This is a genomic window from Streptomyces inusitatus (assembly GCF_014651115.1).
In the GTDB taxonomy this organism is placed as follows: domain Bacteria; phylum Actinomycetota; class Actinomycetes; order Streptomycetales; family Streptomycetaceae; genus Streptomyces; species Streptomyces amakusaensis.
Genome location: NZ_BMWG01000025.1, coordinates 1 through 114409, shown reverse-complemented (window position 1 = coordinate 114409; position 114409 = coordinate 1). Strand labels below are relative to the sequence as shown.

The following is a 114409-nucleotide window of genomic DNA, read 5'->3' as shown; positions in this document are numbered from 1 at the left end:
TCTCAAGGAACGGACGCTTCCTTCAGGCCCTTTTCACCAGGCCCTCCGGGCTTTCCCTTCGGTCTTGCGTTTCCAACTCTACCAGATCCTTTTCCCATTCCGTTTCCGGTTTGGATTTTCAGATCCAGCGGCCAGTTGGACCGGCCTTTTGCCTTTCGGCTGCTCCGACTCTATCAGATCCTTTCGGGCCTGACTCCCGGTCGAAATCGGGTTGTCTTTCCGGCTGTTGGGCCGTTCCGACGTTTCAAACTCTAGCGGATTTCCCGGGCGACTCATAATCGAGTCTGTCCATCGGATTTCGGCGTGCCGAAATCCATCCCGACTGGGAGATCGTGCTGAGTTTGATTGCCGCAGATGCGGCGGGAGTGGCTGTCGCAGAACCGTTCCGGCCCCGTGACAACTCGGAGAACCTTACGGACCGGTGAAGTGCGTGTCAACTTCACCCGGCGCCTCTTGGAAAGGCCCTGGTCCAGGGCCTTTCTCAGGGGATGAGGCCCCGGCCCGGGCCGTCAGTCCAGGTCGCTGAGCCGGCCGCCCGCGTCGGGCTGGGCGTCCTCCACCCGGCGCAGTACGCGGATGAGGAGCTCGCCGAGGACTCCGCGCTCGTCGGCCGAGAGGTCCTGGAGCAGGTCGCCCTCGAAGTCGGAGGCCATCCGCATCGCCTCAAGCCACTTCGTACGGCCCTCGTCCGTCAGCTCCACGATCACGCGGACGCGGTTGCTCTCGTCGCGGTCCCGGGTGACCAGGCCCTCGCCGGCCATGCGGTCGATCCGGTGGGTCATCGCGGCCGGGGTGAGGCCCAGTCGCTTCGCCAGCTCGCCGGGGCCCATCCGATAGGGGGCTCCCGCGAGGACGAGGGTCTTGAGGACCTCCCACTCGGCGTTGGTGATGCCGAGGGTGGCGAGCTGGCGGCCGTAGCCGACGTTCATCCGGCGGTTGAGCCGGCCGAGCGCCGAGACCACCTTCTCGACCTGCGGATCGAGGTCTCCGTACTCGCGCTGGTACGCAGCGATCTGCTCGTCGAGGGACGGCTCCTGGATGGCCGGGCCCGTCACTGCTGGGCCCTCGGGGCTCGCGTTAGGCATACGGCGCAGTATCGCACGACACACATTGGCATTGAAGTCCTTCGATGTGTACTGTTAAGCCTCGAACTTTACTGTTGAAGTCTTGAGGCTTCACTCCTTTCGATCTCTGAGGCAGGTGAGTGTGAGCAAGGTGATGGGTGCAGCGATGCGCCGGATCCAGGCAGGGAGCGCGCTGAGCGCGTTCGGACTCGGTTTCACGGTCCCGTATCTCTACGTCTATGTGGCGCAGGTACGGGATCTGGGCGCGACGACGGCCGGGGCCGTTCTCGCGGTCTTCGCCATGGCCGCACTCGTCGCTCTCCCCTTCACCGGGCGGGTCATCGACCGGCGCGGGCCGCTGCCCGTGCTGGTGGGGGCGGCAGTGCTCGCCTCGGCGGGCGCCGTCTCCATCGGTCTGGCCGAGGGCGTGCCGGCCGTGGTGGCCTCGGCCGCGCTGCTGGGTGCCGGAACAGCGGTGATGCAGCCGGCGCTGGCCACGATGCTGGTCTGGTGCACCGACGCGACGGGGCGTACCCGTGCCTTCGCCATGCAGTTCTTTCTGCAGAACCTGGGGCTCGGCCTCGGCGGGCTGATCGGCGGGCAGATCGTCGACAAGAGCCGGCCCGAGAGCTTCACCCTGCTCTTCGGCATCGAGGCCGTGATGTTCCTGGTGCTCGCCGGGATCGCGCTCACCGTCCGGCTGCCGCGCCCCGCCTCCCTTCAGCAGCCCCAGGCCGCGCGGTCCGGGGCCAAGGGCGGGATGCGGGTGCTGCTCGGGCACAAGGCGATGGTCCAGCTCTGTGTGCTCGGCTTCGTCCTCTTCTTCGCCTGCTACGGACAGTTCGAGTCGGGGTTGGCCGCTTATGGCACCGAGGCGGCCGGAATCGAGCCGTCCACGCTGGGTACGGCGCTGGCCGCCAACACCGCGGTGATCGTGCTCGCGCAGTTCGTGGTGCTGAAGTTCGTGGAGCGCCGCAAGCGCAGCCGCATGATCGCGGCGGTTGGCCTGATCTGGGCCGTCGCCTGGCTGCTGGCGGGGTACGCGGGCCTGGGGTCGAGCAGTCAGGCCATGGCCACGGCGGCCTTCATCTCCACGTACGCGCTCTTCGGTCTCGGTGAGGCGATGCTCGCGCCGACCGTCGCGCCGATGGTCGCCGATCTGGCGCCGGAGTCGATGGTCGGTCAGTACAACTCGGCTTTCGCCCTGGTGAAGCAGCTCGCGCTGGCGCTCGGCCCGGCCATCGGCGGTCCGATGGGGGCCGCGCTGCACGGCCCGTACATCGTGACGTTCGTGCTGTTCTCGCTCGGTATCACCGTGCTGGCGATCCGGCTGGGGCGGCAGCTCACCCCCGTACAGAATCAGCCGTATTTGGCGGTCAGCTCGCGGGTGGTGGCGCAGCACAGGCCGGCCGAGCAGGTGGAGGCCGCGGCCTGACCCGTGTGGCAGGACCCAGGGGCAGAGTCTAGGTCTTGTCCCGGGTGGGGAGGGCGAACTCGCACCAGACGGCTTTGCCGCCGCCGGGGGTGCGGCGGCTGCCCCAGGACGAGGCGATCGTCGCGATGATGGAGATCCCGCGGCCCGCCTCGTCCTCTGTTTCGGCGCGGCGGCGGCGTGGCAGGTGGTCGTCGCCGTCGGTGACTTCGATGATCAGGCGGCGGTCGGTGCGGCGGAGTCTGAGGCGCATGGGCGGGGTGCCGTGCTGGAGGGAGTTGGCGACCAGTTCGCTGGTGGCCAGTACGCCGAGGTCGTGGAGCTCGGGGGAGAACCGCCAGGAGGCCATGACTCCGGAGGCGAAGGCGCGGGCGCGCGGTGCGGCCTCGGTGCCGCCGAGGAGGTCGAGTGCCGCGTTGTGGAAGAGCTCGGCGGAGGGTCCGGTGCGGGAGGGGTGCTGGACGACGAGGACGGCGACGTCGTCGTCGTGGTCGGCGGTGACTCCCTGGGAGCGGATGAGCCGGTCGCAGACGACCTGCGGGGTGCCGTCGGCTCCGGAGAGGGCGCGCTCCAGGGAGGCGACGCCTTCGTCGATGTCCTCGCCCCGGCGTTCGACGAGTCCGTCTGTATAGAGGACAGCGCTGGAGCCGGGCGGCAGGGCGATGGAGCCCGAGCTGTGGAGCCAGCCGCCGGTGCCGAGCGGCGGGCCGGTGGGGTCGGCGGCGCGGCGGACGGTGCCGTCCTCGTCGCGGACGAGGATGGGGAGGTGTCCGGCGGAGGCGTAGACGAGGCGGCCCTCGTTGGGGTCGTGGACGGCGTAGACGCAGGTGGCGATCTGGCTGGCGTCGATCTCGGCGGCCAGTCCGTCGAGGAGCTGGAGGACCTCGTGGGGCGGGAGGTCGAGCCGGGCGTAGGCGCGGACGGCGGTGCGGAGCTGGCCCATGACGGCGGCGGCGCGCACGCCCCGGCCCATGACGTCGCCGATGACCAGGGCGGTGCGGCCGGCTCCGAGGGTGATCACGTCGTACCAGTCGCCGCCGACCGCGGCGTCCTCGCTGCCGGGCTGGTAGGTGGCGGCGATGCGCAGGTCGTCGGGTTGTTCGAGTTCCTGGGGGAGCAGGGAGCGCTGGAGGGTGACGGCCATCTCGCGCTGGCGGCGCTCGCTGGCGCGCAGCCGGTCGGCGGATTCGGCGTGGCCGGTGACGTCGGTGGCGAAGACCAGCACTCCGCCGCCGGTGCCGGGGATCTCCACGGGCAGGCAGGTGGCGGTGTACGAGCCTCCCGCGGCGACTTTGCGGGACTTCACGGTGCGTGAGGTGCCGCCGCGCAGGACCTGGTCCATGAGCGGGGGCAGGCCCAGCTCGGCCAGCTCGGGGCAGGTGTCGGCGGCGCGGCTGCCGATCGGGCGGGGGCCGAAGGCGGTGGTGTAGGCGTCGTTGACGTAGGCGATGCGGTGTTCGGCGCCGTAGGCGACGGCGACCAGGGCGGGGAGCCGGCCGAGGATCTCGGCGATCGGGAAGTCCTCGACCGGGGGTGCGGCGGGGAGGCGGCCGGAGGGCCGCTCGCCGCTCGGGCGGGGGCCTTCGTGGGCGGTGTCGGCGCGGGCCGGGGCGGCCGGGTCCGCTTCGGCGGTGTCGCCGCGGGCCGCCGGGACCGATCCCTCTCCCCGGCCCTCCCGTCCGCCGTCTTCCCGGCGGTCCGGTCGGGGAGGCGCGGTGGAGATCCCGCGGTCGGCCCTTCGCGCCGCGGCGCGGCGCTGCGTACCGGGGAGCCTTGCGCTCCAACGCGTGAAGTTCACTGACTTTCTAGCCTCAATGGTTGTCGCCAAGGGTCACAAGGGTCACTCTGTGCAAATGTGAGCCCACCTATGGTCACACGACCAGTGTGACCGAGCGTACTGACAGTCGGTGTCGGCCGGGGGTCCGTCAGGCCCTTCGGGGGTTGCCGTCAGGCCCTGTGCCGGGTGGTCAGCCGCCGGTGGGACGGCTGTCGTCCGGGCCCGGTTCCGGGGTGTCCGGCGGTGGGGGCTTCGGCGTGTCCGCCGGTCCGGACCGTGGTGGGTCCGGGGGCGGCGGGGTGCCCGGTGGCGGTGTGGTGTGCCGGGGGCCGCCGGTGGCCGCGCTCTCGAATTCGGCGCGCGGGTGTTCCAGCGAGCCGAGAGAGACGATCTCCCGTTTGAAGAGTCCGGCGAGGGTCCACTCTGCCAGGACGCGCGCCTTCCGGTTGAGGGTGGGCATCCTGCTGAGGTGGTAGACGCGGTGCATCAGCCAGGCGGGGTAGCCCTTGAGCTTGCGTCCGTAGACATGGGCGACGCCCCGGTGCAGGCCGAGGGAGGCCACCGAGCCGACGTAGGCGTGGGCGTACTCCTGGAGCGGCCGGCCGCGCAGTGCGGCGGCGACGTTGGCGGCGAGGACTTTGGCCTGGCGTACGGCGTGCTGGGCGTTGGGGGCGCACTCCGCGCCCGGGGTGTCGGAGGTGATGTCCGGGACGGCGGCGGCGTCCCCGGCGGCCCAGACGTGTTCGGTGCCGACGACGGTGAGGTGGGCGGTGCAGCGGATTCTGCCGCGGTCGTTGCGGGGGAGGTCCGTGGCGGCGAGGACCGGGGCGGGTTTGACCCCCGCGGTCCAGACGACGGTCCTGGTGGGGAAGCGGCTGCCGTCGTCGAGCACGGCGACGCGGCCTTCGCAGGACTCCAGCCGGGTGGTGAGGCGTACGTCGATGTTGCGGGAGCGCAGTTCCCGGATGGCGTACTTGCCCATCTCCTCGCCGACCTCGGGGAGGATGCGGTCGCTGGCCTCCACGAGGATCCATTTCAGGTCCGCCGGCTTGATGTTGTGGTAGTAGCGGGCGGTGTAGCGGGCCATGTCCTCCAGTTCGGCGAGTGCCTCGACGCCCGCGTAGCCGCCGCCGACGAAGACGAAGGTGAGGGCGGCGTCGCGGATCGCGGGATCGCGGGTGGAGGAGGCGATGTCCATCTGTTCGATGACGTGATTGCGCAGCCCGATGGCTTCTTCGACGGTCTTGAAGCCGATGGCGTACTCGGCAAGGCCCGGAATGGGGAGGGTGCGGGAGACGGAACCCGGCGCGATGATGAGTTCGTCGTACGCCAATTCGATTGCGCCCGTCCCCTCGTCCGCGGTGGCGAGAGTGGTCACCGTCGCCGTGCGCTTGGCGTGGTCGACGGAGGTGGCCTCGCCGATGAGGATTTTGCATCTGCCGAGAACACGCCGGAGCGGGACCACCACATGCGCCGGGGCGATGGATCCGGCGGCGGCCTCGGGGAGGAAGGGCTGATACGTCATATAGGGGTCGGGCGAGACGACCAGGATCTCCGTCTCACCGCTGCCCAGCTCCCGTCTCAGCCTGCGCTGGAGGTGGAGCGCCGAATACATCCCGACATAGCCGCCACCGAGGACGAGAATCCGCGTGCCGGCGGTGCGCGCGGTCGGTGGGGTGCCGGGGGTCTGGCCCCGGGAGTCTGCTGCCTTCACCTTCCCATGACGCAACGGTCCCAGGCGTTTGTCCACAGCCCCGGCAAATTGTGTGACCGGAGGCTTTGTGCCGCCGTGCGCCGGGGTACTGCCGGCGGAAAGGGAAGGTGTGCAGGTCAGGGGTTACGTGAAGGGGGGCGCTGGGGGGCGTAAACGGGAGCCTTCCGGTCCTTGCTCCGATCGGGGGGCGCTCCGTGCGGAACTACCCCCTTCTGAATTGACCCCCGCTCAACTATGTTCGTACTTCGTCGGGGTGCTTGGTCAAGGCACGCCCGGCGGACCAGGCGGGGGAGGTCTCCGGGGGGAGACTCAGTGACCGGGGGAACACGTATGACCATTCAGGATTCGCATTGGCAGGCTGCCGTTCCGACGACCGCGGACACCCAGGTTCAGGGCGGTCATCAGGGCGGCGAGGGAGCGGGCGCGGGCGGCCGGGCGGGATCGGGTGCCGCCGGCCGTTCGGCGCCGCTGAGGGTGGACGCCCAGCGCAATCTGGAGCATGTGCTGCGGGCCGCCCGTGAGGTGTTCGGCGAGCTGGGTTACGGCGCGCCGATGGAGGATGTGGCGCGCCGGGCCAGGGTCGGCGTCGGGACGGTGTACCGCCGTTTCCCGAGCAAGGATGTGCTGGTGCGCCGAATAGCCGAGGAGGAGACCTCCCGGCTGACGGAGCAGGCGCGTACGGCTCTGGGGCAGGAGGAGGAGCCGTGGTCGGCGCTGGCCCGGTTCCTGCGGACCTCGGTGGCCTCGGGCGCGGGCCGGCTGCTGCCGCCGCAGGTGCTGCGGGTGGGCGTCGATCCGGACGAGGCTCCGGGGTCGTCGGCGGCGCGGGAGGAGACCCGGGTGCCGCATCAGCGGTCGAGTGCGCCCCTGGGGGGTGCGCAGCCGGATCTGCGGGTCGTCGGGCAGCGTCAGGTGCCGGGCGACGAGCAGGACGACGCGGGCGCCGGGGTGCTGCTGGAGGTCGTCGGGCAGTTGGTCGACCGGGCGCGGGCGGCGGGTGAGCTGCGGGGCGATGTGACCGTGGCCGATGTGCTGCTGGTGATAGCGACGGCGGCGCCCTCGCTGCCGGATGCGGCGCAGCAGGCCGCCGCGTCGGCCCGGCTGCTGGAGATTCTGCTTGAGGGGTTGCGCCCGAGAGGGCTGTGACCGGCTTCCGGCCGGGTGCGGGCCCAACTGGGCCGCACCCGTCGCCGGGGTCCTCGGCTCATGGCCTTCCGCCGGACAAATGGCTGAATTTTCCTCCGGGAAACTCTCGATCGGGCGCGGATTCGGTCAGTTCTCCCCGGATGAGTGGTTGACACGGCTGGGGGGTCGGAGCGCAGTTGCCGTGTGGCACGCTTGCCCGGTGTTCGGGTCTGAGGTGCTGACGGCGGCTTCCGCGATGAATGAGGGCTTCCGCGATGAGCGGTGACGGGCGGGACGCACAGGACGAATCGGTCGGCGGATCCGGCGGTACGGACGGCCCGAACGGCACCGGCACCGGGTCCGGCGGCGGGTCCGCGCCGCAGGTGCCGGAGCAGGGCGCTGTCGGTGTTCCCGGGCGGGGGGCCGCCGGTCGTACCGTGCCCGGTCAGGGCATGGACGGCACTCGGGCGGACGACTCTTCGGCGTTCGGTGCCGCCGCTCCCGGCTCAGGGGCCGTTCCGAGGGACGCCTCCGTGCCGCCGCAGCGCGAGGGCGGGGGCGCGAGGTCCGATTCGCTGCTGCCGCCGCCGCGTGAGCTGCCGCAGTCCGACGCGGAGCTGATCCAGCGGATGCGGGGCGGTGACGACAGCGCCTACGCGGAGCTGTTCCGGCGGCACTCCGACGCGGTGCGCCGCTATGCGCGCACCTGCTGCCGGGACGCGCACACCGCCGACGATCTGACGGCCGAGGTCTTCGCGCGGACGCTCCAGGCGGTGCGCGGCGGCGCGGGGCCCGAGCACGCGGTGCGGGCGTATCTGCTCACCACGGTCCGGCGGGTGGCCGCGACCTGGACGAAGACCGCCAAGCGGGAGCAGTTGGTCGACGACTTCGCGGTGTTCGCCGCCGACGCCGCCCGCGGCACGGACGCCACGGCGGACAAGACGCTCGATCTGGGCGCGGACGTCCGGGCGATGCACGAGGCCGAACAGTCCCTGGCGCTGAGGGCGTTCCGGTCGCTGCCGGAGCGCTGGCAGGCGGTGCTCTGGCACACCACCGTGGAGGAGGAGTCGCCCAGCGAGATCGCGCCGCTCTTCGGGCTGACCGCCAATGCCACGGCGGTGCTGGCCGGCCGGGCGCGCGAGGGGCTGAAACAGGCCTATCTCCAGGCGCATGTGAGTTCGGCGCTGACCTCCGGCGGGGACTGCGCCCGCTATGCCGACCGGCTGGGGGCCTATGCGCGCGGCGGGCTGCGGATGCGGGCCGAACTGGGTCTGCGCAAGCATCTGGAGGAGTGCGCCAAGTGCCGGCTGGCGGCGGGCGAGCTGGCGCATGTGAACTCGGGGATCCCCGCGCTGCTGCCGGTCGCGGTCATCGGCTGGTTCGCCGCCGGGTATTCGGTCAAGGCCGCCGGGATCGTCGCCGGGGGCGCGGCCGGGGCGGCGGGAGCGGGAGCCGCCGCTGCCGCCACCGGCGGCGGCTCGGCGGGGGCGGTCGGCGGGGCCGCCGCGTCCGAGGGGCTGGGGGCTCCGGCCAAGGCAGGCATCGCCGCGCTGCTGGCGGTCGCCGCGACGGCCGGGCTGGTGTGGGCGCTGTCCAACGACAAGCGTGACCCGGAGCCGGTGGCCGAGCCGCCCGCCGTGCGGTCCGTCGCCCCGGTGGATCCGACGCCCTCCCCCAGGACCGTACCGCCCAGGCCCGCGCCGCCGGAGCGGCCGAGCCCGAGGCCCGCGACCTCCGCGACCTCCGCGCCCGCCCCGGCGAAGCCGGTGCCCGCCCGGCCGACGCCCACCCCGTCCACGCCCGCGCCCGAGCCGCCCGCGCCGAAGCCGAAACCGAGCCCCAGCCCGAGTCCGACTCGGGCCACGCCCACTCCGAGGCCGAGCCCCACTCCCTCGCCGTCCGCGCCGAAGCCGAAACCGAGCCCGAAGCCGAAGGTCTACCAGGTCAACCGTTTGCAGTACAGCGTCTTCGGCGACCACACCGGGCCCGAGGTGCGGCTCGCCGAGAGCAGCTGGCTCTGGCAGCGGACGGGGCTGCTGATCGGCGGCGAGCGGTACGCGCACGGGGTGACCGTGCACGCCTCCTCGTCCGTCGCGATCGACCTCAACCGGACGTGCTCCGGCTATGACGCCGTGGTCGGGGTGGACGATCTGACGATGGGGCTGGGGTCCGTGCGGTTCTCGGTGTACGGGGACGGCGAGCGGCTGTGGAAGTCGCCGGTGCTGCGGGGCGGCCAGGCCGGAGTGCCGGTGCATGTCCCGATCGGGGGGCACGAGACGATCCGGCTGGTGGTGGAGCCCCAGACGCCGTTCGACGCGGTCGCGCTCGCGGGATGGGCGAACTCCCGGATCAGCTGCGTCTGACCGGGGTGACCCCCCTGGTGCCTCAGGGGCTCGGACCTCAGGGCCTCAGGGAGGGGCGCGGGGGCACTCCGGTGGGGACGGCGCGCTGGCGGGGAGCGGCCGTGCCGGTCCAGCAGGTGCCTCGGCGGGAGAGCAGACGGCGCAGCCACAGTTCGGTGGAGACGAGGTCGGCGAGGCCGTCGAGCGGGAGCGGCTCGCCCTCGGAGGCCGCGCGGAGGGCCTTGCGGATCACCCGGGCCTCGATCAGCCCCGCGTCCGCCAGGAGGGGCGCGTCGAAGAGGGCGATCAGCTGGGGCAGCGCCGCGTGCAGCCCCTTGCGGGCGGCCAGGGCCGAGGTGTTGTGGGTGGACGCGCCCCAGCCGGGGGGCAGTTGATGGACGCCCGCGCCCGCGAGGACGGTGCGGAGGATCTCCGCGCGCGCTCCGGGGCGTACCCGGAGGGACTCGGGCAGGGCGCGGCAGGCGCGTACGACCTGGTTGTCCAGGAAGGGCGCGTGGAGGCGCTGGCTGCGGATCTCCGCGGCCTGTTCCAGGATGCGCTGGTCGAAGGCGTGCCGGGCGAGCGCGGCACGGGCCCTGGCCTCTCCGGGGCGCTGCACCAGGACCGGCCGGGTCGCCGCTTCGGTGAGGCGGGCCGAGACCTCGGCGAGTGCCTCGCCGGTGAGCCAGCGCGCGGCCGGGCCCGGCCGGGACCAGGCCAGGGCGGCCAGGGACGCGCCCAGTGGGCCGTCGTCGTGGCGGGTCTCGGTGCGGCCGGCTTCGAGGAGCTGTCCTGCCGCGCTCTCCAGGCCGGTGCGGTACGGCGTACGGGCCAGCCGCCGGGCGGCCCGGTAGACGGTGAGCGGGATGAACAGGGAGTGCGCGGAGGGCCCTTCGGCCCGGGTCAGCGCGGCGGCGGGCCGCAGCAGATGGCGGCGCTGCCGGTCGAGGAGGAGGTCGGCGAGGCGCGCCGGGTGGGCGTCGAGGACCTGTCGCGCGCCCGCGCCGGTGAAGTGGTCGGCGCTCCCGGAGGCCAGCCTGGAGCGGTGGCGCTCGGCGAGGACGAGGGAGGGCGCGGGTTCGTCGGTGAGCGGCCCGTTGCCCAGTCCGGCGTAGGGCAGGCCCTCCTCGCCCGCCGCGACGACGACATGGTGCAGGCGCGGGTCGGCGGCGAGGGCGCGGGCCCGTTCGAGTTCGGCTTCGCGGGCTTCGTCGGTGAGGTCGTTGTAGGTGACGGCGAGGAGGCGTGTCCCCGCGCCGGTGCCGTGGCCGAGTACGGTGCCGGGCCGGCCCGGCAGTCCGGCCGCGAGGAGTGCCAGCGTCCCGGAGGCGCTGCCTCCGGAGAGGTCGGCGCCGATGCCGGGGGCGGGGGCGCCGCGCTGGGCGCGCCGGTCGGCGGGGCCCATGCCGGGGACCGGGCCCGGGTCCTGGGGGAGGGTCTCGGGGGCGTGGCGGGGGGCGTCGAGCCGGGCTCGTACCGCTTCGATCAGGGCCTCCCGTACGCCGTCCACCGCGTGTTCGGCCTCGATCCGGGGGCCGGCGACGGCGAGGGAGGCGACCTGCTCGTAGCCGGTGATCTCGCGGGAGCCCTCGCGGAGGATCAGCGCGTGGCCGGGCGGGACGCGTCTGACGCCTTCGTAGGGGGTGGAGTCGCGCAGCGCCTCCGGGGTCTCGGGGCAGGCGAGGAGGGCGGCGAGGTGTCCGATGTCGAGCTGGGCCTCGATGAGGTCGGCGAGGGGGAGGGCGGCGGTGGCGTACGCGGTGCCGTTCGCCCAGGGGGTGTGGAAGACGGGGCGGGCCCCGGCGAGGTCGCCGACGACGGTGATCCGCCGGCCGGACTGGACGACGGCGGTGTAGCTGCCGGGCCACGCGGTCAGATGGCGCAGTGCCCCGCCGCGCGCGGAGAGCAGTCCGGCGCGCAGTTCGTCGTCGCTCGCGGCGCAGCAGCCGAGGACGGCCATCCGGGTGGTGTGGTGGGTGCTCGCGGCGGGCCCGGCCGGTGGGTCGAGGGCGACGACGCGGACCTCGTCGGGACGCCAGTCGCCAACCGCCCAGAGCGGGTCGGGGTCGCCCCACAGCGGCTGTGAGCCGACGGGTTGCAGGGTGCGGCCCTCGTCGGGCGCGCCCACGGCTCCGGCCGAGCCGAAGTGGGCGGCGACACTGCTCCATCCCACCAACCATCGCATCGCCGCCTCCACAGGCTGTGGACAAACCCTGGCCGGCGGGCCAGGCCGTCGAGGTGCACGCTACGCCCGGCGGGCGGGCGCGCCGCGGCCGGGCGCACGGGACAAGCGTCACACTCGGCCGGCGGGGGGCGGGCGGAGGCTCCGCCCGCGCCGGGGGCGTGGACCGGCCCCGGTGCCGGGGCCGCACCCGCCCGTTCGGGAACATGCTGCCACGAAGGAAGCGCGCGGAGATGTGCCCGGGTAGCACGAGCAAAAAGCGAACGGGCCTCACGGGCGGCTGATTTGATGATGGCCGGACGCGAAGTGGAATGATCGCGCGGATCCCATTGGGAACAAATCACGCAACGGCAATGGTTGAGATCCGGCCAATCTCCGGCCGCCGCGGGGCAGCACAGAACCTACCGAACCACCCACCGGGCAGGCCCCGGCCGACACCCGTAAAAGGGCGCACAGCAGTCCGGGAGGCGCGGTCCGCCTCCCGGACCGGTCCGCCGCCCGCGGGGATTGAAGACGGCGGTGTCCCCCAGCCCACTGGTTCCAGTACGCAGTGGGCCGACCCACGCAGCACTCATGGAAGTCCCTCCCCCGCACTCCGGACAGAGCGCACGGACAGGCGCACGGCCACACGGCCGGGGCTCAGCCAGGGCGCGCCCCGGACGGCCGCGCCGGGCCGCCCGGGAGGGCCGTCCCACAGCGCACAACAATCCCGCCATACGGAACTCCGCCCCTTAACGGTCGGGATGCGGCGAACTACGCTGGGTTTACTGATGTTCTGAACCTACGGGCATATTCCGCGACGCCCGGCCGGCCGCTTGTGCGACCCGGACCGCGCCGGGGCTGCCGGAGACCGCCCGCCGGGGAGGACTCAGTACGAATGCCGCGCTCCGGACAGCGACGCGGCGGCCGTCTGCGTGTCGAGGGGTGGGCCATGTCCAGGGAGCAACGCGGGCCGAACGAAAAGCTCGGCACCGTTCTCGCCCTCGCGGGAATCAGCAACGCCGGGCTCGCCCGGCGGGTCAACGACCTCGGGGCGCAGCGTGGTCTGACGCTCCGTTATGACAAGACCTCCGTGGCCCGGTGGGTGTCGAAGGGCATGGTCCCCCAGGGCGCCGCCCCGCATCTCATCGCCGCCGCGATCGGCGCCAAGCTCGGCCGTCCCGTACCGCTGCACGAGATCGGGCTCGCGGACGCCGATCCGGCCCCCGAGGTCGGACTCGCCTTCCCGCGCGACGTGGGCGCGGCGGTGAAGTCGGCCACCGAGCTGTACCGCCTGGACCTGGCGGGCAGACGGGCCGGGAGCGGCGGGATCTGGCAGTCCCTCGCCGGTTCCTTCGCGGTGAGCGCGTACGCCACCCCCGCCTCCCGCTGGCTGATAACGCCCGCCGACTCCTCGGTCGAGCGGATGCCGGACCTCCCGCCCGGGGAGAGCGCCCCCGAGGACGCGCCCACCCGGGTGGGCCACAGCGATGTGGCCAAGCTGCGGGAGGCCGCCGAGGACGCCCGCCGCTGGGACTCCAAGTACGGCGGCGGGGACTGGCGTTCCTCGATGGTGCCCGAGTGCCTGCGGGTGGACGCCGCGCCGCTGCTGCTCTCCTCGTACTCCGACGAAGTGGGCCGCGCGCTCTTCGGGGCGACCGCCGAGCTGACCCGGCTGGCCGGGTGGATGGCCTTCGACACCGGCCAGCAGGAGGCCGCCCAGCGGTACTACATCCAGGCGCTGCGCCTCGCCCGCGCGGCGGCCGACGTCCCGCTCGGGGGCTATGTGCTGGCGTCGATGTCGCTCCAGTCGATCTACCGGGGCTTCGCGGACGAGGGCGTCGACCTCGCCCAGGCCGCGCTCGAACGCAACCGGGGCCTCGCCACCGCCCGCACGATGAGCTTCTTCCGGCTGGTCGAGGCCCGGGCGCACGCCAAGGCGAACGACGCGGTGGCCGCCGGCGCGGCGCTGAAGGCCGCCGAGGCCTGGCTGGAGCGCTCCCGGGACGGCGACAGCGACCCCACCTGGCTGGGTTTCTACTCGTACGACCGGTTCTGCGCGGACGCGGCCGAGTGCTATCGCGATCTGAAGGCCCCCCGGCAGGTGCGGCGCTTCACCGAACAGGCGCTGTCGCGGCCCACCGAGGAGTTCGTCCGCTCGCACGGGCTGCGGCTGGTGGTCAGCGCCGTCGCCGAGCTGGAGTCGGGCAATCTGGACGCGGCCTGCGCGGCGGGCACCCGGGCGGTGGAGGTCGCCGGGCGGATCTCCTCGGCGCGGACCACGGAGTACGTACGGGATCTGCTGCACCGGCTGGAGCCGTACGGGCACGAGCCGAGGGTCGCGGAGCTGCGGGAGCGGGCGCGGCCGCTGCTGATGGCCCCGGCGTAGCGGGCGGGACCGGGGGCCTCGGGGGGGCCGGTGGCTCCGGCTCCGGCGGCTACGGCGGCTACGGCGGCGGTTCCCCGGCTTGAGCGCGGCCCGTCCGGGGCATTGTCAGTGGGCCGGTGCAGTATCGGGGGTGGGAGGTGACGCGGTGACGGTGTCCAGAGGCGGCTACGGCGGCACGTTCGACTGCGATGTGCTGGTGATCGGCGGCGGGATCGTCGGTCTGTCGACGGCCCATGCCCTCACCCACGCGGCCCCCGGCACCAAGGTGATCGTGCTGGAGAAGGAGCGGGCGCCCGCCCGCCACCAGACCGGGCGGAACAGCGGAGTGATCCACAGCGGGATCTACTACCGCCCCGGATCGCTGAAGGCCCGGTTCGCGGTGAGCGGCTCGGCCGAGCTGGTCAAATTCTGCGCCGAGTACGGCGTCCCCCACCGGATCTCCGGAAAGCTGATCGTCGCCACCCGCCGGGAGGAGCTGCCCCGGCTGCACGCCCTGGTCCAGCGCGGCCGGGAGAACGGCATCCCGGTGCGGGAGCTGGGCCCCTCCCAGATCCTGGAGTACGAGCCGGAGGTCGAAGGCCTGGCCGCGATCCACGTGGGCACCACCGGGGTGTGCGACTTCGGCGCGGTGGCCGCCCGGCTGGCGGAGGTCTGCGACAGCCTGGGCACCGAGATCCGCTGCGGCGAGGAGGTCGTCGCGGTGGACCGCCGCCCCTGGGGCGTCGCCGTGCGCACCGCCGCCGGGACGGTCCTCAGATCCAGGGCGCTGGTCAACTGCGCGGGGCTGTACTGCGACCGGGTGGCGAGACTGGCGGGTGATGACCCCGGCATGCGGATCGTCCCCTTCCGGGGTGAGTTCCATGAGCTGGCCCGGCCCTCGCGGGTGCGGGGCCTGGTCTATCCGGTGCCCGATCCGGCGTTCCCCTTCCTCGGCGTCCATCTGACCCGGGGCATCGACGGCTCCGTGCACGTCGGCCCCAATGCCGTGCCCGCCCTGGCCCTGGAGGGCTACCACCGGCGGGAGATACGCCCCCGGGAGCTGGCGGAGACGCTGGCCTGGCCCGGCACCCGGCGGATGGCCCGCCGCCACTGGCGGTACGGAGTGGGCGAGCTGCACCGCTCGCTCTCGAAGCGGGCCTTCACGGCCGCCGTGCGCAGACTGCTCCCCTCGGTCACCGAATCCGAGCTGCGGCCCGCGCCCTCCGGAGTGCGGGCCCAGGCGGTGCTGCGCGACGGCACCCTCGCCGATGACTTTCTGATCAAGGAGTCCGCGCGGACCGTCCATGTGCTGAATGCCCCCTCACCTGCGGCGACGGCCTCTCTTCCGATCGGGAGAGAGGTGGCGAGACGGGCCCTGGCGCTGCTGTGAGCCTGCTCTCGCCCGCCCTCGCGGGCCCTTCGGCAGTCCCGGCGCCCCGCCCGCGCCCGTAGAATCGAGGCACTGTGTCCGAGCTTCGAAACCACGCCCCCGCGCCCGCCGCCCCCGTCCGCGACCGAAGCGAGTCCCGCTTCCCCGGAGGGCCCGTCGCCGATCCCGCCGGCTCGCACCACGAGCGGCGCATCCGCAGCTTCCAGCCCCGGCGCAGCCGGGTGACGACCGGGCAGGGCGACGCCCTGACCCGGCTGTGGCCCCGCTGGGGCTTCGAGATCGACGGAAAGAGCGTCCTCGACCTCGAAGAGATCTTCGACGGGCTGCCCGTCGTGCTGGAGATCGGCTTCGGCATGGGCGAGGCCACCGCGCGGATGGGCGAGGCCGACCCCGGCACCGGAATCCTCGCGGTCGACGTCCACACCCCCGGCCAGGGCAATCTGCTCGGTCTCGCCGAGCGGAACGGCCTGTCCAACATCCGGGTCGCCAATGGCGACGCGATCATCCTGCTGCGCGAGATGCTCGCCCCCGCCGCGCTGGACGGCATGCGCGTCTACTTCCCCGACCCCTGGCCCAAGAAGCGGCATCACAAGCGGCGGCTGATCCAGCCCGAGTTCCTCACCCTCGCGGCGAAGTCGCTCAAGCCGGGCGGTGTGCTGCACTGCGCGACCGACTGGGAGCCGTACGCGGAGCAGATGCTGGAGGTGCTCTCGGCCCACCCGGACTTCGAGAACACCCAGGAGGACGGCGGCTACGCGCCGCGCCCCGACTTCCGTCCGCTGACCCGCTTCGAGGGACAGGGCCTGGACAAGGGCCACATCGTCCACGATCTGCTGTTCCGCCGGACGACGGCGACAGCGACAGCGACGACGGCGGCCCAGGGCTCGGCACCGCTGACCGGCTGACCGGCTGACCGGCTGACCGGCTGACCGGCTGACCGGCTGACCGGAACGTATCTCTCGGCCCCCCGTTTCCCCCGGGACGCGTGGGGTACGAGAGGTGAGCACCCGCCGTGATCACGGAATGGGCGTCGTCAGTTGTCGGTGCCCGCCTTTAGGGTCGTGGGGTGTCCGAGCCGTCAGCACACCCCTCACAGCCCTGTCCGCCCGCGCATGCGCCGCCCGCCCATTCGCCACCCCGACCGGCCCACGACCCGGCGTCGACCCCAGTGACCCCGGTGACCCCTGCGACCCCGGCCGAGCAGACCGGTTCGGGACCCGCCGTCCCGGCCTGCGGCCAGGAGCCGCTGTTCGACGCCGTGCCCGAGCAGGCCCGCTGGCGCTACAAGCCGCGCCGCGCCGCCCGGATCTGGCAGAGCAAGGCGGTCAGAGCGGGCATCCCGATCATCGTGCTCGCTCTCTGCGCGCTGGTCATCCTCGCCCTCGTACGGGAGGAGACCGGCCCGGAGGGCTTCCTCGTCGGGCTCGGGCTGGCCACGCTCCCCGTGCCGCTGCTCGTCGCCGCCTTCCGCTGGCTGGACCGGGTCGAGCCGGGCCCCTGGCGGAATCTGATCTTCGCCTTCGCCTGGGGCGCGTTCGCCGCCGCCCTGGTGGCGATCCTGGCGAACTCCTTCGCGGTGCGCTGGATAGCGACCGCCACCGCCGACCCCAACAGCGCGGAGGGCCTCGGCGCGACGGTGATCGCACCGGTGGTGGAGGAGTCCGCGAAGGCGGTGGCGATCCTGCTGATCTTCATCTTCCGCCGTCGGCACTTCACCGGGATCGTCGACGGTGTGGTGGTGGCCGGTCTCACCGCGACCGGCTTCGCCTTCACCGAGAACATCCTCTATCTCGGCACCGCCTTCGGCGAGGACCAGGAGCTGGGCCACTCCGGGCTGGAGTCGGTGACGGCCGCGACGTTCTTCGTCCGGATCGTCATGTCGCCGTTCGCCCATCCGCTTTTCACCATGCTGACCGGCATCGGCTTCGGCATCGCCGCGCTGGCCCCGCGCCATCGGCGGTTCCGCCGGTGGGCGCTGCCGCTGCTCGGCCTCGTACTGTCGATGGGCATGCACGCGCTGTGGAACGGCTCGGCCTCGTACTGGGGCCCGTGGGGCTTCTACGCGGTGTACGGGATGTTCATGGTCCCCACGTTCGCGCTGCTGACCTGGCTGACCGTCTGGACCCGGCAGCGGGAGCTGCGGACGATAGCGGCCGAGCTGCCCGCCTACGCGGCGGCAGGCTGGCTCTCGCCCGCCGAGCCGCAGGCGCTCTCCTCGATGAAGGCGCGCGCCTCGGCCCGTGACATGGCCCGCCGGACGCTGGGGGCCGCCGCCGCGCACACGGTCTCCGAGTACCAGCGGTTCGCGACCTCGCTGGCGTTTCTGCGGCACCGGGCCGGCCGGGGAGCCTCCGACCCCGACTTCGTCGCCCGTGAGCAGGAGCTGCTGCACCACATGTGGCAGCGGAAGGAGGTGGCGGCCCCGGCGCTGACGTACGCGGCGAGGGCGACGGGCCGGGTGTGGGTCCCGCCGCCCCATCGGGACTACGAGGGCTACAACCCGTACCGCCGCTGAGCGGTCAAAGCGTGAGCCGGACGGTGAGCCGGACCGTGAGGCCCCTGCTCAGACCGTGAGGCCCTTGCCCCGCAGCCAGGCCATCGGGTCGATGCCCGAGCCGCCCGAGGTCTTGATCTCCAGATGCAGATGCGGGGCGGAGGAGTTGCCGGTGGAGCCGACCCGGCCGATGGTCTCGCCGGGGGCCACCTTCTGGCCCGCGCTCACGGTCATCGAGGACAGGTGCGCGTACCAGGCCTCCGTACCGTCGGAGAGCTGAAGCACGATCAGATAGCCGTACGCCGCCCCGGACCAGCCGGCGGACTTGACGGTGGCGCCGCCCACGGCCTTGACCGGGGTCCCGGCGGGGGCGGCGAAGTCGAGGCCGGTGTGCTGGCCGGAGGACCACATCGGGCCGGACTGGCCGTAGGTGGCGGTGATCCGGTACGAGGAGGTCGGCAGGGAGAAGCTCCCGGCGAGCTTGGCGGCGCGCTCGGCCTCGGCCTTCTCCGCCGCCTTCGCCGCGGCGGCCTCGGCCGCCCTCTTCTCCTCGGCCTTCTTCGCCGCCGCCTCGGCCTCGGCCTTCTTCTTGGCCTTCTCCTCGGCTTCCTTCTCGGCTTCCTTCTCAGCCTTCTCCGCGGCCTCGGCCGCCTTCTCCGCGGCGGCCTTCTCGGCGGCGGCCGTGGCCGCGGCCTCGGCTCCCGCCTGCTGCTCCTCGGCCTGCTCCAGGATCCGGGAGCGCAGCGCCTCGGCGGCGGTGGTCCCGGAGGACGCGCCGACCTCCTCGCCGATGCCGCCCATCGTCTCGTACGAGGCGGTGTCGGCCGTGTCGGCGGTGTCCGGCTCGGCCGCGTCGTCGGACATGAAAGACCCGACGCCGGGAAGGTCTTCGACGTCGGGCAGGGAGTCGACGAGCGCGTCGGGGAGGGATATCGAGACGGCCGGCTTGTTCTGCGCGGTGGCGATGCCGCCCGCGCCGACGGCCGCGATCACGCCGACGCCGAGCACGGTGGAGCTGCGGGCGAATCCGCCGCGCTGCTTCATCACACGCTGGCGGTGCCGGCCGCGCACCGGACGGACGGTCTCGGCGGTGGGGTTCCACTCACCGACGGACGGTGCGGCTCCGCCCTCGCTGAAGACACCGGTCCTGAAAGGCGATTCCGGGGCAGGGGTGTTGGACGCCACTGAGGCGCACTCCTTTCCTTCCTTCTCGCCTACCGGGTTAGCTGACGGGTTCGGAGCAGGAAGGTCTCCTACGGGCCTCGCGCACCGCGAACAGCACGGCGAGCCAAGCCCGATTCACCCCAATTGGTGGTTCCCCGGTTCCCTTGCGGAATTCGGCGCTCGCGCGCGGCGCCGTCCTGACGACGGCTGGGACGACCGCGCTGCGTTATCGAACGTTAATAGACACGCGGACCGGATTCCAAGTTGTTCCCAGTGATCTTTAATTACTTTGCCATGAACTTACCCGGACACATGCGGGCGGATTCGGGCGACTTGAGCGACCGTCGGAAACCTTCGCGAAACTGACAGTGTATCAATTGTTATCAGAGGGCTGCGTTTCGGCTACGCACAGTGCAGACCTTTATGTCACCTTCACGGCCAGAGCGCCGCCGGACCGCCCGCCGGACCGCCCGCCGGCCCCGTCGGCCCCGCCCCGGCCGGAGGCGGACGCTCCGGTGCCCGCACCACCGCGAGCAGGGCCATGTCGTCCGTCGACCCCCCGCCGGTGTGCCGCCGTACGTCGTCGAGCAGCTCGTCCAGCAGCTCCCCCGGACCGGGGAAGATCCGGCCGCGCAGCCGCAGCACCGGGTCGTAGAACTCGCCCCGCGCGTTCCGCGCCTCGGAGAGCCCGTCGGTGTAGAGCAGCAGGGTCGCCCCCGGCGGCAGCGGATACTCCTCGGCCCGGTCCGGGCGTACCCCCAGCTCGCCCATGGAGAGCGGCAGCGCGTACTCGGCGGGCTCCAGGGAGACCAGCCCGCCGTCCGCGTACAGCAGCAGCGGCGCGGGGTGGCCCCGGTTCACCAGCCGCAGGACGCCGCCGCCGCGCGGGATCTCGGCGAGCACGGCGGTGGTGAAGGCCTCGGCGGCGTCCAGGGTCTCCCGCCGGTGGGTCTCCCGGGTCAGCGCCCGCTCCAGCCGCCCGGTCACCCCCTCCAGCGAACTCTCCTGCTCGGCGGCCTCCCGGAACGCGCCGATGGCGACCGCCACCGCCTCCACCGCGCCCAGCCCCTTGCCCCGCACATCGCCGACCACCAGCCGTACGCCGTGCGGGGTGTCCTGTACGGCGAAGAGATCGCCGCCGATGAACGCGTCCGCGAGCGCCGCCTCGTAGCGCGCGGCGATCCTCAGGCCGCCGATCTCCTCGGCGGGGGTGGGCAGCACGGCCCGCTGGGCGGTCTCGGCGATCACCCGGGCGGAGGCCAGCCGCTCGCTGCCGCGCCGGATGACCCGGTTGATGAGCAGCGCGAGACCGGAGACGGTGATCACGGTGGCCAGCTCGGTGTAGGCCATCGGCTCGTCCAGCATGTCCTTGTAGACATGGAGCAGCGCCACCGCGAGGGTCGCCGCGATCCCGGTCCACAGGGTGGTGAGCCAGGAGAAGAAGGGGGCCGCGATCAGCGGGGCGGCGGCGAACATCGGCGCGGCCGTGTACCGGGACGGGGTGGCGACGTCGAAGGCGACCCCGGCGAGGATCATCAGCGCGGGCAGCATCCGGACGAAGCGGCGGGCGACGCCGCTGGGCTGCTGCTCCTGCTGCGCCAAGGGGGCTCTCCCGACCGGTGCGCCGCCGAGACGGCTGCGGGCACGGTTGCCCCGCCCTCCCAGGCTCGCCGCAAGCGGGCGTCGGGGCGAGCCGCCGCCGTCCAACCGGGCGAACAGGGCGGCGTCCACAGAGAAAACGACCGTGGCCCGGAACTTCTTCTCAGAAGTTCCGGGCCACGGCCTTTCAGTAGCGGGGACAGGATTTGAACCTGCGACCTCTGGGTTATGAGCCCAGCGAGCTACCGAGCTGCTCCACCCCGCGTCGGTAAACACAACTCTACGCCATGCGGAGCACGGTCCTCTCCACTTTCCCTCCGGGGCCCGGGAAACATCCCTGGCCCCAGGCCCCCCGGTGCGTAAAAACTCGCCGCTTCCTGCTCTTTTCGCCCGCTTTTACCGGCCTGTAGAAGCTCGGGAAGCCCGGAAAAGCCGGGCTTCCCGACTCCTCAATCGGTCAGATTCCGCTCGCCGAACACCCTCATCGCCTCGCACACAAAGGCCGCCGTGCCCTCCCCGTGCCGGTCGTAGTGGGCGGTGAACCGCTCATCTGTGACGTACATCTCCCCGAGCCCGATGAAATGGCTCTTCGAGGGAGCGCTCACCACCGAGAGCCAGCGGTACTGCCGTCCGGCGATCTTCTGCACCTCGTCGCCGTCGGCGGCCAGCCCGGCCGCCAGCGCGCGGGCGAAGTCCGCCGCCACCGCGGTCTGCTCCCGCTGGTGGTCCCGCCGCTCCGCCTCGCTGAGCGAGCCCCACCACCGGTCGCCGCGCCGGTACGCCTCCCGCCCCCAGCGCTCGGTCACCTCCTTCTCGTACTTCGTGTGATCGAAGCCGTCGAGCACTTCCTCGGCCATCAGCTCTTCCCCTCGCTCGGTCTTGTGGAGAGTGGTCCGCACCGAGGCGATCTGCCGCCCGATGCGCTCGCGCTCCTGTTCGAGAAGGCCCAGATGGGCCCGGAGCGCGGCGGCGGTGTCCCGCTGCCCCCGCAGCGCCTCGGCGATCGCGGGCAGACCGAGGCCCAGTTCGCGCAGCAGCAGAATCCGCTGCAACCGGACCAGGGCCTCGGGGCCGTAGTAGCGGTAGCCATTGCGTCCCACCCGGCTGGGTTCCAGAAGCCCCAGCTCGCCGTAGTGCCGCAGGGTTCGGCTCGTCGTCCCGGCGCGCCGGGCGATCTCCTGGATCGACCACTCCATGACCGAGACGCTAAATCTTGACGTTACGTAAAGGTCAACCCGGATTTCGGGGCAGGATCCGGGCGGCCCGTTTCCGGAGGTACTCCGCCTCCGGCACGCTCAGCGTCCGCCCGGCGGCCAGCAGATACGCGGCCCTCGCCCCCTCCCCGTCCCCCGCCCGCTCCAGCAGATGCGCCCGCACGGCGTCCAGCCGGTGGTACCCGGCGAGCCGGTCCGCCAGCGCGTCCGCCTCCGCGAGACCCGCCTCCGGCCCGTGCACCATGGCCACCGCCACGGCCCGGCCGAGCGCCGCCGCCGGCTCGGGGGTGCGGCGTACGAGCAGGTCGTACAGGGCCAGGATCTGCGGCCAGTCGGTGGAGTCGGCGTCCGGCGCCTCGTCGTGCAGCGCCGCGATGGCGGCCTGGAGCTGGTACGGCCCCGCCGGGCCCTGCCGCAGCGCCTCCTCGACCAGCGCCGAGCCCTCGGCCACGGCCCGCCGGTCCCAGCGGCTCCGGTCCTGCTCGTCCAGCGGGATCAGCTCACCGTGCTCACCGGTGCGCGCCGCGCCGCGCGCCTCGGTGAGCAGCATCAGCGCGAGAAGCCCGGTGACAGCCCCCTCCCTCGGCAGCAGCCCGCGCACCCGGCGGGTCAGCCGGATCGCCTCCCCGGCCAGATCGGCGCGGTGCAGCTCGGTGCCCGACGTGGCCGTGTACCCCTCGTTGAAGATCAGGTACAGCACTTGGAGCACGGCCGCGAGCCGCTGGTCCCGGTCCTCGGGCAGCGGCTCACGGAACGGGATGCTCCGGAGCCTGCGCTTGGCCCGTGCGACGCGCTGCGCCATCGTCGCCTCCGGCACCAGATGCGCGCGGGCGATCTCGGCGGTGGTCAGCCCGCCGACGGCGCGCAGCGTCAGGGCGACCTGGGCGGCCGGAGCGAGTTCGGGGTGGCAGCAGAGGAAGAGCAGGGTGAGGGTGTCGTCCTCGGAGGGCGTGCGGCCCTCACCGGGCGGCGGGGCCGTGAAGGCGTCGCGCGGGGTGAGAGCGGCGGCGGTCTCCTCCCGTCGGCGGCGCGCCTCGTCGGCGCGGAGCAGATCGGTGAGCCGGCGGGAGGCGACCTTGATCAGCCAGCCGCGCGGATTGTCGGGGACGCCCTGGGCGGGCCACTGGCCGGCGGCGGCGAGCAGGGCCTCCTGGACGGAGTCCTCCGCGAGGTCGAAGTGTCCGTATCTGCGTACCAGCGCGCCGAGGACCTGCGGCGCGTGCGTGCGCAGCAGGTCCTCGGTCTCGTTCATGGGGCTCATCCGGCCGTGGGTATCACATGTGCCGGGTCCGGGTGCCGGGGCGGAAGCGGGCCCGGCGGCCGTGCCGCTACGAGGGCTTGCCGTCGCTCTCGTCGATGGGCCGGATGACGACGGGGTAGACGGGGGCCCCGGCGGGCTGGGGGCACCGCGCGACCCGGGCCGCGATCTCGGTGACCCGCTCCAGACTCTCGCAGTCCAGCACCCAGTACCCGGCGAGAACCTCCTTGGTCTCCCCGTAGGGCCCGTCCGTGATCACCGGCCGCCCGTCGGGGCCCGCCGCGACGGTGCGCGTACGGGCGGGTTCGGTGAGCCCCTGCGAGTCGACCAGCTCCCCCGACTCGGCGAGATCGTCGCTCACGGCGCTCATGAACTCGAACATCGCCTGAAGGTCCCCCTCGCTCCACGCCGGGCTGTGCGCGGAGGCCTTGCCCACCATGGCCTCGTAGTCGACCTGGGCGCCCTGGACCATCACCAGATACTTCATGACGCGCTCCCTCGCTGTGGTGGCCGCCCCGTGCGGGCGGCTCTCACAGGGGACGTCGGAGCCGACGCGCCGTTCTCGACACGATGCCGGCGCTCTTTCGGAGAAATTCTCCGCCCGGGCCGCCGGGACCGCCATGCCACGCCCGTCCGGCGGCTACTGGACCGCGCCGACCAGCCCGGTGACCGGGTCGGTCAGGGCGGCGAGCTGGTTGGGCACCTCCAGCAGCGCGTTCAGCTGGTGCAGCTGGTTGATACCGCCGGTGACCTGGTCGATCGGGCTGGGCTGAGCCGCGCCCGCCGGGGGAACCGGGGCGGCGGGGGCGGCGGAGGCCCCGGAGACAGAGAGGACGGAGGCCCCGGCGGCGAGTGCGACGGCGGCGATGATGCGCTGTGTCTTGGTCATGCCCGGACAACGGTCTGAGCGGTCGGGGGTCACGGTCCCGGCCCCGGGATGACCCGCAAGGAGCGCGCCCGGGCGAGACACGCGGAAGGTGCGCCGGGGGCGGGCACGGGCGTACGGGTGAACCCATGCGCCCACTTGGCGCAGCCGTTCGGCGCGTCGCTCCACTTACGGGTGATATGCCCGTATTCCGGTTTTCGTGATCAAGAACTTGAGGCGCGCCGCTGCGGCCGCCGCATTCGCCCTGCTCCCCCTCGTCCTCACCACCCCCTCCCAGGCGGCCCCCGCCGCGCCCCTCGCGCCCCTCGCGCCCCTCGCGGCGGAGACCCTCTCCCTCACCGCCGCCGTCGGCCGGCTTCCCGTCACCACCGAGGACCGCACCGGCTACAACCGCGACTCCTTCCGCCACTGGAACGCCGGCCTCAACCCCACCGACGGCTGCAACACCCGCGCCGAGGTCCTGATCTCCGAAGCCGTCACCGCCCCCACGGTCGGCGCCCGCTGCGCCCTCACCGGCGGCTCCTGGTGGTCCTACTACGACGACCAGACCGTCACCTCCGCCGGCTCCCTCGACATCGACCACATGGTCCCCCTCGCCGAGGCCTGGGACTCCGGCGCCTCCACCTGGACCCCCCAACGCCGCGAGTCCTACGCCAACGACCAGGGCCAGCCCTCCTCCCTCGTCGCCGTCACCGCCCGCTCCAACCGCCAAAAGTCCGACCAAGACCCCGCCCAATGGCTCCCCCCGGCCCCCGACGCCCTCTGCCGCTACCTCTCCGAATGGACCGCCACCAAGCTCCGCTGGAACCTCACCGCCGACGAAACCGAACAGGACCGCCTCTTCGTCCTCGCGGCCCAGTGTCCCGGGACCTCGGTGACGTACGAGCCCGCGCCGTAGCTCTGCTTCTCGTGGGTCGCGCCCCCGGCCCGGGTTGGCGGGGGCACTGGGGTGCCGCTGGCCGGGCACCGCTTCAGGTGCTGCCGAGACGCAGGTGGTGCAGCATCAGCAGTGCGGAGACGGCATTCGCGGATCGGACCTCGCCACGGGCGATCAGATCGGGTACGCGCGCCAGGGGCACCCACTCCCGTCGGGCCGACTCGAAGTCGTCCTCGGGGTGTCCCATGTACTCGGCGGAGTCGGACCAGTAGACGCGGTGGTGCGAGGTGGAGATCCCCGGCATCGGGTCGACCGCGAGGAGAAGACGCATCGGGCCGGGTCGCCACCCGGTCTCCTCCTCCAGCTCGCGCGCCGCCGCGATCGCCGGGTCTTCTCCTTCGCCGGTGCCGCCGGAGGGCAACTCCCAACCCCACACACCCGTGATGAACCTGTGCCGCCACAGCAGCAGCACCTCATCAGCCTCGTTGACCACCGTGGCGACCGCGACGGGCCGGAGCCGGATGACGGTGTGGTCCAAGTGCCGGCCGTCGGGAAGTTCGACATCCGCCATCGCCACGTTCACCCATCGGTTCTCGTACACGGTGCGCTCACCGAGGTTCTTCCACTCCGACATGCTCGTAGCGCCTTTCATCCGGACACCACTTCCTCCAGCGCCCTCAGGGCCCGCTCCCACGGGAAGGCGGCCGGTGCTCCCTGCTTCGGCGGATGCAGCTCGTACCCTGCAGGCCCGTCCAGATACTTCACATTCTGTGCGCGCAGGTCCGCGACACTGCGAGGCACGGCCGGCTGACGGCCCTGGGCCTGGTTGAAGTACGGCATGGCCAGCACCGGCACCCCCATGTTCACGCCCTCGGAGACCAGCCCGATCGCCAGGGTGTCCGCGATCCCGTTGGCCCACTTGTTCAGGCTCGTGCAGCTCAGCGGTGCGACCAGCATCGCCTCCGCCTTCGGAAGCACATCACGCTGGGTGGGACCGGCGGCACAGGCGATCAGGTACAGCACTTGTGGCGTCATGCGCGCAGTCCACAGCGCTCGGCCAGCGCACGCAACTCCGCACTGGGGCTTGGGGCACGCGGACCACGTCCTTCACCAGGTTCGTCGGACGGCGTGATCGCGGCCGCTGTGTGCGACCTGGCCGAACACGACCCGAGCGCGCCCGTCCTAGCCAAGCGCCTGAGCCTGGGCGGCGGCAACCATCGGAGCGAGGAAGGGAGGCGGGAACGGGCAGGCACGAAGCGGACGGAGCTGTCACCGTCGTACGCCCGGGAGAGGCGACGGAGATCTGCGTGGCGGGTGACGCGATGGCCCACAGCTGGGACGGCCGATGTCTGACTGCGCGAATGATCCCCCCAGGAACTGGGCGAATAGCTCCGCGTCTCCCTCGCAACTGCCGTCGCCCGACCGTAACCCTCACCGAAGCACCGGACTGCGGCCTTCTCCTGCTGCTCTCGGACGCCGCGACCGCCGTCGTCATCAGCGCCGAGCCACCCGCGTACGAATTCCGTCGCCCCGCTGAGAAAACGTCTGAATGGAGATGCGGACCTTGGCGGTACTTCCTCGGCCGTGCCACACCTGCCGCTGGCCGAGCTTCCCGCGCCACCACCGGTGAACCCGAAGAACGGTCCGTGAACCCGGCCGCCGCATCCGCGAGGATCGTCGCAGAGCACCGGTCGGCCCACCGCCGCAAGGAGCGGGAGGCCCTCGGCCGGAGCACTAGCCAACTCCGAAGACTCCGAAGGAGCACACTCATGGCAGCCACCCCCCTCACCGACGCCGAACTCGCCCAGGCACTCGCCGATCTCCCCGGCTGGACGGCTCAGGACGGCAGGCTGGCCGCCGTCTACAAGGCCGATCGTGCCGCCGTGCCCGGGTTCTACGCAGCGGTGGCGGCGGCCGAGGACGAGGCGAATCACCACGCGGAGATCACCGTGCTGTACGGGACGGTCGGCTTCGCGCTCAACACCCATGACGCCGGGGGTGCCATCACGGCGCTGGACACGGCGCTGGCCGAGCGGATCAGCGCCCTCGCCGTCGAGCGCGGGGCCCGTCCGGCGGGGAAGTGACGGGGGAGCGGCCGGGAAACGCGGAAGCGCCCCACCCGGTTGGACTCGGGTGGGGCGCTTCTTCGCAGGTCCTGGGCTTGCGCCTGGTCCTTCGGCCGGTAGGCCGTGTGGGACTCGAACCCACAACCAACGGATTAAAAGACCTGGCGATCTTGTGCTGATCAGGGATTTCTGTTCGTTGCCGGACCCCATTAGCCCAGCCAGCAGGGCCACCAATGCCATCCGATCCAGCTCCGAGTGCCCTGTGCTGGCGCATCCGCTCACGCATGCAGCAATCCTGCTGACGCCACCGAGAAAGAACCGATCACGGTCCGGAAAAACCACCCGCAGGTGGCCACCAAGCCCGACACCATGGCGGGATGACCAGAAACACCAAGGCCACGGTCCCCGCTGTGCTTCTCCTCGCCCTTGTCACCGGATGCGGCTCTGCTCCCAATCCAGACAAACCTGCCGCCGCTGCCAGCACGCCAGCAGAAGCCGCAACCTCAGCTCCTGTGCCAGAGCCCACTGAGGAAGCTACCGAGGAGCCCGTCGCAGAACCGACCCGCGACATCGGGCAGGCATGGGAGTACGAAGGGACCATCGCTGACGAGGCGGTCGAAGGCTCCGAAGCCGTCCTCGGATATACCCAGGGCGTCAAATCGATCGTGAGCGCAGACGAAGACGCAGGCACCACTGGCTACGAGTGGGCTGCCGTCGAACTCAAGTCGTGCAGCGTGAAGGGGTCCTTCTACGCCACCACTATGAACTGGACGCTGTCCTACGAAGACGGCAGCCGAATCGAGCCTTCGAGTACCACTTACGACGACTTCCCCAAGCCGGAGTATCCGGTGGAAACGAAGCTCACCGCAGGCAAGTGCGTGAAGGGGAAGGTCGTATTCGCAGTGCCTGCGAAAGACCGGCCCGCGACGATCGTGTACGCACCGGACTCCGTTGAGATACCGCTGGAGTGGACCGTTCCCGCGAAGTAGCACCAACCGTCACAGCGGCGCCCTCCTCAACACCACGACCTACGTGATCGTCACATGGCCAAGGCCCAGGTTGGCCCGTCGGGGTTATCGAGCCAGACGCACTGTTCGCCGGGGCTGATGGTGATGCCATAACGATCAGGCCCCGGGCAGTCGGCAATCAGGTAGGTCCGGTGGACGTCTTCGAGAGCGGTCCAGAGGGGTCGGGAACCAGTCTCAGTGGCCGTGGTGTCGGCATGAAGCTGGGCAATCGAGCCGTCGGGGTGCCAGATGCGGGCTCCCGTGATCTCACCGTTCTCGCCCAGGTCGTACTGCCAGGTGAGGCCTGGGAGGGCGATGCCGACGAGGAAGCGGAAGTGGTTGTCGGCGATGGCCTCGGCGGGGAGCGTGGAGGGGCGGCCGGGGCCGGTGGGCAGGGGCGGGCGGCGGGTCGGGACGCCGTCGGTCGGGGTGTGGCGGAGGGGCATGAAGAAGGCGCCGTGGGGGAGAAAGCGGCCGGTGGCAGTGCCGGGGCCCGTGGGGTGGATGCGGGCGAGGGCGTTGCCGAGGGGGGCGAGGAGGAAGCCGTCGGCGGTGAGCTGCTGAAGCAGGGCCGGGGGGACGGTGGACAGGCCGCAGGTGACGATGATCCGGTCGTAGGGGGCTCGGTCGGGGGCGCCGAGGGATCCGTCGCCCGTGATTACGGTCAGTCGGTATCCGGCGGTGGTCAGGCGTTCGCGGGCGGGGCCGGTGATGTCCTCGGCGATGTCGACGGTGGTGACGTGGTCGTCGCCGAGGCGGTGGGCGAGCAGGGCGGCGTTGTAGCCGGTGCCGGCGCCGATCTCCAGGACGTTCATCCCGTCCGTCACGACGAGGGCTTCGAGCATGGCGGCCATGAGGGACGGCTGCGAGCTGGACGAGGTCGCGGCCCTGTCCGTGCGATGGGTGACGAGGCTGCGGTCCTCGTGGACGGCGGTGAACCATCGTTCGTCGCCGGAGACACGGTCCCCAGAGGGTGCGTAGAAGTACGGGACGAAGACGTGGCGGGGGACGTCTTCAAAGGCCCGGCGCCATTGCGGGTCGGTGAGGTCGCCCGCGTCTGTGAGGGTCTGGGCGAGGGTACGGCGGGCCTCGGCGGCGGCCTGATCCGTGAAAGCGCTGGTCATCGGCGGGTGGAGCCTTTCTGGAGGAGATCGGCGATGGCGTGGGTGATCGGTTCGCGGGTGGGTTCGATCCAGGCCCACTGGCCTCCCGCGTTGACGTCGACCAGGTAATGCGCGCCTTGGCCGTCCACGATGAAGTCGAGGGCGGCGAAGACCAGGCCGAGGCGGCGCATCATCTCGCGTACCGCGTCCGCGATCGAGGCGGGCAGGTCGATGACGGTGTGGGTGAAGGCGTCGGAGTCATGGCGCCAGTCCGGGCCGGTGTGCCCGGCCGGAGCATGGATCGCGGCGGCGAACAGCCGCCCGGCGACGACCGCGACGCGGACCTCGTACGCCCGATCGGTGATCTCCCGTTGAAAGAGGTGCGCGGTCAGCGCGATCCGGGGCTCGCGCCACTGCTCCTCTGGGACGCGGCGGGTGTAGAGCTGGCCCCGGGTGCCGCCCTCGGTGTGGACGATGCCGCCGAGCACCTTGGTCACGATCCGCCCGTCGCAGCGTCGGGCGAAGGGCGGGACGGCGGCCGGGTCGTTGGTGATCAGCGTCTCGGGCACCTGGAGCCCGCTGGCCACGGCGGCGGCCAGGTGCACCGGCTTGGTGCAGTCGACGTTCACCTGCGGCCGGTTCACCCACAGCACCCCTGGCAGAGCACCGAGAACGGTGATCGCCCGCTTGGCCTGCCCGACAGCGAACCGACGCTCCGGGCCGCTCATCGAACCCGGCAGCTCGTGGACGGTGGGCTTGCGCCACCACACCGCCCGCAGCTCCGATAAGTCGATGCCCCGGACGGAGTCGTGGAGGGAGCCGGTCCAGCGGCCGTCCGCCCCCAGCTCCGTACGGAGAGTGGTGCGGGTGGGGAAGTCGGCGAGGTCGGTCCGCCAGAACGGGACCCGCCGCTCGTTCAGCTCCCGCAGGACGAAGTCCGCGGTGGGGTCCAGGGCGTGGGTGACGACGAGCACGCGCGGCGGGAGGCCGCCGCGCGTGCCCTGACTGGCGCGGAACGTCATCAGTCGTCGTACTCGTCGTCGTTCTGGTCCGTGTCGACTGCGATGGCGTCCTTGCCATCCGACTCGGTGTTGCACGACGTCTTGCTCATGGTCGGGTGGGCGCCGGCCGAGAGGCCGTCGACCAGGGAGAGCTGGGTGACCGGGTCCACTGTGAGCACCGGACGGCGGCCGGTGACCGGAACCGGGTTGGTCAGGCTGTCCAGACCGAACGGCCGCGTCTCGGCAGGTCCGGCCGGCTCAGTGGCGATCTCGTGGGAGAGGGACGGGACGCGTTCCAGCAGGAGCGACATGAAGGGCTTCCCTTTCGTCGTAGAAGTGCTCAGGCGGTTCCCCGGGCCGTGGGCCAGGGGGTGTGCGCCAGGACAGAGGTCCAGCAGGTGGGTTTGTCCCCTGCCCGGGGCAGTCTCAGGAAGTGGCGGACAGCTCCGAGTCCGGCCCGATGTCGGCGGCGAAGACCGGCGTGGGCTTCATGGGAGAAGCCGCGTCAACCACCTGTGGGGTGAGGACGAGGAAGGGCGGTACGACACCGATGACGCCGAGCAGCAGGGTGGCCAGACCGGGACGCGAGGGGCGGTCGGCGGCGTGCCTGCCGCTCATCGCGCGCCGCCCAGGGAGAGGAACACCGTCCGCCCCTCGGCTGTCGAGCGGGTGGGGTCACCGTGGCGGCTGCGAAACGCCCGCACGGCCTCGGAGGGCCGTACCTGGTCGTCGTTACGGGGCCCAGATGCCCGGGGGGTCTCGTGTGCGGCGTCCGTGCAGGGGGGTCGGGACACCGGTTTCACCTCTTCCCTGGGGTGGCGAGTGGCTGACCATCCCAGGGAACCGCCGGACCCCACCGGGCGGCCAGGAAGCCCGGCGGCCACAGGGCGGCCATTGACCGGCCACTTCGAACAGACGCGCCGAACACCCGTAACGCCGGGTATGAGTCGATCAGTTGGGCGCTACGTTGGAGAGGTCGAACGCAAGGGGACACGGTGAGGACCAACGACAGGCTGCGGGCGGCACGGCTCGACCGTGGGTGGCTGTCCCAGGAGAAGGCAGCCGAGGAGATCAGCACGGCGGGCCGGCTCGCGCTCGGAGATGCGTACTTCACCGTCAGCGTGCGCACCTACCGGCGCTGGGAGTCCGACCGGCCCGGCTGGCCCCGGCCCGACACGGCCGCCGCCTTGCGTGCGGCCTTTGGCCTGAGCCCCGAACATCTCGGCTTCACTCCCCCGCCCGGCCACCCCGCCCGTCTGCGCCCTGCGGAGGAGGGATCTTCCATGGAACGCCGCAGCTTCCTGGCCGCCGGTTCGGTGGCCGCGCTCAGCATCGTGAGCCCTGCCGACCTCAGGCCCCGGGACATCGACCCGGCCCTGGTCGGCTACTTCTACCAACAGCTCGACGGCCACTACGCCGCCGACATGATGCTCGGCCCCCGCGATCTCATCGGGACCGTCGCCGAGCAGTACCGGCTGATCAGCCATCTCTCCCGGGCCGCCAACGGCCCCGTACGCGAGGAACTGCTTCAGGTCGGGGTCACCTACGCCGTCCTCGCCGCCTGGCTCCACCAGGACGCCGGGCTCTGGGACTCCACCGCGTACTGGCACGGCATCGCCCAGTCGGACGCCCAGATGACCGGGAACGCCGATCTGACCGCGTACGCCGTCTCCAACATGGCCCGTCTCCGGATCGATCTCGCCGATGGCCGTGCCGCCGTCGACCTGTGCCGGGGAGGGCTGGGCGAAGGGCACCGGCTCTCTGACCGCATCCGCGTGAACATCCTGAACCAGCAGGCCCATGGCCACTCCCTGCTCGGAGAGCGGGCCGCGGTCGACCGGACCCTGGACGAGGCGTCCCGGACGGTCGTGACGGTGGACCCCTCCGTCCCCTGGGGCGCGGCGCACCGCAACTCATACTTCTTCGAGGTGCAGCGGGCCACCTGCTACGGCCGGATGGGGCTCCAGGCCGAGGCCCGGCGCATCTGGGACCGGATCAACGCGAACATGCCCCCGGCCGCCCGCCGCGACACCGGCGTCTACCTCGCCCGCCAGGCCGCCGCGTACGCCGCCACTGGCGAACCCGAACACGCCGTCACCCTGGCCGCCGAATCCGCTGAGATCGCCGCCCAGACCCGCTCCGCCCGCCACCGCAAGGAACTGGAAACCCTCCGCGAGAGCATGAGCCGCTGGCGCGACGATCCCATCGGCGACCGCCTCGTCAAGGCCCTCGGCCCCCTCGCCGCTTAAAACCGTTAAACGAAGGAGCAACCCCATGGGCGCCATCCCGCTGACCGACACCGAACTCGCCCAGGCTCTCACCGACCTCCCCGGCTGGAGCGTCCGGGACGGAAAGCTCACCGCGACCTTCAAAGCCGACCGCTCCGCCGTCCCCGCCCTCTACACCGCCGTCGCCGCCGCCGAGGACGAAGCCAACCACCACGCCGAGGTCACCGTCCTCTACGGGACGATCGGCTTCGCCCTCAACACCCACGACGCGGGGGGCGCGATCACCGCCCTCGACACCGCCATGGCAGCCCGCATCACCGCACTGGCTGACGAGCACGGGGCCCGTTCGACGGGGCGGTGACGGGGGCCGCGTCCGGGAAACACGGAAGCGCCCCACCCGGTTGGACTCGGGTGGGGCGCTTCTTCGCAGGTCACGGGCTTGCGCCCGCCCCTGCGGCCGGTAGGCCGTGTGGGACTCGAACCCACAACCAACGGATTAAAAGTCCGCTGCTCTGCCAATTGAGCTAACGGCCCTCGGCAACTCATCCCCGAGCATAGCTGGCCCTGGCGCGTGCGCCGATCGGGTATCCGATCACGGAGTGCCGAAGTGGGGCGGAGGGGCCGTCAGGGGGCGGCCGGGGGTGGGGAAAAGGGGGCGGGGCCCGTGCCTCGGGGGAGGTACGGGCCCCGCGGGGTCAATCAGCCGTTGCGCTTCCAGCGGGGCTTGTCGTCACGACGGCCGAAGGAGCCGGTGTTCGTGCCGGTGCCGGTGCCGCCGCGGTGGTCGTCGCGGCGGGCGTAGGGGCGGTCGGTGGAGCCGGCGCGGAAGCCGCCGCCGGAGGACGGACGGTCGTCGCGACGGTCGCGGTTGAACGGACGGTCGCTGCCGCGGTGGCCGCCGGAGGGGCGGTCGTCGCGACGGAAGCCGCCCGAGGAGGGGCGCTCGTCACGGCGGTCGTCGCTGCGGAAACCACCCGAGGGGCGGTCGTCACGGCGGAAGCCGCCGGAGGACGGGCGGTCGTCGCGACGGAAACCACCGGACGAGGGACGCTCGTCACGACGGTCGAAGGAACGGCCACCGCCCGAGGAGGGGCGGTCGTCGCGACGGAAACCACCCGAGGACGGACGGTCGTCGCGACGGAAACCACCGGACGAGGGACGCTCGTCACGGCGGAAACCACCGGACGAGGGACGCTCGTCACGACGGTCGAAGGAACGGCCGCCACGGTCGTCACGGCGGTCGTCGCGACGGTCGTCACGGCGGAAGCCGCCCGAGGAGGGGCGCTCGTCGCGGCGGTCGAAGGAACGGCCACCGCCACGGCGGTCGAAGTTGCCGCGGTCGTCGCGACGGTCGGTCTGCTGCTGCTCGGGCACCGCGGCGGCGGCCACGGCGGCCTCCAGCTCGGCCTCGGCGGCCTCGGTGACGGCGGCGACGGCGGTCTCCGGGTCGTCACCGCGCTCGCGGGCGGCACGGGCGACCAGGCGGTCGGCCTCCTCGCGGAGCTCGGTCGCGCGGCGCTGGACGCGCTCCAGCTGGCGGGCCAGGTCGGCGGCCTCGCGCTCGGCCTGCTTGGCGGCGTTGTTGGCGGAGTCGGCCTGGACCTCGGTGAGCGAGCGCGCACCGGTGATCTCGGCGACCTCGGGGTCGAAGGCGCCGGCGCCGCCGACGATGTGGCGCGAGGCGTCGACGCCCGCGTCCTCCATCAGACGGAAGATCTGACGGCGCTGGTGCGGCAGCGACAGGGAGACGACCACACCGGACTTGCCGGCACGGGCGGTACGGCCGGAGCGGTGGAGGTAGTCCTTGTGGTCGCCGGCCGGGTCCACGTTGAGGACCAGGTCGATGCCGTCGACGTGGATGCCTCGGGCGGCGACGTCGGTCGCGACGAGCGCGTTGACGTAGCCGTCCTTGAAGTCGGCCAGCGTGCGGGTACGCGCGCCCTGGGTCATGCCGCCGTGGAGGGCGTCGGCCTTGACGCCCGCCTCGCGGAGCTGCTCGGCGATGCGGTCCGCGCCCAGCTGGGTGCGGACGAAGATGATGGTGCGGCCCTTGCGGGCGGCGATGGCGGCCGTGACCGGCGCCTTGTCCTTCGGCTTCACGACGAGGACGTGGTGGGTCATGGTGGTGACATTGCCCTGGGCGCTGTCGACCTCGTGGGTGACCGGGTTCGACAGGTAGCGCTTGACCAGGGTGCTGATCTCGTTCTCCATCGTGGCGGAGAACAGCATGCGCTGGCCGCCGGACGGAACCTGGTCGAGCAGCTCGGTGACCTCGGGCAGGAAGCCCAGGTCGGACATCTGGTCGGCCTCGTCCAGGATCGTGACCTGGACCTGCTCCAGGGAGCAGGCGCCGCGGTTGATGATGTCGCGCAGTCGGCCCGGGGTGGCGACGAGGATGTCGACACCGCGCTCCAGGGCGTAGATCTGGTTGCCCATGGACGTACCGCCGCAGACGACCTTCATCTTCAGGCCGAGGACGTCGCCGTACGGCTGGAGCGCGTCCGCGACCTGCATGGCCAGCTCACGGGTCGGGGTCAGGATGACGCCGCGCGGCTTCTTCTTGTCGGTGTGGCCGCCGGAGAGCGTCGCCAGCAGCGGGAGGCCGAAGGAGAGCGTCTTGCCGGAGCCGGTACGGCCGCGGCCGAGGATGTCCTTGCCGGCCAGGGCGTCCGGGATGGTCGCGGCCTGGATCGGGAAGGGGGAGGTGACGCCGTTCTGCGCCAGCTTGCGGACGACGCCCTCGGGCAGACCCAGGTCACCGAAGGTGAGGGTCGGCTCGGCGTCGGCGTCGGCATCCGCGTCGGAGTCGGCGGAGTCCTCGAAGGACTCGGCAGTCTCGGCGGCCTCAGTGGTCTCGGAGACCTCAGCGGTCTCGACGACCTCGGTCACCTCGGCGACCTCAACGACGTCGGAGACCTCGATGATCTCAACGACCTCGGGGGTCTCGACAACCTCGGAGACCTCGGCGACCACAGCGGTCTCGGCGACGGTCTCGTCGTTGTTCTCGGGCATGACGGCGTGATCAGTACTGAAAGTGGACATGCGAAATGCGAAACCTTCCGGAGTCTCGGCACGCGCCCAAACTCCGTGATTTCGCAATTCGACCGCCTCTATGCGGTCAGCCACGGCTAGGGAGAGTACGCGCCACACGGCGCGCTTCTTTTTCGGCGCCGGGCAATGGGATCAAACGATCTACCACCATACGCACCCTCCCCCGCCCAAGGCAAACCACATCGGAGTGACCCGCATTACACGCCCCTCCGCACGCCCCTCACACCGGGCCCAGCCGCGGCGAGGCCATCGGCTCGCCGCGCATCCCCCGGCCGTACGCCTCCGCCGTACGCATCGCCCCCGCGTGGACCTCGGGGGCCGAGGAGGCCGACGGCTGCTCGGTGGGCTCGGTGGGCTGCTCCGTGGGGGTCTCCTTCGGCGGCTCGGACGTCGGCGTCTCCTTCGGCGGCGGCGTGGAGGACGGCGGTACGGGGGTGGCGGACGGGGTCTGGGTCGGCTCGGGGGTGGGACCGGCGGGCTTCGGGCGCACCGGGCCCGTGGACGGTTTGGGCGTGGACCGGGCCGCCGCCGTCGCCCCGCCGCTCGGGCTCGCGGGCGGCTTCGGCACGGCGGCGCGCTCGCGCTCGCCGGATCTGCCGGGGCTCACGGCGGGCCGGCCGCCCGCGTGCCGCCCGCCGCCCGGTCCCACATGGCCGCCGTCCGGCTCGGGCGCGGTGTCCGGCCGGTCGTCCGACTTGCTGGGGGCGGGGCTTCCGCTCTTGTCGTCGCTCACGCTCATACAGCCGGCCGAGGACGCGAGCGCCAGTGAGGCGGCGAACGCGACAGCCAGACGGCCGGGGACGGACAAATGGCGCACGAGGGCACCTCCGGGGAACAGCACAGGGGACAGAACACAGGTTTCACTGCCCAACTCCCCGCGCCCCACAAGGGACACGCCCCCATGCCTGACAAGTACACGACCCACACCGCTGTATCCGGCAACGGTCCGCGCGCAGCGCCCCGCCGACGGCCGCCCGGCCTCTCAGCCGCGCGCCAACTCCAGCCCCAGGAAAAGCGATCCGATCCCCACGAACAGGGACGCGGCCGTGTTCGCCGCCGCGAGAGCCGCCCGCCCGCGCTCGGCGAGCAGGAGCGTCTCGTACGAGAAGGTCGAGTACGTGGTGAGCACGCCGCACAACCCCGTACCGAGCAGGGCGTACGCCGGTGAGGAGACCGCGACCCCCGCGAGCGCCCCCAGCAGCAGACAGCCCGCCGCGTTGACGGTGAGGGTGCCCCAGGGGAAGGGCGAGCCGTGGCGGGCCCCGATCGCCCGGTCGACGAGAAAGCGCAGGGGCGCGCCGACGGCCGCGCCGAGGGCGACGAGGAGCCAGTTCACCGTGGAATCCTTCTGACGAATGCCCTGGTCAGAGCCGTGCCCGCCCAGACGGCGGTGAAGCAGGCGAGCACCGTTCCCCCCGCGTACGCCGGCGCGATCCACTGCTCGCCGCGCGCCAGCAGCTCGCGGAAGTCCATCGCGTACGCCGAGAAGGTGGTGAAGCCGCCGAGCACCCCCACCCCGGCGAACGGGCGCGCCAGCGGATGCCCCCAGCGGCCCCGGCCCTCGCCGACCAGCACCATCACCACGCCGATCAGGGCGGACCCGGCGGCGTTGACCATGAGGGTGGCCCAGGGGAAGCCGTCGCCGGGGGGCAGGGCCAGGGTGATCGCGTACCGGGTCAGCGCCCCGGCCGCGCCGCCCGCGGCGATCACCGCGAGGAGCGTCCACAGCCGGGGGCCGGACGGCTCGGCCCGCCGTCGCCCGGGCTCCGGGAAGTCGTCCTCGTCCGGTCTCACTCGCGGTACGCGTGTCGCCACGGGAGCCATTCTCGCCCCGGGCCGTGGGGGATTCCCCCGCCGGACGCCGGAATCGGCGCTCGTCCCGGACAATGGCCAGGTGCTGGAGATGACGCGCGACGCCTTCGAAGAGCTGGTGGCCGAGGCCCTGGACACGATTCCGCCCGAGCTGACCCGGGTCATGGACAACGTGGCCGTATTTGTCGAGGACGAACCGGACCCGTCCGATCCGGAGCTGCTGGGGCTCTATGAGGGGACGCCGCTCACGGAGCGTGGCGAGTGGTACGCGGGGGTGCTGCCGGACCGGATCTCGATCTACATGGGCCCGACCCTGCGCTACTGCGAGACCGCGGAGGACGTGGTCCACGAGGTCGCCGTGACCGTCGTCCACGAGATCGCCCACCACTTCGGGATCGAGGACGACCGGCTGCACGAGCTGGGCTGGGGCTGAGCCACGGGCCGAGCCGGTCCCTCCCCTTCAGCGACGTTCAGCGACGAACACCCGTACAGCCGTACGGCCCCGGCCGCTCGTGCCACCCCGTACGGCCTCGTACGCCCCCCCCGTACGGCGCGGCAGGAGCCCGCCCGCTCCACCCCCGGGAAAAGCGTTTTGGCGATACCTCCCGCCATCCCATATGCTTCTCACGTCCCCGACGCGCTGGAAGGCGCGCAGGCGGGCCCTTAGCCCTCATCGTCTAGTGGCCCAGGACGCCGCCCTTTCAAGGCGGTAGCACGGGTTCGAATCCCGTTGGGGGCACGCAATACTTTGTGTGAGTCTTGTGCTCACACAATGCTTGGTCCTGTGGAGCAGCTTGGAGTGCTCGCCACCCTGTCAAGGTGGAGGCCGCGGGTTCAAATCCCGTCAGGACCGCTGTGACTCATCAGAGTCGCGTGGCTGGGTAGCTCAGTTGGTACGAGCGATCGCCTGAAAAGCGATAGGTCGCCGGTTCGATCCCGGCCCCAGCCACAGCCCGAGAGGCCCCGTCCAGTGGACGGGGCCTCTCGCCGTTACGCCTCCTTCCCTGCCCCGGCTCCGGCCCCGGCCGCCTCGGCGTCCCGCTCCGTGCGGCGCCTCCAGCCCCGCGCGCCCAGGGTCATCGCGGCCACCGCCACCAGGACGATGAGCAGCGCCCAGTCCGGGACCGCCTCGCCCAGTTCGCCCGCCCAGCGCTCGGCGGCGAAGGACTCGTCCACCGAGAGCAGGCCGGGCAGGGCCGTCGTCCCGTCGAAGACGAGGAAGAGGGACCCGAGGACGATGAAGAACAGACCGGAGATGAGCGAGGTGGAGTGCGCCCGCAGCGGGCCGAGGCGAAGGGGACGGCCCCGCAGCCAGCGGCGGCGGCCCAGCTCGTGCCGCTCCCAGAGCAGGGCCAGCACGAAGAGCGGCACCGCCATGCCCAGGGCGTAGACGGCCAGCAGCAGACCGCCGTAGACCGGGCTGCCGCTCAGCGCGGACACCGTCAGCACACTGCCGAGGATGGGGCCCGCACAGAAGCCCGCGAGACCGTAGACAAGGCCGAGCGCGTAGACGGGGAGGGCGGTGGTCGGGCGGATCCGGCCGGAGAGCCGGGCGGCGCGGCGGGAGGCGAAGCCCAGGCCGAGGATCTGGGCCGTGCCGAGCGCGATGATCAGCCAGCCGCCGGCCGCGACCAGCAGATCGCGGTTGCCGTAGAAGAACCGGCCCGCGTAGGAGCCGGCCACCCCGAGGGGGACCAGGGTGGTCGCGAGACCGGCGTAGAAGATCCCGGTGCGCAGCAGCAGCCGGCCCGCCGAGTCGAGCGAGTACGCGAAGAACGCGGGCAGCAGGAGGGCGCTGCACGGGCTGACCAGGGCGAGCAGTCCCCCGAGGAAGGCGGCGAGATAGCCGATGTCGGTCATCGCCCGGCCTTCTCGGAAGGCTTCCCGGAAGGCTTCCCCGAAGGCTTCCCGGTCGCCGCGAGCGCCGATTCGATCGCCTCGGTGAAGGTCCCCATGGGCTGAGCGCCCGCGATCGGCCGTCCGTTGACCAGGAAGGACGGGGTGGAGGCCGCGCCCAGCCCATAGGCCTCGTCCTGGTCCCGCTTGACCGCCGCCCTGGCCTCCTCGCTGTCCAGGTCCCGGGCGAACCGGGCCGCGTCGGCGACGCCCGCCTCCTTCGCGAGCGCCTTCAGCCGGTCCGGGCCGTACCCCTTCTCCTTCGCCCCTTCGGCGTACGCGGCGGAGTGGAACTGCCAGAACCGGCCCTGTCGGCCGGCCGCCCAGGCGGCGCGGGCGGCGGCCTCCGACTCCTCGCCGAAGATCGGGAAGTTGCGCCACTCGATGCGCAGCACCCCGCTCTTCACATACTTCTCGATCAGTTCGGGTTCGGTGTCCCGGGCGAACTTTCCGCAGTAGCCGCACTTGAAGTCGGCGTACTCGACCATGACGACGGGGGCGTCCGCCCGGCCGGTCGAGAGCGGGTCCTTCGCCTCGCGGCGGGCGAGTTTCTCCAGCGCGGCGTAAGCGCCGCCCCGCGGATCGGCGTCGGCGGAGGGCTCCGCGGAGGCGGCGGCCGCCGGTGTCCGGGCGGCGGGCGCGTCCTCGGGCTTGGTCGCGCTGTACGAGGCGTAGCCGAGCAGCAGGGCCGCGGCGACGACGCCCGCGCCGATGAGCAGCGGCTTGCGGGCGGAGGCGGAGGGCCGTTTCTGAGCGGGCCGGGGGGAGGGGGACATGAGGGTGGTTACTCCTGAGCGAGAGCTGAACGAGAGCTGAGCGAGAGCGGGCCGAGCATGAGCGGAATGGGGCCGTCCGGCCGGGCCCCGGCAGTGGGCCGAGCGGCGGAACGACGGAACAGGCCGTGGCGAGGGCAGGCCCCGGAGAGAGGGAGCGGCTGCGATACCGGGTCAGAAAACGGCTGCGATACCGGGTCAGAAAAAGCGACAAAGCGGGCATCCGAGGGTGGAGCCCGGGCCTGAGGGCGCTAAAGGCGCAGGATGGACAGATCCAGCGGAGTCGGCGGGTCCAGCGGGGCCGGGACGCGATCGGGCGCCGCCCCGGCGCACGGGGCGCTCCCCGGCGCACCGCCGGCGCCGTGTGTGTCGTACGGGACCGGCGCGGGCTCGTACGAGACCCCGCCGCGCGAGGGCGGCGCGGGGTGCGCCCCCCGGTCGCCGTCCGCCCCGCTGCCGCAGCCGGGCGTCCGGTCCTGCGCCACCGGGACCGCGCTCCGGGCGGTGTCCGCGTACGACGGCGGGCACAGGGCCACCACCAGCGCGAGGACCATCGCCAGCAGCACGGACGCGAAGACCGGCAGCAGTGCGCTCCGGCGGACGCGGCTGAGCTGCATGGACGCGCGGTTTCCTTCCCGTGTGGGAGACGTTCGGCAGACGTCTGGCAGACGTACGGAAGAGCGGAACCCCCGGCTCCGGACAGCGCGGCCGAGGGCGGCTGAATGATCTGTTCCATACTGCACCAGCTTCCGGGGGAAATGGGTTCGCCAGTGCTTTGACGGGGGTGCGATCCTGGGAGCCGTATGTCTACTTCCTTCGCCGACCTTCAGACGCTGCTGGCGGGGGTGTCGCTCCGCGACGCCCACCGGCTGGGCCGCCGTCTGGAAGGGGCCCGCCGCATCCGTAAGCCCGAGGCGCGGCAGGCCGTGCTGGACGAGATCGCCGCCGAGGCCGGAAAATCCGCCGCGCGGGTGACCCGCCGCGCCGAGCGGATCCCCCCGATCAGCTATCCCGAACAGCTGCCGGTCAGCCAGAAACGGGACGAGATCCTCGCCGCGATACGCGACCACCAAGTGGTGATCGTCGCGGGGGAGACCGGGTCCGGAAAGACGACCCAGATCCCCAAGATCTGTATGGAGCTGGGCCGGGGGGTGCGCGGCATGATCGGCCACACCCAGCCGAGACGGATCGCGGCCCGCACGGTCGCCGAGCGCGTCGCCGAGGAGCTGAACACCCCGCTCGGCGAGGCCGTCGGCTGGAAGGTCCGCTTCACCGACCAGGTCGGCGGCGACACCTTCGTCAAGCTGATGACGGACGGCATCCTGCTCGCCGAGATCCAGACCGACCACGAGCTGCGCGCCTACGACACGATCATCATCGACGAGGCCCACGAGCGCTCGCTCAACATCGACTTCCTCCTCGGCTACCTCGCCCAGCTACTGCCCAAGCGGCCGGACCTCAAGGTCGTCATCACCTCCGCGACCATCGACCCCGAGCGGTTCTCGCGCCACTTCGGCGACGCCCCGATCGTCGAGGTCAGCGGTCGCACCTACCCGGTCGAGGTCCGCTACCGCCCGCTCCTGGAGGACGACAGCGAGGAGAGCGACCGCGACCAGATCACCGCGATCTGCGAAGCCGTCGAGGAACTCCAGGGCGAGGGCAAGGGCGATGTCCTCGTCTTCCTCTCCGGCGAGCGCGAGATCCGCGACACGGCGGACGCGCTGAACAAGAGGAACTACCGCTTCACCGAGGTCCTGCCGCTGTACGCCCGGCTCTCGCACGCCGAGCAGAACCGGGTCTTCCAGGCCCACACCGGCCGCAGGATCGTTCTGGCGACCAATGTCGCCGAGACCTCGCTGACCGTCCCGGGCATCAAGTACGTCATCGACCCCGGCACCGCCCGGATCTCCCGCTACAGCCATCGCACCAAGGTCCAGCGGCTGCCCATCGAGCGGATCAGCCAGGCCAGCGCCAATCAGCGCAAGGGCCGCTGCGGCCGTACCTCCGACGGCATCTGCATCCGGCTCTACTCCGAGGACGACTTCGACGCCCGTCCCGAGTTCACCGACGCCGAGATCCTCCGCACCAATCTGGCCTCGGTCATCCTCCAGATGACGGCGGCCGGCCTCGGCGACATCGAGAAGTTCCCCTTCATCGACCCGCCGGACCACCGCAACATCCGCGACGGCGTGCAGCTGCTCCAGGAGCTGGGCGCCTTCGACCTGGCGCAGAAGTCCCCCCAGGAGGGGAAGAAGGGGCAGAAGCTCACCCCGCTCGGACGCAAGCTCTCCCAGCTTCCGGTCGACCCCCGGCTGGCCCGGATGGTCGTCGAGGCCGACAAGAACGGCTGCGTCCGCGAGGTGATGGTGATCGCCGCCGCGCTCTCCATCCAGGACCCGCGCGAGCGGCCTGCCGAGAAGCAGACCCAGGCCGATCAGCAGCACGCCCGCTTCAAGGACGAGACCTCCGACTTCCTCGCCTACCTCAATCTCTGGCGCTATGTCCGGGAGCAGCAGAAGGAACGCGGCTCCTCCAGTTTCCGCCGCATGTGCAAACAGGAGTATCTGAACTTCCTGCGGATCCGCGAGTGGCAGGACATCTACGCCCAGCTCCGCCAGGTCGCCAAGACCATGGGGATTCACATCAACGAGGAGGACGGCCCGGAGACGAGTGTCCATATCTCGCTGCTCTCCGGACTGCTCTCGCACATTGGCCTGAAAGACACTGAGGCCAAAAACGAGTACCTCGGCGCACGCGGTGCCAAATTCGCCGTCTTCCCCGGTTCCGCGCTCTTCAAGAAGCCCCCCCGGCTGGTGATGTCCGCCGAGCTGGTGGAGACCTCACGGCTCTGGGCCCGGGTCAACGCGAAGATCGAGCCGGAGTGGGTCGAGCCGCTCGCCGGGCATCTGCTCAAGCGCACCTACAGCGAGCCGCACTGGGAGAAGGACCAGGCAGCGGTGATGGCGTACGAGAAGGTCACGCTGTACGGGGTGCCGATCGTCGCGCAGCGCAAGGTGAACTACGGCCGGATCGACCCCGAGGTGTCGCGGGATCTTTTCATCCGCAACGCTCTCGTCGAGGGCGACTGGCGCACCCATCACCAATTCTTCGCCGCCAACCGCCGGCTTCTCACCGAGGTCGAGGAGTTGGAGAACCGCGCCCGGCGGCGCGACATCCTGGTGGACGACGAGACCCTCTTCGACTTCTACGACCGCCGGGTGCCCGACGATGTCGTGTCGGGCGCGCACTTCGACTCCTGGTGGAAGCGGAAACACCGGGAGGAGCCCGAGCTTCTCGACTTCGAGCGCGAGATGCTCATCAATGAGAAGGCCGGCGCGGTCACCAAGGACGACTATCCGGACTCCTGGCGACAGGGGCGGCTGAAGTTCCGGGTGACCTATCAATTCGAGCCAGGTGCGGACGCGGACGGAGTCACCGTCCACATCCCCCTCCAGGTACTGAATCAAGTCACCGACGGCGGATTCGACTGGCAGATCCCCGGGCTGCGCGAAGAGGTCGTGATCGAGCTGATCCGCTCGCTGCCGAAGCCGATCCGCCGCCATTACGTGCCCGCGCCGAACTACGCCGGGAAGTTCCTGGAGCGCGCGGTTCCGCTCCAGGAGCCGCTGCCGGTGACGCTCGCGCGCGAACTCCAGCGGATGGTCGGGGTCCCCGTCTCCCCGGAGGACTTCGACCTGGCCAGGGTCCCCGACCATCTGAAGATCACTTTCCGGATCGTGGACGAGCGGCGGCGCAAGCTCGCCGAGGACAAGGACCTGGAGGCGCTGAAGCTGAAGCTGCGCCCCAAGGCCCGCCAGGCGCTCTCCCAGGCCGCCGCGGCGACGGCGGGCCCCGCGGGCGAGTCGATCGAGCGCACGGGCGTCACGGACTGGACCATCGGCTCCCTCAGCAAGGTCTTCGAGACCCGGCGGGCGGGACAGCCCGTCAAGGCCTACCCGGCGCTGGTGGAGACGGGCGAGACCGTCTCCGTACGCCTCTTCGACACCCAGGCCGAGCAGCGCCAGGCGATGTGGCGGGGCACCCGGAAGCTGATCATGCTGAACATCCCGGTGAACCCGGCGAAGTTCGCCTCGGACAAGCTCACCAATCAGCAGAAGCTCGCGCTCTCCGGCAATCCGCACGGCTCGATACAGGCCCTCTTCGACGACTGCGCGACGGCGGCGGCGGACAAGCTGCTCGCCGACCACGGCGGCCCCGCGTGGGACGAGGAGTCCTACCGGAAGCTCTACGACTCGGTCCGCGCCGACCTGGTGGACACCACCGTGCGCACGGTGGGCCAGGTGCAGCAGATCCTGGCCGCCTGGCAGGCCTGTGAGCGCCGTCTGAAGGCCACCAAGAGCCTGACGCTGATCAACAACGTCCAGGACGTACGGGAGCAGCTGGCGGCCCTCGTGCCGGCCGGCTTCGTCACCCGCACCGGACTGCGGCGGCTCCCGGACCTGATGCGCTATCTGGTCGCCGTGGACCGCAGGCTCCAGCAGATGCCGACCTCCGTCCAGCGCGACACCACCCGCATGGAGAAGGTCCACGAGATGCAGGACGAGTACGCCTGGCTGCTGGAACAGCTCCCCAAGGGGCGGCCCGTGCCACAGGAGGTGCGGGACGTCCGCTGGATGATCGAGGAGCTGCGGGTGAGCTATTTCGCCCACGCCCTGGGCACCGCGTACCCCGTCTCCGACAAGCGCATCGTGAAGGCGATCGACGCCCTGGCCCCGTGACACCCCTGTCACCCAGAGCGAGTTCGACCGCCGGGCCGGTGCTGCTGTACAGTTTCATCTCGCAGGCCAACGCAACAATCGGACTGCGAAACCTGGTCCTGTGGAGCAGCTTGGAGTGCTCGCCACCCTGTCAAGGTGGAGGCCGCGGGTTCAAATCCCGTCAGGACCGCAGTTGAAGGCCCGCATCCCTCAGGGATGCGGGCCTTCGCCGTACCCCGCCGCCTTGACGGCCTCCCCCTCCCCCGGTACCCACTCCTTAAGGCCCATCGCGGGCCCGAGCGCACACACCACCGGCGGAGGTGACGCGCATGGCGACGGCCACGGCGAGACGACACGAGACCAGAGCACTCCTGCGGGCCCATCTGGCGGCCGCATCCGGCTACCGGCATCTCACAAGGCACTGCGCGGTCTGCCACCGCCTGCTGCGGCTCGCCATGGAGCCCTCCGACCCCCGCGCCCACACCGAGGACGAAGGTCCCGGCGGTGAGTGACTTCGGCCCGATGGAACCCGGCTCCGGAAGTGACACGCTCGACAATGGCAAGGGCTGCACAGTGTGACGGGTGTCACCGTATAGGTTTTCAGAACCCAGGTGCTTAACGCCCGCCTACAACCAACCAATTTAATATGTGCAATTGCACTACCCCTTGAGCGGCCGTCCCACAGCTTGGGCACCCTCCCCCGGAGCCATAGCTTCCGCACCCTGGCCGAGGCCGGCGCCGCAGTGCCCCCGCGCACAAAAAAAAATCGCGCTGGACCCGGCGGAGTCCAGCGCGATCGATGTCCGAGGTCTGTTGGGGCAGACATCAGGCGGGTGGAGCAACATCTCAAAAGGTGGGCTCAACCGGGATGGGGGTCCCGGAAAGGCCCGGTCTGCGAGGCTCTCAGGCCTCGCTGCGCTGCTGCGGGATACCCGCGAGCAGTGCGCGTACCTCTGCCTCGCGGTACCGGCGATGTCCGCCGAGCGTACGAATCGACGTGAGCTTGCCTGCCTTCGCCCAGCGGGTCACCGTCTTCGGGTCCACGCGGAACATCGTGGCAACCTCAGCCGGGGTCAGCAGCGGCTCGGCATCAGGGGTGCGAGCGGTCATGAGCGGCCTCCTCGGGAGAACCGAACCTTCTCGGTTCATTCCTCTAAATTCTGCACCTTGACCCGCGTTGCCCGAAATGGCGGACGCGGGCCGAGTCGGTTATAGGACGAACGGCTTGTCCTCGGCACTACAACTACACCATCTGTCCAGCCACGTCGGCCAAACCGACGGAATTGCCCTCTGAGGTGTTCATCAGTGGCTGAACGCCGATGGACCAGGCCATAGCGGACAGTCACGCCACAGTGACGATCAGTCACAGAGTGATCAGGAGCCATCAGACCCCCCATAGAGCGCAATGCCGAGCATTCCGCCCTTAGTTGGACGGAAGGAACCCTCCCCGGACTCCTTGTCCTATTTTGACACGAGGGTAGGCGATGGGCGCAAGGGCCCAGATAGTGCAGTCCGTCACGCTTGAGACAAAGGCCCGGATCGGGACCTAGGGCCTGGACGGAAGGCCTCAATCATCCACACATTCGCTCAGTTTGCGAATTGAAGGTCCCTCACTACCCGCCATCGAGCCACAAGCCGGGCATATGCCTCCTCTGCGGCGTCACCGTCGCCCGACCGCAGCGCGGCGATCCCCTCCGCCACATCCGCCGCCGAGTGATCGTCGGCGAGCCGCTGCCCGGAGAGCGCGTGCACCAGGCCCCCGTAGTCCAGCTCCACCAGCGAGCGCGGATGGAACTCCTCCAGCCACCGGCCCACCTCGACCAGCCCCTCGACCAGCGGACCCGCGTCCTCGGAGTCGCGCAGCGCCTTCAGCGCCCGGGCGGTCCGGCGGCGGGCCTCCACCATCGGGGTGCGGTAGCGCAGGGCGGCGGCGCCGGGACCGGCCGGCTCATAGGCCCGCTCCTCGTCGGCGAAGAGCACGAACCAGCGGACCGGCACCTGCCAGACCGCGCTCCTGATCCATGGACGGGCGTCCGGATTGCGCTCGCGCCACCGCCCCCAGTCCGCCGCCGCCTGGGCCCTGACCACCGGCGGAAGCACCGCGTCCAGCAGCGTGGGCGGAAGCTCCTGGACCAGCTCCTCCAGGGCCAGCCAGCCCCGCAGCCGGGTGCGCCAGGGACAGATCCGCACCACGCCGTCCACCTCGGTCACAAAGGCGTCGGCGCTCTCACGCACCGGCACCGCGACCGGTGGGGTGGGCAGCAAATCCGCCAGTGACCTGCGCAGTTCATCCTGGGCCGTGGGGGTTTGGCCGCGCTGCGCATAGCGCGTCCAGTGCTCGCGCTCGGGGCGCGGAAAGGCCTCCAGGGGCTCGTACACCCGCAAGTAGGCCGCATAGGGGACCAGAACCGAGGACACCGCCGGCATGTCGCAAATCCTTCCCTGCCCGTACTCCGCCAGGGGGTGATCCTGGGCACTGCGCCCGATCCACGCCCGTTCAGCACTTACCCTCGTGCCCAATCGGACCGTCCCCACCCACAGGATGGTCCCTCATCCGCCGCTTCTTACCTGGGAGTCACCACAGTGACCGATGTGACCGGCGCTTCCGTCGATGTACTGCACACCCTCTTCCGCTCGGACCAGGGCGGCCATGAGCAGGTCGTGCTCTGCCAGGACCGCGCCTCCGGTCTGAAAGCCGTGATCGCCATCCACTCCACCGCCCTGGGCCCGGCCCTGGGCGGCACCCGCTTCCATCCGTACGCGACCGAGGCGGCGGCCGTCGCCGACGCGCTCAACCTCGCCCGCGGGATGTCGTACAAGAACGCCCTGGCCGGCCTTGAGCACGGCGGCGGCAAGGCAGTGATCATCGGAGACCCCGAGACCCTCAAGAGCGAGGAGCTGCTGCTCGCCTACGGACGCTTCGTCGAGTCCCTCGGCGGGCGGTATGTGACCGCCTGCGACGTCGGCACCTACGTCGCCGACATGGACGTGGTGGCCCGCGAGACCCGCTGGGCCACCGGCCGCTCCCCCGAGAACGGCGGCGCGGGCGACTCCTCCGTACTCACCGCGTACGGCGTCTTCCAGGGCATGCGCGCCTCCGCGCACCACCTGTGGGGGTCCCCCTCGCTCAGCGGCCGGCTGGTCGGGGTCGCCGGTGTCGGCAAGGTGGGTCATCACCTGGTGAACCATCTGATTCAAGACGGCGCGGAGGTTGTCGTCACGGATGTGCGCGAAGAATCCGTACGGCGAATTCAGGCCAAATATCCTCAGGTCACCGCGGTGGCGGACACGGCCGCGCTGATCCGGATCGAGGGGCTGGACATCTACGCGCCCTGCGCGCTCGGCGGTGCGCTCGGCGACGACACCGTGCCGGTGCTCACCGCGAAGGTGGTCTGCGGCGCGGCCAACAACCAGCTCGCGCACCCGGGCGTCGAGAAGGATCTCTCCGACCGCTCCATCCTCTACGCCCCCGACTATGTGGTGAACGCGGGCGGAGTGATCCAGGTCGCCGACGAGCTGCACGGCTTCGACTTCGACCGGTGCAAGGCCAAGGCGGCCCGGATCTACGACACCACGCTGGAAATATTCGCACGTGCGAATGAGGAGGGTGTTCCGCCGGCCGTGGCGGCGGACCGGATCGCCGAGCAGCGGATGGCGGAGGCCCGCCGCCCCTGATGATGATCATGGCTTCGGCCCGCCGCGTCGGGAGACAAGACTCACCCCGGTCGGCGGGTCGACCGCCAAGAAGAGGTTAATATCGCAGTTGACCAGCGAGGACGGGGCTCCTCGCGGGTCCTGCGAAGTGGCACGTCATGCGGGCGGCGTACCGTATGGCTGCGGAAGCAGGTACCGTTGAAGCCCTACGGGCCGGTCTCCCCGCGGGGAGTCCGTTCCGACTCATGAACGCGTGTCAAGACTCTGGGGCCGTCGAGCCCCGTCACCGAGGGGGTCGAGCCATGGGGCGCGGCCGGGCCAAGGCCAAGCAGACAAAGGTCGCCCGCCAGCTGAAGTACAACAGCGGCGGGACTGACCTGTCGCGTCTGGCCAACGAGCTGGGCGCTTCGACTTCGAGCCAGCCTCCGAATCCGGAGCCGTTCGAGGACGACGACGACGAGGAAGACGACCCGTACGCGCGGTACGCGGAGATGTACAACGACGATGAGGACGAGGACGAAGAGTCCGGTCCGTCGTCACATCGCCGCGGCGCTTGACGTCGTAGCTGGCAACTGACCCGGTCCGGATCACTCCGGACCGGGTTCTGTGCTGTTCGGATCATTGTTCGGGTCGGGCCGCTCCATGTGAGCGGCCCGGCCCTGGTGCGCGCCTCTGATCAGGCGTAGTCGCCGACGAGGGTCGCGCCGGTGGAGTGATCGCCGCGCTCGGTGATCTCTCCGGCGACCCATGCCTCGACGCCTCGGTCCTTCAGGAGGGTCAGCGCCGCGTCCGCCGACTCCTCGGGCACGACGGCGATCATGCCGACGCCCATGTTCAGCGTCTTCTCCAGCTCCAGCCGCTCGACCCGGCCGGTCCTGCCGACGAGATCGAAGACCGGCGCGGGCGTCCAGGTCGAACGGTCGACCGTGGCGTGCAGTCCGTCCGGCACCACACGGGCGAGGTTGTTGGCAAGACCGCCGCCGGTGACATGGCTGAAGGCATGCACCTCGGCGGTCCGGATGAGCGCCAAGCAGTCCAGAGAGTAGATCTTGGTGGGTTCGAGCAGTTCTTCGCCAAGAGTCCGCCCGAACTCCTCCACATGGGACTCCAGGGCCATTCCCGCCCGGTCCAGGAGGACATGGCGGACCAGTGAGTACCCGTTGGAGTGAAGGCCGGAGGAGGCCATCGCGATGACCGTGTCCCCCGTACGGATACGATCCGCGCCCAGCAGCCGGTCCGCCTCGACCACTCCGGTGCCCGCGCCGGCGACATCGAAGTCGTCCTCGCCGAGCAGGCCCGGGTGCTCGGCGGTCTCGCCGCCGACCAGCGCGCAGCCGGCCAGCACACAGCCCTCGGCGATGCCCTTGACGATGGCGGCGACCCGCTCGGGGTGGACCTTGCCGACACAGATGTAGTCGGTCATGAAGAGCGGCTCGGCACCGCAGACCACGATGTCGTCGACGACCATGCCGACGAGGTCGTGGCCGATGGTGTCGTACACACCGAGCTTGCGGGCGAGGTCGACCTTGGTGCCGACGCCGTCGGTGGCGGTGGCCAGCAGCGGACGCTCATAGCGCTTGAGCGCCGAGACGTCGAAGAGACCGGCGAATCCGCCGATGCCGCCGAAGACCTCGGGGCGGCGGGTCCGCTTCACCCACTCCTTCATCAGCTCGACGGCGCGGTCACCGGCTTCGATGTCGACGCCCGCGCCGGCGTAGCTGGCACCGGTGCCCGCCTGCGGAGCAGGTACAGAAGACTCAGATGTCATGACGGAGAGAGCTTTCGTGTCGGTACTGCGGAGCCCCGGCCGCGGGCCGCCTCCCGGTGATCCACGGCGCTGTGGATCACCATGCGGCGGAGCACGGGAACCTAGGGGCGGCGGAGTGCGTCGGCGGCGTCGGTGCCGCCCGCCAGCTCGGTTTCGAGCAGCTGCTTGCCGAGCAGCTCGGGATCGGGAAGCTCCATCGGGTACTCGCCGTCGAAGCAGGCACGGCAGAGATTCGGCTTGGCGATGGTGGTCGCCTCGATCATGCCGTCGAGGGAGATGTAGGCCAGAGAGTCGGCGCCCATGGAGGTGCCGATCTCATCGATCGTCATCCCGTTGGCGATCAGCTCGGCGCGGGTGGCGAAGTCGATGCCGAAGAAGCAGGGCCACTTCACCGGCGGGGAGGAGATCCGTACGTGGATCTCGGCCGCACCGGCTTCGCGGAGCATCTTGACCAGGGCGCGCTGGGTGTTGCCGCGGACGATGGAGTCGTCGACGACGACCAGCCGCTTGCCCTTGATGACTTCCTTGAGGGGGTTCAGCTTGAGGCGGATGCCGAGCTGACGGATGGTCTGGGAGGGCTGGATGAAGGTCCGGCCCACATAGGCGTTCTTGACGAGCCCGGAGCCGTAGGGGATCCCGCTCGCCTCGGCGTAGCCGATCGCGGCGGGGGTGCCGGACTCCGGAGTCGCTATGACCAGGTCGGCGTCGACAGGAGCTTCTTTGGCCAATTTCCGGCCCATCTCCACACGGGAGAGATAGACGCTCCGGCCGGCGATGTCGGTGTCGGGGCGGGCCAGATAGACATACTCGAAGACACAGCCCTTGGGCTTCGCTTCCGCGAATCGCGAGGTGCGGATGCCGTTCTCGTCGATGGCGATCAGCTCGCCCGGCTCGATCTCCCGGACGAAGCTCGCACCGCAGATGTCGAGGGCGGCGGACTCACTGGCCACCACCCAGCCCCGGTCGAGGCGGCCGAGCACCAGCGGGCGGATGCCCTGGGGGTCCCGGGCGGCGTAGAGCGTGGTCTCGTCCATGAAGACGAGCGAGAAGGCGCCCCGGACTTCGGGGAGGATTCGGGCGGCGGCCTGTTCCGAGGTCAGCGGCTTGCCGTCGTCGTCCACCTGGCCCGCGAGGAGTGCGGTGACCAGATCGGTGTCATTGGTGGCCGCCACCTGGGTGGCGCGGCCGTCCTGGCGGGGCAGGTCGGCGACCATGTCCGCGAGACGGGCCGTATTGACCAGATTTCCGTTGTGCCCGAGGGCGATGGAGCCATGGGCCGTGGCCCGGAAAGTCGGTTGCGCGTTCTCCCAGACGGATGCTCCAGTGGTCGAGTAGCGCGCGTGACCGACAGCGATATGTCCGCGCAGGGAACCGAGGGAGGTTTCGTCGAAAACCTGTGAGACGAGGCCCATGTCTTTGAAGACGAGGATCTGGGAACCGTTGCTCACCGCGATTCCGGCGGATTCCTGGCCTCGATGCTGGAGGGCGTAGAGCCCGAAGTACGTCAGTTTTGCGACCTCTTCACCCGGAGCCCAGACCCCGAAGACGCCACAAGCGTCCTGGGGGCCTTTCTCACCGGGGAGCAGATCGTGATTGAGTCGACCGTCACCACGTGGCACGGCACCGAGTGTAGGCGAGATCGACCACCGGTCCGAATTGGGGTGACCCGTGGGCTCTCGGTGACGGTCCGGTCACCGGGCGGGGGCCGGGATCTCTGCCGCGGCCGGGCCGGGAAGTCTACCTGTCGGCGACGGCGGAGAGGCGTTTGTCGGCCGGTCCGGTGAGGGTGAGCCCTCGGTGCAGCAGGTGGTAGGTGACCTCCTTGTCGAGCACGGCGAGCAGATGGGCCTCCACCTGTCCGGCCGTGCCGGCGCACATCATGCGGGTGGCGGTGATCCGGCCGAGGGTGATCTTCGAACCGGTGACCTTCGCGGGGGCGCTGAAGTTGTTGCAGCCGAGGTTTCCGCGGACCTTGCCGTCCTTGGTGAAGGTCAGATGGGCGGACTTCTCCGTACCGGCGGGCAGCGACTCCGCGACGTCCCCGGTGAGCAGCGAGTCCACCGTCCAGGTGGTGCCGATGAGCGGGGCCGGGTCCTGTGAGGTCAGGGCGACGGTGTCGCCCCCGGCGGTGGTCAGGGTGAGCTTCTTGCCCGCCAGTTGGGCCTTGAGACGTCCGGTGAAGACGCGCTGCGCGTTTGTCTCGAACCGATCGGTCTCCGGGCCGCAGCCGACGAGGTGCATCTCCGAAGGGCCGAGGGTGACGGTGTCGCCGTCGAGCTTCGCCGTGGCGCCGAAGCGGTTGCAGCCGTAGCTGCCCTGGGCCCGGCCCTTCTCGGTGATCTCGACATGCGCGCCGGCGGGGGCGGTCGTCTTCTTCCCGTCGACGGTGATGCTGTCGAAGCTCCAGTGCACACCGGTGAGGGGGAGGTCGGGCGCGCCCGCGGCCTTGGCGGAGCCGGAGCCGGAATCGGAGCCGTCTTCGCTGCTGCCGGAGCCGCAGGCGGCGAGCGCGAGAAGGGCCAGGACGGTGAGGGGGACGCTCAGCTCGTTTCGCATGCCCCTGGGACGGGCGGGGGCCGAGTCCGGTTCCCCCCGCCCCCCTGCCCGTCTCTCGCTCAGCTCAGCACCGGCAGCAGCGCGGCCAGATCGGCCCGTTCGCCGCTCGCGCTGACCTTCGCCGCCTCCAGGGCCTTCGCCCATCCCGTACGCCCGGTGGCGAGCCGTACCCAGGTCAGCGGGTCGGTCTCGACCACATTGGGCGGGGTGCCCCGGGTGTGCCGGGGGCCCTCGACGCACTGCACCACGGCGTACGGCGGGATCCGCACCTCCACGGAGCCGCCCGGGGCCTTGAGCGCGAGGGCGTCGGCGAGCAGCCGGACGGCGGTGGCGAGCGCGTGCCGGTCGAAGGGGATGTCCAGCCCGGTCGCGTCGTTGAGGTCGTCGGTGTGGACGACCAGTTCGACGGTACGGGTGACCAGGTGGTCCGCGAGCCGCATGGGGCCGAAGCGGGTGGGCACCGTCCGGTCGTCGGGGGCCCGGCCGAGCGCGTCCCCGATCCGGGCGGCGACATCGGCGATCAGCTCGGCGGGGGCCGCCCCGGCGGCAAGCTCGACGGCGACCTCGTCGACGCCGGCCGCCGCGCCCGCCGTGCGGAAGGGCCATTCCATCAGCGTGACTTCGGCCTTGGGCGGCTCGGGCAGGGCGAGGCTTTCGAGCAGCGGGCCGAGCACCGTCGAGAGATGGGCGGAGAGTTCGCGCACGGTCCAGTCGCCGAGCCGGGTGGGCAGGGCGAGCTGCTCGGGGGTGAGGGTGGCGACCGCCGCCGCGACCTGCTCGAACTGGGCGAGGACGGCGGTTCTGGTCTTCACGGGGTCGTAGGCGCGGAGGCGTTTGCGGGCCGGTGGCATGGCATTGACCCTAGATCGTGTCGGCGAGGGGCGCCGGGTCGGCCGCGGGTGCGGCTCCGGCTCCGAGTGCGGGTCCGGCTCCGGGTGCGGGTCCGGCTCCGGGTGCGTCGGCGGCTCCGGGTGCGTCGGCGGTGAACGTCTCGCCGTTGGCGGGGACCCCGACGCCGCGCCAGCGGAAGGGGATGCCCTTGGCGCTGTCCAGGTCGGCGCCGTCCATCAGCTGGAAGTGCAGATGGGGCTCGGTGGAGTTGCCCGAGTTGCCGACGCGGGCGATGGGCTGGCCCGCCCGCACCCGGTCGCCCGCGCGGACGGTGAGCGAACCGCGCTGGACATGTGCGTAGGCCGCGTGGACGCCGTCGCCGAGGTCGAGCACGATCCGGTTGCCGAAGACGGTGGACGAGCCCACGAGGTCCCGCAGCGAGCCCTCCAGGATGAGCAGATAGGCGAGCATCGGCAGGGAGTTGCGGCTGAGATGGTCGCGCTGGCCGTCGGAGGCGTGGACGACGGTGGCGTCCGCGACGGCGAGCAGCGGGGCCCCGAAGGCGGGGAAGGCGCTGTTGCGCCGGACCAGGGGCCAGAGCCAGGCGAAACCGGGGCGGACCGGGGCGTCGGGGCCCTCGGGTTCGGCGACGATGTCGATGGCGTACGTCTGACCGTACCCGTGCGTCCCATGGCTGGGGGTCTTGTCGGCGGGGCTGTTGAGCGCGGTCCAGCGGCCGGCGACCGGGGGTTCGATCTCGACGGCGAACGGCCGCTTCCGCGGGGTGTGGTCCTTGCCGGCGAGCTGGTTCAGCAGGACGGTGAGACCCATCGCCGTGAAGCCCGGCACGAGGATCCACAGGATGCTGAAGGAGAGGTCGAGCGAGAGATCGACGGCGATCAGGGTCAGCGCGGCGATCCAGAGCGTCCGGATCGCGATCATCAGCGATTTTCGGTTCCGTGCGGTCATGTGTGTCCCCCGGGTGCGGTTGTCTGAATCGGTACGGCGGTCGGTACGGCGGATCGTCACGCCTGTGGGCGGGCCGCCGTCAGGGCGACCAGCAGGGGCACCACGCGTGTCGCGGGCACCTCGTAGCGGCCCCGGGCGGCGGTGCGCAGCCAGCCGGCGGCGGTGAGCTGGCGCAGATGGTGGTAGATCTGGCCGGTGGTGCCGAGGCCCTCCAGTTCGGCCAGTTCGGCGGCGGTGCGCCGGCCGCCGAGGATCTCGCGGAGCAGCCGCAGCCGTACGGCGTGGCCCAGCGCGGCGAGGGAGTCGGCCACAGCGGCCCAGTCGCCCCCGTCGTCGAGGAGGCCGTCGGTGAGCGCGCCGTACTGCCATTCGTACCGCTCCTGGGTCGGCAGCCGTACGGAGCCGGTGAAGAGCACCCCGCCGGTGTCGGCGCCGATCCCGGCGAGCTGTTCCTTGAAGCCGTTCAGCGCCCAGAGATCGCCCCCTGTGGTGGGGGGCGGCGGGGCCGCCTCGCGGCTCTCTTCCAGCGCGGCGAGCCTGCGCTCCAGCTCGGCGACGCGCTCCTCAAGTTCCATACCTGAAATATACGTAAGTACGTAATCACGTGCAACAAAAAACGGCGGAGCCCCCGCTCCGGAGAGGAAGCGGGGGCTCCGCCGCACAGGCGGTCGGGCCGTACAGCCCGGGTGGATCAGACGAGCAGCGCCGGGATGGTCTCCTCGTGCGCCCGCTTCAGCTCGGCCAGCGGCAGGGTGAACTCACCCTGGACCTCGACCTCTTCGCCGTCCACGACGCCGATACGGGTGACGGGCAGCCCGCGCGCCCCGCACATGTCGGTGAACCGCAGCTCCTCGCTGCGCGGCACCGAGACGATCGCGCGCCCCGCCGACTCGCTGAAGAGGAAGGTGAACGCGGACAGCCCGTCCGGGACGACCAGCCGCGCGCCCTTGCCGCCGCGCAGACACGACTCGACCACGGCCTGGACCAGACCGCCGTCCGAGAGGTCGTGCGCCGCGTCGATCATTCCGTCGCGCGAGGCGGAGATCAGGATCTCGCCGAGCAGCTTCTCGCGGTCCAGGTCCACGGCCGGCGGCAGACCGCCGAGGTGGTCGTGGATCACCTGGGACCAGGCGGAGCCGCCGAACTCCTCCTTGGTGTCACCGAGGAGGTAGATCAGCTGGCCCTCCTCCGCGAACGCGATCGGAGTGCGCCGGTTGACGTCGTCGATCACACCGAGCACCGCGACGACGGGCGTCGGGTGGATGGCGGTGTCGCCGGTCTGGTTGTACAGCGACACATTGCCGCCGGTGACCGGGGTGCCCAGCTTCAGACACGCGTCCGCGAGACCACGCGTGGCCTCGGCGAACTGCCACATGACACCCGGGTCCTCGGGGGAGCCGAAGTTCAGGCAGTCGGAGACGGCGAGCGGACGCGCGCCGGACGCGGCCACATTGCGGTACGACTCGGCCAGCGCGAGCTGCGCCCCGGTGTACGGGTCGAGCTTGGTGTACCGGCCGTTGCCGTCGGTGGCCATGGCGACGCCGAGGTTGGTCTTCTCGTCGATCCGGACCATGCCCGCGTCCTCGGGCTGCGCCAGCACGGTGTTGCCCTGGACGAACCGGTCGTACTGATCGGTGATCCACGCCTTCGACGCCTGGTTCGGCGAGGCCACCAGCTTCAGCACCTGCTCACGCAGCTCGGCGGAGCCGGCCGGGCGGGGCAGCTTGCCCGCGTCGTCCGCCTGGAGCGCGTCCTGCCACTCGGGACGGGCGTACGGACGGTGGTAGACCGGGCCCTCGTGGGCGACGGTGCGCGGCGGTACGTCGACGATCTGCTCGCCGTGCCAGAAGATCTCCAGCCGCTCGCCCTCGGTGACCTCACCGATGACGGTGGCGATCACGTCCCACTTCTCGCAGATCTCCAGGAAACGGGCGACCTTCGCGGGCTCCACGATCGCGCACATGCGCTCCTGGGACTCGCTCATGAGGATTTCCTCGGGCGAGAGGGTCGCGTCGCGCAGCGGCACGGTGTCCAGATCGACCCGCATACCGCCGGAACCGGCGCTCGCCAGCTCGGAGGTGGCGCAGGAGAGCCCGGCGCCGCCGAGGTCCTGGATGCCCGCGACGAGCTTCTCGCCGAAGATCTCCAGGGTGCACTCGATGAGGAGCTTCTCCTGGAAGGGGTCGCCGACCTGGACGGCGGGGCGCTTGGCCGGGCCGGTCGCGTCGAAGGTCTCGGAGGCCAGGACGGAGACTCCGCCGATGCCGTCGCCGCCGGTGCGGGCACCGTAGAGGATGACCTTGTTGCCGGGGCCGGAGGCCTGCGCGAGGTGGATGTCCTCGTGCTTCATCACACCGATGCAGCCCGCGTTGACCAGCGGGTTTCCCTGGTAGCAGGGGTCGAAGACGACCTCGCCGCCGATGTTCGGCAGACCCAGGCAGTTGCCGTAGCCGCCGATGCCCGCGACGACCCCGGGCAGCACCCGCTTGGTGTCGGGGTGGTCGGCCGCGCCGAAGCGCAGCGGGTCGACCACGGCGACCGGGCGCGCGCCCATCGCGAGGATGTCGCGGACGATGCCGCCGACGCCGGTGGCCGCGCCCTGGTAGGGCTCGATGTAGGAGGGGTGGTTGTGCGACTCGACCTTGAAGGTGACCGCGTACCCCTGGCCGACGTCGACCACACCGGCGTTCTCGCCGATGCCCACCAGCATGGCGTCGTTCTCGGGGGCCTTGTCGCCGAACTGCTTCAGATGGACCTTGCTCGACTTGTACGAGCAGTGCTCGGACCACATGACGCTGTACATCGCCAGCTCGGCCCCGGTGGGACGGCGGCCGAGGATCTCACGGATCCGCGCGTACTCGTCCTCCTTGAGGCCGAGTTCGGCCCAGGGCTGGTCGGCGTCGGGCGTGTCGGTTGCGTGCTTGACCGTATCGAGGCTCATGCCGTGACCAGCTTCTTGATGACGGAGGTGAAGAAGGCGAGACCGTCGGTGCGGCCGGTGCCGATGAGCGGCTCCACCGCGTGCTCGGGGTGGGGCATCAGACCGACGACATTGCCCTCGGCGTTGGTGATGCCCGCGATGTCGCGCAGCGAGCCGTTGGGGTTGCCGTCGAGATAGCGGAAGGCGACTCTGCCCTCGGCCTCCAGCTCGTCCAGCACCCGCTCGTCGGCGACGTAACGGCCGTCGATGTTCTTCAGCGGTACGGAGATCTCCTGGCCCGCTTCGTAATCGGCGGTCCAGGCGGTCTCCGCGTTCTCCACCCGCAGCTTCTGGTCGCGGCAGATGAAGTGGAGGTGGTTGTTGCGGAGCATGGCGCCCGGCAGCAGATGCGACTCGGTGAGGATCTGGAAGCCATTGCAGATGCCGAGCACCGGCATACCGGCCCTGGCCTGCTCGATGACGGTCTCCATCACCGGCGAGAACCGGGAAATGGCTCCGGCCCGCAGATAGTCGCCGTAGGAGAAGCCTCCGGCGAGGACGACGGCGTCGACCTGCTTCAGATCCTTGTCGCGGTGCCAGAGCGAGACGGGCTCGGCGCCCGCGAGCCGTACGGCCCGCAGACTGTCCCGGTCGTCCAGCGTGCCGGGGAAAGTGACGACTCCGACACGAGTGGTCACGACTCCACCCTCACGACGAAGTCCTCGATGACGGTGTTGGCGAGGAACGTTTCAGCCATCTTGTGGATGCGGGCGAGGGCGTCTTCGTCGACCGGCCCCTCCACCTCCAGTTCAAAACGCTTGCCCTGACGAACGTCCGCGATGCCGTCGAAACCGAGGCGGGGCAGCGCACGCTGCACCGCCTGTCCCTGCGGGTCGAGGATCTCGGGCTTGAGCATGACGTCGACTACGACGCGTGCCACGGGCACTCCCGGTGATGTGGTGCGAAGGCGGTCCGCCCAGCGTACCCGGCCAAGAAATCTACTCGCGTAGATATGGGCGGATTTCCGATGCTTCCCCAAGGCTCCGAAGCCACCGCCGGACGAGGTAACCACCGGCGAAAATCCCGGAAAATAACCCGCTCGTCATTGATCGGACACGCGCACATAATTGGGTGGGCTTCACAATGCACCACCGATCGCTGTACAAAGGAATGCAGAGGGCGGAGGTTTTACCCTCTCGACAGCCGGAATGCTGGTATCGCCGCATGTCAGAGCCAGTGACGATGCGGGATGCCTCGGGAAAGGACCGATATCCGTGGCTCAACGAGTAGTGGTCACGCTCTTCGACGACATCGACGGCGGAGAAGCGGCGGAAACGGTCAGGTTCGGCCTGGACGGGAAGTCGTACGAGATCGACCTCAATCCCGCCAATGCAAAGAAACTGCGCAAGGCCCTGGCCCCCTACCTGACCGCCGCCAGGAAGCAGGTGGGCGGCGCGAAGCGCGGCCGGCCCGGGCGGCCGCTCACCTACACGCACACCGCGCTGGAGCCCGCGCCCGCCGCCGTACGGGCCTGGGCGCAGTCCAACAAGATGGACGTGCCGGCCCGGGGACGCATCCCCAAGGCGGTCTACGAGGCATTCCGCGAAGCGAGTTGAGCGAGGCGGACGGCGCGCGCGACATCGAAGTGGATCTCAAGTTGCGCAGCACCCCCCACCGTCCGCTAGAGTTTGGATCACGCCGAGGGGCAAGGCCGAGAAGGCCCCACCTCAGCAGCGTGCGGGTGTAGTTCAGTAGCAGAACATCCCCCTTCCAGGGGGAAGGCGCAGTGTGCAATTCCTGTCACCCGCTCTCATCGCCTTACCGACCACTCCGGTGGATCAGGTAGAGTGATGGTCGCACCACCCGGTGAAAGCCGAGTGGCGGCATGCGGACGTAGCTCAGTTGGTAGAGCGCAACCTTGCCAAGGTTGAGGTCGCCAGTTCGAACCTGGTCGTCCGCTCAGAGTATGAGACCCCGATTCTGAATCAGAATCGGGGTCTTCTTCGTGTGCGTTCGTGTGCGGGCAGGGTTCACCGGCTCGGTGGGCGTGCGGTGGGCCGGTGGGTGTTCTGTTGTCAGGGGCCTGTCATCCGTGTATGACATTTGTCAGCCCGACCGGTGACAGCCCGCACTGCCCCCGCCCGCCCGGCGGCGGAATCCTTCAGTCATGACCACGGACCAGCATGTGATCACGGTGGACGGCCTGCGGCGAAGCTACGCGGGGGGCTTTGAAGCCGTGAGCGGGATCTCCCTCTCAGTGGCACGCGGCGAGATCTTCGCCCTGCTCGGAACGAACGGCGCGGGCAAGACCTCCACCGTCGAGCTGCTGGAGGGCCTCGCCGCCCCCGACGCCGGAACCGTACGCGTCCTCGGCCACGACCCGTACCGCGAGCGCGCCGCCGTGCGCCCCCGGATCGGCGTGATGCTCCAGGAGGGCGGCTTCCCCTCCGATCTGACCGTGACCGAGACCGCCGCGATGTGGGCCCGCTGCACCAGCGGCGCGCGCCCGCCCGCCGAGGCGCTGGGGCTGGTCGGGCTCACCGACCGGGCCGGTGTACGCGTCAAACAGCTCTCCGGCGGCGAACGGCGGCGGCTGGACTTCGCCCTGGCGCTGCTGGGCCGACCCGAGGTGCTCTTCCTCGACGAGCCGACCACCGGACTGGACGCGGAAGGCCGCCGCGACACCTGGGACTTGGTGCGGGCACTGCGCGACACCGGCACCACCGTGCTGCTGACCACTCACTATCTGGAAGAGGCCGAATCGCTCGCCGACCGGCTGGCGATCATGAACAAGGGCCGGATCGTGGCCACCGGCACCCCCGCCGAGGTGACCGGCTCCCGGCCGGCCCGGATCCGCTTCACCCTCCCCGACGGAGTGCCGGCGGGCCGGCTGCCGCTCTCGCTGCACGCCGCCGCCGAGGGACCCCGGGTCTCGATCCGCACCCAGCACCTCCAGGAGTCACTGGGCGAACTGCTCCGGTGGGCCGAGGAGTCCGGCATCAGGCTGGAGGGGCTCGACGCGCGGTCGGCCTCCCTCGAAGAAGCCTTTCTGGAGATCGCGCGGAACGACATGGCGGGTGTGTGACATGACGACGACAGCGAGCGGGACGAACACGGGCGGGACGAGCGGGACGGGCACGAACACGGGCGGGCCGGGCGGAGCGCGCCGGGCGCGCGGCCGGGCCGACGGGGCGAGGACCACGGCGGCGGGCAGGATGGCCGGTCTCGGACGGGCCGAGCTGACCCTGCTCCTGCGGAATCGGACCGCCCTCTTCGTGGCGCTGCTGATGCCCGCGCTGATGGTGGCGGCCATGAAGGCCTCGCTCGACCGGGCCGACCTCGGCGAGGCCGGGATGAGCGTCGGCGAGGCCGCGATGACCGGCGGGATCGGCATGGTGCTGATCCTGGTCGTCCATCTCAACCTCGTCTCCGCCTATGTGGCCAGGCGCGAGGAGCTGGTGCTCAAGCGGCTGCGCACCGGCGAGGTCGCGGACCACGAGATCCTCGTCGGGACCGCGCTGCCCGCCTTCGGACTGGCGGTCGCCCAGTGCGCGCTGCTGGTGGCCGGCGGCATCGCCTTTCTCGATCTGACCGCCCCGAAGAGCCTGGATCTGCTGGTCGTGGGCATCGCACTCGGCATGGTGCTGATGGCCGCCCTGTCGGCGGTCACGGCGGCGGTGACCCGGACCGTGGAGAGCGCGCAGATCACCACGATGCCGCTGTTCATGATCTCGCTCGGCGGCTCGGGGCTCTTCGTACCGCTGGAGCTGATGCCCGAGAAGATCGCGTCGTTCTGCGAGCTGCTCCCGCTGACCGGGGTGATGACCCTGGTACGGGCCGGCTGGCTGGGCGGCGTAGAACGCGGGGAGGCGACGACCGCCGCGCTCACAGCGCTGGTGTGGGTCCCGCTCTCGGTGTTTGCTGTTCGACGGTGGTTCCGCTGGGAACCGCGACGCTGATCGCGTCCGACCGGGTGGAGTGCTGGGGTTTGCCGTGCGGGTGAGGGTGAAGGGCTGGAGCGGGCGCAGCCGGCTGGCCAAGGTGGATCTGTACAGCCGGGGCACCGTCTATCTGATCCTGTGGACGGGCGTGCTGATGCTGGTGGCGCTGCTGCTGTCGGACCCGGTGCGCCGGAACGCGCCCGTGCCGCTCGTGGCGGCCGGGCCGGTGCTGGCGCTCGCGGAAGGCGTGGTCTGCGCCCGGCTCGCCCGGCACGCGATGGACGCCTATCTGGGGCAGGGCCGGGTGTCCCGGAAGCTGCTCTGCTGGTCCCTGGCGATGACCGCCGCCGCTCTCACCCTCGCGGGAGTGCTGGCGAGCATGGCGGGCCCCGATCTGCTGGCGACGGCGCTGGCCATGGGACTGATCGCCCCGGCCGCCGTGCACGCCCTGCTGGTGCCGGTCAAGGTCACCGCGCTGATCCAGTCGATCGGTGCCGCGCTGCTGTTCGCCCTGTTCATGGCGGCCGGGATGACGGCGTGGCAGAGCCTGTTCAGCACCCTGTTCATCGGGTTCATGGCGGCCTGGATGGCGTTCGGCACCCGGGCGTCGATGTGGATTCTCTCGGTGATGTGGGAGCTGCGGGAGGCCCGCGATGTGCAGGCACGGCTCGCGGTCGCGGAGGAGCGGCTGCGCTTCGGGCGCGATCTGCACGATGTCATGGGCCGGAATCTGGCCGTGGTCGCGCTCAAGAGCGAACTGGCCGTCCAGCTGTCCCGGCGCGGGCGGCCGGAGGCCGTGGACCAGATGCTGGAGGTCCAGCGCATCGCCCGGGAGACCCAGCGCGAGGTGCGCGAGGTCGTACGCGGCTACCGCGAGGCGGATCTGAAGGTGGAGCTGGAGGGGGCGCGGGGGGTGCTGGACGCGGCCGGGATCGCCTGCACGGTGGTGGTGGGCGAGCTGGAGCTGCGGGACGAGGTCCGCTCCGCGCTGGGGTGGGTGGTTCGGGAGGCCACCACCAATGTGCTGCGACACGGGGACACCCGGCGCTGCACCATCTCGCTGGGGGCCGTGGACGGCGCGGCGCTGCTGATCGTGGAGAACGACGGAGCTGCCCAGAATCCGCCGGGGGCCGCCGGGGCCGGTACCGGTTCGGGCGTCGCGGGCTCGTCCGGCACCGGCTCCGGCGTCGCGGGCTCGTCCGACGCGGGCCCGGGCGTCACAGGCATCACCGGCTCCGGCTTCGACTCGGCCGGGAGGCCGGGGTCGGGTCTCGCCGGACTGCGGGAGCGGCTCTCCGCCGTGGGCGGCGTACTGGAGGCGGGCCACGCCCGCCCCGGGCACTTCCGGCTCACGGCCCGGGTGCCGCTGTCGGCGCTGCCGGTGCTGCCGGTGCTGCCGGTGCTGTCGGTGCTGTCGGAAGAGGGGGCGTGAGATGACCGTCCGTGTGCTTCTCGCCGACGACGAGCACCTCATCCGGGGCGCGCTGGCCGCGCTGCTCGCACTGGAGGACGATCTTGAGGTGGTCGCCGAGGCCGCTTCCGGGACCGAGGCGATCGCGATGGCGCTGGTCCACCGGCCCGATGTCGCGGTGCTCGATCTCCAGATGCCGGGCGCGGACGGTGTGACAGTCGCCACAACTCTCCGGGCCGAACTCCCGGACTGCCGGACGATGATCGTCACCAGTCATGGGCTGCCGGGGCATCTGAAGCGGGCACTCACAGCCGGTGTGCGGGGGTTTGTCCCCAAGACTCTGAGCGCCCAGCGGCTCGCCGAGATCATCCGCGCCGTCCATGCCGGAAACCGCTATGTGGACCCCGAGTTGGCGGCCGACGCGATCTCCGCCGGGGACTCCCCGCTGACCGCCCGGGAGGCGGAGGTGCTGGACCTGGCGGCGGACGGCGCGCCGATAGCGGAGATCGCGGAGCGGGCGTCGCTGTCGCAGGGGACCGTACGGAACTACCTCTCCTCGGCCGCTTCAAAGCTGGGTGCGGAGAACCGTCACACGGCGGCCCGTCTCGCGCGCCGACGCGGTTGGGTATAGTTGGCCTCGCGCCACGGCGCATGCGGACGTAGCTCAGTTGGTAGAGCGCAACCTTGCCAAGGTTGAGGTCGCCAGTTCGAACCTGGTCGTCCGCTCCGGTTCAAAGGCCCCGGTCCTCTCTGAGGATCGGGGCCTTTGTCATGCCCGGCGCCCTCCGGGAGGACGGCGCCGGGAGAGCGCTCAGGCCCAGCGGACGCCGGTGAGCAGCTCGTACGCCTCCAGATACTTCGCCCGGGTCGCGTCCACGATCTCCTGGGGGAGCGCGGGCGGCGGCTGCTCGCTCCGGCGGTCCCAGCCGGAGGCGGGCGAGGTGAGCCAGTCCCGTACGTACTGCTTGTCGTACGAGGGCTGGGCATGGCCCGGCTCCCAGTCGGCGGCGGGCCAGAAGCGCGAGGAGTCCGGGGTCAGCACCTCGTCGGCGATGATCAGGTTTCCGTCGGCGTCGAAGCCGAACTCGAACTTGGTGTCGGCGAGGATGATGCCCCGGTCGCGGGCGATGTCACGGGCCCGGTCGTAGACGGCGACGGTGGTCTGCCGCAGCAGCGCGGCGGTCTCCGCGCCGATCTGGCGGGCGACCTCCTCGTAGCTGACGTTCTCGTCGTGGTCGCCGACGGCGGCCTTGGTCGCCGGGGTGAAGATCGGCGCGGGGAGTTCGGAGCCGTCGGTGAGCCCCTCGGGGAGGGCGAGACCGCAGACCGTGCGGGTCTGCTCGTACTCGGCGAGGCCGGAGCCGGTGAGATAGCCGCGGGCGACGCACTCGACGGGGATCATGCGCAGCGAGGTGCAGACGAGGGTGCGGCCCTCCCACTCGGCGGGCGCGCCGGGCGGCAGCTCGGTGGAGATCACATGGTTGGGGACGAGATCGGCGAGCTGGTCGAACCACCAGAGGGAGAGCCGGGTGAGTACCCGCCCCTTGTCGGGGATCTCCGTGGGCAGCACCCAGTCGTAGGCGGAGATGCGGTCGCTGGCGACCATGACGAGCTGTCCCGCCTCGTTCTGATACAGGTCGCGCACCTTGCCGGTGTGCAGATGAACCAGGCCCGGCACCTGAAGCGGTTCGGGCTTTTCTACGAATCCGGACACGGTTCCTCCCCGTGGTTCTGAACGAATGATTCCGATTCTTCCGTATCCGGGGAGGGGGGCGGAGGCCGGGGCCTCTCTGAGAGCCGGAGCCTGCCTCAGTCGCGCTTGCAGATGCGGTCCAGGAGGTTGGCGGTCGCGCGCTGCACCCGGGAGTCGACATGGCCGGGCCGGTCGAGCGCCGGGGACCAGGCGAAGGTGCCGGAGGCGAAGACCAGGGCCCCTGAGGGGGCGCGGTAGAGGGAGGTCTCCTGGTGGCGGGTGACGCCCTTGGCGTCCCGGTAGGGGGAGTGGGCGAGCAGGATGCGGTCCAGATTCTCGGGGAGCGAGATGCGCGGGAAGTAGCGGTCGGCCTCGGCCGCGACCATGCCGGGCAGTTCGTCGCCCTCGGCCGCGCCGGTCGCCTCCCAGAGCCAGTGGTGGGCGTTCCGTACGACCAGGGGGTGGGGTTCGGGCACCCGGCCCGCGTACTGGATGCCGAGCAGATGCTGTTCGGCCCGGTCGACCTCGCGCCACAGGGCCGATTTGCCGGGGCCCCGGCGCTTGCGGCAGGTGAGCAGCCGATCGGGCACGCCGGAGGGCGAGGGGCCCAGCTCCACCTGCCAGTACATGGTGTTGGCGGAGAGGAAGACGAGCGAAGTGCCGTGGTCGCGGGCGGTTTCGACCGTACGCCGCATGGGGGCCGACCAGTACTCGTCGTGGCCGGGGAAGACCACGCCCCGGTAGCGGGTGGGGTCGATGTTGCCCGCGTGCAGATCGCGGGCGTCGGCGTAGGCGAGGTCGTAGCCGTAGCGCTCGGCGAAGCGGATGAAGTCGTAGGCGTGGCCGATGTGGAGGGGCAGGCCCGCGCCCGCGTAGGGGCGGTCGAAGGAGACGGTGACGGCGGCGTGCTTCTCGCCGAGGAGCCGGCCGTCGTCGTCCCAGGCGTGGTAGAAGCTCGCGCCGGTGCGGCCGTCCTCGGGGTAGAGGTTGTACGCCTGCCAGGTGATGTCCGGGAGGACGAGCAGCAGATCGGCGGGGTGGCTGTCGCGGACGGTGAAGGGGATGTGGGAGCGGTGGCCGTCGGCGGTGGTGAGGACGGCGACATACGCGCCGATCGCCCAGTAGGACGGGATCTGGAGCCGCCAGGAGAGCCACCAGTGGTGGCAGGAGATCGTGCGGTTGGCGGCGAGCGGGGACGGCTGGACGATGCCGGAGAGCCGGGGGCTGGTGGTGATCTTCGACGCGCCGTGGCCCGCGTAGTGGCCGATGCGGTAGACGTCGACCGAGAACTGCTGGGGCGGGTCCACGGTGACATGGAAGTCGATCGACTCACCGGGGGCGACCGCGCCGTTGGAGGCGAAGCCCTTGATCTGGCGGTGAACGTCGTCGGCGCTGCGGGGGCCCCGGGTGCTGTCGGACCGCTCGGTCCCCGCGTACCAGGGGACGGCTCTCCCGCCGTCGCCCACATACTGCTCCGCGCCGCGCAGCCAGGGGAGCGGGCCCTGCCCGAAGGGGTCGGACACGGCGTGGGCCAGAGCGCCCGATTCCCACCGCCGATTGTGCTCCGCCCCCATGCGCCCTCCCTCGCCGCCCCCGGGCGGCCCCAGCCGAACAGCCGTCCCCGCGCCGCTCGCCCGACGCCCGACCCCAGCACATCACATAACGCACGCGGCCCGTCACCCTTCGTCGTGAATTGTTGCGAGGCGGGGATACGATTCCGCAGGCCGTATCCACAGGGCATGGCCGGGGGCTGGGCGGGCCCGGAGCAGGGGCCCGGACCGAGGGCTGGGCCAGAGGGCTGGAGAGTCAGGGGGTCAGGGGGCTAGACCAGGCGGACGGGCTTCTCGGGGCGGACGCCCACCGCCGCGAGCCAGCCGCCCAGGGGGCTGGGGTCGCCGTCCTCCGTGAGGCTGAGGACGGGGGACATCAGCTCGGCGCAGCGGACGCCGCCGGTCAGCAGCACGGGGCCGTCGAGCCAGTCGAGGCCGGGGGCGGCACCGGCGGTGTCGACGGCGGCGCAGCAGACCATGGCGATGACATGGTCGGCGAGCAGCTCCCGCCCGGTGCGCGGCGGTTGCAGTGGGAAGAGGGGCAGCGGATCCGCGCCCCATCCGTTGAGCACGTCCACCGGGCTGGTGGCGAGGAGCGCGTCCGCCGGGGGCCGCTGGCGGGCCGCCTCCTCGCGGGCGACCTCCGCGCCGATGGCGGCGGCGAGATTCTCCCCGGCGTCCTCGCCGCTGTTGGTGAGGTGCGCCAGCACCCGGTCGAGAGTGGGGCCGTCGGGGCGGCTCGACGGGGTGACCCCCAGATCGTCGAGGATCCGGTGGAGCCGGGCCGCCTCGGTGCGCCACTTGCGGTCCACGACCTCCTCCGGATACTGCTGCCAGTCCACCGGGGCCCAGTCGGCGCCGGTCTCGGCGGGCCCGCCATGGAAGAGGCGGGCGGCGAGCAGGGAGGCGGCCTCGTCCACCGCGCCGGGCTCCTCCAGCAGGTCGCACGCGGGGCGGTCGCCGAGCCGGGAGGCGAAGCCCTCGGCGAGCCGGTCGCGGCGGGACAGCTCGGTGAGCGCGGAGACCACGCCCGCGTCGAGCCGGGAGGGCCAGCGGCCCATCCGCCAGGCGGGCAGCGCGACCCGGGTCAGCAGCCGGTCCCATCCGGCGTAGGCCAGGCCGACCTGCTCCTGGGCGACGATCCGCAGCCCGTAGTCGACGGTCTGGGCGCGCTCGGAGGCGGCGGCCGCGACCCCGCGCTCCATCTCGCCCGCGTACAGCTGGCAGCTGTGCAGCAGCATCCGGGCCACGCGGCCGACAAAGCCGAACGCCGCCTTCCGGATGAATCGGACGGGGGATATGAACCGGCGCGGCGGAGGGCTCGCGGCGACCGCGACCGCCGCGTCCAGCCCTCGGACGAACCTGCGGGCCGCGGCTATGTCGGGCTGCGCGGACGGCGCGGTGCCGGCGACGACGGGGGCGAGGAGGGCCCGCAGCTCGGCGACCCGCATCCACCACAGAAAGGGCGAGCCGATCACCAGAACGGGGGCCTCGGCGGTGCGCCGGCCGCCGCGGTGGCGCAGGGCGTGCGGGAGGGCGTGGGCGGGGTGGGTCCGGTCCTCCAGCCAGCTGTCGCAGTCGGGGGTGAGCGCGAGCGCTGAGGGCGCGGGGACGTCGAGCCGCTCGGCCAGATCTCTGACCAGCCGGTACAGATCGGGGGCGGCGCGCTCGGTGAGGTCGACGGTGGGGCTGAGGGCGGGGGACGCCCGTACGATCACGGCCGTCACCACCGCCGCGAGCAGCAGCACGATCACCGCGAGGACCCCGGTGAACCAGCGGGCGGCGTCCCAGCCCTCGCCGCGCATATGGCCGGTGCCGTCGCCGACGAGCAGCACCACGGCGACGGCCGTGGGCAGCAGGGCGGCGGCGAGGGCCCGGCTGCGGACCCGCAGCACGGCGAGCGCCCGCGAGCGCGCGGCCTGCGCGCCGATCGACTCACCGATATCGATATCGGACACGGTCGGTCATCACCCCCTCTGCCCTGTGACGGTCTGGGTGCACTCCCCCACTGTGGCACCCGCCACTGACATCGCAATGCCGGTGGGCCAAGTGCCGGAATGCCTTCGCCGCACCCTAGTTGGGGGTTGGCCGGACGTCATCCGGATGGCGCAGTCGTCACCCGATGGAATGGCTTTGGGTAAAGGTGCTGGCGGGGGTGGGGCGTCGGGCGTCCCCTCCCGGGCCCGGTGGGCCGGGAGGGTACGGGGTGGTCCTCCGGGAGCGGGGCCGCCGGGGCCGCGGCGGCCCCGGTGATCAGGCCTGGACGGCCTCCGCGGCCGCCCCTGCCACCCTCTCCGCCGTCGCCTCCGCGGCCTCCGCGACCGTTCGGGCGATGTCCGTGCGGTGCTGGGAGCCGTCCAGACGGATCCGGCCCACCGCCTCGTACGCGCGCTCCCGCGCCTGCCGCAGATCGCGTCCGATCGCGGTGACGGAGAGGACCCGCCCGCCCGCGCTCACGACCGCGTCACCGTCGCGCCTGGTCCCGGCGTGCAGGACGTACGCGTGCGGAGCGTCCAGCTCCGCCACCTCGGCCAGTCCCTCGATCGGGTCGCCGGTGCGCGGGGTGCCCGGGTAGTTGTGGGAGGCCACGACCACGGTGACGGCGGCGTCCTCGCGCCAGAGCAGCGGCGGCTGGTCGTCCAGCGTGCCGTTGGCCGCGTGGAGCAGCACACCGGCGAGCGGGGTGCGCAGCCGTGCCAGCACCACCTGGGTCTCCGGGTCGCCGAAGCGCGCGTTGAACTCGATGACCCGCACGCCGCGCGAGGTGATCGCGAGCCCGGCGTACAGCAGTCCGGCGAACGGGGTGCCCCGGCGGCGCAGCTCGTCGACGGTGGGCTGGAGGACGGTGGCCATGACCTCGTCGACCAGCTTGGGGTCGGCCCAGGGCAGGGGCGAGTACGCGCCCATCCCGCCGGTGTTGGGGCCGGCGTCGCCGTCGAGGGCGCGCTTGAAGTCCTGCGCCGGGGTGAGCGGGAGGACGGTCACGCCGTCGGTGATGGCGAAGAGGGAGACCTCGGGGCCGTCGAGGAACTCCTCGATCACTACGCGGCCACAGGCGAGGGCGTGTTCGCGGGCGGCGGCGAGGTCGTCGGTGACGACGACGCCCTTCCCGGCCGCGAGGCCGTCGTCCTTGACGACGTAGGGAGCGCCGAAGGCGTCGAGGGCCTCGTCGATCTCCTCGGGGGTGGTGCAGACGTAGCTGCGGGCGGTGGGCACGCCGGCGGCGGCCATCACGTCCTTGGCGAAGGCCTTGGAGCCCTCCAGCCGGGCGGCCTCGCCGGAGGGGCCGAAGCAGGGGACGCCGGCCGCGCGCACGGCGTCGGCGACTCCGGCGACGAGTGGCGCCTCGGGGCCGACGACGACGAGGGACGCCTCCAGTTCGCCGGCGAGCCGGGCGACGGCTTCGCCGTCCAGCGCGTCGACCGGGTGCAGTTCTGCGACCTCGCCGATGCCGGCGTTGCCGGGCGCGCAGTGCACAGCGGTGACGTCGGGGTCGAGAGAGAAAGAGCGGCACAGGGCATGTTCGCGGGCGCCGCCGCCGATGACGAGGACCTTCACGGCAGTCAGCCTAACCGCCGCCGTCGTCGGCCCTGTACTCCCCTCCTAACGGGTCCCCCCTACTCGTTTGTGTATTCCTCCACCACGGTCGCGCCCAGCTCGCGCACGATCAGCTCGTGCCCGGAGAGCGCGGAGTCGACGAGATCGGGGTCGTCGTCCTCGGGGACGTCGTCCTCGGGGGAGACCGGCGGCGGGCTGTACGCCGGGGCGGGCGCGGCACGCGGCGGCTCGGCGGCGGGGCGGGGGGCCTGCGGTCCGGGCTGCTCCGCGGGGGTACGCGGGGGGGCCGCCTGCGGCGGTGCCTGCTGGTACTGGGGGGCCGGGGCGGGCGCGGCGGGGTGGGGGGCGGGTGCCACGGGCTGGGCCGGCCGGCCGCCGAAGCCGCCTCCTCCGCCACCGGCTCCACCTGCGCCACCGGCTCCGCCGCCTCCGAAGCCGCTGCTGCCGGGGCCGGCGGATCCGCCGGAGAGGTCGATGATCGCCTCGATCTTCCACTGCACATGGAACTGCTCGGCGAGCGCCTGCTTCAGCACTTCCTCGCTGCCGCTGCCGGAGAAGTTGTCCCGGGCGCCCGCGTTGATGAAGCCGATCTGGAGGGTGGTGCCGTCGAAGCCGGTGACCTGGGCGTTCTGGCTGAGCAGGATCCAGGTGAAGCGGCGGCGGTTCTTGACGGCCTCCAGGATCTCCGGCCACATGTTGCGGACCTGCCCCGCGCCCTGGGCCATGCTCACCGACTGCGCGGCCGGGGCCGTCGCCTGGGCCTGGACCTGGGCTTGCGCCGGTGCCTGCGGGGCCGGTGCCTGCGGCTGGGCGGCGGCGGGCCGGGGGCCCTGTCCCGGTGTGGAGGCGGTGGGCCAGCCGCCCGGCCTGCGCGCGGCGTCGGGGGCGGGTGTCTCGGGAGCGCTGGGCGCGGCGGGCGCGGCGGCGGTGGGCCAGCCGCCCGGACGGCTGGCCTGGCTCTCCTGCCCCTGCCCCTGCTCCGCCGGGGGCGCGGGGGCGGGCGCGGCCTCCGGTACGGGCGGGGCCACGGCGGCCGGAGGTGCGACGGGCCCGTCCGGGCCCGGCATGTGCGGAGCGGCCGCCGCACCGGGGACGTACCCCATGGCGGGTCCGGGCGGACCGGCCGAGAAGACGGGCGCCGGACCGGGGGCCGCCGGGCGGCTCGCGGCCCCACGCTCCAGCCGGTCGAGCCTGGCCTGTGTGGAGCGCTCGTCGTCGAAGGCGGCGGGCAGCAGCACCCGGGCGCAGATCAGCTCCAGCTGGAGCCGGGGGGAGGTGGCGCCGCGCATCTCGGTGAGCCCGGTGTTGACCAGGTCAGCGGCCCGGCTCAGCTCGGCCGCGCCGAAGACGGAGGCCTGCGCCTGCATCCGCTCGACCACATCGACCGGGGCGTCGATCAGCCCCTTCTCCGCCGCGTCCGGCACGGCGGCGAGGATCACCAGATCCCTCAGCCGCTCCAGCAGGTCGGCGACGAAGCGGCGCGGGTCGTTCCCTCCCTCGATGACCTGGTCCACGACCTCGAACGCGGCCGCGCCGTCACCCGCCGCGAAGGCGTCCACGACGGCGTCGAGCAGCGATCCGTCCGTGTATCCGAGGAGACCGGTGGCCATGGCATAGGTCACACCCTCCTCGGTCGCTCCGGCCAGCAGCTGATCCATCACCGACATCGAGTCCCGCACGGACCCGGCCCCGGCCCGCACGACCAGCGGCAGAACCCCGTCCGCGACGGGAATCCCCTCCCTGCCGCACACCTCGCCCAGGTATTCGCGCAGGGTGCCCGGGGGGACCAGCCGGAAGGGGTAGTGGTGCGTACGCGACCGGATCGTGCCGATGACCTTCTCGGGCTCGGTGGTCGCGAAGATGAACTTGAGGTGCTCCGGCGGCTCCTCGACCACCTTCAGCAGGGCGTTGAAGCCCTGCGGGGTGACCATGTGCGCCTCATCGATGATGTAGATCTTGTACCGGCTGCCCGCGGGCCCGAAGAACGCCTTCTCCCGCAGGTCACGCGCGTCGTCCACACCACCGTGCGAAGCGGCGTCGATCTCGATGACATCGATCGACCCCGGCCCGTTCCGCGCCAGGTCACGACAGGACTGGCACTCCCCGCAGGGAGTGGGCGTCGGCCCCTGCTCACAGTTCAGACAACGGGCCAGGATGCGCGCACTGGTCGTCTTCCCGCACCCGCGCGGCCCGCTGAACAGGTACGCGTGATTGACCCGGTTGTTCCGCAGGGCCTGCTGCAACGGGTCGGTGACATGCTCCTGCCCAATGACCTCGGCGAAGGACTCGGGGCGATAGCGGCGGTACAGCGCAAGGGACGACACATCTACGAGGTTATCGGGACCCACCGACAACCGTGCCCCGCTCCGACCCCCGCCACCCCCGCGCTCCCCCACGCCCCCGTAAACGCAAGCGCCCCCCACGCACCCGCCAGAGCCGACCTACCCTTGCTGCCTTCCGGCCCTGGGGGAGTTCAGTCAGATAGCGCCACGTGAGGGGCTCCGCACAGGGTACCTGATCCCCGGGGGTGCGAACGAGTTCGCTAGCACCCCTCAACGTCTTGTATTGTTTGCGGCGGAGGATTCGCCTAGTGGCCTAGGGCGCACGCTTGGAAAGCGTGTTGGGGGCAACCCCTCACGAGTTCGAATCTCGTATCCTCCGCCAGTGCCTCACCGGGCACTAACGTCGAAGGCCCCGCTGCTCGCAGCGGGGCCTTCGACGTTTCTCCGTCTCAGTCCGCCGGGGGATGGCATCGAAGAGGGCAGTGGACACGGTGCATAGCCTGGGCGACCGCTAGCGTCCGACGCGATCCACTCGGCGATCCGCGCCAGCAGCGCTCAGCCGGCCTCTCACATGTGCCCACTCTCGCGGTACACCGGACGGCCGACCATCGGCCGCAGCCGGTTGCGGCGCAGCTTCAGGCACATGTTCTCCAGATCGACATCGGACTACCGCAGGCCGAGCGTCTCCCTCCTGGAGCAGGCCAGAGGCCAGCGACAGCGTCCACCGAGCGCTGTTCCGGCGCTTAGGTCGCCTGCGTAGAAGGCTCTGCACCTCCTCGACCAAGTGGGGCTCCACCTCTTCTTCGCCCCCCTCAACCTGGGGAGGCTTCGCCAGCGATCGCCGCGCCCTTCGCAGCGTGCCCCCGCCACACCACCTCACCCAGCGCGGTGTGGGCCGTCCGGTGTGCCCAGTGGGTGCTGCTCTCCTTGCTTCCACTGCCCTGTATTCGGCGGTACAGGCTCTCCAGATGCTTGGGCTCCAGCCGATCCAGCTGGCGAGAACCGAGATGTCTAGTACGAGGTGCAGCTGAGATTCTTCACCTTCACCACGGCCCATGCCACTGAAAGCATGCAATAGAAGCCTCAAAATTATCGCCCATCAGGTATTTTAATCAGGCTTCTCAACTGATGCCGCTATTTCGAATGCCCCAATCTCCGGACACACCCTGACAAGCTGTTCAGCCATAAAGCCGACATCCTGCCGGATATTTCGATAGTCGAACCTTAAATATTGCAGCCGCGCCACGGGGGCCATGGCTCCCGGGAGGCTCTTTTCACTCAAGCGCTTAACGCCGGACAACAGTACGGGAACAATTATCCGCTCGCACTTAAACCCCTCCTCGATCTCACGCTGAACCCAGTCTCGCTCGGCGGGCAGATCGCTAGCTTCTGACTCGAATTTCTCCAACCATCCAGAATCTACAATCACCAGCAACACTTCACATTCAGCCACAGCCGCAAGTATTGATTCCGAGTAATCCGATCCAGGCGGTATAGACCTGGCAGCACGGAATACTTGATCTTCTCCGAAACGATCGGAAAGCAACTCGTCGAGTAGGGCCGCCGCGTAGGCGCCACCCTCTCTGCGATAGTTGAGGAAAATTTGAGCCACTTCATCCCCTTTTATGCATGAGCGATCAGGCTGCTGTTTCGCGAATACCACACCTTCACCATGCAATCCCCTAGGCTAGTCGACCGGTGAAGCGCCCCACTGAAGCGGCGATCGCTCCGATCTGCGCCTGCAGGACAGGAGAGGGGAACCTAGTGGCCGAGGAATCCCATGCGGAGCAACCGCAATCAGGCCAGAGTCGACCAAACCCACCGACTCCCTACCAGACCACGAGTGCCCCGATGTCTAGCTCAGACCTATTGGATCTCACGAAATGGCACATCGACAGATACGACCGGCTACGTTCGTCTACGTCCACTCGAGCATCGGTGCTACTTAGCGCCAATGCCGTCTTGGCGACCGGTTCGCTGCTGCTCGTCAACTACCACCTAAAAACCGCCAATACTCCCCGAAATTTGTGGATCGAATCAATATTCGCCGCCCTGACAGCTCTAACGCTGGCACTTATTCTGCGAAGCCTTTGGGGGTCGATCAACGCCATCGCGACACGCAAGACAACACGATCTTTACACTCAGCCGAGATTCCGTCCAGGTTTCTATTCAACTGGGGCGACACACTCAAATCCATTGACGGCAACAGTGACTTCTCCAGAAAAGTCAAGAATCTAAGCTTAGACTCCATCCTGAGTCACGCTACAGCAGAACTATGGACCGATATCCTTCAGCATTCACAGCGCCACCGATACCTCCGGTCGGCAATCAACACATTTCGATATTGCGTAATTTCTTTGATGGGCCTCGCGGCGTTCACCTTCATAGCAGGATTGAGGTAAGGGTCGAACCCCGACCTGTCGCGCGACTGAAGGCGGCTGAAGTTCGGCTAAGCAGCGGGACAGTGATCACTTAAACCGCCCCCGTTCCGGGCCTCTGGTCGGCCGAGTCACAGGGCAGCAACCGCTGCTTTCTGCGATCTTGACCAAGGCTGCCCGATGGACCGTCAGAGACATACTCGATAATGCGCGGGCCCGACCAGCGCCTATACGCACTGGTCACACTCATGGTCAGCGTCCCTTCCGGAGCCTGCTCCAGCGCGATCCGCACCTCGTCGGGCTCGGAGTTTGAGAGCGTTCGTCAGCGACCCTTGGACAATGCGGTACGCCGCCAGGTCAGTGGGCACGGACAGCGGCGCTCCTTCGTCCGCGCAGTCGCGGAGCAGACCGATGAGTCGGCACATCTCGGCCAGCCCCACGACCGTCCCGAGCAGCAGACCCTCCGCCGACCTGGTCCACAGGACGAACCCGACCGTCGCGGCCACCGTGAACAGCACACCCACCACCGGGATGCGACGGGCGGCCGGGGACGGCCCGTAGAGCACCGCCGCGTACACCGCGTCGGTGAAGACCACAGCGGTGCCGACCGCCAGAAAGGCCATCGGCAGTGAGCGGCGAACACCTGGGACGCGCAGATCATCACCAGCGGCACCAGCGCCGCCCAGGCGGGTCACAGCGATTAGCGAAGATCAGGAATCACTCCCCGGTCCGTACGGGCCACCGCTGACGGCCCCGCACGGTCCGGTTTCCGCCGCGCCATGTCCACAGCCCGGCACCCCTCAGAGCCGCGAGCGTCGACAGCTCAGCCCCGCGCCCCGCCCACCCCGCCGCCCTCATCCAGTGGGGGAATGCGGCGGAGGGCGGCGAAGGCGGCGGCGGGGTAGCGGGGGTCGGGGTGGAGGGTGTGTTCGCGGAGGCAGGCTTCGGTGAATTTGATGACGTGTTCGTCGCCGTGGTGGGCGGCGAGGAGGGCGAGTTCGGGGAAGGGGGGCGGTTCGGGGGATTCGGTGCGCCAGTGGTCGGTGCCTTCGGTGCGGGGGTCGGTGGTGAAGGCGAGGAGGAAGGCGGATTGGAGCTGCCAGAGGCGGGCGAGGGTGGGTTCGTGGAGGGGTTGGGGGAGGTGGGGGAGGACGAGGCGGGCGGCGGCGGGGGCGGTGAGGCCGTGGATGAGGGGGACGGGGTAGACCTCGGGGTGGGCGAGGTAGACGTCGGCGAACTGGGTGGTCATGTCGCTGAGGAGCCGGTACGGATCGGCGGGGGCGAGCCGCTCCAGTGAGTCGGTGTAGCCGGGGAGTTCGGCGAGGGTGTCCAGCCGGTGGCGGACGGCGGGCGGTCGCAGGGGCCCGTCGGAGGGGACGCGGGGCAGGGTGGCGACGGCGTCGGGCAGGCGGTGGGTGCCTCGGAGGGCGGGGGAGCCGGGGAGTTCGGTGTGGCGGGCGGCCCAGTAGGCGAGGCCTCGGGCGAGTTCGTCGAGCTGGAGGCGGGTGGGGGTGCCGCCGGTGGTGTGGAGGCCGCGTAACGCGTGGGCGGTGCGGATGAGGCCGTGGGTCAGTCCGGCGAAGAGGCCCGGGAGCAGCCGGGGCCACCAGCGGACGAGCACCTCGCGCCAGGGGGCTTCGGCGAGTTCGCGGGTGAAGAGCGCCTCCCAGTCGCCGGCGCGGTGGAAGGCGCCGAGCGCGGGGCGCCAGGAGGACTCGTCGGCGGGGTCGAGGGCGAAGCGGGCGGCGGGCGGTTCGTGGTGGTCCATCGCCCGGCGGTAGCGGCCCACCCAGTGGGCGACCTGGTCGCCCTGGCCGAGGACGGTGAGGGCCTCGGCCCCCATCGGGCCGTGGTTGGCGAGGTCGACGCCCTGGCCGCGCTCGTAGCCGAGGTCTTCCAGCCGTTCCAGGGCGTCGTTGACCGCGTCGCTGTAGCTGATCGTCGACATGACCAACCTTTCAACTGTCGAATAGTTTGGAAATACGAACCATCTACACTCGCAGTATGCAGCACACGCCAGAGCCCGGGAAGAGCCCCCGGACGCCGACCCCGGAAGAGTTGCACCTCGTGGGCCTGGTACCGCTGTTGGAGCCCTTCTACCGAAAAGCGGCGGTACGGGGGCTGATGCCCGCCCCCCTGCGCGAGGCGATGGAGTCCCAGGGGCTGACCCCGCGTCATGGCGCGGTCCTCCCCCATCTGCTGACCGGCCCGCCGCTGACCGTCGGCGAGATCGCCGCCCGGCTGCGGATCTCGCTGCCCACCGCCAGCGAACTCGTCGGCGGGCTCAGCCGGGCCGGAATCGTGAAGCGTGCCGAGGACCCGGCGAACCGCCGCCGGATCCTGGTGTCGCTGGCCGAGGAGTACCGCGTACCGCTGGAGATCTTCATCGGCCGGCGGATCGAACCGCTGCTGCGCGCGCTGGACGGGCTGACGCCCGGCGAGCGGGAGGGTTTTCTGGCGGGTCTCACCGCGTGGGTGCGCGAGGTGAAGGGGTAGGGCGGGTGGGGAGCCCGCTCCACCGTCGATACGGGTGCGGGCAGGGTGTCACGGCCGGTCGGCGGAGCGGCAGACTGGGCTGGGACGACGGGCGGACCGCCCGGCCCGCCGCGTGCACAAGGAGACCGCCCCGTGAGAATCGCCCTGTGGCTGACGTTCGCCGCCTCCGTCGTGGCCAATGTGTACGTCAACAACTTCGCCGGTCTCGAAGGGATCGCGCACGGCGGGGCGCTGGCCGGTGTCGCCGTGGTGCTGGTGGGGTCGGTGGTGGGGCTGTGGCGGACCAAGGAGAAGCGGGATGCCTGAGCGGGGAGACCGTCAGTCGACCGTCACGACCACCGAGTGCCGGCCGCTGGCCCCGTCGGGGACCGTGCGCGTCCGTTCCGCCGTCTGCACCCGCCCCTCGCCGTCGGTGGCGCGCACGGTGAGGGTGTGCGAGCCGGGGGTGGCCCGCCAGGGCAGGGACCACTGCCGCCAGGTGTCGCGGGTGTCCTGGGCCGCGAGGTCGGCGGGCCGCCACGGGCCGTCGTCGATCCGGACCTCGACCCGTTCCACGCCGCGCCGCTGGGCCCAGGCGACCCCCGCGATCGTCACCGTGCCCGCCCGGGGCCGGGCGAAGGGCTTGGGGGTGTCGATCCGGCACTGGGTCTTGACCGGGGCCCGCCGGGCCCAGCCGCGCTTCACCCAGTACGGGTCGTAAGCGGCGAAGGTGGTCAGCTCCAGCTCCCGGATCCACTTGCACGCCGAGACATAGCCGTACAGCCCCGGCACCACCATCCGGACCGGGAAGCCGTGGGCGAAGGGCAGCGGCTCGCCGTTCATCCCCAGTGCGAGCAGCGCGTCCCGGCCGTCCATGACGTCCTCGACCGGGCTGCCGATGGTCATGCCGTCGACCGAGCGCGCCACCAACTGGTCCGCCGGGCCGCCCCGGGACGGCGGCCGTACCCCGCACTCGGCGAGCAGCTCGGACAGCCGTACGCCGATCCAGCGGGCGTTGCCCGTGTACGGGCCGCCGACCTCGTTGGAGACGCAGGTCAGCGTGATGTGCCGCTCGATCAGCTCGCGCCGGAGCAGATCGTCGTAGGTGAGGGTGAGCGGGCGGGTCACTCCTTCGCCGTGGACGCGCAGCCGCCAGCCGGCGATGTCGACCCGGGGGACGACGAGGGCCGTGTCGACCCGGTAGAAGTCCTTGTTGGGCGTGATGTACGGGCTGAGGCCGGGGGTACGGAGCCGTGCGCCGGGCGGTACGGGGGCGGCGGGCGACCCGGGGGCGGGGAGCGCGATCCGGGCGCGGGAGACGGCGGCGTCCCGGCCGCTCGCCCCGTTGAGCGAACGGCCCAGCGCACCGGCCCCGGTGGAGACGGCGGCGGCGGCCGTGGCGGCGGCGATGAACGCCCGCCGGTCCCAGCCGCCCGTGCCCGCCGTGCCCGCCGGTCCCGCCGCACTCGCACCTTGGCCGGTTCCCGGGAGGCGCGAGGTCAGTACGTACAGGAGCGCCGCTCCGGTCAGACCCCCGGCCAGGGAGGGGAGGGCGTCCGGAAGGCCGGTGGAGTCGGGGCGGGTGGTCGCCGCGAGTGCGCCGAGCGCGCCGAAGAGGAGGACCCCGGCCGCGCCCGTACGGCGGTGGCGGGCGGCGACGGCCCCCAGCGCGAGCGCGAACAGCAGCAGGACGGCGAGGATGCCGAGGACCAGCACCAGCTTGTCGTTCTCGCCGAAGGTGCGGATCGCCCAGTCCTTCAGCGGCGCGGGCGTACGGTCGACGGCCGCGCCGCCGACCGCGACCACCGGCCCCGCCTCGGGCCGTACCGCCGCCGACACCAGCTCGGCCACGCAGAGGGAGAGATACGCGGCGAGCACACCGGACAGCGCGCCGGGCGCGGTGCGCCGCAGCCCGCGTTTCAAGGTCTTCCGCTCCTGGTTCACAGAGGGAATCCGGTGCCGGGCGCGGTCCGGATTGGTCCCGCGCCCGGCGGCCGGAAAGCCCCCGGCTCCCTCAGCCGAACGCGATGGCCATCAGCGGCGCGGACGTCGGCCGGGGCGAACCCCCGGCGGGCTCCACGGTGACGCCCATGCCCTTCGCCCCGTCCACCGGCCCGGCCATCAGGACCGCCTCGGTGGAGCGTTCCGGATCCAGCAGACCGGCCGGCCGCATCGTCCCGGCGTCGTCGTACCAGAGCTGGTAGACCTTGCCGGCGGGCGGTCTGGCCATCCCGTCGGCCGCGAACACGGCCCCGTCCCGCTCCCGCGAGACGACGACCGTGCCGCCCGCGCCGCCGGGCAGCGACGCCCGGTGCGTCCGCGCGTCCGGCGCGCCCAGCACCTCCGCGAGCCGGTCGAGCCGGACGGACGCCGCCCGGGCCCGGTCCTGGGCGCGCTCGGCCTCCTGGTGCTGCCACAGCGCGGCGCCGCCGAGCCCGGCGGCGGCCACCAGACAGGCGGCCGCCACCCAGTGGGACAGCGCGGCGGCCCGGCCCGGGAGGGAGCGCGCGGCCGTACGCCGGAGCGGGGCCGTACGCGGATTCTCCTGCCGGACCGTGCCGATCCGGGCCATGACCGCCGCCTTGAGCCCCGGCGGCGGGGTGACGGAGAGCGCCAGGCCCAGCCGGGCGGCCACGGCGGCCAGCTCCCTGGTCTCCTGGGCGCAGGGGGAACAGCCGGTCAGATGGCGTTCAAAGGCGGTCCGCTCGTCCTCGGGCAGCGCGTGCAGGGCGTACGCGCCGGAGAGCGTGTGGACGTCGACGGCGCTCATACGCTCACCCCCAGGCAGTCGCGGAGCCGGATGAGTCCGTCGCGCAGCCGGGTCTTGACCGTGCCGAGCGGGGTGGAGAGCATGTCGGCGACCTCGCGGTAGGTCAGCCCCCGGTAGTAGGCCAGGGTCAGCGACTCCCGCTGGAGTTCGGTGAGGGTGCGCAGACAGCGCCGTACCTGCTCGCGTTCGAGTCTGGTCTCCACCTCCTCCTGCACCTGGTCGAAGGCCGGGGTGTGCCCCAGCCGGGCGGCCTTCTCGTCGCGCGCCGCCGCCGCGTGGGCCGAGCGGACCCGGTCGACGGCCCTGCGGTGGGCGAGGGTGAGCACCCAGTTCATGACGGTCCCCCGATCGGGGCGGTAGCGGGTGGCGGTGCGCCACGCCTCGGTCAGCACTTCCTGGGCGACTTCCTCGGACTGGGCGGGGTCGCGCAGCACGCTGCGCGCCACCCCGAGCACCGGGCCCGACACCGCGTCGTACAGGGTGGCGAAGGCCTGCTGGTCGCCCCTCGCGACCAGACTCATCAGCTCTTCGAGATCCGGGCCGGTCGAGGGGTTCCGGCCGATATGGACCGCTTCTGGCACGCGGCGTTCCTCTCCAGACAGACGGGATGGTTCCGGGTTATCCGGAGCGGACCGGGCGGCGGATTGGTCGACGAGCCGGCTGGTGGGTCCCAGTCGGCGGGTCGGGGGGCTTGGCCGGGGTCGGGTCGGGGGCGGTCGGTGGTCGGTCGGCAGGTCGGCCCCGCAGGTCCGCCGGTGGTGCCGCCGGGACCGCTGGGGCACAGGGGCGGACGCCTGAGCGCAAACCCCCCGCATTGGTATGGACATGCTCAAGTCACGGAGCTAGCCTCGGACTTGGTCTAGACCTGAACTGCGCCAGCCTGGCACCCTCCACCCCCACCCAGGAGCGAAGCATGCGCAGAAAGATCAGCTCAGCCCTGCTCGGTCTCGGTATCGCCGCCGTCTCCGTACTCGCCACCACCAGCAGCGCGCAGGGCCACGGCTATGTCGACTCTCCCATCAGCAGGCAGCAGCTCTGCGGCAAAGGCACCGTGACCGGCTGCGGTCAGATCGTGTGGGAGCCCCAGAGCGTCGAGGGCCCCAAGGGCTTCCCCGGCAGCGGGCCCGCCGACGGCGCGATCTGCTCCGGCGGCAACGGCCGCTTCTCCGAACTGGACAACCCGCGCGGCGGCGCCTGGCCCGCGACCCAGCTGAGCAGCGGTCAGAGCCACACCTTCACCTGGCGGCTCACCGCGCGCCACAACACGGCCGACTTCCGCTACTACATCACCAAGGACGGCTACGACCCCACGAAGCGGCTCACCCGCGCCGATCTGGAGCCGCAGCCCTTCCTCACCGTGCCGTTCGGCGGAGTCCAGCCGAACGAGACCGTGAGCCACTCGGGCACCCTGCCCCGGAAGTCCGGCAAGCATCTGATCGTCGGCGTGTGGTCCGTCTCCAACACCGGGAACGCCTTCTACGCCTGCTCAGACGTGCGTTTCTGAGCGAAAGCACCGCCCGCGCACCCCGTGCCCCGGCTCCCGCGCCGGGGCACGGTCCCGCGCCATCGACCGGGATGCGGCCCCGGGCCCGCACCCCATAATGGACAAACGGGGGCAGCGGGAAACGAGGCCAGCCATGACCAAGGCCAAGGACGGCCCGGGCGCGCACCCACCGCACCCGACACCCCGAGAGCGGGCGGACCGGGGCCGGGCGGCACGCAAGGCGTCCCCCAGATCGGCCCACGCGGAGTTCGCCCCCGCCACAGGGCGGCCCGACCCGGTGGACCTGATCGAGGAGCAGTCGGCCGTAAGGGTGCCGGAGCTGGTCCCCATCCGCTACGGACGGATGTCGGAGTCACCGTTCCGCTTCTATCGGGGCGCTGCCGCGATCATGGCGAACGATCTGGCCGCCTCGACCCCGGACTCCGGCATCACCGCCCAGCTGTGCGGAGACGCCCATCTGCTGAACTTCCGGCTGCTCGGCTCCCCCGAACGCCGGCTGGTGTTCGACATCAACGACTTCGACGAGACCCTCCCCGGCCCCTGGGAGTGGGACGTCAAACGGCTCGCCACCAGCCTCGTCATCGCAGGCCGGGAGAACGGCTACCCGGCGAAGGAGCGGGCCGCCATCGTCCGCGCGGCCGTAGGGGCCTATCGCACCCGGATGCGGGCGTACGCGGGCATGGGCAATCTGGCGGTCTGGTACGACCGCGCCGACATGGAGGAGCTCCAGGCCGTCGCGGCCGGGCGGCTCGGCTCCCGGGGGCGGACCCGGCTCGGCCGGGCCATGGCGAAGGCCCGTACCCGCGACAGTCTCAAGGCCTTCGGAAAGCTCACCCGCCTGGTCGACGGCGAGCGCCGGTTCGCCGCCGACCCGCCGCTGCTCGTGCCGGTCGACGACCTGCTGGAGGGGGTGGAGCGGCACCGCTTCGTCCGGGAGCTGCACGGCCTCGTCGAGCGCTACGCCCGGACCCTGTCCACCGAGCGCCGCCATCTGCTCAGCCAATACCGCTTCGCCGACATCGCCCGCAAGGTCGTGGGCGTCGGCAGCGTCGGAACCCGCTGCTGGGTCCTGCTGCTCCTCGGCAAGGACGACGAGGACCCGCTGATCCTCCAGGCCAAGGAGGCCGGCGAATCGGTGCTCGCCGCCCATGTGGGGGCGAGCGAGTACGACAACCAGGGCCGGCGGGTGGTCGCGGGGCAGCGGCTCATGCAGGCCGTCGGCGATGTGTTCCTCGGCTGGGACCGGGTCACGGGCCTCGACTCCGTGCGGCGCGACTTCTACGTACGCCAGCTGCACGACTGGAAGGGCATCGTGGACGCGCAGATCATGGTCCCGCGCGGTATGCGCGTCTTCGGCGAACTCTGCGGCCAGACCCTGGCCCGCGCCCACGCCCGCTCCGGCGACCGGATCGCGATCGCGGCCTATCTGGGCTCGGGCGACGTCTTCGACCGCGCGCTGAGCGAGTTCGCGGAGAGCTATGCCGACCAGAACGAACGCGACCACGCGGCGCTGGTGAACGCCGCCGCGACGGGCCGGGTGACGGCCACGCCGGGCTGAGCCGGGCACGGGGGAGGTACGGGGGGACGGGGGGACGGGGGTACGGACGTGTGTACGGAGGCGGGCGTAGCGTTTGGCGCGTACCCGATCGCCTGCGAGGAGAGCCGACGTTTGACCGAGGAGGAGTTCGCCGAGTTCTACACGCGCTCGGTCCACCGGCTCACGGGCCAGCTCTATGTGATGACCGGCGATTTCCACGAGGCCCAGGACGTGGTCCAGGAGGCCTTCGTCCGCGCCTGGGACAGACGCCGTCAGCTGGAACGGGACCTCGGCCCCGAGGCCTGGGTGCGGACCGTGGCCTGGCGGCTCGCGGTGAGCCGGTGGCGGCGGGTGGTGCGCGGGCAGCGCGCGTGGAGCAGGCGCACCGACCCGCTGGCGAGCGACGGGCCGGAGCCGGGCATGGTGGACGTGGGCCGCGCGCTGCGCCGGATGCCGCCCAGGCAGCGGCAGTGCGCGGCGCTCTTCTATGTCTGCGATCTCTCCGTGGAGCAGGTGGCGGCCGAGACCAGACTCTCGACCGGCACCGTCAAGACCCATCTCTCCAGGGCCCGCGCCAAACTCGCCGATTCCCTCGAACACCCTTCGCACTCCGGGGAGAGCAGTGAAGTCTGACCACGACGACTGGGTGACCGCCGAGCTGCGGCGGGCCGCCGACCGGGCCGCGCGGCGGGCCCGGCCGACGGGCGTCCCGGCGATCGCCGCGAGAGCGCGCGCCCACCGCCGCCGGCGGCGGCTCGCGGTGTCCGGGGCGGGCGTCCTGTGCGCGGCGGCCTCGCTGGCCGCGCTGCTGATCCCGGGCGGCGGCGGGACCGCCCCCGGGCCGCCGACGATGCCGGCGGACATCCCGGTCACGGCGAACCCCCTGCCCGCCCCGGAGACCGGCCCGCCCACGCCCTCGCGCGGGACCGCCGCGCCGGAGGCGAGTCTGTCGCTCCCGCCCGAGGGGCGTAAGCCGTCGCCTACGCAGAGCCCGCCGCCCGTCGGAACGGCCACGGCTCCGACCACCCCGACCGCTCCGACCACCCCGGAGGCCCCGGAGGCCCCGGAGCACAGCCCGACACCCTGACCCTGCTCGATGTGACGCGCGTCTCATATGTCAACCCCGTCCGCGCTCCCCCGCGTAAGGCCGGAAGAACCTGACCTTGCGAGGAGCCGATGGCCAACCAGACTCAGACCGACCTCCGCCCGCCCCCTGCCCCGGCCCCGGCCCCGGTCCCGGCCCCGCTGCCCCGGCCCGCGCGGCGGACCGAGGGACGGACCGGGGTGCGGACCGGCGTACGCGCCGGGGCCCGGCACACGGGCCTCGCCCGTACGGCGTGGAGTGTGCTGGCGGTCTACGCCGTGAGCACGGCCGTCCATCTCCTGGTCCTCGCGGCGATGACCGCGCCGCACGGCCCCGGGGTCCGGGAGCGGCTGGTGGCCTGGGACGGGCTGCTCTACATATCCATAGCCGAGGACGGCTACCCCCACGGTCTGACCCGCGATCAGGACGGCGAGCTGACAGGCAACAACCTCGCCTTCTTCCCGCTCTTCCCGCTGCTGGCCCGGTGGCTGCACCGGCTGACCGGCATCGACGCCGGCTCGGCCGCCCTCCTCGTCGCGCATCTCTCCCTGCTGGGCGCGCTCCTCGCCGTGCACCGGCTGCTGATCCGGCTGTACGGCCCGCGCACCGCGACCATCGGCCTCGTCCTGCTGGCGGGGGCCCAGCCCATGGCCCTCACCTTCCTGATGGCCTACAGCGAGTCCCTCTTCCTCGCGCTCGCCGCCGCGTCCCTCCTCTTCGCCCACCGCCGGCACTGGCTCACCGCCGGCGCCCTGGCCCTCCTCGCCGGCCTCACCCGCCCCGCCGCCCTCGCCCTGGTCCTCGCCCTCGCCTGCGCCGTCCTCCTGGAGATCCGCCGCACGGGCCGCCTCTCCCGGCGCCCCCTCGCCGCCCTCGCCCTCGCCTGCTCGGGCACCCCCGCCTATCTGGCCTGGGTCGGCAATCGCTCCGGCCAGCTCAACGCCTGGTTCGAGATCCAGCAGGCCGGCTGGGGCACCCACTGGGACAACGGCGCGGCCTTCGCCGACTTCCTCACCGGCGCCTTCCTCCGCAGCGGCGAATGGGTCCCCCTCAGCACCGCCGTCCTCCTCATCGCCGCCGTCTGCGCCACCGCCCTCGCCTGGCGCCGCGACGCCTGGCCCCCGCTCCTCGTCTACGGCACGACCGTGCTCGTCCTGACCCTGGGCCAGAGCAACTTCTACCACTCCAAACTCCGCCTCCTCGTCCCCGCCGTCCTCTTCCTCATCCCCCTCGCCCGGGCCCTGGCCCGGGCGAGCGACCGCAGCGTGGTCGTCGTCCTCACCATGTCGACGCTCTTCGGCAGCTGGTACGGGGCGCACATGCTCACGACATGGCGGTACGCGATCTGAGCGGCGGGGCGACCGGCGCGGACGCCGGGTGCCCGGGTGCCCGGGTGCCCGGGTGCCCGGGTGCCCGGGTGCCCGGGTGCCCGGGTGCCCGGGACCCTGCCGAACGGGGGCGATTCACCCCGTACTCACAGCTTGTGGGCCGCCCGGCGGTTGCCGGCACAGGTTTGTCCGCCATACTGCTCGCCGTGGAGCAGAAGCACATAGGACCGAGCAGCCCGCCGACCCACGCGGCCGGAGTCGACCCGGCGTTCATCCCCGGGCTCATGCCCGCGCGCCCCGCCGAGGAGCCCGAGGACCGGGTGCCCGGGGCGCCGGAAGTGCCCGAGGCGGCCGAGGTGTCCGAGGAGCCCGAGGCGGACAGTGCGCCGGAGGGGGAGCCGGAGGAGGCCGTCGCGGAGGCGGAAGGGGCCGATGGCGGGCCTGTCTTCGAGGTGTCGGACCGGCGGGGCGCGATCGTGGCGGACCGGGGCGGAGTGGTGTTCCGGCTGGACACGGAGGAGGCGCGGTTCGGGTGGGGTGAGATCAAGGCGGTGGAGTTCGACACGCCGAGATTCGGCCGTCGCTTCAGTGTGACGGTCTACACCTCGCCCCAGCGGTGGTTCCAGAACGAGGTGGAGGCGCCGTCGAGGGCCGACCTCAAGACGTGGTCGCGGGAGCTGGACGCGGTGCTGGACGTCCGTTTCGACGACGGCGAGAAGAAGCAGGACTGAGCCTTCAGCGCCGAAGCGGTGCGGTCACCGGGGAGCCCGGGCCGTACGGCGGCGGCTGCGGAGGCCGTTGCGGCGTGCTCGGGGCTGTCGGGGCTCGGGAGCGTTCAGGGTCTCCGGCGGGTCCGGCGGGTCCGGGGTGATGCCGAGGCGTTTCAGCCGGTCGAAGTCGGCGGTGTCGATCTGTTCGAGGATCTCCAGCTGGCTCTGGAGCGCGGCGAGCCGGCGGGCGGGGTCGCCGTGGCGGCGCAGGGCGTCGGCGGTGGTGATGTGGTGGCGGGCGAGGGCGATTTTGAGGCTGCGGCTCTCCAGGATCATGCGGTAGACGGTCTCCTCGGCGAGGGCGTCCTGGACGGATCTGACGGGGCGGGTGAAGAACAGGGTGACGATCTGGCCCGCGCCCAGCAGCCCGGCGAGCGCCGGGATCTGCCAGCCGAAGCGGTGCGGGAAGAGGACGCTCAGCACGGAGAGCAGGAGCGAGATCAGTAGCAGCCCCGCCCCGAGGCCGAGGAGGAATCTGCTGGCGAAGCCGATGGTGAGCCGGGCCCGGCGGAGTCGTTCCGAGGACTGGTCGCGGTAGTCGCGGAGCCGGGCGTCCTCGTAGGAGAGGACGCTCTGCCGGTCGCGGAGGTACGCGGAGTGGCTCGCGTACGGGGAAGGCCCGGCCCGGGGGAGGCGCCGGGTGTCCTCCGGGCGGGAGCCCAGGAAGCGGGCGGTGGCGGTCAGAGAGGTCATGATCTCGACGCGGAGCACCCGTTCGCAGAAGCCGAGCGCGTCGAGGTGGTGCTCCAGGGTCCGGCCGGCGGTGAGCGGGTCGCAGACGGCGAGGCGGCGGACGCCGTAGCGGGAGCGGATGCCGGTCAGCAGCAGCTGGATCTTGATGTCGGTGAGGACGCCGATCACCACGACATGGGCGGTCTCGGCGCGCCCGTCGCCGAGCAGCCGGTCGAGCAGCCCGGTCAGCGCCGAGCGCTCTCCCGGTGTGGGGACGCCGCCTTCGGCGTGCTGGAAGTCGAAGAGGGTGTCGGAGAGGACATGGTGGACCTGGAGCAGGCCGTTCCGGCCGCCTTCGGGCTCGGCGGGGTCGAGCAGCTCGCCGAGGCCGTCGAGGTAGCGCGCGCCCCAGGTGCCCGCCTCGCAGTGGGCTCCGTACTGGCGTCGTTCGAGGTCGTACGCCTCTCCCGGGAGGTGCCAGTCGCGGATGTTGACCAGGTGGAGCACTCCGTCGCCGCGACCGCGCGTCCGGGAGCCGACGGTGGCGTCGAGGAACCGGGCGAGGGGGGAGCGGGCGAGCTGGGCGCGGGTCAGGGGGCCCCGGAGGGGGGCGGTGGTCCCGTCGCCGCCGAGCAGCAGTTTGGAGACCGCGCCGTCGGGCAGTGCGAGGCCGCACTCCGGGTTGAGGAAGAAGTCGTTCTGGAGGCACTGGGTGATCAGGATGTAGTGCGGCGGTGCCGGTGTCGGCGTACTCATCGTCACGTAGCTCCTTCGCGGTCGGTCGCTCGCGTCGCTCGCGTCGCCGGCGTCGCTCGCGGTCAGCGCGGCAGCAGCGGCCACTGGCGGGACAGCCGCATCGCGGCCTCCGTGACCGCCGGGTCGCCGGACTCGCCCGCGACCCCGTCGAGATAGGCGTGGGCCGCCGCCTCGTACAGATCGGCCACGGCGTCCAGCCGGGCGTCCTGGGCGGCGCGGCGGGCGGTCAGCCGGGCGGGCAGCGCGGCCTCGGCCTGCTTGGCGCGCTCCGCGCCGGCGGCGTCCTCCTCGGTCTCCCGCTCCAGTCTCCGCAGTTGTTCGGCGTTGTCGCGGTAGGCCCCGAGATAGGGGTGCTCGTCGCCGAGGCCGAGCAGGAAGGCGATGCCGCCGGAGAGCAGCAGCAGGGCGATGAACATGAGCGAGACGCTGTCGGGCGAGAGATTGAGCGACTCGGCCAGGCTCGGCGGGGTGATCGCCTCCACGTCGGGCGAGACCACCAGCGGCTGCTCCTCGCGGAAGACGAGTTTGGAGCGCAGCTCGCCCAGGGTCCAGGCGCCGTATCCCCAGGCCCCGACGAGCGCCAGGGCGGGGATCGCCGCGAGCCGGATCGCGCCGGTGGCCGAGCGGCGGCGGAGGATCCGGCCGGCGATGTGCGGGGCGAGGATCATCACCGTGGAGACGGCGAGGGTGAGGCTGACGGAGAGTACGGCGGCGAGGTCGCCGGTGCCGTGGAGCTGCTGGAAGACGACGTAGTAGACGGGGAGTTCGACCAGGGCGAGCAGTCCGAGGAGTCCGGCGCGGCCCCGGCGGGACATGCCCGGGCGGGCGGTGGCTCCCTCCCAGGCGGCCCGCGCGCCGAGCGCGTGCGCGCCGGAGCCGGAGTCGGCACCGAAGCCGGCACCGAAGTCGGGGTCGGCGGCGCGGCCCTGGTCGTCGGGGAGCGCCTGCCAGCGGGGGCGGCCGTGGCCCGCGGTCTCGTCGGGGCCGTCGGGGCCAGTGGGGCCAGTGGGGGTGCTGAGGGCGGCGGCGCGGGCCCGGCGGGCGTCGAACCCGGCCCGGACCCGGTCGCGGAAGGCGTTCCAGCGGTCGGCCCGCCGGGCGAGCCGGTCGAGCTGGCCGACGGCCACGGCCTGGCGCTCCTCCAGCCGTGCCCGGCGGACGCCCGCGCGGATCAGCCGCTCGTCGGCCGCCGCGGCCGCCGCCCGTACCCGGCTCGCCTCCAGGGCGGCGTCCTCGTCGGCCCGCGCGTCCTCGGCGGCGAGCTGTCGGCGTACCCGGTCCCGCAGGCTCGCCAGCTCGGCGAAGTAGGGCACCCGGTCGGGGCTGTTGAGCACCCAGGGGTCGAAGACGCGCCGGGAGGCCGCCTTCGCGCCGAGGCTCCGGGCCCGGTCCAGCAGCCGGGCGGAGTCCCGGGCGCGTACGGCGTCGGGCTCGACGGGCCCGGGCTGCGGCAGGGAGCCGTCGGGGAAGCGGCGGGGGCCGCTGCGGTCCCGGCCCCGGCCCCGGCGGTCCCGGCCCTGGTCCCGGCGGTCGGGGCGGCGGACCCGGAGGCGGCGGGGCTCCTCGCCGTCAACGGTAGGTGGTGTGGACACGGGCCTTCATCCTCCCTTCCAGCAGCTCTGTCCAGAAGGCGTCGAACTGCCGGTAGCGCGAGGTCTTGGTGTCGAACTTCATTCCGTAGCCGACCGGATGGATGTCCGCGCCCGCCAGATCCGGGATGTCGTGGGACTTCAGCAGCGTGTCCACGGCGGCCTCGCGGCGGGCCCCGGTGCTCAGGTCCTGGCGTCCCAGCCGGAATTCGGGGTCGTTCTGCTGGAAGTCGCTGACCACGAGCAGCGAGAAGGACCGGTCCTCGCCGGAGGGCCGGGAGAGCGCGATCCGGGCGAGTCCGCCGATGACGTCGGAGCCGGGCTCCTCCTTCTGCGCGCACTTCAGCAGCTTGCGCGCGCCGGTGAGCGCGGCGGCGCGCAGCGCGGTCCTGGTGCGGTCCCGGTCGGCGGTCCCCGGCAGGTCGGGGTCGAGGTCGATCTCGGAGATCTGGCACTTGGAGGCCTGGGAGACCCGGGTGATGGGGGCGAAGTAGGCGGTGCGGCACTCGTTGTCGGCGAGGAACTTCTCCAGTTTGGCGCGGAGTTTGGCCTCGGCGTCGAAGCCGTCCTTGGTGGCGGCGGCCGATCCCGAGCCGTCGACGACGACCCCGCAGGCGCGGGTGTGGCGCTCCGGTTCGTCGTTGAGTCCGCAGGAGACGGTGGCGGTCAGGGGGAGTACGAGCGCCAGCGCCGCGGGAAGGGTCCGGCGGGCGGCCCTCCCGAGAGCGGCGGAACGGCGGTGCGGATGCGGGCGAGGGTTCATCGGGCGGTCCTCCCCCCGGCGGAGCCGGAGTTCTGTCGGTCGAGGATGCGCAGGGCGCGGGAGGTCGCCGTACCGGCGTCCGCGTCGTCGTCCAGCAGCCAGGTCTCCGGCCGCCGCCAGCTCTCGTCCAGCTCCATCCGGCCGGGCAGCCAGTCCGGCCCCGGCCCCCGGCCGAGCCGGGAGAGCTGCTGATGGGAGGCGCACAAGCCCTCCCAGTAGCAGGCGAGTTGCTGATTGGACCGGTCGACGACCGCCTGGGCCCGGGAGCGGCACACATCGGTGCTGGTACGCCACTGGCCCACCCAGTGGCCGTAGCGGGCCAGCGCGGCGGGCATCGGGTCCAGGCGCACGTCGTACTGGGTGACGACCCGTACGGACTCCGCGCGCAGCCGGGTGAGCAGGCCGTGCTCCCGGCGGATCAGTGTGGCGCGCAGCTGTTCGGTGGCGCGGCGGGCGGTCTGACGCACCACGGTCACATAGGGGGTCAGCAGGACGGGATCGGTGTCGGGCAGGACGGCGAGAGGGACGGGCACGGCACCGATGCCGGTGCCGGTGCCGGTGCCGATCCCGGGCGGGGCCGCGCCCGCCGCCGCGAGCGGCACCCGGGGGACGCCCCGGGCCCCGTCGCGCCTGCCGCGCCGGGCGGCGGCGGTGCGGGCGAAGGGGCCGAGGGCGCCCTGCCGGGCGACCGTGTTGACGCTGTCGGATCTGATCATGGATTTCTTTCCCCCGTTTTTCCCCGGCGGTGAATTCCACGCCGCCGGACTGAGAGGTGTTCGCCGTTCTCGCACACGCCGGACGGAGACTGTCGCGCGATACCGCCCCCACGGGAACGCGAACGGGAGTTCGGCTCTGATCCGGACCGGACAGGGATCCGGTGTTCCGTCTCCGCCCCCGGCGGAGTCACCGTCGGGCGGTGGCGACAACTGGCAGGAGCGTAGCGGAGGTTTCCCCCTTCCGTACCCGTGAACGCCCCTTTTCCGTAACCCTCCCGAAGTCGCCCGGAAGCCGACCGGAGAACGCCCGTACCGGCGTCCCGGAGCGGGCCATACTGAAATGGTTCCGGGGCCGGAGTTCTGCCGATCATGGAATTGGGGGAACACGGCGGCCGGGGAAAGGGAGAGGCCGGATGGACGGAGTCATCGGACCCGGCGGATCCGCCGAAAGGAATGGGACCACAGGGGAATTAGAAACTGGTGGGGCTGCCCTTGCGAAAGGGGCTGCTGGGGCTTCGCTGCGGATCAGCGGGACGCATTTCCCGGTACGGACCCTGGGGCCGGGCCGCCGGTTCGTCGTCTGGCTCCAGGGGTGCGCCCTGGCCTGTCCGGGCTGTATGTCCCGGCACACCTGGGACCCGCTGGGCGGCTCCGGCCACCCGGTGCCGTCCCTGCTGGCGCTCTGGCGCGCGGCGCTGGCCGCCGGGGCCGACGGGCTGACCGTCAGCGGCGGCGAGCCGCTGGATCAGCCGGCCGGGCTCGGCGCGCTGCTCGCGGGGGCCGCCGCGATCCGGGACGAGGCGCTCGCGGCGGGCTCCCGGGCCGCCGATCTCCTCCTCTACACGGGGTACGAGGACGAGGAGATCGACCGGAATCCGTCGCGCACGGCCGCCGTTCGCCTCGCGGACGCCCTGGTGACCGGGCGCTTCCGGATCGCCGAGCCGACCGCGCTGGTGTGGCGGGGCTCGGCGAACCAGCGGCTGCGGCCGCGCACGGAGCTGGGGCGGGCGCGGTACGCGGCGCATCTGGAGCGGACCGACGAGGGCCCCCGACTACAGACCCATCTGGCCGAGGGAGAGAGCGATGTACGGCTGTACGGGGTGCCCCTGCGCGGTGAACTCGCCGCGCTGGAAAGGCGGCTGGCCCGCGCGGGGATCCGGCTCGACAGGCGCAGCTGGCGACCGTAGGCCGTGTCCCGCCGGGAGCCCCCGGGGCCGCGCGGGGGCTTCAGAGCGCGCCGACGGCCCGCGCCATCTCCCGGTCCCGGACCACCATGTGCACCTGCCGGTCCGGGTCCCGGGCCAGCTCGTCGCGGATCGCCCAGCGCAGCCAGGTCGCGCTGACCACGGGCGTCAGCCCGCCGCGGCCCGCGCCGAGCAGCGGGAAGCAGAGCGAGGAGAGCCGGCGGCCCTCCCTCGCCTCCTCCTCGCGGGCGAGCGCGAAGCAGGAGGCCACCGCGCGGGCGATGCTCTCCGGCCCGACCCGGTAGGTGTCCTCGTAGGGCGTGGCCACCGCCGCGTGGTAGATCCGCCGCACCCCGCGCGCGGCCAGCGCCCCCGGCGAGGTGGGCACCACGGTGCCCGAGCGCACCGGCAGCCCCGGGCGGCCGTTGGCGCGCAGCCAGTCCCCCAGCTCCCGGACGAGGACGTCGTCCACGATCTCCCCGGCCGGGTCGCGCACGGCGGCGGCCAGCCGGAGCGAGCCGGAGACCGTGGGGCGGAAGGTCTTGGACATCTCCAGATAGACGTTCTCCGAGGAGACGAGGATGTCGATGTCCCGCAGCAGCTCTATGGGAGAGACATGGAGCGTGAAGCTGGTGGAGGCGTCCACCGGCACCCGCTCGACCCGCAGCGGCGGTTCGAGACCGGCGGTCCTGAGGCCGCCGCCCCTGTTCTGGCCCGTGAAGGCGGGGGCCGGCTCCCGCACCGGATTCCGCAGCACGGCCAGCACCGCCTCCGCGAGCTGCTGGACGACCTGCGGCTCCTGGTGCTTGCGGAACCGCTCGGGGGTCACCCCGTACACCCCCGCCGCCGCCTTGCGGCGCTCATAGGCCGGGTCTCCCCGGCGGTCGGGGAGCAGCCCGAAGGCGTGGGCCGCGGCGCGGCCGAGGAGATCCTTCTCGCCGAGCCGCCGGACGGCCTCCCCGAGCAGCGCCTCGATGCCCGCCGGGACGCTGTCGGGGCCCGCGCTGAAGCCTCCGGCGAGGGCGGCCGCGCGCAGCGCCGGAAAGTCGGCCCCGCGCAGTCCGGCCAGGCCGATGCGGCGCAGTATCCGCAGTTCGTCGATGAGTTGGTCGTAGGAGGGGAGACTGACGGGCGACTGCTCCTGACTCATGGCGACCAGGCTAGCGAGCACGCGCTGCCGGGGCGATGGTTTCGCGCTACGGGACCGTACGGATTCGCACCCGCCGCGACCGGGCCGCCGCTCGGCCCCGTAGCACAGGCGGCTCCCGCTCCCGGGGGAAATGCGGGAAACCATGAGAAGCGTGGAAATCCCTCTCCCGATTGGCGCTGTTTCGCTACCATCGCCGCGATACCGCAGGGGATTTGGCGGAACCACGCGGTCCAATTCCATCGCCCCGGTCGCCGAACGCACTGTTCCGTATTTGCTCCGCAGGTGCTCCGCGCATTCCCGCCGCCGCACCGGGGAGGGTTTGGACACCGACACCGACACCGACACCGATGCCGGGCCGGGTTCCGGAGCGGTTTCGCGGCGATCGACGGAACCGGTTCCCCCGATCGCGGAATGCGGTACGGGAAGACCCGCGCCCGGAATCGGCCCGCCCGTGTACGAGGTGACTGATGTGACCCTTCCACCGGAACGAGAATCAGAACCGAACCCGCCGACGCCACCGCCACCGACGCCTCCGCCACCGCCTCCCACCGAGTACGAGGGCCCCGAGCCGCCGCCGCCCACCGAGCACGAGAGCCACACCGCGGGCGGCCCTCCCGGCGCGGGCCCGCCCCGGGGCGACACCGGACAGCTTCCGCTCTCGCTGCGCGACCGCTTCCGGCTGCGGGCCGTGCTGCGCCGCCCGGAACACGCCTACCAGGCCGCCGTCTTCCGGGTCGAGGACATCGGCGACGGCAGCACCCACGTCCTCAAGTGGTACGACCGCGACCACGCCCCGGACCCGCTGGTGTGGGGGCCGCTGCGGGAGCGCGCCCTGCCGCATCTCACCCACTACGGCGAGACCGGCCTCACCGGGGCCGACGGCCACCCCTACGACCTCGCCCCCTCCTACGGCGAGACCGACCTCGCGACCCGGCTGCGCGACGGCGCGGGACCGGCCGGCCCGGACTTCACCCGCCGGGTCGTACAACAGCTGCACCAGGCCCTGACGGCCCTGCACGAACTGGGCATCGTGCACCGGGACCTCAGCCCGGCCAATGTCGTCCTCGGCAGTCTGGACCCGGCCGAACCCTCGCTGGTCCTGGTCGACTTCGGCGTCTCGGCGCACGCCCCCGAGGAGCGGTTCCTGAGGGGCGAGCGCTGGGCGGGCACGGCCCTCTACATGTCGCCGCAGGCTTCGCTGCGCAACCAGCTCGTCCATCCGCCCGCCGACTGGTGGTCGCTCGGCATGATCGTCGCGGAGATGGCCGGGGGCCGGCACCCCGTCCCGTACACCGACAACGACTTCGTCCGGGAGGAGATCAGCTCCCGCGCCCCCGATCTCTCCCGGATCGCCGACCGCCGGCTGCTGCTGCTCTGCCGGGGGCTGCTCACCCGCGACCCCGATCACCGCTGGGGCTCCGCCGAAGTGGCCGAGTGGCTGGCCGGCGGCTCCCCGCCGGTCGCCCCGGCCGAGCCGGCCGAGCCGGGCGGGACCGCAGGGGCCCCGGACCCGGGTCCGGATCCGGAGCGGAGCCCCGGCATCGCGCCGTACGCCTTCCTCGGCGAGGAGTACACCCGCCCCGCGCGGCTCGCCAGGGCCTTCGGCGAGAACTGGCGGCGCGCCGGGGCGGCCCTGGCCGGACGGCGCGGCCGGGAGGAGTTCACCCTCTGGCTGCGGCAGTTCGAGGGCGCGCCCGGGCGGGACGCCGGTGAGCTGACGGCCCTGCTGGGCCTGCTGGCGCACGAGCCCGGGCCCGCGACCCTGGTACGGCTGATCTCCTGGCTCGGCCCGACGCTCGACGCCTCCTACCGGGGGGTGCCGCTCGACCGCGCCGGGCTGCGGGAACTGCTGCGGGAGGCCGGCCGGGGCGATGCCTTCGCCCGCTCCGTCGTGGCGGACCTGGGCGCGCACACCATCCTGCCGCTGCTGGAGCACCGGCCGGGCGGCGAGGGCCTCCAGGGGGTGCACCGGCGGTGGATCTCTGCGCTCTCCCGCTGGGAGCACGGCGTCGACGAGCTGATCGCCGAGTCCGGCTGGCCCGCGCGGGTCAGGGACGAGGTCCGCACCGCCGCCCGGCTGGACGAGGCGCGCCGGGCCGCGCTGCTGTCGCTGGCCGCCGAGCCCGAGCGGAGCCGGGGCAGACTCGCGGATCCCGCGCGGGAGGTGCTCGGGCGGCTGCCGCGACCGGTCGGCTGGTACCGCAGGCTGGTGGCGGACGAGACCGACGACGTACGGACCCATCTCGGCCTGCGCCTCGCCTTCCTCGCCGAGCGCGAGTCCTGGGAGGCGCAGGCCCGGTACGAGGCCGACCGCGCGGTCCTGCGGCAGCGGCGGGACCTGGACGCGGCGGCGCTGTGGCTGCGCCGCCAGGACCTGCCGGCCACCCTCGGCTGGGCCGTCGGCGGGGCCGCGGCGCTGATCCTCCCCTGGATCTTCGTCATCGGCCTCAGCGATGTGTTCGGCCTGGCGGACCAGCGCAGCGTCCTCACCGGCTGGCTGCTGGCGGTCCCCGGCTCGGCGGCCGTGCTCGCCCTCGAACTGTGGACCGCGTACCGCATCGGCAGCCCCTCCTACCACCCGGACCGCTCGCTCGCCGGGCTGGTGATCGACCGCGCGCTGCCCTTCGCCCGCTTCGTCCGGCAGCCTGGGTCCCGCTTCCCGGTCCGGGGCCTGCTGATCCTGCCGCCGCTCGGACTGCTCCTGCTCACGCTGGTGTACGCGGCCTGGCTCTGGCCCGCCGCGACCGTCGCCGGGCTCGCCTGGTGGACCGTACGCAGGCTGCACCGCTGGCATCTGCACCTCTCCGACCTGCGCGGCGGCACGGGCGGAGGAACAACAGGACCCACAGCACACGGAGGAGGAATCGGATGAGCGGCGCGCTGGTCATACCCACCGTCGAACAGGTCATGGCGCAGGTGGACTTCCCCGCCTCCCCGCTCACCGGCACCGCCGACGCGGGTACGGGGACCGTGTCGGACGCGGTGTCGGAGGCCGTCGCCGACACCGCGGTCTCCGGGGCCCTCCCCCGGCTCTCGGTCCCAGACGGGATCCCGGACGTGATCCCGGACGTGATCCCGGACGTGATCCCGGACGTGATCCCGGACGTGATCCCGGACTTCTCCGTCGCCGACGCGGGCGGCAAGCTGCTGGACTCCGCCCTGGACCAGGCGCAGGAGCTGCTGCTGCCCGCCCTGATCGGCCTCGGCTCGCTCAGCGGCGCGCTGCTCGCCGGACGGGCCGCCATGGCCGGGGCCCAGCTCCTCGCCGCCTCCGCCGTCCGGGCCGCCGAGTCCCAGGCCGCTCTGCGGCAGGAGCGGCTGACGGCGGCCCAGTCCGCCGAGTGCTGGCGGGAGGCCGTCTTCGCCGCCGCGCGGACCAACGCCCGGCTCGCCGCGCTGCGGGCCCGGATCCGGCGGGCGGGGCCACCGGCCGGATCCGGGCCCGACGGCCCGCCCGACCCGCCGGACCTGCCACCGCCGCTGAACCCCGTGGGCATGAAACTGACGGAGGTGTGGCAGCGGCTGGCCGAGACCGGGACCGCGCTGCGCCACGCGGAGACCGCCTTCGCGCGGGCGACGATGGAGGCCGCGGGCGGGGCCGCTTCCGACAGCGGTCGCAGCGGCCACGGCAGTGACAGCGGCGACAGCGGCGACAGCGACTGGCACACCCGGCTGCGCGCCCGGCGGCGGCGGGCGCTGACGGAGTACGAGCGGACCGGGGCCGACCGGGCCGCCGCCGAGGTCTCCGTACCGCCCCCGGCCGACGCGCTCTCCGAGGAGGAAGTGCTGCGCCTGGGCGGGGAGCTGCTCGCCGGGCTCCCCCGGGACCTTCCCCTCGCGGACTACCGGCTGCTGGAGGAGATGGTCACGGCGGCGGCCGGAGTGGTCACCGCCCGCCCCGCCGCCGCCCGCAGGCATCTGCGCGAGGCCGGACGGTTCGCCGAGCGGATGACCCGGGCCGCCGAACGCCTGCGGGCGGACGGGGAATGGGCCGCCCAGCAGCTCGACTTCCTCCGCCGGACCCCGCCGGACGGCACCGTCGATCTGCCCGCCGCCGACGGCGAGATCGCCGCGCTGGAACGGGTCCTGGAGCGGGGCGAGCCGCTCGGCGACACCCTGCGCACCCGGGTCGCCGCCCGGGTCGGCGAGCGGACCGAGCTGCTCCAGCGGCTGTATACGGCGGAGGTGATCCGCGCGGCGGCCCGGGAGGCGAGCGGGGACCCGGCGGCCGAGCGGCCCGCCGACAGCGGCACGGCCGGGACCGATGGAACCACCACCGTCGACTGGACCCCGCCCGGCTGGGGTGACGAGCACTGGCTCCGCCTCCTGGTGAGCGGCGGGACCGCGCGGGTCGTCACCATGCACCGCGAGCGGGACCCCGGCGAGGAGACCGACGCGGACCGGGACCTCGACTGGCGGCGCTGCACCGAGGCCGCCGGGCAGCTCACGGCCCTGGAGCGGCTGACCGAGCGGGCCGGGCTCCCGCTGCGCCTCACCTTCGACCCGGTCCCCGAGCGGCCCGTACCGCGCGAAACGACCCGTTCCCATACGGTCTACCGGCCCGGCCCCAGGACCCGCCACCACGACCGTCCCGACCGTCCCGGCCGTCCCGGACAGGAGCGCCGCTCATGAGCGGACCGCCCGAGCCCGGCGGGGTCCGCGAACGCGAACTGCCCGCCTTCGCCGAGGAAGTGACCGGCACCCTCAGCGTCCACTCCCAGTACGTCCTGCACGGCAACATCCGCGACATCCACCTCGTACGCCACGACGCCGACCCCGACGACGGCGGCCCGGGACGCACGTACGACGCCCATCACACCCTGACCGAGGTGCTGTGGAACGCGCTCTGGCAGGAGGGGTACGAAGTCCTCGTCCGCTACGACATCGTGGACGGGTTCACGGTGGTCGCCGGACCGGCCGCCGAGGAGGTGCGGGCGCTGCTGCACAGCGGCGAGGGGGCCGCCCGGCCCGCGCGCCCGGGGCCCCCGGGTCCGGCCGGGCAGCTCGCCGACACCGAGGGCGTACTGCGCTCGATCGTCAGCGGGTGGCCGCCCCGGGCCGCCCACCCGGGCGGGCGGCCCGGGCAGCGGCAGGAGCCGTACCGCGCGGTGCTGCTGATCGACTACGCCGCCCGCATCCCCACCGACGTCACCCGGCTCAGCGAACCGGAACGGGACTTCTTCCTCGGCTGTCTCAAACTCGCCGAGGACGCGCAGCCGCTCACCGACCCGGAGACCGGACGCCGGCTCTTCAACCCGGTGATCTGGCTGGCCGACGGCGAACGGGAGCTGCCCACCTGGCTGGTGGCCGGCAGCGAGCGGGTGCGGACCATCGGGCTGCCCCTGCCCGACCTGGGCGCCCGGCGGCGGATGGCCCGGCTGCTCGCCGCCGAGCACGCCGAGCACGCCGAGCACGCCAAGGACACCGGGCACACCGGGCACACCGGGCACACCGAAGAGACCGAGCGGCCGGTGAGTCTCGACAAGCGGCCCGGCCACGCGCCCGACGACCATGAGCACGAGGTGGACACCTTCGCCCGGGCCACCGCCGGTCTCACGCTGCGCGCGATGCGCGAGAGCACCCGTATGGCGCTCGACCGGGGGCTGCCCTTCTCCGCCATGCGCGACGCCGTGCGCGTCTATCAGCTCGGCGTCGAGGACAACCCCTGGGGAGCCTCCTACCTCCGCGAGCAGATCAGAGAGGGGGAGGCGTACATCCGGAGCCGGGTGAAGGGCCAGGAGAAGGCCGTCGCCAAGACCCTCGACATCCTCAAGCGCGCGGCCCTCGGCCTCTCCGGCGCGCAGGCCTCCCACCCCGGCAGCCGCCCGCGCGGAGTGCTCTTCTTCGCCGGGCCGACCGGGACCGGCAAGACCGAGCTGGCGAAGTCGGTGGCCACCGTGCTCTTCGGCACCGAGGACGCCTGTCTGCGCTTCGACATGAGTGAGTTCTCCGCCGCCCACTCGGTCGACCGGCTGATCGGCGCACCGCCCGGATACGTGGGGTACGAGGCGGGCGGCGAGCTGACGTCGGCGGTGCGCAACGACCCTTTCCGCGTGGTGCTGTTCGACGAGATCGACAAGGCCGACACCGGAGTGCTGGACAAGTTCCTCCAGGTGCTGGAGGACGGGCGGCTCACCGACGGGCAGGGCGTCACCACCTACTTCAGCGAGTGCGTGCTGATCTTCACCTCCAATCTGGGGGTGCGGAGCCGGTCCGACGGCGACAGCGGCGGCGGGAAGAAGGCCGTGCCGGGGATGCCGTACCACGAGCTGGAGAAGATCATCCTGGCCAATGTGAAACAGCACTTCGTGGAGGAGATCGGCCGGCCCGAGCTGCTGAACCGGCTGGGCGGCAACGTGGTGGTCTTCGACTACATCCCGGCCGAGGTCGCGACGGAGATCTTCGACTCCCAGATGGGGAACATCCAGCGGGTCCTGCGGGAGGAGCGGGGCGTCCGGCTGCGGCTCTCCGGCGAGGCCCACCGGACCCTCTCCGCCCACTGCACCGCCGACTCCGACAACGGCGGGCGGGGCATCGGGATGCTGCTGGAGACCCATCTGATCAACCCGCTGGCCCGGGAGCTGTTCGACCGGGGGGTGCTGGAGGGTACCTCCGTGACCGTGACCGGCGTCCGGCTCGACGAGGACGGCACAGCCGCGCTGGACCTGCGGTTCTCCGACGCGTCCGACGCGCCCGGCGAGCGGTCGTGAGCCGGGGCGCGCGACGGGGGCGCGGCGGCTGGGTCCCGGTGCCGCCCCCGGCGGTGGGGCCGGTGCCCGAGCCGGAACCGGACCCCGGCCCGGACCCCGGCCCGGAACCGGAGCCACAGGCCGCCGAAGGCTGCTGGAACTGCCGCGGCCGGCTCACCGAGGGGCGCTACCCGTGCCCCTCCTGCGGCAGCGGCCGCGCCCGGCTGCTGCTGGTCTGCCCCGATCCCGCCCTGGAGATCGCCCACGGCCCGGGCGGTCCGCTGCGCCTCGGCCGCGACCCGGAATGGGCCCCCCGTACCGCCGCCGTCTTCTCCTGTCTGCTCACACTCTCCCGGCGGCACGCGACGGTCACCTTCGAGGAGGACGGCCGCGCGTGGGTGGAGGAGACCGCGCCGGGCAGCCGCAACCACACCTACGTCAACGGCGCGCGGATCGTGCCGGGCGTACGCACCCCCCTGCGGGACGGCGACGAACTCCGGCTCGGACTGCGGGTGGTCGCCTTCTCCGTGACGCTGTACGGGGAGGACGACCGCTAGGTCGTGTCTTCAAAGTCCCGTCTGCCTGTCGTGCCTCCCCCAGCTACCGCTGGGGGGACCCCCAGGCACGCACTCCCCCTGGGCTTCGCCCGGGGGGACCCCCAGCCGCGTTGTCGTCGGTCGCCTACGGCCCCCTGGGCTTCGCCCGGGAGGGGTGCCCCCGGCGGAGCCAGGGGGAGTACCCCCACCGCGTGGGCTCTCCCCCTGGACCTTCGGCCCGGGGGGACCCCCACTACGGGCGGACGACGCTACTTCGAAGACACTCCCTAGAAGCGGACCGGGCCGCCCCCCGTACGGCCCGGTCCGCGCTCATGGCCGGACGCCCGGCGGGGCGATCACCGCCCGCAGCGGTGCCAGCAGCCGGTTGGCCTCGTGGACGCCCTCGACGGTGGCCAGGCGGTGGCTCTGTCCGGGGACGGCCTTCAGCGGCTCCGCCCCGCAGCGGTCGCCGAAGAGGACGAGCGCGCGGTACGGACGGTTCCGGCGCGACTGCCAGACCAGGCCCTGCACCGCCGGGGCCTGGCGGCGGATCTCGTGTGCCCAGACCCGGGTCATCGGATAGCGGCCCTCGCCGCCCTCCAGCAGCCAGGAGTCCTGGAACACGGCGGCGAGATCCTCCTCGGAGACCAGCCGTACCAGGGTGAGGTCCTCCGTCACCAGCAGCTTGGTCAGGGTGCGGGAGGCGGCCAGCGGCCACTGCACCTGCCGCAGCCCCGAGGTGTCGTCGTACCGCACCGAGCGGAGGAGGACCTCGGCGAGGCCGGTGGCGGGCTCGGGGGCCGCGTAGAGGAAGGGGTAAGGGTCCTCGGTGGTGCCGTCGAAGCGGCTGCCGTCGAAGTGGGACGGCGCGAGCGAGGGGTTGAAGGCGGCGGGCGGACAGGTGGCGGCGTGGCAGCGCCACAGCTCGGACCCGGCGGGCAGCACGGTGAGCCGGGGGCTCATCCGGGCGGCCCCGGGCGGGGGCTGGCCTACCACGCGCCCTCCTCCATCAGCTCGCGGGCGGCCAGGGTCAGCACCTCGTCGGAGATCCGTCCCAGCAGGGCGGCGGGCGCGTCGTCCAGCCACTCGTTGCCGCCGAGCCACCAGTCGGCCGCGCCCCAGGGGTCCTGGTCCGAGAGGAGGAGGCGGTTGATCCGCTGGACGACGGGGAGGGGTTCGCCGGTGTCCGGGTCGAACTGGAAGTCGGGGTAGCGGTCGTGGCCCGCGCGGTCGGTCAGCCGGATGAGCCCCGCGCCCGCCGGGTCGCCGGCCGCCCCGGCGGGGAGCCGGTCCGCGCCCCGGGCGGGGGCGGTGAGCAGCCGCTCGCGCACCCCCCGGGCGATCTCGGCGGCGTCCGGTTCGAGGGCGGGCCAGTCGGCGGACTCCAGCAGCCGGATCAGCGCGTCGAGCCGGTCCGCGTCGGGCAGCACGGCGGCGCCGGCCGGGCCCGCGCCCCGGACCTGGCCGAGCCGCCCGCTCAGCTCGGTGCCCGGCGGCAGCGCCCGCAGGGCGGTGCGCACCGCGCGCAGGGCCTCGCGCACGGCTCTGACGTCGTCGCGCGCCGCGCGCAGCGCGCGGACGCCGTCCTGGTAGCGGGCGAACTGCTCGGCGGTCAGGGCGGCGTGGATCTCGGACCGCCGGTCGCGCAGCAGATCGAGGAATTCATCGGTGCTCGTGCTCATGCGGTCGTTCCTTCGGTCGTTCCTTCAGTCGTTCCTTCGGCGCCGGTACGGGGGGCGGGGTTGCCCTGGTGGATGAAGGCGGCCCAGGAGGAGAGCGCCGCCAGGGAGCCGGGGTCGCGTTCCGCCTCGGCGAGCAGATCGCCGCGGAGCCCGGGCACGGAGCGGCGGTCGGGGTCGGTCATCCACAGCTGTGCGGCGCGCAGGGCGTCCGGCGGGGCGAGCCCCCGTACCGCGATGTGGTGGTGGAAGACGACCATCAGCACGGCGGACGCGCTGTCGGGGACCTCCCAGCGCGAGCCGACGACATCGGCCGCGCCCCGGGCGAGCAGCGCCGTGGTGGGGGTGAGCGCCTCGTCGTGGTCCCGGCTGCTGAGGTCGGTCTCGCAGGCGCTGAGCACGATCAGCGGGCCGTCGGCGGCGTACCGCCCGCCGGGGACGTCCATCACCCGGGTGACGGTGAGTCTGGCCGCCTCCGACGAGGGGTCGAACCCGCCGCCGGGGGCCGCGAGCCGGAGGACCGAGTCGGTGGGGCTCAGCCCGGCGACTCCGTGCACGACGAGGTGGAGCAGGGAGGCGGGCGGGCCCGTCGGGTCCCCGCCGGGGAGCTGGGCGAGGATGTCGTCGGGGGTGCCCGGGGCGTCCTCGGGGGCGTCCTGGTGCCAGCCGTGGACGGCGGCCCCGGGGTAGAACGCGGTGCGCAGCGCGCTGACTTCGTCCTGGGCCCAGTCCAGATCGCCGGTGGGGTCGGCGACCAGCACCGGCCGCAGCCCCACCGGCGTCCGCCCGCGCCGGACGGAGCGCAGGAACTCGCCGCCGGACGCGGCGTAGGAGATCACCGCGTACTCACAGGCGTGTACGCGCCGCCCGGGGCGGGTCGCGGACGGCCCCAGCCGCCCGGCGTGCCACGGCACCGCCCCGAGGTTTCCGCAGGCCACCAGGGTGATTCGCACGGGCGGCGGCGCGGTGGTGCCGGGTGCGCAGGGTGCGTCCGGGCCGCTCCGACCGCCCCGCCCGCCCGGCCCCCCGGCGTAGGCGGACGGGGCGGACCTCTCGGGCGTACCGGACTCAACCGGTACGCCCTGGTCTGTGAGGGGTACGGGTACGGGTACGGGTACGGCGACGCCGAGCGCGCCGAGGACCGGCGCGAGGACGGCGGGGCCCGCCCAGTCGCAGAGGGCTTCGAGGGCCGTCTCCCAGTGACGGTGGGCCTCGGCCCGGGTGTCGGGGTCCTCACCCCGGGCGTCGGAGCGGCGGGCTCCGGCGTCCAGATAGCGCTCCAGCGGCTCCCGGCCGGGCGCGCCCAGCCCCGGGAGCCGGAGGATCTCCGGCTCCCGGGCCTCGGGCCGTACCAGGATGGCGAGTCCGTCGGCCGTGCCCCGGCCCGGCACCAGATGGACCAGCGCGTCCGCCCCGGCGGTGCGGAGGCCTTCGCGCAGCTCCTCGATCCCGGGGGCGTCGAGCAGTTCGCGCAGTGAGTGCCGGCCGCCGTCGGGGCGGCGGAGCGCGCTCAGGGCGCGGCGGCGCAGGGTGCTGGGGATGGTGAACCCGGCCGCCTCGCCCGTCGACAGGAGCTGCCCGGCCATGGCGCGGGCCTCTTGGAGCGCGTCCGTCCCGCCCGTCCCGCCCGTCCCGTTCACGGGGGCGGGGGCGGGGCCCGGCGCGGGCGGCGGCAGTCTCCGCAGGGCCCCGGCCCACTCCTCGGCGAGTTCCGGCTCCCCCCGGGCCGTCAGCTGCTCCGGCACCCCGGCCGAGACCGCCGCCGCGCGCAGCACCAGCGCCCGGCCGTTCTCCAGCACCTCCACGGCCCTGTCCGCGCGCCGGTCGTCGGCGGCCCACTCGGCCGCCAGAAGCGCCCGTTCGGCTGCCGCCCTGGCCACTTCGAGGCCGTGTTCCGCGCCGAGTTGCAGCAGCACCTCCTCGGCGAGGGAGCGCAGCGATTCCTGCGCGGCGGCGACGGCGGCCCGCCGGTCGCCCCGGTCCCGGTCGCCGCGCCCCTGGTAGGCCTGGGCCAGGGCCCAGAGCACCTCGTGGGTGACCTGCGGGCTGTGGCGCTCGGTCAGCTCCCTTCGCGCGGTCTCCAGTTCGGCGATGCCGGTGTCCCGGTGGGAGGGGTCGCCGGTCGACCGGTGCAGGCTCTGGAAGGCCAGCGCGATGACCATCCGGGTGCGTACCGACTGGTCGAGCACGAGGGTGGGCGCGCTCAGCCCGGCCCGGGCCCGCTCCACGGCTTCGAGGACCGGCCCGGGTTCGGGTTCGAACAGGGAGGAGAGCAGCACGACGGGCACCCAGGCCGTCTCCAGCATGGGCCGCAGCAGCGCCGGGATCCTCGGGTGCTCCAGGGCCTGCCGGAAGTAGGCGGAGGCGGTGCGGACCGCGACCGTGCCGCCCTCCAGCAGCGCCAGGAAGAGATGGATCATCCCGAGCCCGAAGCCGATGAGGACGTTCCAGTCGGCGTCGGGGTCGGCCCGGTCCTGGAGGTCCAGCATCTCGTCCAGCAGCTCTTCCAGCAGCGCCATGTCACGGTCGCGGTACGCCTGGTCGGCGCGGAGCTGGAGGCGGAGGCTCTGGTTGGCCTGGAGCAGGTCGCGCTGGGCGGCGAGCGCGCCGGGCGGGAGGTCGATTCCGTCGGCGCCGGGTCCCACGAGCGCGTCGAGCAGTGTCCGCGTACGGTCGCGGTCGGTGAGGCTGCCGCCCGTGACGGCGGCGGCGGAGAGCAGACCGGGCGAGAGCTGGCCGATGAACCGCTCCAGCCAGTCGGCCTCCTTGCCCGGGGTGCCCTGGGCGCCCTGGGCACCCTGGACGGCGGCGCTCATCAGCCGTGCGGCGTCTTCGAGGTCGCCGGGCTCGCCGGTGCGCAGTCCCTGGGCCATCCGGGCCAGTGCCGCCGTCGCGGTGTCGCTCTCGTCGGTCCCGGGGCGGCCGGCGAACTGGGTGACCAGCGCGTCCAGTTCCTCCGGCCGGATGGTGCCGGGGGCGAAGACCTCCAGATTGAGGATGGTCCGCTCGATCCGGCCCGCCATGTCCTCCGCGTCCCCCTCGCTGTCGGATCTCCTCTCGCCCTCGCGCGGCGTCCCCGTGGCCCCGAGCAGCATCAGACAGGCGTCCAGCAGGCGTTCGTGGGACGAGCCGGGCTGGAATCCGGCCATCGCCTCCTTGGCCGCCCGGGCGAACCGCTCGGGGTCCATGGCGTGTCCGTCGCGGGGCCGCTGGTCGAGCCACTCCACCAGCAGGGAGAGCTGTTCGGCGGCGCCCGGGTCGGGCATCTTCGGTACGAGGAGGGCCACCAGGTCGCGCAGTTCGGCGAGGCTCGCGTCCAGCTCCGGGTCGCTCCCGCCGGTCCGCTCGCCCAGTTCGATCAGCTCCTTGAGCCGGGGCAGTGTTCCGTCCAGACCGGAGAGCAGCACCGGCGGTGTCAGCAGGCCCATCTTGTGGACGGCCGCCACCGTCTCCTCCTTGGGGTCCAGCGCCCCCGATTCGCGGGCCGCGTTCAGCACCCGGAGTCCCTCGGCCCGGTCCCCGTCGCCGGGGTTCGTGAGATGGCGCAGGGTGTACAGCCCGCCGAGCCGGGCCCGTACGAGGGCGAGCGTGGGGTCGTCCGCCCCGGCCCCGGCCGCCAACTCGCCCTCCAGCGCGTGGAGCCGGTCCATCAGCGCGTCGCGTGCCGCCGGATCGGGCGGGCCGAACCCGAACCCCGCGTCGCCCGGCTCTCCCGCGCCCAGTCCGGCGGCCGACCGGCCGAAGACCTTGGCGTGGTTGATCCAGGCCCTCGCCTCGCCGACGGCGCGCGCGGCCCGGGCGCGCGGCGTCCCGGCCTCCCCGGCCTCTTCTCGCTGTCCGGTCTCCCCGCTCGGGCTCATGGGCTTCCCCCTTCGACGCGCGGCGCTCGTTCCATCATCGGCGGGCCGGGGTCCGTACGGGGGCGGTTCGGCGCGTCCGCCGGAATCCAACCGGAAGGCGTCCGCGAACCGTCCGGTCCGCAGGGTAAATCCTTGCCTCCAGGGGCTGTTGGGACGATCGGGGCACAGGCTTCAGTCGGAGACCGTGAACAGGACCCCGCGCCCCGCGTCCGCCGCGCGGGTGTGGAAGGCGCGCAGGGCGTGGAGGTGCTCCCAGGCGCAGGACTCGCAGGAGAGCCCCGGCGGATGCCCCAGCGCGGCGAGGCGGGCGCGGAGCCAGGGGCGGGTGAGGCCGGTGAGGGCTTCGGCGGTGGCGGGTACGCGGTCCGGGGGCAGCAGCCGGAGCAGACAGCCGGGTGCCGCCGTCAGCGGGCGCCCGCCCAGGATCGCGCGGGCGAGCGGGGCCGGGCCGCCGGACAGGGCGCGGTGCAGCGGCTTCCAGGCGGTGTCCGTGTCCACGGACCAGCGGTCCTCCCAGCTCTCCTCGGCGCGCTCGGCGTACGCCGCCAGGGCCGCGGCCCCCGCGTCCGCGAGCCACACCGCGTCGGCGGGCTCCACCGCGAAGTGCCGCCCGAGGCCGGTGACGCGCAGCCGCGGCCGGGCCCGGCCGCCCGAGGCGACGCCGTCGAGGACGGCCCTGCACAACTCCCTGATCAGCAGCTCAGTGGACATACGGCACCCCTGCCGGGGCGGGTCGGCCGCGCGGGACCAGGACCAGGGAGAGGGCCGCGCCCACCGCCGCGGTGACCGCGAGCACGGTGTACGCGTCGGTGAAACCGGCCTCCCCGCCCCCGGCGATGCCGACGGCGGCCACCGAGGAGACCACCGCGACGCCCACCGAACCGCCCACCTCGTGGAAGGTGTTGACGAAACCGGAGGCCAGCCCCGCCTCCCGGTGGCCGACCGTCGCCAGCGCCGTCGCGGTCGCCGTGACGAAGACCGCGCCGACGCCGAAGGAGGCGACGACCAGCCCCGGCAGCAGCGTCGTGTACACGGAGGAATCGGCCGACAGCAGGGTGAGCGGCACCGCGCCCGCCGCCGCGACCGCCAGCGCGCCCGCCGCGCACGCCCGGCCGCCGATCCGGCCGACGAGCCGTGAGCCGAGGTGCGCACCGAGGCCGACCGCCACGGCCACCGGGAGGAAGAGCAGACCGGTCTCCAGAGAGCTGAGGCCGCGCGCGCCCTGGAGGTGGACCGAGCCGAGGAAGAAGAACGCGATCAGCAGGGCGGTGGCGATCAGCATCAGGAAGGACCCCGCCACCACCGGCCGGCGGGTGAGCATCCGCAGCTCCATCAGCGGGGCGGGGCTGACCCGCTCGACCAGCGCGAACGCGCCGTACAGCACGGCCGATCCGGCGATCGCGAGCAGCGTCAGCGGATCCGTCCAGCCGCTGTCCCCGGCCCGGACCAGACCGTGGATCAGGGCCACGGTGCCCGCCGTGACCAGCAGCGCGCCCGGTGCGTCGAGGCGGACCTCGGGCCGCGCGGCGCGGGCCGGGACCAGGGCGGGGATCGCGGCGAGCAGGGCGAGGCCGACCGGGACATTGACGTAGAAGACCCACTGCCAGCCGGGGCCCGCCGTGAGCGCGCCGCCCAGCAGCACGCCGACGGCCGATCCCGTGCCGCCGATCGCCGCCCAGACGCCGAGCGCCCGGGTGCGCTCCGCGCCGTGGAAGGCGGTGGTGACGATCGCGAGCGCGGCGGGCGACAGCAGCGCCGCGCCGACGCCCTGTGCCACCCGGCCGCCGATCAGCGCCGGGGCGCTCTGCGCGAGGCCGGTGAAGAGCGAGGCGGCGGTGAAGACCACCAGTCCGGCCAGCAGGGTGCGCCGGGCCCCGAGCGCGTCGGCGAGCCGGCCGCCGAGGAGCATCAGCCCGCCGAAGGCGAGGGTGTACGCGGTGACGGCCCAGGTCAGCGTGGTGCGGCCGAGGCCGAGAGCGGCGGCCATGTCGGGCAGCGCGACATTCACCACCGTGACGTCGAGCACCAGCATGAACTGCGCCGCGCAGATCAGCGCGAGCGCGGCCCAGCGGCGCGGATCGGCGGGCGGCCGGTGATCCTCCTCCGAGCCGGTACGGGTGGGGGCGGGCGGGCCGTGGTCCTCGGCGGCGGGGTGTCCGGCGGCGGCGCAGGGCATGGCGGTTCCTCCCAGAGAGTCGGGGACGGCGGTCCACTCCGGACCAGTCATCTGAACCGTACAGTTCAGTTCAGTTGAACTCAACCGTACAGTTCAGTTGTCGGCTAGGCTCGGCCCATGACCCCGGACACCGCCCCCCGGCCCCGCCAGGGATCGACCGAAACGCGCGGCACACCGAAGACCGGAACCGGCACCGGCACCGGGACCGGCCCCAGCGGTCCCCGCGCCGAGCGCAAGCGGCGGGCCATCGTCACGGCCGCCCGCACGCTCTTCCTGCGCGAGGGTTTCGGCGTCGGCATGGACGCCATCGCCGCCGAGGCCGCCGTTTCAAAGGTCACCGTCTACAACCACTTCGGCAGCAAGGAAGCCCTGTTCACCGCCGTGGTCGCGGGCGCGCTCGACGACCCCGCCGCGGTCGAGGGCGGCGAGGACCCGGCGGCGTCGCTGGCCCGGCTCGCCGGGGCCACCGATCTGCGCGCCGCCTTCCTGGAAGTCGCCCGCGCCTGGGTGCGCGCCGTGCGCGACGACCGCGAGGTGGCCGCCCTGCGCACCCTGGTCGCCGCCGAGCTGCACCGCTTCCCCGAGCTGGGGCGGGCCTGGCAGCACATCAGCCCCACCGGCCACCACCCCGCCGTCGCGGGGGCGCTGCGCACCCTGGCCGAGCGGGGCCTGCTGGACGTCCCGGACCTGGAGGTCGCGACGCTTCAGCTGTACGCGCTGCTGGTCCATCCCCACATGGTCTTCGGGCAGTACGGCGCGACCGTCGACGACGATCTGACGGAGCGTCTGCTCGTGGGGGGCGTCGACATGTTCCTGGGCCGTTACGCCCGGCACCCCGCCGGGGCCTGAGGGAATCCGGTCCGTCCGCACCCCTTGCGGGTTGGTCCGGACCAAGTAGCTTCAAAGGTTGAGCACGGCCATCGCCCCTACCCCCTCAGGGAGCGCCATGTTCAACCGGCCCGTACGACCCGTCCAACCCGTCCGCCCCCGTCGAAGAATCCCCCGACGGCGAAGGCTCACCGCCCTCCTCGCCGCCCTGATCCTGCCGTTCGCCGCCCTCACCGCCCTGGCGGCCACCCCGGCACAGGCGGCCGGCACCCTCACCGCCTCCTTCACCACCCAGAACAACGGCTCCTGGTGGAAGGGCACGTACACCATCCGCAACAGCGGAGCCGCGCCCGTCAACGGCTGGACCCTGGAGTTCGACCTGCCCGCCGGGGTCACCCTCAGCGGCCACTACCACGGCGAGGCGAGCGTCAACGGCAGCCGGGTGACGGTCAAGAACGCCTACTACAACGCGACCGTCCCGGCGAACGGCTCCACCGAGCCCTGGAGCTACTGGTTCACCGCGACCGGACCGATCACCGAGCCCACCCGCTGCACGGTCAACGGCGACAAGTGCGACGGCACCCCGGACAAACCGCCCGGCCCGCCCGGAACCCCGAACTCCACCGCCGTCACCGCCCGTACCGTCGCTCTGGCCTGGACCGCCGCCACCGCCGGCGACTACCCCGTCGCCTCGTACGACGTGCTCAGCGGCGGTACGGTGCTGACCAGCACCGCCACCACCGGAGCCACGGTGACCGGGCTGAACCCGGCGACGAGCTACACCTTCACCGTCCGCGCCAAGGACACCCGGGGCAATCTCGGAGCGGCGAGCGGCCCGTTCACCGTACGGACCGTGGACCCGGCCACCGACCCCGTGCCGCCGACCGCCCCCGGCGCGCTGCGCTCCACCGCCAGGACGGCCACCACCGTCACCCTCGCCTGGAACGCCGCCACCGACAATGTCGCGGTGGCCGCGTACGACGTCTACCGCTCCGGCGTCCTCGTCAAGACGGTCCCCGCCTCGGCAGCCCCCGGGGCCACCGTGGACGGGCTGTCCCCGGCCACCGCGTACACCTTCACCGTCAAGGCCCGGGACACCGCCGACAACGCCTCCCCCGCCTCCAACGCGCTCGCCGTCACCACCGACGACGTCGCCGGGCCCGGCAACCACCACAAGGTCGGCTACTTCATCCAGTGGGGCCTGTACGGACGCCAGTACTTCGTCAAGAACATCGACACCTCGGGGTCCGCCGCCAAGCTGGACGTCATCAACTACGCCTTCGAGAACATCGACCCGGTCAATCTGACCTGCCAGGCCGGTGTCACCAAGGGCGTCTCCGGCAACCCCCAGGACCCGGACGAGGGCACCGGAGCGGGCGACGCCGACGCGGACTACGGCCGTCCGTTCTCCGCCGCGCAGTCGGTCGACGGAGTCGCCGACGACGGCTGGGGCAAGCTCCGGGGCAACTTCAACCAGATCAAGAAGCTCAAGGCCAAACACCCCCACCTCAAGGTGGTGGTCTCGCTCGGCGGCTGGACCTTCTCCAAGTTCTTCTCCGACGCGGCGGCGACCCCCGCCTCCCGCGAGAAGTTCGTGAGGTCCTGCGTCGACATCTGGATCAAGGGCAATCTCCCCGTCCACAACGGCGCGGGCGGCCCCGGCACCGGCGCGGGAGTCTTCGACGGCATCGACATCGACTGGGAGTGGCCGGGGGCCGAGGGCCACCCGGGCAACCACTGGAAGGCCGCCGACAAGGACAATCTGACCGCACTGCTCGCCGAGTTCCGCAAGCAGCTCGACGCCCTCGGCGGCGAGCACCGGCTGCTGACCGCCTTCACCCCCGCCGACCCGGCGAAGATCCAGGCCGGCTGGGACCTGTCCAAGATCTTCGACTATCTCGACTTCGCCAATGTCCAGGGGTACGACTTCCACGGCTCGGGCAGCGACAACTCCTGGGAGCCCCGGCGCACCGGGCACCAGGCCAATCTGCACCGGGACGCCCAGGACCCGTACCCCTTCGACTTCAGCGTCGAGAAGGCGGTGCAGACCTATCTCGACGCGGGAGTGAACCCGCGGAAGCTGACGGTCGGCTTCCCCTTCTACGGCCGAGGCTGGAAGGAGGTCGCGAGCGGCGGCGTGGGCGTCAACGGCGAATGGCAGACCGCGAACGGCGCGGCGACCGGGCAGTTCCCCGAGGAGGCGGGCATCCGGGGCTATCAGAACATGATCAGCAGCTATCCCGGTATGACCGTCCACCACGACGAACAGTCGGTCTCCACCTATGGCTACACCGGTGAGAACGGCCAGTGGTGGAGCTTCGACGACGCCTGGTCGATCGGGAGGAAAGCCGCCTGGATCAAGTCCAAGGGCCTGCTCGGCGCGATGATCTGGGAACTCTCCGGGGACACCCCGAACGGCACCCTGATGAACGCGCTCCACTCGGGGCTGCCCTAGGGCCTGACCGTGCGCACCCCGGGCGGGACCGGTACCGGTACCGCAACCGCCCGGGGTGCGCCCGGCGCGCGTAAACACAGCGCTCACCACCCCCGGATTTTCCGCTCGTACGAGTGGATCCGGCGCGCCACGCGCCCGCCCGGGCCCGGTCTGCCCGCTAGTAACTGGGCCCATGACCAAGAATCTCGGCCGCACGATAGCGGCACTGTCCCTCGCGCTCGTCCCGCTCCTGACCACCGCCGTCTCGGCCCCCTCCGCCTCGGCCAGTTCGGTGGAGGTCTTCCAGCTGGAGGACGCCATCTCGCTGCTCGTCGAGGCCGACGAGAACCGCGCGGGCTACACCGCCGCCGCCTTCCCCCACTGGAACGCGGGCAAGGACCCCGCCGACGGCTGCTCCACCCGTGAGGAGGTGCTGCTCGCCGAGGCGGTCGAGGAGCCCGACGTCTCGGCCGGCTGCTCGCTGTCGGGCGGCCGCTGGGTCTCGTACTACGACAACCAGTCGGTGACCAAGCGGTCCAGCGTCACCATCGACCATGTCGTCCCGCTCGCCGAGGCCTGGGGCTCGGGCGGCTCGGCCTGGAGCACCGGACGCCGTGAGGCCTACGCCAACGACCAGGGCTCGCCCGCCACCCTGGCGGCGGTGACCGTGCGCGCCAAGCGGGAGAAGGCCGAGCAGGACATCAAGGAGTGGCTGCCGACGGAGACCGCGGGGATCTGCCGGTACATCGGCGACTGGGTCGGGACCAAGCTGCGCTGGGACCTGACCGTCGACAAGGAAGAGATGGAGGTACTGAAACTCTTCGCGGACAACTCCTGCGAGACCACGGTCGTCCTCGTCAACCGAGCGCCCTGACCCCCTCGGGGGGCATTAGGCCGAACGGGTGAACGCGCCCTTCATCCGTTTCGAGGGCCGTGACCTTTTGCCGGTCCGATAGTTATACCGGCCACCAGGCAGACGACGAACAGGTGGACGAAAGCTCTATGAAGGCCAGAATCGCCCTTACGATCCTCGGTGCCGCCCTGCTGGCAGCCGTACTCCCCGCCACCGCCGCGGTCGCGGACGAGACGCACACGGACTCGCACAACGGCATCACGCTGATCTCGATCGGCCAGATCGACGACCCGCTGGAGGATGTGCTGGAGCACGCGGCGATCTTCGGCTCGACCTCCACCCAGGGCTGAGGACCCCCGGGCTCCAGCCCCGGGACTCCTCCGAAGACCCCCTCCGCCACTCCGGCGAGAGGGGGTCTTCCGTCGCGGGCGGTTCACTGGCGGCGCGCCCGCGCCGGGGCGATCATCGGACCATGAGCCCCGAGATGCACCTCGCCCAGCAGCCCGAAGCCGATGAACTCCTCGGCCGCAGCCCGCTCGCCGCCGTCGTCGGAATGCTCCTCGACCAGCAGGTTCCCATGGAGTGGGCCTTCTCGGGGCCCTACACCATCGCCCACCGGATGGGCGGCGACGACCTCGACGCCGGCGAGATCGCCGCATACGACCCCGACGCCTTCGCCGAGCTGTTCAAGGAGAAACCCGCGGTCCACCGCTACCCCGGCAGCATGGCCAAACGGGTGCAGACACTCTGCCAGTACCTGGTCGACGAGTACGGCGGCAGCGCGGAGGCGATCTGGAGCGACGCCGACAGCGGCGCCGAGCTGCTGGCCCGGCTCAAGGCACTGCCCGGTTTCGGCGACCAGAAGGCCCATATCTTCCTCGCGCTGCTGGGCAAGCGGTACGGCGTACGGCCCAAGGGCTGGCGCGAGGCCGCGGGCCCGTACGGGGAGGCCGGGGCGTACCGCTCGGCGGCCGACATCACCGGACCCGACTCGCTCGCCAAAGTACGCGCGCACAAGCAAGAGATGAAAAAGGCCGCCAAAGCAGCCAAGGGCAACTGAAATACGGGCGATCGAAGAGGAAGTTCCGGCTCCGGGAATGTCGATCAGATGAACTGAGGGACGAGTTGGGGCACAGACGTTCCCATAGTCGTCGCGGTCTCGTTAACTTCCCTTCTACTTGTCCATACCCGGGAAGGAACTCTGTGAAGGCAACCCGTCGCAGAGCCGTGGCCACCCTGGCCGCCGCCGCACTCGCGACCCCGCTCCTGCTGGCATCCGCCTCCCCCTCCGCCGCCCACCGGGACGATGCCGGGCAGCAGGCGACGAAGCTGGCGAAGAAGCTGGTCTCGAAGGCGTCCGTGAAAGACGCCCACAAACATCTGAAGAAGTTCCAGCAGATAGCCGACACGGCGGGCGGCAACCGCGCCGCCGGCACCCTCGGGTACGACGCCTCGGCCGCGTACGTCTATCAGCAGCTGAAGAAGTTCGGATACGACGTCCGTTACGAGCCCTTCACCTTCGTCTACACCGAGACGCTCGCGGAGAAGCTCTCCGTCGTCTCGCCGGGCGCGCGCGACATCCCGATCACCGCGCTGACCTACACCAAGTCCACCCCGGTCGGCGGCGTCAAGGCCGATCTGGCGGCGGTGCCCGTGGACGCGAACACCGGCTGTGAGCCCGCCGACTACGCCTCCGGGACCTTCACCGGGAAGATCGCGCTGATCAAGCGCGGCGGCTGCACCTTCGCCCAGAAGCAGGCGACCGCGGCCGAGGCCGGCGCGATCGGCGCGATCATCTACAACAACGCCGCGGGCTCCATGGGCGGCACGCTGAGCGATGTCGCCTCCGGGAAGATACCCACCGGCGGAATCAGCCAGGCCGCGGGCGAACAGCTCGTCAACGAGGTGGCGGCGGGCCCGGTCAATGTCTCCTTCGAGATCCGCCAGCTCCTCCAGAACCGCACCACCAACAATGTGATCGCCGAGACCCGCCACGGGAACGCGGCCAACACCGTGATGCTGGGCTCCCACCTGGACTCGGTCGCCGCGGGCCCGGGCATCAATGACAACGGCTCCGGCTCCGCCGGTCTGATCGAGGTCGCCCAGGAGCTGGCCAAGGCCGAGAAGCGTCCGGCCAACAAGGTCCGCTTCGCCTGGTGGGGCGCGGAGGAGAACGGGCTGCTCGGCTCGAAGGCGTATGTCGCCGGTCTCAATGATCTCGCCAAGAAGGAGATCAAGCTCTATCTGAACTTCGACATGATCGCCTCGCCGAACTACGGACTCTTCGTCTACGACGGCGACAACTCCGACGGCGTCGGCGCGGGCCCCGGCCCCGAGGGCTCGGCCCAGCTGGAGCGCGACATCAACGAGTTCCTCGACGACCGGGACACCCCGCACGAGGGCACCGACTTCTCCGGCCGTTCGGACTACGGCCCCTTCATCGGGGTCGGCATCCCCGCCGGCGGCACCTTCACCGGCGCCGAGGGCATCAAGTCGGCCCAGCAGGCGGCGAAGTTCGGCGGCACGGCGGGCCTGTCGTACGACCCGAACTACCACGCCAAGGGCGATGACATCAACAACATCAACCTGACCGCCTTCAAGGTGAACATCGGAGTCATCGCGAACGCGGTGGGCACCTACGCCCACGACCTCAGCTCGCTCCGGACACCGGTGAACTCCGTTCCGACCGAGCCGGGCACCGGCAGCGGCGGCGGCCTGCACGAGGGCCACGAGGACGTCATCGAGTAGTCGAGCAGTCGACTCCTCGTCCCGGGGCCGCCGGGGGCGGGGGCCCGGGGGAGGGGGGGGGGGGGCGGGGGGGGGGGGGGGGGGCCCGGGGGGGGGGGGGGGGGGGGGGGGGGGGAGGGCGGGGGGGAGGGGGGGGGGGTGGCGGGGGGGGGGCGGGTCGGGGGGGGGGGGGGGGAGCCGCTCCAGGGAGGCGGTGTAGCCGGGGAGTTCGGCGAGGGTGCCCAGCCGGTGGCGGACGGCGGGCGGTCGCAGGGGCCCGTCGGAGGGGACGCGGGG

96 protein-coding genes, 10 tRNA genes, 1 other RNA gene, 1 pseudogene and 1 riboswitch are annotated in these 114409 nt (G+C 72.1%); of the genes and pseudogenes, 49 read left to right on the top strand and 59 right to left on the bottom strand.

The annotated features are described in order from the left end of the window. Positions 1-509: 509 nt before the first annotated feature. On the bottom strand, positions 510-1085 hold the full coding sequence (locus IE247_RS29010) for a MarR family winged helix-turn-helix transcriptional regulator (protein ID WP_190126278.1): 576 nt from the start codon (positions 1083-1085) through the stop codon (positions 510-512). 133 nt (positions 1086-1218) lie between these two features. Between IE247_RS29010 and IE247_RS29005 the strand changes: the two genes are divergently transcribed. Next, a complete protein-coding gene (locus tag IE247_RS29005) occupies positions 1219-2499 on the top strand; it encodes an MFS transporter (protein WP_229869415.1) in 1281 nt (426 codons plus the stop codon). A 28-nt stretch (positions 2500-2527) separates the two neighbouring features. Here the strand turns inward: IE247_RS29005 and IE247_RS29000 are convergent, their stop codons facing one another. Both IE247_RS29000 and IE247_RS28995 read right to left on the bottom strand, forming a co-directional pair. Continuing rightward, positions 2528-4294, bottom strand: a complete 1767-nt coding sequence (locus IE247_RS29000; protein ID WP_190126277.1) for an ATP-binding SpoIIE family protein phosphatase — start codon at positions 4292-4294, stop codon at positions 2528-2530. A gap of 169 nt (positions 4295-4463) precedes the next feature. Next, a complete protein-coding gene (locus IE247_RS28995; protein WP_229869420.1) occupies positions 4464-5888 on the bottom strand; it encodes an NAD(P)/FAD-dependent oxidoreductase in 1425 nt (474 codons plus the stop codon). Positions 5889-6317: 429 nt separating this feature from the next. Here IE247_RS28995 and IE247_RS28990 point away from each other — a divergent pair, with 429 nt between their 5' ends. Continuing rightward, positions 6318-7133, top strand: coding sequence for a TetR/AcrR family transcriptional regulator (locus IE247_RS28990; protein ID WP_190126275.1), 816 nt, complete (start codon positions 6318-6320; stop codon positions 7131-7133). 254 nt (positions 7134-7387) lie between these two features. Further along, positions 7388-9475, top strand: coding sequence for a sigma-70 family RNA polymerase sigma factor (locus IE247_RS28985; protein ID WP_190126274.1), 2088 nt, complete (start codon positions 7388-7390; stop codon positions 9473-9475). Between the two features lie 37 nt (positions 9476-9512). Here IE247_RS28985 and IE247_RS28980 read toward each other — a convergent pair whose 3' ends face one another. Further along, a complete protein-coding gene (locus IE247_RS28980; RefSeq protein ID WP_190126273.1) occupies positions 9513-11639 on the bottom strand; it encodes an asparagine synthase-related protein in 2127 nt (708 codons plus the stop codon). Positions 11640-12567: 928 nt separating this feature from the next. Between IE247_RS28980 and IE247_RS28975 the strand changes: the two genes are divergently transcribed. The 4 genes from IE247_RS28975 (at position 12568) to IE247_RS28960 (ending at position 17888) form a co-directional block, all read left to right on the top strand. Beyond that, the gene (locus IE247_RS28975) at positions 12568-14004 is read left to right on the top strand and encodes an NsdA family TPR-like regulatory protein (protein WP_190126272.1); all 1437 of its coding nucleotides are present in this window, start codon (positions 12568-12570) and stop codon (positions 14002-14004) included. 145 nt (positions 14005-14149) lie between these two features. After that, positions 14150-15373, top strand: a complete 1224-nt coding sequence (lhgD, locus tag IE247_RS28970; protein ID WP_229869414.1) for an L-2-hydroxyglutarate dehydrogenase — start codon at positions 14150-14152, stop codon at positions 15371-15373. Positions 15374-15447: 74 nt separating this feature from the next. Next, positions 15448-16278: a tRNA (guanosine(46)-N7)-methyltransferase TrmB gene (trmB, locus tag IE247_RS28965; protein WP_190126271.1), complete on the top strand. Its 831-nt coding sequence runs from the start codon at positions 15448-15450 to the stop codon at positions 16276-16278. 272 nt (positions 16279-16550) lie between these two features. Next, on the top strand, positions 16551-17888 hold the full coding sequence (locus tag IE247_RS28960) for a PrsW family intramembrane metalloprotease (RefSeq protein WP_190126270.1): 1338 nt from the start codon (positions 16551-16553) through the stop codon (positions 17886-17888). 48 nt (positions 17889-17936) lie between these two features. Here the strand turns inward: IE247_RS28960 and IE247_RS28955 are convergent, their stop codons facing one another. The 7 genes from IE247_RS28955 to IE247_RS28925 form a co-directional block, all read right to left on the bottom strand. Further along, positions 17937-19052 carry a M23 family metallopeptidase gene (locus tag IE247_RS28955; protein ID WP_190126269.1) on the bottom strand — a complete coding sequence of 372 codons (1116 nt, stop codon included), beginning with the start codon at positions 19050-19052 and terminating at the stop codon, positions 17937-17939. An 11-nt stretch (positions 19053-19063) separates the two neighbouring features. Beyond that, positions 19064-19220, bottom strand: a riboswitch (cyclic di-AMP (ydaO/yuaA leader). A 243-nt stretch (positions 19221-19463) separates the two neighbouring features. Beyond that, entirely contained in the window at positions 19464-20633 is a 1170-nt protein-coding gene (locus tag IE247_RS28950; RefSeq protein ID WP_190126268.1) for a PP2C family protein-serine/threonine phosphatase, read from the bottom strand. A gap of 188 nt (positions 20634-20821) precedes the next feature. Continuing rightward, positions 20822-20895, bottom strand: a tRNA-Met gene (locus tag IE247_RS28945). Positions 20896-21079: 184 nt separating this feature from the next. Next, positions 21080-21826, bottom strand: coding sequence for a MerR family transcriptional regulator (locus IE247_RS28940; protein ID WP_190126267.1), 747 nt, complete (start codon positions 21824-21826; stop codon positions 21080-21082). Between the two features lie 34 nt (positions 21827-21860). Further along, on the bottom strand, positions 21861-23105 hold the full coding sequence (locus tag IE247_RS28935) for an RNA polymerase sigma factor (RefSeq protein ID WP_190126266.1): 1245 nt from the start codon (positions 23103-23105) through the stop codon (positions 21861-21863). A gap of 67 nt (positions 23106-23172) precedes the next feature. Further along, positions 23173-23589 carry a YciI family protein gene (locus IE247_RS28930; protein WP_190126265.1) on the bottom strand — a complete coding sequence of 139 codons (417 nt, stop codon included), beginning with the start codon at positions 23587-23589 and terminating at the stop codon, positions 23173-23175. 153 nt (positions 23590-23742) lie between these two features. Then, entirely contained in the window at positions 23743-23991 is a 249-nt protein-coding gene (locus tag IE247_RS28925; RefSeq protein ID WP_190126264.1) for a hypothetical protein, read from the bottom strand. Positions 23992-24187: 196 nt separating this feature from the next. On the opposite strand from IE247_RS28925, the gene IE247_RS28920 reads away from it, so the two are divergent. Further along, a complete protein-coding gene (locus IE247_RS28920; protein ID WP_190126263.1) occupies positions 24188-24886 on the top strand; it encodes an HNH endonuclease family protein in 699 nt (232 codons plus the stop codon). A gap of 73 nt (positions 24887-24959) precedes the next feature. On the opposite strand, the gene IE247_RS28915 is transcribed toward IE247_RS28920, so the two are convergent. Both IE247_RS28915 and IE247_RS28910 read right to left on the bottom strand, forming a co-directional pair. Next, positions 24960-25499, bottom strand: coding sequence for an NUDIX hydrolase (locus IE247_RS28915; RefSeq protein ID WP_190126286.1), 540 nt, complete (start codon positions 25497-25499; stop codon positions 24960-24962). A 14-nt stretch (positions 25500-25513) separates the two neighbouring features. Beyond that, positions 25514-25900: a flavoprotein gene (locus IE247_RS28910; protein ID WP_190126262.1), complete on the bottom strand. Its 387-nt coding sequence runs from the start codon at positions 25898-25900 to the stop codon at positions 25514-25516. Between the two features lie 734 nt (positions 25901-26634). Here IE247_RS28910 and IE247_RS28905 point away from each other — a divergent pair. Next, a complete protein-coding gene (locus tag IE247_RS28905; RefSeq protein ID WP_190126261.1) occupies positions 26635-26949 on the top strand; it encodes a 4a-hydroxytetrahydrobiopterin dehydratase in 315 nt (104 codons plus the stop codon). Positions 26950-27308: 359 nt separating this feature from the next. Further along, complete coding sequence (locus IE247_RS28900; RefSeq protein WP_190126260.1) at positions 27309-27920, top strand: hypothetical protein; 612 nt, start codon at positions 27309-27311, stop codon at positions 27918-27920. A 50-nt stretch (positions 27921-27970) separates the two neighbouring features. On the opposite strand, the gene IE247_RS28895 is transcribed toward IE247_RS28900, so the two are convergent. The 4 genes from IE247_RS28895 to IE247_RS28880 form a co-directional block, all read right to left on the bottom strand. Then, on the bottom strand, positions 27971-29062 hold the full coding sequence (locus tag IE247_RS28895) for a methyltransferase domain-containing protein (protein ID WP_190126259.1): 1092 nt from the start codon (positions 29060-29062) through the stop codon (positions 27971-27973). Next, complete coding sequence (locus IE247_RS28890; RefSeq protein ID WP_190126258.1) at positions 29059-30063, bottom strand: MvdC/MvdD family ATP grasp protein; 1005 nt, start codon at positions 30061-30063, stop codon at positions 29059-29061. Before IE247_RS28890 ends, IE247_RS28895 begins: the two co-directional genes overlap by 4 nt. Beyond that, positions 30063-30353 (bottom strand): putative ATP-grasp-modified RiPP, encoded by a 291-nt coding sequence (gene tgmA, locus IE247_RS28885; RefSeq protein WP_190126257.1) that lies wholly within the window; start codon positions 30351-30353, stop codon positions 30063-30065. Before tgmA ends, IE247_RS28890 begins: the two co-directional genes overlap by 1 nt. A gap of 115 nt (positions 30354-30468) precedes the next feature. Further along, positions 30469-30660 (bottom strand): hypothetical protein, encoded by a 192-nt coding sequence (locus IE247_RS28880; RefSeq protein ID WP_190126256.1) that lies wholly within the window; start codon positions 30658-30660, stop codon positions 30469-30471. A gap of 377 nt (positions 30661-31037) precedes the next feature. On the opposite strand from IE247_RS28880, the gene IE247_RS28875 reads away from it, so the two are divergent. Both IE247_RS28875 and IE247_RS28870 read left to right on the top strand, forming a co-directional pair. Further along, on the top strand, positions 31038-32291 hold the full coding sequence (locus tag IE247_RS28875; RefSeq protein ID WP_190126255.1) for a helix-turn-helix transcriptional regulator: 1254 nt from the start codon (positions 31038-31040) through the stop codon (positions 32289-32291). A 25-nt stretch (positions 32292-32316) separates the two neighbouring features. Continuing rightward, entirely contained in the window at positions 32317-32631 is a 315-nt protein-coding gene (locus IE247_RS28870; protein ID WP_190126254.1) for a 4a-hydroxytetrahydrobiopterin dehydratase, read from the top strand. A gap of 100 nt (positions 32632-32731) precedes the next feature. Here IE247_RS28870 and IE247_RS28865 read toward each other — a convergent pair. From IE247_RS28865 to IE247_RS28845, 5 genes are all read right to left on the bottom strand, one after another. Then, positions 32732-32804 (bottom strand) — tRNA-Lys (locus tag IE247_RS28865). 165 nt (positions 32805-32969) lie between these two features. Continuing rightward, complete coding sequence (locus IE247_RS28860; RefSeq protein WP_190126253.1) at positions 32970-35312, bottom strand: DEAD/DEAH box helicase; 2343 nt, start codon at positions 35310-35312, stop codon at positions 32970-32972. A gap of 229 nt (positions 35313-35541) precedes the next feature. Beyond that, positions 35542-36138 (bottom strand): hypothetical protein, encoded by a 597-nt coding sequence (locus IE247_RS28855; protein ID WP_190126252.1) that lies wholly within the window; start codon positions 36136-36138, stop codon positions 35542-35544. 165 nt (positions 36139-36303) lie between these two features. Then, the gene (locus IE247_RS28850) at positions 36304-36657 is read right to left on the bottom strand and encodes a fluoride efflux transporter FluC (protein ID WP_190126251.1); all 354 of its coding nucleotides are present in this window, start codon (positions 36655-36657) and stop codon (positions 36304-36306) included. Next, positions 36654-37145: a fluoride efflux transporter FluC gene (locus IE247_RS28845; protein ID WP_190126250.1), complete on the bottom strand. Its 492-nt coding sequence runs from the start codon at positions 37143-37145 to the stop codon at positions 36654-36656. The genes IE247_RS28850 and IE247_RS28845 overlap by 4 nt, the downstream gene beginning before the upstream one ends. 70 nt (positions 37146-37215) lie before the next feature. Here IE247_RS28845 and IE247_RS28840 point away from each other — a divergent pair, with 70 nt between their 5' ends. The 4 genes from IE247_RS28840 to IE247_RS28825 all read left to right on the top strand — a co-directional run bounded on the left by IE247_RS28840 (position 37216) and on the right by IE247_RS28825 (position 38082). Further along, positions 37216-37566: a metallopeptidase family protein gene (locus tag IE247_RS28840; RefSeq protein ID WP_190126249.1), complete on the top strand. Its 351-nt coding sequence runs from the start codon at positions 37216-37218 to the stop codon at positions 37564-37566. Positions 37567-37799: 233 nt separating this feature from the next. Next, positions 37800-37872, top strand: a tRNA-Glu gene (locus IE247_RS28835). Positions 37873-37911: 39 nt separating this feature from the next. Further along, a tRNA-Asp gene (locus IE247_RS28830) sits at positions 37912-37986 on the top strand. Between the two features lie 22 nt (positions 37987-38008). Next, positions 38009-38082: transfer RNA gene (locus IE247_RS28825), tRNA-Phe, on the top strand. Between the two features lie 41 nt (positions 38083-38123). Here the strand turns inward: IE247_RS28825 and IE247_RS28820 are convergent. The 3 genes from IE247_RS28820 to IE247_RS28810 form a co-directional block, all read right to left on the bottom strand. Beyond that, positions 38124-38993 carry a cytochrome c biogenesis CcdA family protein gene (locus IE247_RS28820; protein ID WP_190126248.1) on the bottom strand — a complete coding sequence of 290 codons (870 nt, stop codon included), beginning with the start codon at positions 38991-38993 and terminating at the stop codon, positions 38124-38126. After that, on the bottom strand, positions 38990-39805 hold the full coding sequence (locus tag IE247_RS28815; protein WP_190126247.1) for a DsbA family protein: 816 nt from the start codon (positions 39803-39805) through the stop codon (positions 38990-38992). The genes IE247_RS28820 and IE247_RS28815 overlap by 4 nt, the downstream gene beginning before the upstream one ends. Positions 39806-40053: 248 nt before the next feature. Continuing rightward, positions 40054-40419: a hypothetical protein gene (locus IE247_RS28810; RefSeq protein WP_190126246.1), complete on the bottom strand. Its 366-nt coding sequence runs from the start codon at positions 40417-40419 to the stop codon at positions 40054-40056. A gap of 186 nt (positions 40420-40605) precedes the next feature. Between IE247_RS28810 and hrpA the strand changes: the two genes are divergently transcribed. The 3 genes from hrpA (at position 40606) to IE247_RS28795 (ending at position 45032) form a co-directional block, all read left to right on the top strand. After that, entirely contained in the window at positions 40606-44541 is a 3936-nt protein-coding gene (gene hrpA / locus IE247_RS28805; protein ID WP_190126245.1) for an ATP-dependent RNA helicase HrpA, read from the top strand. Between the two features lie 94 nt (positions 44542-44635). Continuing rightward, positions 44636-44710 (top strand) — tRNA-Asp (locus IE247_RS28800). 139 nt (positions 44711-44849) lie between these two features. Continuing rightward, positions 44850-45032 (top strand): DUF6274 family protein, encoded by a 183-nt coding sequence (locus tag IE247_RS28795; protein WP_190126244.1) that lies wholly within the window; start codon positions 44850-44852, stop codon positions 45030-45032. Between the two features lie 391 nt (positions 45033-45423). Here the strand turns inward: IE247_RS28795 and bldC are convergent, their stop codons facing one another. Together bldC and IE247_RS28785 are read right to left on the bottom strand one after the other, a co-directional pair. Next, a complete protein-coding gene (bldC, locus tag IE247_RS28790) occupies positions 45424-45630 on the bottom strand; it encodes a developmental transcriptional regulator BldC (protein WP_003949541.1) in 207 nt (68 codons plus the stop codon). 477 nt (positions 45631-46107) lie between these two features. After that, complete coding sequence (locus IE247_RS28785; protein WP_190126243.1) at positions 46108-46947, bottom strand: DUF8083 family protein; 840 nt, start codon at positions 46945-46947, stop codon at positions 46108-46110. A 156-nt stretch (positions 46948-47103) separates the two neighbouring features. On the opposite strand from IE247_RS28785, the gene IE247_RS28780 reads away from it, so the two are divergent. Together IE247_RS28780 and IE247_RS28775 are read left to right on the top strand one after the other, a co-directional pair. Continuing rightward, positions 47104-48195 (top strand): Leu/Phe/Val dehydrogenase, encoded by a 1092-nt coding sequence (locus IE247_RS28780; RefSeq protein ID WP_190126242.1) that lies wholly within the window; start codon positions 47104-47106, stop codon positions 48193-48195. A gap of 281 nt (positions 48196-48476) precedes the next feature. Continuing rightward, a complete protein-coding gene (locus IE247_RS28775; RefSeq protein ID WP_190126241.1) occupies positions 48477-48731 on the top strand; it encodes a DUF3073 domain-containing protein in 255 nt (84 codons plus the stop codon). A gap of 119 nt (positions 48732-48850) precedes the next feature. On the opposite strand, the gene purM is transcribed toward IE247_RS28775, so the two are convergent. The 9 genes from purM to purS form a co-directional block, all read right to left on the bottom strand. Then, entirely contained in the window at positions 48851-49942 is a 1092-nt protein-coding gene (gene purM, locus IE247_RS28770; protein WP_190126240.1) for a phosphoribosylformylglycinamidine cyclo-ligase, read from the bottom strand. Positions 49943-50043: 101 nt separating this feature from the next. After that, positions 50044-51561, bottom strand: coding sequence for an amidophosphoribosyltransferase (gene purF / locus IE247_RS28765; protein ID WP_190126239.1), 1518 nt, complete (start codon positions 51559-51561; stop codon positions 50044-50046). Between the two features lie 118 nt (positions 51562-51679). Beyond that, positions 51680-52498, bottom strand: a complete 819-nt coding sequence (locus tag IE247_RS28760) for an META domain-containing protein (RefSeq protein WP_190126238.1) — start codon at positions 52496-52498, stop codon at positions 51680-51682. A gap of 59 nt (positions 52499-52557) precedes the next feature. Beyond that, positions 52558-53349, bottom strand: coding sequence for a maleylpyruvate isomerase family mycothiol-dependent enzyme (locus IE247_RS28755; protein ID WP_190126237.1), 792 nt, complete (start codon positions 53347-53349; stop codon positions 52558-52560). Between the two features lie 10 nt (positions 53350-53359). Continuing rightward, positions 53360-54298: a M23 family metallopeptidase gene (locus IE247_RS28750; protein ID WP_190126236.1), complete on the bottom strand. Its 939-nt coding sequence runs from the start codon at positions 54296-54298 to the stop codon at positions 53360-53362. Between the two features lie 56 nt (positions 54299-54354). Further along, positions 54355-54873 carry an ArsR/SmtB family transcription factor gene (locus IE247_RS28745; RefSeq protein WP_190126235.1) on the bottom strand — a complete coding sequence of 173 codons (519 nt, stop codon included), beginning with the start codon at positions 54871-54873 and terminating at the stop codon, positions 54355-54357. 116 nt (positions 54874-54989) lie between these two features. Further along, positions 54990-57239, bottom strand: a complete 2250-nt coding sequence (gene purL, locus IE247_RS28740) for a phosphoribosylformylglycinamidine synthase subunit PurL (RefSeq protein WP_190126234.1) — start codon at positions 57237-57239, stop codon at positions 54990-54992. Further along, a complete protein-coding gene (gene purQ, locus IE247_RS28735) occupies positions 57236-57916 on the bottom strand; it encodes a phosphoribosylformylglycinamidine synthase subunit PurQ (protein WP_190126233.1) in 681 nt (226 codons plus the stop codon). The genes purL and purQ overlap by 4 nt, the downstream gene beginning before the upstream one ends. Further along, positions 57913-58158, bottom strand: a complete 246-nt coding sequence (gene purS / locus IE247_RS28730) for a phosphoribosylformylglycinamidine synthase subunit PurS (RefSeq protein ID WP_190126232.1) — start codon at positions 58156-58158, stop codon at positions 57913-57915. Before purS ends, purQ begins: the two co-directional genes overlap by 4 nt. Before the next feature lie 334 nt (positions 58159-58492). Between purS and IE247_RS28725 the strand changes: the two genes are divergently transcribed. The 8 genes from IE247_RS28725 to IE247_RS28690 all read left to right on the top strand — a co-directional run bounded on the left by IE247_RS28725 (position 58493) and on the right by IE247_RS28690 (position 63296). Then, entirely contained in the window at positions 58493-58834 is a 342-nt protein-coding gene (locus IE247_RS28725) for a histone-like nucleoid-structuring protein Lsr2 (protein ID WP_190126231.1), read from the top strand. Positions 58835-58955: 121 nt separating this feature from the next. Next, positions 58956-59027: transfer RNA gene (locus tag IE247_RS28720), tRNA-Gly, on the top strand. A gap of 78 nt (positions 59028-59105) precedes the next feature. Next, positions 59106-59178, top strand: a tRNA-Gly gene (locus IE247_RS28715). 207 nt (positions 59179-59385) lie between these two features. After that, entirely contained in the window at positions 59386-60303 is a 918-nt protein-coding gene (locus tag IE247_RS28710) for an ABC transporter ATP-binding protein (protein ID WP_190126230.1), read from the top strand. A 1-nt stretch (position 60304) separates the two neighbouring features. Next, complete coding sequence (locus tag IE247_RS28705; RefSeq protein WP_190126229.1) at positions 60305-61177, top strand: ABC transporter permease; 873 nt, start codon at positions 60305-60307, stop codon at positions 61175-61177. A 40-nt stretch (positions 61178-61217) separates the two neighbouring features. Further along, positions 61218-62591, top strand: coding sequence for a sensor histidine kinase (locus IE247_RS28700; RefSeq protein WP_229869418.1), 1374 nt, complete (start codon positions 61218-61220; stop codon positions 62589-62591). A 1-nt stretch (position 62592) separates the two neighbouring features. After that, positions 62593-63201: a response regulator transcription factor gene (locus IE247_RS28695; RefSeq protein WP_190126228.1), complete on the top strand. Its 609-nt coding sequence runs from the start codon at positions 62593-62595 to the stop codon at positions 63199-63201. A 22-nt stretch (positions 63202-63223) separates the two neighbouring features. Continuing rightward, a tRNA-Gly gene (locus IE247_RS28690) sits at positions 63224-63296 on the top strand. A gap of 85 nt (positions 63297-63381) precedes the next feature. Here IE247_RS28690 and IE247_RS28685 read toward each other — a convergent pair. The 6 genes from IE247_RS28685 to ffs all read right to left on the bottom strand — a co-directional run bounded on the left by IE247_RS28685 (position 63382) and on the right by ffs (position 71875). Then, the gene (locus IE247_RS28685) at positions 63382-64284 is read right to left on the bottom strand and encodes a phosphoribosylaminoimidazolesuccinocarboxamide synthase (RefSeq protein ID WP_190126227.1); all 903 of its coding nucleotides are present in this window, start codon (positions 64282-64284) and stop codon (positions 63382-63384) included. Positions 64285-64379: 95 nt separating this feature from the next. Next, positions 64380-65837, bottom strand: a complete 1458-nt coding sequence (locus IE247_RS28680; protein ID WP_190126226.1) for a N,N-dimethylformamidase beta subunit family domain-containing protein — start codon at positions 65835-65837, stop codon at positions 64380-64382. 248 nt (positions 65838-66085) lie between these two features. After that, entirely contained in the window at positions 66086-67771 is a 1686-nt protein-coding gene (locus tag IE247_RS28675; RefSeq protein ID WP_190126225.1) for a hypothetical protein, read from the bottom strand. A gap of 295 nt (positions 67772-68066) precedes the next feature. Beyond that, entirely contained in the window at positions 68067-69371 is a 1305-nt protein-coding gene (purD, locus tag IE247_RS28670) for a phosphoribosylamine--glycine ligase (protein WP_190126224.1), read from the bottom strand. A 59-nt stretch (positions 69372-69430) separates the two neighbouring features. After that, the gene (locus IE247_RS28665; RefSeq protein ID WP_190126223.1) at positions 69431-71695 is read right to left on the bottom strand and encodes a DNA polymerase III subunit gamma and tau; all 2265 of its coding nucleotides are present in this window, start codon (positions 71693-71695) and stop codon (positions 69431-69433) included. A gap of 81 nt (positions 71696-71776) precedes the next feature. Continuing rightward, positions 71777-71875, bottom strand: an RNA gene (gene ffs, locus IE247_RS28660) — signal recognition particle sRNA small type. Between the two features lie 72 nt (positions 71876-71947). Between ffs and IE247_RS28655 the strand changes: the two genes are divergently transcribed. Beyond that, positions 71948-72035: transfer RNA gene (locus IE247_RS28655), tRNA-Ser, on the top strand. A 287-nt stretch (positions 72036-72322) separates the two neighbouring features. Here the strand turns inward: IE247_RS28655 and IE247_RS34595 are convergent. The 4 genes and pseudogenes from IE247_RS34595 to IE247_RS28640 form a co-directional block, all read right to left on the bottom strand. Next, positions 72323-72648 (bottom strand): annotated as a pseudogene (locus tag IE247_RS34595) (site-specific integrase); the annotation flags it as partial. Positions 72649-72761: 113 nt separating this feature from the next. Further along, positions 72762-73316, bottom strand: coding sequence for a TIR domain-containing protein (locus IE247_RS28650; protein ID WP_190126222.1), 555 nt, complete (start codon positions 73314-73316; stop codon positions 72762-72764). A gap of 943 nt (positions 73317-74259) precedes the next feature. Beyond that, positions 74260-74655, bottom strand: a complete 396-nt coding sequence (locus IE247_RS28645) for a hypothetical protein (protein ID WP_190126221.1) — start codon at positions 74653-74655, stop codon at positions 74260-74262. Positions 74656-74855: 200 nt separating this feature from the next. Continuing rightward, positions 74856-75980 (bottom strand): questin oxidase family protein, encoded by a 1125-nt coding sequence (locus tag IE247_RS28640; RefSeq protein WP_190126220.1) that lies wholly within the window; start codon positions 75978-75980, stop codon positions 74856-74858. 56 nt (positions 75981-76036) lie between these two features. Between IE247_RS28640 and IE247_RS28635 the strand changes: the two genes are divergently transcribed. Then, positions 76037-76528 carry a MarR family winged helix-turn-helix transcriptional regulator gene (locus IE247_RS28635; RefSeq protein WP_190126219.1) on the top strand — a complete coding sequence of 164 codons (492 nt, stop codon included), beginning with the start codon at positions 76037-76039 and terminating at the stop codon, positions 76526-76528. A 132-nt stretch (positions 76529-76660) separates the two neighbouring features. Further along, positions 76661-76834 carry a hypothetical protein gene (locus IE247_RS28630; protein WP_190126218.1) on the top strand — a complete coding sequence of 58 codons (174 nt, stop codon included), beginning with the start codon at positions 76661-76663 and terminating at the stop codon, positions 76832-76834. Positions 76835-76846: 12 nt separating this feature from the next. Here IE247_RS28630 and IE247_RS28625 read toward each other — a convergent pair whose 3' ends face one another. The 3 genes from IE247_RS28625 to IE247_RS28615 form a co-directional block, all read right to left on the bottom strand. After that, positions 76847-78430 carry a sulfite oxidase gene (locus tag IE247_RS28625; RefSeq protein ID WP_229869412.1) on the bottom strand — a complete coding sequence of 528 codons (1584 nt, stop codon included), beginning with the start codon at positions 78428-78430 and terminating at the stop codon, positions 76847-76849. Between the two features lie 91 nt (positions 78431-78521). Continuing rightward, positions 78522-79277 (bottom strand): anti-sigma factor, encoded by a 756-nt coding sequence (locus IE247_RS28620; protein WP_190126216.1) that lies wholly within the window; start codon positions 79275-79277, stop codon positions 78522-78524. After that, a complete protein-coding gene (locus tag IE247_RS28615) occupies positions 79274-79858 on the bottom strand; it encodes a sigma-70 family RNA polymerase sigma factor (protein WP_190126215.1) in 585 nt (194 codons plus the stop codon). Before IE247_RS28615 ends, IE247_RS28620 begins: the two co-directional genes overlap by 4 nt. A 332-nt stretch (positions 79859-80190) precedes the next feature. Between IE247_RS28615 and IE247_RS28610 the strand changes: the two genes are divergently transcribed. The 6 genes from IE247_RS28610 (at position 80191) to IE247_RS28585 (ending at position 85461) form a co-directional block, all read left to right on the top strand. Continuing rightward, complete coding sequence (locus IE247_RS28610; RefSeq protein ID WP_190126214.1) at positions 80191-80781, top strand: lytic polysaccharide monooxygenase auxiliary activity family 9 protein; 591 nt, start codon at positions 80191-80193, stop codon at positions 80779-80781. Positions 80782-80914: 133 nt separating this feature from the next. Next, a complete protein-coding gene (locus IE247_RS28605; RefSeq protein WP_190126213.1) occupies positions 80915-82339 on the top strand; it encodes a DUF2252 domain-containing protein in 1425 nt (474 codons plus the stop codon). A gap of 111 nt (positions 82340-82450) precedes the next feature. Beyond that, positions 82451-82951 carry a SigE family RNA polymerase sigma factor gene (locus IE247_RS28600; RefSeq protein WP_190126212.1) on the top strand — a complete coding sequence of 167 codons (501 nt, stop codon included), beginning with the start codon at positions 82451-82453 and terminating at the stop codon, positions 82949-82951. Continuing rightward, positions 82941-83405 (top strand): hypothetical protein, encoded by a 465-nt coding sequence (locus IE247_RS28595; protein ID WP_190126211.1) that lies wholly within the window; start codon positions 82941-82943, stop codon positions 83403-83405. The genes IE247_RS28600 and IE247_RS28595 overlap by 11 nt, the downstream gene beginning before the upstream one ends. 89 nt (positions 83406-83494) lie before the next feature. Then, positions 83495-84751: a hypothetical protein gene (locus IE247_RS28590; RefSeq protein WP_229869411.1), complete on the top strand. Its 1257-nt coding sequence runs from the start codon at positions 83495-83497 to the stop codon at positions 84749-84751. 185 nt (positions 84752-84936) lie between these two features. Beyond that, a complete protein-coding gene (locus IE247_RS28585) occupies positions 84937-85461 on the top strand; it encodes a hypothetical protein (RefSeq protein ID WP_190126210.1) in 525 nt (174 codons plus the stop codon). A 24-nt stretch (positions 85462-85485) separates the two neighbouring features. On the opposite strand, the gene IE247_RS28580 is transcribed toward IE247_RS28585, so the two are convergent. The 4 genes from IE247_RS28580 to IE247_RS28565 form a co-directional block, all read right to left on the bottom strand. Continuing rightward, positions 85486-86928: a hypothetical protein gene (locus IE247_RS28580; protein WP_190126209.1), complete on the bottom strand. Its 1443-nt coding sequence runs from the start codon at positions 86926-86928 to the stop codon at positions 85486-85488. A gap of 62 nt (positions 86929-86990) precedes the next feature. Then, on the bottom strand, positions 86991-88520 hold the full coding sequence (locus tag IE247_RS28575) for a hypothetical protein (RefSeq protein WP_190126208.1): 1530 nt from the start codon (positions 88518-88520) through the stop codon (positions 86991-86993). After that, the gene (locus tag IE247_RS28570; RefSeq protein WP_190126207.1) at positions 88498-89280 is read right to left on the bottom strand and encodes a hypothetical protein; all 783 of its coding nucleotides are present in this window, start codon (positions 89278-89280) and stop codon (positions 88498-88500) included. Before IE247_RS28570 ends, IE247_RS28575 begins: the two co-directional genes overlap by 23 nt. Continuing rightward, a complete protein-coding gene (locus IE247_RS28565) occupies positions 89277-89996 on the bottom strand; it encodes a hypothetical protein (RefSeq protein WP_190126206.1) in 720 nt (239 codons plus the stop codon). Before IE247_RS28565 ends, IE247_RS28570 begins: the two co-directional genes overlap by 4 nt. 518 nt (positions 89997-90514) lie before the next feature. On the opposite strand from IE247_RS28565, the gene IE247_RS28560 reads away from it, so the two are divergent. Then, on the top strand, positions 90515-91183 hold the full coding sequence (locus IE247_RS28560) for a 4Fe-4S cluster-binding domain-containing protein (protein ID WP_229869417.1): 669 nt from the start codon (positions 90515-90517) through the stop codon (positions 91181-91183). 40 nt (positions 91184-91223) lie between these two features. Here the strand turns inward: IE247_RS28560 and IE247_RS28555 are convergent, their stop codons facing one another. Then, on the bottom strand, positions 91224-92330 hold the full coding sequence (locus IE247_RS28555; protein WP_190126204.1) for a macro domain-containing protein: 1107 nt from the start codon (positions 92328-92330) through the stop codon (positions 91224-91226). A gap of 469 nt (positions 92331-92799) precedes the next feature. On the opposite strand from IE247_RS28555, the gene IE247_RS28550 reads away from it, so the two are divergent. The 4 genes from IE247_RS28550 to IE247_RS28535 all read left to right on the top strand — a co-directional run bounded on the left by IE247_RS28550 (position 92800) and on the right by IE247_RS28535 (position 99576). Continuing rightward, the gene (locus IE247_RS28550) at positions 92800-95202 is read left to right on the top strand and encodes a protein kinase domain-containing protein (protein ID WP_229869410.1); all 2403 of its coding nucleotides are present in this window, start codon (positions 92800-92802) and stop codon (positions 95200-95202) included. After that, positions 95199-96962: an amino acid adenylation domain-containing protein gene (locus IE247_RS28545; protein ID WP_190126202.1), complete on the top strand. Its 1764-nt coding sequence runs from the start codon at positions 95199-95201 to the stop codon at positions 96960-96962. Before IE247_RS28550 ends, IE247_RS28545 begins: the two co-directional genes overlap by 4 nt. After that, a complete protein-coding gene (locus IE247_RS28540; protein WP_190126201.1) occupies positions 96959-99040 on the top strand; it encodes an AAA family ATPase in 2082 nt (693 codons plus the stop codon). Before IE247_RS28545 ends, IE247_RS28540 begins: the two co-directional genes overlap by 4 nt. Positions 99041-99102: 62 nt before the next feature. Then, positions 99103-99576, top strand: a complete 474-nt coding sequence (locus IE247_RS28535; protein WP_190126200.1) for an FHA domain-containing protein — start codon at positions 99103-99105, stop codon at positions 99574-99576. A 309-nt stretch (positions 99577-99885) separates the two neighbouring features. Here IE247_RS28535 and IE247_RS28530 read toward each other — a convergent pair whose 3' ends face one another. The 5 genes from IE247_RS28530 to IE247_RS28510 all read right to left on the bottom strand — a co-directional run bounded on the left by IE247_RS28530 (position 99886) and on the right by IE247_RS28510 (position 107270). After that, positions 99886-100551: an RES family NAD+ phosphorylase gene (locus IE247_RS28530; protein ID WP_373305623.1), complete on the bottom strand. Its 666-nt coding sequence runs from the start codon at positions 100549-100551 to the stop codon at positions 99886-99888. Then, positions 100545-101237, bottom strand: coding sequence for a hypothetical protein (locus IE247_RS28525; RefSeq protein ID WP_190126199.1), 693 nt, complete (start codon positions 101235-101237; stop codon positions 100545-100547). The genes IE247_RS28530 and IE247_RS28525 overlap by 7 nt, the downstream gene beginning before the upstream one ends. Beyond that, on the bottom strand, positions 101234-105094 hold the full coding sequence (locus tag IE247_RS34590; protein ID WP_229869409.1) for a CHAT domain-containing protein: 3861 nt from the start codon (positions 105092-105094) through the stop codon (positions 101234-101236). Before IE247_RS34590 ends, IE247_RS28525 begins: the two co-directional genes overlap by 4 nt. Before the next feature lie 171 nt (positions 105095-105265). Next, a complete protein-coding gene (locus IE247_RS28515; protein ID WP_190126198.1) occupies positions 105266-105805 on the bottom strand; it encodes a DUF1877 family protein in 540 nt (179 codons plus the stop codon). Continuing rightward, positions 105795-107270, bottom strand: coding sequence for an MFS transporter (locus tag IE247_RS28510; protein WP_190126281.1), 1476 nt, complete (start codon positions 107268-107270; stop codon positions 105795-105797). Before IE247_RS28510 ends, IE247_RS28515 begins: the two co-directional genes overlap by 11 nt. A 117-nt stretch (positions 107271-107387) precedes the next feature. Here IE247_RS28510 and IE247_RS28505 point away from each other — a divergent pair, with 117 nt between their 5' ends. From IE247_RS28505 to IE247_RS28480, 6 genes are all read left to right on the top strand, one after another. Further along, positions 107388-108119, top strand: coding sequence for a TetR/AcrR family transcriptional regulator (locus IE247_RS28505; RefSeq protein WP_190126197.1), 732 nt, complete (start codon positions 107388-107390; stop codon positions 108117-108119). A 97-nt stretch (positions 108120-108216) separates the two neighbouring features. Further along, entirely contained in the window at positions 108217-110553 is a 2337-nt protein-coding gene (locus tag IE247_RS28500; RefSeq protein ID WP_190126280.1) for a glycosyl hydrolase family 18 protein, read from the top strand. A gap of 172 nt (positions 110554-110725) precedes the next feature. Continuing rightward, positions 110726-111406: an HNH endonuclease family protein gene (locus IE247_RS28495; protein WP_190126196.1), complete on the top strand. Its 681-nt coding sequence runs from the start codon at positions 110726-110728 to the stop codon at positions 111404-111406. A 128-nt stretch (positions 111407-111534) separates the two neighbouring features. Next, a complete protein-coding gene (locus IE247_RS28490; protein WP_190126195.1) occupies positions 111535-111735 on the top strand; it encodes a hypothetical protein in 201 nt (66 codons plus the stop codon). 122 nt (positions 111736-111857) lie between these two features. Continuing rightward, positions 111858-112445 carry an HhH-GPD-type base excision DNA repair protein gene (locus IE247_RS28485; protein ID WP_190126194.1) on the top strand — a complete coding sequence of 196 codons (588 nt, stop codon included), beginning with the start codon at positions 111858-111860 and terminating at the stop codon, positions 112443-112445. 143 nt (positions 112446-112588) lie between these two features. Then, a complete protein-coding gene (locus tag IE247_RS28480; RefSeq protein ID WP_229869408.1) occupies positions 112589-114133 on the top strand; it encodes a M28 family metallopeptidase in 1545 nt (514 codons plus the stop codon). Positions 114134-114409 lie beyond the last annotated feature (276 nt).

Bases quoted from the DNA above. Each gene is read 5' to 3' on its own strand.
- IE247_RS28750 (WP_190126236.1), bottom strand. From the start codon at position 54,298: ATGACCGCACGGAACCGAAAATCGCTGATGATCGCGATCCGGACGCTC.
- hrpA (WP_190126245.1), top strand. From the start codon at position 40,606: ATGTCTACTTCCTTCGCCGACCTTCAGACGCTGCTGGCGGGGGTGTCG.
- IE247_RS28500 (WP_190126280.1), top strand. From the start codon at position 108,217: ATGTTCAACCGGCCCGTACGACCCGTCCAACCCGTCCGCCCCCGTCGA.
- purL (WP_190126234.1), bottom strand. From the start codon at position 57,239: ATGAGCCTCGATACGGTCAAGCACGCAACCGACACGCCCGACGCCGAC.
- IE247_RS28605 (WP_190126213.1), top strand. From the start codon at position 80,915: ATGACCAAGGCCAAGGACGGCCCGGGCGCGCACCCACCGCACCCGACA.
- IE247_RS28990 (WP_190126275.1), top strand. From the start codon at position 6,318: ATGACCATTCAGGATTCGCATTGGCAGGCTGCCGTTCCGACGACCGCG.
- IE247_RS28485 (WP_190126194.1), top strand. From the start codon at position 111,858: ATGAGCCCCGAGATGCACCTCGCCCAGCAGCCCGAAGCCGATGAACTC.
- IE247_RS28985 (WP_190126274.1), top strand. From the start codon at position 7,388: ATGAGCGGTGACGGGCGGGACGCACAGGACGAATCGGTCGGCGGATCC.
- IE247_RS28810 (WP_190126246.1), bottom strand. From the start codon at position 40,419: ATGCAGCTCAGCCGCGTCCGCCGGAGCGCACTGCTGCCGGTCTTCGCG.
- IE247_RS28695 (WP_190126228.1), top strand. From the start codon at position 62,593: ATGACCGTCCGTGTGCTTCTCGCCGACGACGAGCACCTCATCCGGGGC.
- IE247_RS28635 (WP_190126219.1), top strand. From the start codon at position 76,037: ATGCAGCACACGCCAGAGCCCGGGAAGAGCCCCCGGACGCCGACCCCG.
- IE247_RS29010 (WP_190126278.1), bottom strand. From the start codon at position 1,085: ATGCCTAACGCGAGCCCCGAGGGCCCAGCAGTGACGGGCCCGGCCATC.
- IE247_RS28895 (WP_190126259.1), bottom strand. From the start codon at position 29,062: ATGACCAGCGCTTTCACGGATCAGGCCGCCGCCGAGGCCCGCCGTACC.
- IE247_RS28845 (WP_190126250.1), bottom strand. From the start codon at position 37,145: ATGGCTCCCGTGGCGACACGCGTACCGCGAGTGAGACCGGACGAGGAC.
- tgmA (WP_190126257.1), bottom strand. From the start codon at position 30,353: ATGTCGCTCCTGCTGGAACGCGTCCCGTCCCTCTCCCACGAGATCGCC.
- IE247_RS28815 (WP_190126247.1), bottom strand. From the start codon at position 39,805: ATGTCCCCCTCCCCCCGGCCCGCTCAGAAACGGCCCTCCGCCTCCGCC.
- IE247_RS28705 (WP_190126229.1), top strand. From the start codon at position 60,305: ATGACGACGACAGCGAGCGGGACGAACACGGGCGGGACGAGCGGGACG.
- IE247_RS28940 (WP_190126267.1), bottom strand. From the start codon at position 21,826: ATGGAGTGGTCGATCCAGGAGATCGCCCGGCGCGCCGGGACGACGAGC.
- IE247_RS28555 (WP_190126204.1), bottom strand. From the start codon at position 92,330: ATGAGTCAGGAGCAGTCGCCCGTCAGTCTCCCCTCCTACGACCAACTC.
- IE247_RS28900 (WP_190126260.1), top strand. From the start codon at position 27,309: ATGACCAGAAACACCAAGGCCACGGTCCCCGCTGTGCTTCTCCTCGCC.
- IE247_RS28710 (WP_190126230.1), top strand. From the start codon at position 59,386: ATGACCACGGACCAGCATGTGATCACGGTGGACGGCCTGCGGCGAAGC.
- IE247_RS28505 (WP_190126197.1), top strand. From the start codon at position 107,388: ATGACCCCGGACACCGCCCCCCGGCCCCGCCAGGGATCGACCGAAACG.
- IE247_RS28760 (WP_190126238.1), bottom strand. From the start codon at position 52,498: ATGCGAAACGAGCTGAGCGTCCCCCTCACCGTCCTGGCCCTTCTCGCG.
- IE247_RS28570 (WP_190126207.1), bottom strand. From the start codon at position 89,280: ATGAACCCTCGCCCGCATCCGCACCGCCGTTCCGCCGCTCTCGGGAGG.
- IE247_RS28910 (WP_190126262.1), bottom strand. From the start codon at position 25,900: ATGACGCCACAAGTGCTGTACCTGATCGCCTGTGCCGCCGGTCCCACC.
- IE247_RS28930 (WP_190126265.1), bottom strand. From the start codon at position 23,589: ATGAAGTATCTGGTGATGGTCCAGGGCGCCCAGGTCGACTACGAGGCC.
- IE247_RS28590 (WP_229869411.1), top strand. From the start codon at position 83,495: ATGGCCAACCAGACTCAGACCGACCTCCGCCCGCCCCCTGCCCCGGCC.
- IE247_RS28995 (WP_229869420.1), bottom strand. From the start codon at position 5,888: ATGTATTCGGCGCTCCACCTCCAGCGCAGGCTGAGACGGGAGCTGGGC.
- IE247_RS28775 (WP_190126241.1), top strand. From the start codon at position 48,477: ATGGGGCGCGGCCGGGCCAAGGCCAAGCAGACAAAGGTCGCCCGCCAG.
- IE247_RS28980 (WP_190126273.1), bottom strand. From the start codon at position 11,639: ATGCGATGGTTGGTGGGATGGAGCAGTGTCGCCGCCCACTTCGGCTCG.
- IE247_RS28745 (WP_190126235.1), bottom strand. From the start codon at position 54,873: ATGGAACTTGAGGAGCGCGTCGCCGAGCTGGAGCGCAGGCTCGCCGCG.
- IE247_RS28975 (WP_190126272.1), top strand. From the start codon at position 12,568: ATGTCCAGGGAGCAACGCGGGCCGAACGAAAAGCTCGGCACCGTTCTC.
- IE247_RS28680 (WP_190126226.1), bottom strand. From the start codon at position 65,837: ATGGGGGCGGAGCACAATCGGCGGTGGGAATCGGGCGCTCTGGCCCAC.
- IE247_RS28905 (WP_190126261.1), top strand. From the start codon at position 26,635: ATGGCAGCCACCCCCCTCACCGACGCCGAACTCGCCCAGGCACTCGCC.
- IE247_RS28785 (WP_190126243.1), bottom strand. From the start codon at position 46,947: ATGCCGGCGGTGTCCTCGGTTCTGGTCCCCTATGCGGCCTACTTGCGG.
- IE247_RS28755 (WP_190126237.1), bottom strand. From the start codon at position 53,349: ATGCCACCGGCCCGCAAACGCCTCCGCGCCTACGACCCCGTGAAGACC.
- IE247_RS28620 (WP_190126216.1), bottom strand. From the start codon at position 79,277: ATGAGCGCCGTCGACGTCCACACGCTCTCCGGCGCGTACGCCCTGCAC.
- IE247_RS28610 (WP_190126214.1), top strand. From the start codon at position 80,191: ATGCGCAGAAAGATCAGCTCAGCCCTGCTCGGTCTCGGTATCGCCGCC.
- IE247_RS28860 (WP_190126253.1), bottom strand. From the start codon at position 35,312: ATGTCCACTTTCAGTACTGATCACGCCGTCATGCCCGAGAACAACGAC.
- IE247_RS28915 (WP_190126286.1), bottom strand. From the start codon at position 25,499: ATGTCGGAGTGGAAGAACCTCGGTGAGCGCACCGTGTACGAGAACCGA.
- IE247_RS28795 (WP_190126244.1), top strand. From the start codon at position 44,850: ATGGCGACGGCCACGGCGAGACGACACGAGACCAGAGCACTCCTGCGG.
- IE247_RS28510 (WP_190126281.1), bottom strand. From the start codon at position 107,270: ATGCCCTGCGCCGCCGCCGGACACCCCGCCGCCGAGGACCACGGCCCG.
- bldC (WP_003949541.1), bottom strand. From the start codon at position 45,630: ATGACCGCTCGCACCCCTGATGCCGAGCCGCTGCTGACCCCGGCTGAG.
- IE247_RS28565 (WP_190126206.1), bottom strand. From the start codon at position 89,996: ATGATCAGATCCGACAGCGTCAACACGGTCGCCCGGCAGGGCGCCCTC.
- IE247_RS28820 (WP_190126248.1), bottom strand. From the start codon at position 38,993: ATGACCGACATCGGCTATCTCGCCGCCTTCCTCGGGGGACTGCTCGCC.
- IE247_RS28495 (WP_190126196.1), top strand. From the start codon at position 110,726: ATGACCAAGAATCTCGGCCGCACGATAGCGGCACTGTCCCTCGCGCTC.
- IE247_RS28880 (WP_190126256.1), bottom strand. From the start codon at position 30,660: ATGAGCGGCAGGCACGCCGCCGACCGCCCCTCGCGTCCCGGTCTGGCC.
- IE247_RS28580 (WP_190126209.1), bottom strand. From the start codon at position 86,928: ATGAGTACGCCGACACCGGCACCGCCGCACTACATCCTGATCACCCAG.
- IE247_RS28515 (WP_190126198.1), bottom strand. From the start codon at position 105,805: ATGTCCACTGAGCTGCTGATCAGGGAGTTGTGCAGGGCCGTCCTCGAC.
- IE247_RS28490 (WP_190126195.1), top strand. From the start codon at position 111,535: ATGAAGGCCAGAATCGCCCTTACGATCCTCGGTGCCGCCCTGCTGGCA.
- purM (WP_190126240.1), bottom strand. From the start codon at position 49,942: ATGACATCTGAGTCTTCTGTACCTGCTCCGCAGGCGGGCACCGGTGCC.
- IE247_RS28640 (WP_190126220.1), bottom strand. From the start codon at position 75,980: ATGTCGACGATCAGCTACAGCGACGCGGTCAACGACGCCCTGGAACGG.
- IE247_RS28870 (WP_190126254.1), top strand. From the start codon at position 32,317: ATGGGCGCCATCCCGCTGACCGACACCGAACTCGCCCAGGCTCTCACC.
- IE247_RS28525 (WP_190126199.1), bottom strand. From the start codon at position 101,237: ATGAGCACGAGCACCGATGAATTCCTCGATCTGCTGCGCGACCGGCGG.
- IE247_RS28540 (WP_190126201.1), top strand. From the start codon at position 96,959: ATGAGCGGACCGCCCGAGCCCGGCGGGGTCCGCGAACGCGAACTGCCC.
- IE247_RS28890 (WP_190126258.1), bottom strand. From the start codon at position 30,063: ATGACGTTCCGCGCCAGTCAGGGCACGCGCGGCGGCCTCCCGCCGCGC.
- IE247_RS28545 (WP_190126202.1), top strand. From the start codon at position 95,199: ATGAGCGGCGCGCTGGTCATACCCACCGTCGAACAGGTCATGGCGCAG.
- IE247_RS34590 (WP_229869409.1), bottom strand. From the start codon at position 105,094: ATGAGCCCGAGCGGGGAGACCGGACAGCGAGAAGAGGCCGGGGAGGCC.
- IE247_RS29005 (WP_229869415.1), top strand. From the start codon at position 1,219: ATGGGTGCAGCGATGCGCCGGATCCAGGCAGGGAGCGCGCTGAGCGCG.
- IE247_RS28645 (WP_190126221.1), bottom strand. From the start codon at position 74,655: ATGGCCTTTCTGGCGGTCGGCACCGCTGTGGTCTTCACCGACGCGGTG.
- IE247_RS28925 (WP_190126264.1), bottom strand. From the start codon at position 23,991: ATGACCAAGACACAGCGCATCATCGCCGCCGTCGCACTCGCCGCCGGG.
- IE247_RS28935 (WP_190126266.1), bottom strand. From the start codon at position 23,105: ATGAGCCCCATGAACGAGACCGAGGACCTGCTGCGCACGCACGCGCCG.